The organism is uncultured Photobacterium sp. (genome assembly GCF_947502415.1).
Taxonomy (GTDB): domain Bacteria; phylum Pseudomonadota; class Gammaproteobacteria; order Enterobacterales; family Vibrionaceae; genus Photobacterium.
On the sequence record NZ_CANMZV010000015.1, the window covers coordinates 1 to 115,343 of the forward strand.

107 protein-coding genes, 4 tRNA genes and 2 pseudogenes (1 of these 113 running past the window's edge) are annotated in these 115,343 nt (G+C 48.9%); 65 read left to right on the forward strand and 48 right to left on the reverse strand.

Annotated elements, in window-relative coordinates; translation table 11 throughout:
- From Q0852_RS15555 to Q0852_RS15575, 5 genes and pseudogenes are all read right to left on the reverse strand, one after another.
- A partial coding sequence (locus Q0852_RS15555) for a helix-turn-helix domain-containing protein (RefSeq protein WP_299019463.1) occupies positions 1–261 on the reverse strand: 261 nt, incomplete at its 3' end.
- A 49-nt stretch (positions 262–310) separates the two neighbouring features.
- Positions 311–976: pseudogene (locus Q0852_RS15560) on the reverse strand (transposase).
- Positions 977–1,423: 447 nt separating this feature from the next.
- Complete coding sequence (locus Q0852_RS15565; RefSeq protein ID WP_299019464.1) at positions 1,424–2,056, reverse strand: nicotinamidase; 633 nt, start codon at positions 2,054–2,056, stop codon at positions 1,424–1,426.
- An 11-nt stretch (positions 2,057–2,067) separates the two neighbouring features.
- On the reverse strand, positions 2,068–3,417 hold the full coding sequence (gene pssA / locus Q0852_RS15570; protein ID WP_299019465.1) for a CDP-diacylglycerol--serine O-phosphatidyltransferase: 1,350 nt from the start codon (positions 3,415–3,417) through the stop codon (positions 2,068–2,070).
- Positions 3,418–3,546: 129 nt separating this feature from the next.
- Positions 3,547–3,972, reverse strand: a complete 426-nt coding sequence (locus tag Q0852_RS15575; RefSeq protein ID WP_299019467.1) for a GNAT family N-acetyltransferase — start codon at positions 3,970–3,972, stop codon at positions 3,547–3,549.
- A 75-nt stretch (positions 3,973–4,047) separates the two neighbouring features.
- Between Q0852_RS15575 and murB the strand changes: the two genes are divergently transcribed.
- From murB to rpoC, 16 genes are all read left to right on the forward strand, one after another.
- Entirely contained in the window at positions 4,048–5,088 is a 1,041-nt protein-coding gene (gene murB / locus Q0852_RS15580; protein ID WP_299019468.1) for a UDP-N-acetylmuramate dehydrogenase, read from the forward strand.
- Positions 5,085–6,047 carry a bifunctional biotin--[acetyl-CoA-carboxylase] ligase/biotin operon repressor BirA gene (gene birA, locus Q0852_RS15585; RefSeq protein ID WP_299019469.1) on the forward strand — a complete coding sequence of 321 codons (963 nt, stop codon included), beginning with the start codon at positions 5,085–5,087 and terminating at the stop codon, positions 6,045–6,047. Before murB ends, birA begins: the two co-directional genes overlap by 4 nt.
- Positions 6,047–6,778, forward strand: coding sequence for a type III pantothenate kinase (locus Q0852_RS15590; RefSeq protein ID WP_299019470.1), 732 nt, complete (start codon positions 6,047–6,049; stop codon positions 6,776–6,778). Before birA ends, Q0852_RS15590 begins: the two co-directional genes overlap by 1 nt.
- Positions 6,779–6,874: 96 nt before the next feature.
- Positions 6,875–6,950 (forward strand) — tRNA-Thr (locus tag Q0852_RS15595).
- Positions 6,951–6,968: 18 nt separating this feature from the next.
- A tRNA-Tyr gene (locus Q0852_RS15600) sits at positions 6,969–7,053 on the forward strand.
- A gap of 39 nt (positions 7,054–7,092) precedes the next feature.
- Positions 7,093–7,167: transfer RNA gene (locus Q0852_RS15605), tRNA-Gly, on the forward strand.
- A 12-nt stretch (positions 7,168–7,179) separates the two neighbouring features.
- Positions 7,180–7,255 (forward strand) — tRNA-Thr (locus tag Q0852_RS15610).
- A 104-nt stretch (positions 7,256–7,359) separates the two neighbouring features.
- The gene (tuf, locus tag Q0852_RS15615) at positions 7,360–8,544 is read left to right on the forward strand and encodes an elongation factor Tu (RefSeq protein WP_299019472.1); all 1,185 of its coding nucleotides are present in this window, start codon (positions 7,360–7,362) and stop codon (positions 8,542–8,544) included.
- 217 nt (positions 8,545–8,761) lie between these two features.
- Complete coding sequence (secE, locus tag Q0852_RS15620) at positions 8,762–9,139, forward strand: preprotein translocase subunit SecE (RefSeq protein WP_299019474.1); 378 nt, start codon at positions 8,762–8,764, stop codon at positions 9,137–9,139.
- 11 nt (positions 9,140–9,150) lie between these two features.
- A complete protein-coding gene (nusG, locus tag Q0852_RS15625) occupies positions 9,151–9,696 on the forward strand; it encodes a transcription termination/antitermination protein NusG (protein WP_299019475.1) in 546 nt (181 codons plus the stop codon).
- 122 nt (positions 9,697–9,818) lie between these two features.
- Positions 9,819–10,247 (forward strand): 50S ribosomal protein L11, encoded by a 429-nt coding sequence (gene rplK, locus Q0852_RS15630; RefSeq protein ID WP_107350964.1) that lies wholly within the window; start codon positions 9,819–9,821, stop codon positions 10,245–10,247.
- Positions 10,248–10,251: 4 nt separating this feature from the next.
- The gene (gene rplA, locus Q0852_RS15635; RefSeq protein ID WP_299019478.1) at positions 10,252–10,956 is read left to right on the forward strand and encodes a 50S ribosomal protein L1; all 705 of its coding nucleotides are present in this window, start codon (positions 10,252–10,254) and stop codon (positions 10,954–10,956) included.
- A 265-nt stretch (positions 10,957–11,221) separates the two neighbouring features.
- Positions 11,222–11,716 carry a 50S ribosomal protein L10 gene (gene rplJ / locus Q0852_RS15640; protein WP_299019480.1) on the forward strand — a complete coding sequence of 165 codons (495 nt, stop codon included), beginning with the start codon at positions 11,222–11,224 and terminating at the stop codon, positions 11,714–11,716.
- 61 nt (positions 11,717–11,777) lie between these two features.
- Positions 11,778–12,143: a 50S ribosomal protein L7/L12 gene (rplL, locus tag Q0852_RS15645; RefSeq protein WP_299019482.1), complete on the forward strand. Its 366-nt coding sequence runs from the start codon at positions 11,778–11,780 to the stop codon at positions 12,141–12,143.
- A 225-nt stretch (positions 12,144–12,368) separates the two neighbouring features.
- Positions 12,369–16,394, forward strand: coding sequence for a DNA-directed RNA polymerase subunit beta (gene rpoB / locus Q0852_RS15650; RefSeq protein WP_299019484.1), 4,026 nt, complete (start codon positions 12,369–12,371; stop codon positions 16,392–16,394).
- A 99-nt stretch (positions 16,395–16,493) separates the two neighbouring features.
- A complete protein-coding gene (gene rpoC / locus Q0852_RS15655; protein ID WP_299019486.1) occupies positions 16,494–20,711 on the forward strand; it encodes a DNA-directed RNA polymerase subunit beta' in 4,218 nt (1,405 codons plus the stop codon).
- Between the two features lie 255 nt (positions 20,712–20,966).
- On the opposite strand, the gene rsd is transcribed toward rpoC, so the two are convergent.
- Positions 20,967–21,449: a sigma D regulator gene (gene rsd, locus Q0852_RS15660; protein ID WP_299019489.1), complete on the reverse strand. Its 483-nt coding sequence runs from the start codon at positions 21,447–21,449 to the stop codon at positions 20,967–20,969.
- A gap of 156 nt (positions 21,450–21,605) precedes the next feature.
- Between rsd and nudC the strand changes: the two genes are divergently transcribed.
- Together nudC and hemE are read left to right on the forward strand one after the other, a co-directional pair.
- Positions 21,606–22,373 (forward strand): NAD(+) diphosphatase, encoded by a 768-nt coding sequence (gene nudC, locus Q0852_RS15665; RefSeq protein WP_299019492.1) that lies wholly within the window; start codon positions 21,606–21,608, stop codon positions 22,371–22,373.
- Positions 22,374–22,604: 231 nt separating this feature from the next.
- Positions 22,605–23,672, forward strand: coding sequence for a uroporphyrinogen decarboxylase (gene hemE, locus Q0852_RS15670; RefSeq protein WP_299019493.1), 1,068 nt, complete (start codon positions 22,605–22,607; stop codon positions 23,670–23,672).
- A 131-nt stretch (positions 23,673–23,803) separates the two neighbouring features.
- On the opposite strand, the gene Q0852_RS15675 is transcribed toward hemE, so the two are convergent.
- Positions 23,804–24,400 carry a uracil-DNA glycosylase family protein gene (locus Q0852_RS15675; RefSeq protein ID WP_299019495.1) on the reverse strand — a complete coding sequence of 199 codons (597 nt, stop codon included), beginning with the start codon at positions 24,398–24,400 and terminating at the stop codon, positions 23,804–23,806.
- Positions 24,401–24,495: 95 nt separating this feature from the next.
- Between Q0852_RS15675 and Q0852_RS15680 the strand changes: the two genes are divergently transcribed.
- Both Q0852_RS15680 and brnQ read left to right on the forward strand, forming a co-directional pair.
- Complete coding sequence (locus tag Q0852_RS15680; RefSeq protein ID WP_299019497.1) at positions 24,496–25,083, forward strand: DUF416 family protein; 588 nt, start codon at positions 24,496–24,498, stop codon at positions 25,081–25,083.
- A gap of 530 nt (positions 25,084–25,613) precedes the next feature.
- The gene (gene brnQ, locus Q0852_RS15685; protein ID WP_299019499.1) at positions 25,614–26,930 is read left to right on the forward strand and encodes a branched-chain amino acid transport system II carrier protein; all 1,317 of its coding nucleotides are present in this window, start codon (positions 25,614–25,616) and stop codon (positions 26,928–26,930) included.
- A 64-nt stretch (positions 26,931–26,994) separates the two neighbouring features.
- Here the strand turns inward: brnQ and Q0852_RS15690 are convergent, their stop codons facing one another.
- Positions 26,995–28,050, reverse strand: a complete 1,056-nt coding sequence (locus tag Q0852_RS15690; RefSeq protein ID WP_299019501.1) for a CNNM domain-containing protein — start codon at positions 28,048–28,050, stop codon at positions 26,995–26,997.
- 227 nt (positions 28,051–28,277) lie between these two features.
- On the opposite strand from Q0852_RS15690, the gene hupA reads away from it, so the two are divergent.
- Complete coding sequence (gene hupA / locus Q0852_RS15695; protein ID WP_036831349.1) at positions 28,278–28,550, forward strand: nucleoid-associated protein HU-alpha; 273 nt, start codon at positions 28,278–28,280, stop codon at positions 28,548–28,550.
- Positions 28,551–28,591: 41 nt separating this feature from the next.
- Positions 28,592–29,281: a DUF1481 domain-containing protein gene (locus tag Q0852_RS15700; RefSeq protein WP_299019506.1), complete on the forward strand. Its 690-nt coding sequence runs from the start codon at positions 28,592–28,594 to the stop codon at positions 29,279–29,281.
- An 80-nt stretch (positions 29,282–29,361) separates the two neighbouring features.
- Here Q0852_RS15700 and purD read toward each other — a convergent pair whose 3' ends face one another.
- A complete protein-coding gene (gene purD / locus Q0852_RS15705) occupies positions 29,362–30,651 on the reverse strand; it encodes a phosphoribosylamine--glycine ligase (RefSeq protein ID WP_299019508.1) in 1,290 nt (429 codons plus the stop codon).
- A 231-nt stretch (positions 30,652–30,882) separates the two neighbouring features.
- Positions 30,883–32,508 (reverse strand): bifunctional phosphoribosylaminoimidazolecarboxamide formyltransferase/IMP cyclohydrolase, encoded by a 1,626-nt coding sequence (purH, locus tag Q0852_RS15710; protein ID WP_299019510.1) that lies wholly within the window; start codon positions 32,506–32,508, stop codon positions 30,883–30,885.
- 236 nt (positions 32,509–32,744) lie between these two features.
- Between purH and zntR the strand changes: the two genes are divergently transcribed.
- Positions 32,745–33,215, forward strand: coding sequence for a Zn(2+)-responsive transcriptional regulator (gene zntR, locus Q0852_RS15715; RefSeq protein ID WP_299019512.1), 471 nt, complete (start codon positions 32,745–32,747; stop codon positions 33,213–33,215).
- 7 nt (positions 33,216–33,222) lie between these two features.
- Here the strand turns inward: zntR and Q0852_RS15720 are convergent, their stop codons facing one another.
- A complete protein-coding gene (locus tag Q0852_RS15720; RefSeq protein WP_299019514.1) occupies positions 33,223–33,447 on the reverse strand; it encodes a hypothetical protein in 225 nt (74 codons plus the stop codon).
- Between the two features lie 181 nt (positions 33,448–33,628).
- On the opposite strand from Q0852_RS15720, the pseudogene Q0852_RS15725 reads away from it, so the two are divergent.
- Positions 33,629–33,782: pseudogene (locus Q0852_RS15725) on the forward strand (pyrimidine/purine nucleoside phosphorylase).
- Positions 33,783–33,871: 89 nt separating this feature from the next.
- Here Q0852_RS15725 and fis read toward each other — a convergent pair.
- The 11 genes from fis to Q0852_RS15780 all read right to left on the reverse strand — a co-directional run bounded on the left by fis (position 33,872) and on the right by Q0852_RS15780 (position 45,709).
- Positions 33,872–34,168: a DNA-binding transcriptional regulator Fis gene (fis, locus tag Q0852_RS15730; RefSeq protein ID WP_005372656.1), complete on the reverse strand. Its 297-nt coding sequence runs from the start codon at positions 34,166–34,168 to the stop codon at positions 33,872–33,874.
- Between the two features lie 22 nt (positions 34,169–34,190).
- Positions 34,191–35,156, reverse strand: coding sequence for a tRNA dihydrouridine synthase DusB (gene dusB, locus Q0852_RS15735; protein WP_299019652.1), 966 nt, complete (start codon positions 35,154–35,156; stop codon positions 34,191–34,193).
- Between the two features lie 164 nt (positions 35,157–35,320).
- Positions 35,321–36,205, reverse strand: a complete 885-nt coding sequence (gene prmA, locus Q0852_RS15740; protein WP_299019532.1) for a 50S ribosomal protein L11 methyltransferase — start codon at positions 36,203–36,205, stop codon at positions 35,321–35,323.
- 163 nt (positions 36,206–36,368) lie between these two features.
- A complete protein-coding gene (gene panF, locus Q0852_RS15745; RefSeq protein WP_299019534.1) occupies positions 36,369–37,829 on the reverse strand; it encodes a sodium/pantothenate symporter in 1,461 nt (486 codons plus the stop codon).
- Positions 37,822–38,103 carry a YhdT family protein gene (locus tag Q0852_RS15750; RefSeq protein ID WP_299019536.1) on the reverse strand — a complete coding sequence of 94 codons (282 nt, stop codon included), beginning with the start codon at positions 38,101–38,103 and terminating at the stop codon, positions 37,822–37,824. The genes panF and Q0852_RS15750 overlap by 8 nt, the downstream gene beginning before the upstream one ends.
- Before the next feature lie 195 nt (positions 38,104–38,298).
- Complete coding sequence (gene accC, locus Q0852_RS15755; protein WP_299019538.1) at positions 38,299–39,642, reverse strand: acetyl-CoA carboxylase biotin carboxylase subunit; 1,344 nt, start codon at positions 39,640–39,642, stop codon at positions 38,299–38,301.
- Positions 39,643–39,654: 12 nt separating this feature from the next.
- A complete protein-coding gene (gene accB / locus Q0852_RS15760) occupies positions 39,655–40,113 on the reverse strand; it encodes an acetyl-CoA carboxylase biotin carboxyl carrier protein (RefSeq protein ID WP_299019540.1) in 459 nt (152 codons plus the stop codon).
- Positions 40,114–40,139: 26 nt separating this feature from the next.
- Positions 40,140–40,592: a type II 3-dehydroquinate dehydratase gene (gene aroQ, locus Q0852_RS15765; RefSeq protein ID WP_299019542.1), complete on the reverse strand. Its 453-nt coding sequence runs from the start codon at positions 40,590–40,592 to the stop codon at positions 40,140–40,142.
- 477 nt (positions 40,593–41,069) lie between these two features.
- Positions 41,070–43,019, reverse strand: coding sequence for an acetate--CoA ligase (gene acs / locus Q0852_RS15770; protein WP_299019544.1), 1,950 nt, complete (start codon positions 43,017–43,019; stop codon positions 41,070–41,072).
- A gap of 191 nt (positions 43,020–43,210) precedes the next feature.
- Complete coding sequence (locus Q0852_RS15775) at positions 43,211–43,834, reverse strand: 3'-5' exonuclease (RefSeq protein WP_299019654.1); 624 nt, start codon at positions 43,832–43,834, stop codon at positions 43,211–43,213.
- A gap of 48 nt (positions 43,835–43,882) precedes the next feature.
- Positions 43,883–45,709 (reverse strand): DUF294 nucleotidyltransferase-like domain-containing protein, encoded by a 1,827-nt coding sequence (locus tag Q0852_RS15780; protein ID WP_299019546.1) that lies wholly within the window; start codon positions 45,707–45,709, stop codon positions 43,883–43,885.
- Between the two features lie 226 nt (positions 45,710–45,935).
- Here Q0852_RS15780 and Q0852_RS15785 point away from each other — a divergent pair, with 226 nt between their 5' ends.
- Complete coding sequence (locus tag Q0852_RS15785) at positions 45,936–47,099, forward strand: 3-phenylpropionate MFS transporter (RefSeq protein WP_299019548.1); 1,164 nt, start codon at positions 45,936–45,938, stop codon at positions 47,097–47,099.
- Positions 47,100–47,268: 169 nt separating this feature from the next.
- Positions 47,269–50,736, forward strand: coding sequence for a PAS domain-containing hybrid sensor histidine kinase/response regulator (locus Q0852_RS15790; protein ID WP_299019550.1), 3,468 nt, complete (start codon positions 47,269–47,271; stop codon positions 50,734–50,736).
- Positions 50,737–50,811: 75 nt separating this feature from the next.
- Here Q0852_RS15790 and flhA read toward each other — a convergent pair whose 3' ends face one another.
- The 7 genes from flhA to Q0852_RS15825 are packed head-to-tail and all read right to left on the reverse strand — an operon-like array spanning position 50,812 to position 57,098.
- A complete protein-coding gene (flhA, locus tag Q0852_RS15795; protein WP_299019552.1) occupies positions 50,812–52,911 on the reverse strand; it encodes a flagellar biosynthesis protein FlhA in 2,100 nt (699 codons plus the stop codon).
- A gap of 16 nt (positions 52,912–52,927) precedes the next feature.
- Positions 52,928–54,055: a flagellar biosynthesis protein FlhB gene (gene flhB / locus Q0852_RS15800; protein WP_299019554.1), complete on the reverse strand. Its 1,128-nt coding sequence runs from the start codon at positions 54,053–54,055 to the stop codon at positions 52,928–52,930.
- Positions 54,055–54,828 (reverse strand): flagellar biosynthetic protein FliR, encoded by a 774-nt coding sequence (gene fliR, locus Q0852_RS15805; protein WP_299019557.1) that lies wholly within the window; start codon positions 54,826–54,828, stop codon positions 54,055–54,057. The genes flhB and fliR overlap by 1 nt, the downstream gene beginning before the upstream one ends.
- A 4-nt stretch (positions 54,829–54,832) precedes the next feature.
- Positions 54,833–55,102 (reverse strand): flagellar biosynthetic protein FliQ, encoded by a 270-nt coding sequence (locus Q0852_RS15810; protein WP_007462886.1) that lies wholly within the window; start codon positions 55,100–55,102, stop codon positions 54,833–54,835.
- Between the two features lie 3 nt (positions 55,103–55,105).
- Positions 55,106–55,834 (reverse strand): flagellar type III secretion system pore protein FliP, encoded by a 729-nt coding sequence (fliP, locus tag Q0852_RS15815; RefSeq protein ID WP_299019561.1) that lies wholly within the window; start codon positions 55,832–55,834, stop codon positions 55,106–55,108.
- Entirely contained in the window at positions 55,834–56,193 is a 360-nt protein-coding gene (fliN, locus tag Q0852_RS15820) for a flagellar motor switch protein FliN (protein ID WP_299019563.1), read from the reverse strand. Before fliN ends, fliP begins: the two co-directional genes overlap by 1 nt.
- Before the next feature lie 11 nt (positions 56,194–56,204).
- Entirely contained in the window at positions 56,205–57,098 is an 894-nt protein-coding gene (locus tag Q0852_RS15825) for a flagellar motor switch protein FliM (protein ID WP_299019565.1), read from the reverse strand.
- Between the two features lie 801 nt (positions 57,099–57,899).
- Between Q0852_RS15825 and Q0852_RS15830 the strand changes: the two genes are divergently transcribed.
- The 8 genes from Q0852_RS15830 to Q0852_RS15865 are packed head-to-tail and all read left to right on the forward strand — an operon-like array spanning position 57,900 to position 65,726.
- On the forward strand, positions 57,900–58,739 hold the full coding sequence (locus Q0852_RS15830; protein WP_299019568.1) for an OmpA family protein: 840 nt from the start codon (positions 57,900–57,902) through the stop codon (positions 58,737–58,739).
- Between the two features lie 3 nt (positions 58,740–58,742).
- Positions 58,743–60,167 carry a sigma-54 dependent transcriptional regulator gene (locus Q0852_RS15835; protein WP_299019570.1) on the forward strand — a complete coding sequence of 475 codons (1,425 nt, stop codon included), beginning with the start codon at positions 58,743–58,745 and terminating at the stop codon, positions 60,165–60,167.
- A gap of 28 nt (positions 60,168–60,195) precedes the next feature.
- Positions 60,196–60,540, forward strand: a complete 345-nt coding sequence (fliE, locus tag Q0852_RS15840; protein WP_299019572.1) for a flagellar hook-basal body complex protein FliE — start codon at positions 60,196–60,198, stop codon at positions 60,538–60,540.
- 13 nt (positions 60,541–60,553) lie between these two features.
- Positions 60,554–62,257, forward strand: coding sequence for a flagellar basal-body MS-ring/collar protein FliF (gene fliF, locus Q0852_RS15845; RefSeq protein ID WP_299019574.1), 1,704 nt, complete (start codon positions 60,554–60,556; stop codon positions 62,255–62,257).
- Complete coding sequence (fliG, locus tag Q0852_RS15850; protein WP_299019576.1) at positions 62,238–63,245, forward strand: flagellar motor switch protein FliG; 1,008 nt, start codon at positions 62,238–62,240, stop codon at positions 63,243–63,245. Before fliF ends, fliG begins: the two co-directional genes overlap by 20 nt.
- Positions 63,246–63,247: 2 nt before the next feature.
- Positions 63,248–63,958: a flagellar assembly protein FliH gene (fliH, locus tag Q0852_RS15855; protein WP_299019578.1), complete on the forward strand. Its 711-nt coding sequence runs from the start codon at positions 63,248–63,250 to the stop codon at positions 63,956–63,958.
- Positions 63,951–65,291 (forward strand): flagellar protein export ATPase FliI, encoded by a 1,341-nt coding sequence (gene fliI / locus Q0852_RS15860; RefSeq protein ID WP_299019580.1) that lies wholly within the window; start codon positions 63,951–63,953, stop codon positions 65,289–65,291. Before fliH ends, fliI begins: the two co-directional genes overlap by 8 nt.
- A gap of 3 nt (positions 65,292–65,294) precedes the next feature.
- On the forward strand, positions 65,295–65,726 hold the full coding sequence (locus Q0852_RS15865) for a flagellar export protein FliJ (RefSeq protein ID WP_299019582.1): 432 nt from the start codon (positions 65,295–65,297) through the stop codon (positions 65,724–65,726).
- Between the two features lie 29 nt (positions 65,727–65,755).
- Here the strand turns inward: Q0852_RS15865 and Q0852_RS15870 are convergent, their stop codons facing one another.
- The 3 genes from Q0852_RS15870 to flgA all read right to left on the reverse strand — a co-directional run bounded on the left by Q0852_RS15870 (position 65,756) and on the right by flgA (position 67,285).
- Positions 65,756–66,190 (reverse strand): flagellar protein FlgN, encoded by a 435-nt coding sequence (locus Q0852_RS15870; protein WP_299019584.1) that lies wholly within the window; start codon positions 66,188–66,190, stop codon positions 65,756–65,758.
- A gap of 5 nt (positions 66,191–66,195) precedes the next feature.
- A complete protein-coding gene (gene flgM / locus Q0852_RS15875; protein ID WP_299019585.1) occupies positions 66,196–66,462 on the reverse strand; it encodes a flagellar biosynthesis anti-sigma factor FlgM in 267 nt (88 codons plus the stop codon).
- 85 nt (positions 66,463–66,547) lie between these two features.
- Positions 66,548–67,285 (reverse strand): flagellar basal body P-ring formation chaperone FlgA, encoded by a 738-nt coding sequence (flgA, locus tag Q0852_RS15880; protein WP_299019587.1) that lies wholly within the window; start codon positions 67,283–67,285, stop codon positions 66,548–66,550.
- Positions 67,286–67,404: 119 nt separating this feature from the next.
- Between flgA and flgB the strand changes: the two genes are divergently transcribed.
- The 25 genes from flgB (at position 67,405) to Q0852_RS16005 (ending at position 89,388) form a co-directional block, all read left to right on the forward strand.
- Positions 67,405–67,785 carry a flagellar basal body rod protein FlgB gene (flgB, locus tag Q0852_RS15885; RefSeq protein ID WP_299019589.1) on the forward strand — a complete coding sequence of 127 codons (381 nt, stop codon included), beginning with the start codon at positions 67,405–67,407 and terminating at the stop codon, positions 67,783–67,785.
- A gap of 5 nt (positions 67,786–67,790) precedes the next feature.
- Entirely contained in the window at positions 67,791–68,210 is a 420-nt protein-coding gene (flgC, locus tag Q0852_RS15890) for a flagellar basal body rod protein FlgC (RefSeq protein ID WP_299019591.1), read from the forward strand.
- Positions 68,211–68,219: 9 nt separating this feature from the next.
- Positions 68,220–68,891, forward strand: coding sequence for a flagellar hook capping FlgD N-terminal domain-containing protein (locus tag Q0852_RS15895; protein ID WP_299019593.1), 672 nt, complete (start codon positions 68,220–68,222; stop codon positions 68,889–68,891).
- Between the two features lie 35 nt (positions 68,892–68,926).
- Complete coding sequence (gene flgE, locus Q0852_RS15900; protein WP_299019594.1) at positions 68,927–70,132, forward strand: flagellar hook protein FlgE; 1,206 nt, start codon at positions 68,927–68,929, stop codon at positions 70,130–70,132.
- A gap of 16 nt (positions 70,133–70,148) precedes the next feature.
- Positions 70,149–70,883 (forward strand): flagellar basal-body rod protein FlgF, encoded by a 735-nt coding sequence (gene flgF, locus Q0852_RS15905; RefSeq protein ID WP_299019596.1) that lies wholly within the window; start codon positions 70,149–70,151, stop codon positions 70,881–70,883.
- A 68-nt stretch (positions 70,884–70,951) separates the two neighbouring features.
- Positions 70,952–71,737 (forward strand): flagellar basal-body rod protein FlgG, encoded by a 786-nt coding sequence (gene flgG / locus Q0852_RS15910; protein WP_299019599.1) that lies wholly within the window; start codon positions 70,952–70,954, stop codon positions 71,735–71,737.
- Positions 71,738–71,747: 10 nt separating this feature from the next.
- Entirely contained in the window at positions 71,748–72,407 is a 660-nt protein-coding gene (gene flgH, locus Q0852_RS15915; protein WP_299019601.1) for a flagellar basal body L-ring protein FlgH, read from the forward strand.
- Positions 72,408–72,412: 5 nt separating this feature from the next.
- On the forward strand, positions 72,413–73,516 hold the full coding sequence (locus Q0852_RS15920) for a flagellar basal body P-ring protein FlgI (RefSeq protein WP_299019656.1): 1,104 nt from the start codon (positions 72,413–72,415) through the stop codon (positions 73,514–73,516).
- Positions 73,516–74,025, forward strand: a complete 510-nt coding sequence (locus tag Q0852_RS15925) for a rod-binding protein (protein WP_299019602.1) — start codon at positions 73,516–73,518, stop codon at positions 74,023–74,025. The genes Q0852_RS15920 and Q0852_RS15925 overlap by 1 nt, the downstream gene beginning before the upstream one ends.
- Complete coding sequence (gene flgK / locus Q0852_RS15930) at positions 74,022–75,419, forward strand: flagellar hook-associated protein FlgK (RefSeq protein ID WP_299019603.1); 1,398 nt, start codon at positions 74,022–74,024, stop codon at positions 75,417–75,419. Before Q0852_RS15925 ends, flgK begins: the two co-directional genes overlap by 4 nt.
- A gap of 31 nt (positions 75,420–75,450) precedes the next feature.
- Positions 75,451–76,365, forward strand: a complete 915-nt coding sequence (flgL, locus tag Q0852_RS15935; RefSeq protein WP_299019606.1) for a flagellar hook-associated protein FlgL — start codon at positions 75,451–75,453, stop codon at positions 76,363–76,365.
- A gap of 65 nt (positions 76,366–76,430) precedes the next feature.
- Positions 76,431–77,522, forward strand: a complete 1,092-nt coding sequence (locus Q0852_RS15940) for a hypothetical protein (RefSeq protein WP_299019608.1) — start codon at positions 76,431–76,433, stop codon at positions 77,520–77,522.
- Between the two features lie 32 nt (positions 77,523–77,554).
- On the forward strand, positions 77,555–77,719 hold the full coding sequence (locus tag Q0852_RS15945; protein ID WP_299019611.1) for a hypothetical protein: 165 nt from the start codon (positions 77,555–77,557) through the stop codon (positions 77,717–77,719).
- 151 nt (positions 77,720–77,870) lie between these two features.
- Entirely contained in the window at positions 77,871–79,142 is a 1,272-nt protein-coding gene (locus tag Q0852_RS15950; RefSeq protein WP_299019612.1) for a flagellin, read from the forward strand.
- A 188-nt stretch (positions 79,143–79,330) separates the two neighbouring features.
- Positions 79,331–80,893: a flagellar filament capping protein FliD gene (gene fliD / locus Q0852_RS15955; protein ID WP_299019613.1), complete on the forward strand. Its 1,563-nt coding sequence runs from the start codon at positions 79,331–79,333 to the stop codon at positions 80,891–80,893.
- 12 nt (positions 80,894–80,905) lie between these two features.
- The gene (gene fliS, locus Q0852_RS15960) at positions 80,906–81,313 is read left to right on the forward strand and encodes a flagellar export chaperone FliS (protein ID WP_299019614.1); all 408 of its coding nucleotides are present in this window, start codon (positions 80,906–80,908) and stop codon (positions 81,311–81,313) included.
- Complete coding sequence (locus Q0852_RS15965; protein WP_299019615.1) at positions 81,303–81,593, forward strand: hypothetical protein; 291 nt, start codon at positions 81,303–81,305, stop codon at positions 81,591–81,593. Before fliS ends, Q0852_RS15965 begins: the two co-directional genes overlap by 11 nt.
- A gap of 11 nt (positions 81,594–81,604) precedes the next feature.
- Positions 81,605–82,780, forward strand: a complete 1,176-nt coding sequence (locus Q0852_RS15970; protein WP_299019616.1) for a flagellar hook-length control protein FliK — start codon at positions 81,605–81,607, stop codon at positions 82,778–82,780.
- Positions 82,781–82,799: 19 nt separating this feature from the next.
- Positions 82,800–83,282: a flagellar basal body-associated protein FliL gene (fliL, locus tag Q0852_RS15975; protein ID WP_299019617.1), complete on the forward strand. Its 483-nt coding sequence runs from the start codon at positions 82,800–82,802 to the stop codon at positions 83,280–83,282.
- Between the two features lie 10 nt (positions 83,283–83,292).
- The gene (locus Q0852_RS15980) at positions 83,293–84,048 is read left to right on the forward strand and encodes a FliA/WhiG family RNA polymerase sigma factor (protein WP_299019618.1); all 756 of its coding nucleotides are present in this window, start codon (positions 83,293–83,295) and stop codon (positions 84,046–84,048) included.
- Positions 84,049–84,060: 12 nt separating this feature from the next.
- On the forward strand, positions 84,061–84,909 hold the full coding sequence (gene motA, locus Q0852_RS15985; protein WP_299019619.1) for a flagellar motor stator protein MotA: 849 nt from the start codon (positions 84,061–84,063) through the stop codon (positions 84,907–84,909).
- 6 nt (positions 84,910–84,915) lie between these two features.
- On the forward strand, positions 84,916–85,905 hold the full coding sequence (locus Q0852_RS15990) for a flagellar motor protein MotB (protein ID WP_299019620.1): 990 nt from the start codon (positions 84,916–84,918) through the stop codon (positions 85,903–85,905).
- Between the two features lie 8 nt (positions 85,906–85,913).
- The gene (gene fliB / locus Q0852_RS15995; RefSeq protein WP_299019621.1) at positions 85,914–87,095 is read left to right on the forward strand and encodes a flagellin lysine-N-methylase; all 1,182 of its coding nucleotides are present in this window, start codon (positions 85,914–85,916) and stop codon (positions 87,093–87,095) included.
- 177 nt (positions 87,096–87,272) lie between these two features.
- A complete protein-coding gene (gene parM / locus Q0852_RS16000; RefSeq protein WP_299019622.1) occupies positions 87,273–88,319 on the forward strand; it encodes a plasmid segregation protein ParM domain-containing protein in 1,047 nt (348 codons plus the stop codon).
- A complete protein-coding gene (locus tag Q0852_RS16005; RefSeq protein WP_299019623.1) occupies positions 88,312–89,388 on the forward strand; it encodes a hypothetical protein in 1,077 nt (358 codons plus the stop codon). Before parM ends, Q0852_RS16005 begins: the two co-directional genes overlap by 8 nt.
- 99 nt (positions 89,389–89,487) lie before the next feature.
- On the opposite strand, the gene Q0852_RS16010 is transcribed toward Q0852_RS16005, so the two are convergent.
- The 3 genes from Q0852_RS16010 to Q0852_RS16020 all read right to left on the reverse strand — a co-directional run bounded on the left by Q0852_RS16010 (position 89,488) and on the right by Q0852_RS16020 (position 92,334).
- Positions 89,488–91,191, reverse strand: a complete 1,704-nt coding sequence (locus Q0852_RS16010; RefSeq protein ID WP_299019624.1) for a sodium:solute symporter family protein — start codon at positions 91,189–91,191, stop codon at positions 89,488–89,490.
- Positions 91,192–91,201: 10 nt separating this feature from the next.
- A complete protein-coding gene (locus tag Q0852_RS16015; protein WP_299019625.1) occupies positions 91,202–91,468 on the reverse strand; it encodes a DUF4212 domain-containing protein in 267 nt (88 codons plus the stop codon).
- A gap of 230 nt (positions 91,469–91,698) precedes the next feature.
- Positions 91,699–92,334, reverse strand: a complete 636-nt coding sequence (locus Q0852_RS16020; protein ID WP_299019626.1) for a response regulator transcription factor — start codon at positions 92,332–92,334, stop codon at positions 91,699–91,701.
- A gap of 191 nt (positions 92,335–92,525) precedes the next feature.
- Here Q0852_RS16020 and Q0852_RS16025 point away from each other — a divergent pair, with 191 nt between their 5' ends.
- The gene (locus tag Q0852_RS16025; protein WP_299019627.1) at positions 92,526–93,692 is read left to right on the forward strand and encodes a membrane-associated sensor domain-containing protein; all 1,167 of its coding nucleotides are present in this window, start codon (positions 92,526–92,528) and stop codon (positions 93,690–93,692) included.
- Between the two features lie 54 nt (positions 93,693–93,746).
- On the opposite strand, the gene Q0852_RS16030 is transcribed toward Q0852_RS16025, so the two are convergent.
- From Q0852_RS16030 to aspA, 3 genes are all read right to left on the reverse strand, one after another.
- Complete coding sequence (locus Q0852_RS16030) at positions 93,747–95,612, reverse strand: protein-disulfide reductase DsbD (RefSeq protein ID WP_299019628.1); 1,866 nt, start codon at positions 95,610–95,612, stop codon at positions 93,747–93,749.
- A 329-nt stretch (positions 95,613–95,941) separates the two neighbouring features.
- The gene (locus Q0852_RS16035; protein WP_299019629.1) at positions 95,942–97,243 is read right to left on the reverse strand and encodes an anaerobic C4-dicarboxylate transporter; all 1,302 of its coding nucleotides are present in this window, start codon (positions 97,241–97,243) and stop codon (positions 95,942–95,944) included.
- A 124-nt stretch (positions 97,244–97,367) separates the two neighbouring features.
- Positions 97,368–98,828, reverse strand: a complete 1,461-nt coding sequence (aspA, locus tag Q0852_RS16040) for an aspartate ammonia-lyase (RefSeq protein WP_299019630.1) — start codon at positions 98,826–98,828, stop codon at positions 97,368–97,370.
- A 470-nt stretch (positions 98,829–99,298) separates the two neighbouring features.
- On the opposite strand from aspA, the gene Q0852_RS16045 reads away from it, so the two are divergent.
- Positions 99,299–99,835 carry an FxsA family protein gene (locus Q0852_RS16045; protein WP_299019631.1) on the forward strand — a complete coding sequence of 179 codons (537 nt, stop codon included), beginning with the start codon at positions 99,299–99,301 and terminating at the stop codon, positions 99,833–99,835.
- A 104-nt stretch (positions 99,836–99,939) separates the two neighbouring features.
- On the opposite strand, the gene Q0852_RS16050 is transcribed toward Q0852_RS16045, so the two are convergent.
- On the reverse strand, positions 99,940–101,307 hold the full coding sequence (locus Q0852_RS16050; RefSeq protein WP_299019632.1) for an MATE family efflux transporter: 1,368 nt from the start codon (positions 101,305–101,307) through the stop codon (positions 99,940–99,942).
- Positions 101,308–101,517: 210 nt separating this feature from the next.
- Between Q0852_RS16050 and Q0852_RS16055 the strand changes: the two genes are divergently transcribed.
- Positions 101,518–101,808 (forward strand): co-chaperone GroES, encoded by a 291-nt coding sequence (locus Q0852_RS16055; RefSeq protein WP_299019633.1) that lies wholly within the window; start codon positions 101,518–101,520, stop codon positions 101,806–101,808.
- Positions 101,809–101,849: 41 nt separating this feature from the next.
- Positions 101,850–103,496, forward strand: coding sequence for a chaperonin GroEL (gene groL / locus Q0852_RS16060; RefSeq protein WP_299019634.1), 1,647 nt, complete (start codon positions 101,850–101,852; stop codon positions 103,494–103,496).
- A 941-nt stretch (positions 103,497–104,437) separates the two neighbouring features.
- Here the strand turns inward: groL and Q0852_RS16065 are convergent.
- From Q0852_RS16065 to epmB, 5 genes are all read right to left on the reverse strand, one after another.
- Positions 104,438–104,941, reverse strand: coding sequence for an MgtC/SapB family protein (locus tag Q0852_RS16065; protein ID WP_299019635.1), 504 nt, complete (start codon positions 104,939–104,941; stop codon positions 104,438–104,440).
- A 108-nt stretch (positions 104,942–105,049) separates the two neighbouring features.
- Complete coding sequence (gene rimK / locus Q0852_RS16070) at positions 105,050–105,955, reverse strand: 30S ribosomal protein S6--L-glutamate ligase (protein ID WP_299019636.1); 906 nt, start codon at positions 105,953–105,955, stop codon at positions 105,050–105,052.
- A 220-nt stretch (positions 105,956–106,175) separates the two neighbouring features.
- Positions 106,176–107,390, reverse strand: a complete 1,215-nt coding sequence (alr, locus tag Q0852_RS16075) for an alanine racemase (RefSeq protein WP_299019637.1) — start codon at positions 107,388–107,390, stop codon at positions 106,176–106,178.
- A 43-nt stretch (positions 107,391–107,433) separates the two neighbouring features.
- A complete protein-coding gene (locus Q0852_RS16080) occupies positions 107,434–109,050 on the reverse strand; it encodes a methyl-accepting chemotaxis protein (protein ID WP_299019638.1) in 1,617 nt (538 codons plus the stop codon).
- Between the two features lie 207 nt (positions 109,051–109,257).
- The gene (epmB, locus tag Q0852_RS16085; protein ID WP_299019639.1) at positions 109,258–110,280 is read right to left on the reverse strand and encodes an EF-P beta-lysylation protein EpmB; all 1,023 of its coding nucleotides are present in this window, start codon (positions 110,278–110,280) and stop codon (positions 109,258–109,260) included.
- A gap of 33 nt (positions 110,281–110,313) precedes the next feature.
- Here epmB and efp point away from each other — a divergent pair, with 33 nt between their 5' ends.
- Positions 110,314–110,880 carry an elongation factor P gene (gene efp, locus Q0852_RS16090; protein WP_299019640.1) on the forward strand — a complete coding sequence of 189 codons (567 nt, stop codon included), beginning with the start codon at positions 110,314–110,316 and terminating at the stop codon, positions 110,878–110,880.
- A gap of 136 nt (positions 110,881–111,016) precedes the next feature.
- Here efp and frdD read toward each other — a convergent pair whose 3' ends face one another.
- From frdD to frdA, 4 genes are read right to left on the reverse strand one after another with little or no spacing between them, the layout of a single operon-like run.
- Positions 111,017–111,379, reverse strand: coding sequence for a fumarate reductase subunit FrdD (gene frdD / locus Q0852_RS16095; protein WP_299019641.1), 363 nt, complete (start codon positions 111,377–111,379; stop codon positions 111,017–111,019).
- A gap of 10 nt (positions 111,380–111,389) precedes the next feature.
- Positions 111,390–111,773 carry a fumarate reductase subunit FrdC gene (gene frdC, locus Q0852_RS16100; protein ID WP_299019642.1) on the reverse strand — a complete coding sequence of 128 codons (384 nt, stop codon included), beginning with the start codon at positions 111,771–111,773 and terminating at the stop codon, positions 111,390–111,392.
- Between the two features lie 2 nt (positions 111,774–111,775).
- Positions 111,776–112,516 (reverse strand): succinate dehydrogenase/fumarate reductase iron-sulfur subunit, encoded by a 741-nt coding sequence (locus Q0852_RS16105; RefSeq protein ID WP_299019643.1) that lies wholly within the window; start codon positions 112,514–112,516, stop codon positions 111,776–111,778.
- Positions 112,516–114,321, reverse strand: coding sequence for a fumarate reductase (quinol) flavoprotein subunit (gene frdA, locus Q0852_RS16110; RefSeq protein ID WP_299019644.1), 1,806 nt, complete (start codon positions 114,319–114,321; stop codon positions 112,516–112,518). The genes Q0852_RS16105 and frdA overlap by 1 nt, the downstream gene beginning before the upstream one ends.
- Before the next feature lie 545 nt (positions 114,322–114,866).
- On the opposite strand from frdA, the gene epmA reads away from it, so the two are divergent.
- Positions 114,867–115,343, forward strand: partial view of an elongation factor P--(R)-beta-lysine ligase gene (gene epmA, locus Q0852_RS16115; RefSeq protein ID WP_299019645.1) — the 5' end (the start) only. It continues 495 nt past the right edge of the window; only the first 477 of its 972 coding nucleotides appear in the window; its start codon is at positions 114,867–114,869; its stop codon lies off the right edge, out of view.

Consider the following 115,343-nt stretch of genomic DNA (forward strand, 5'->3'; position numbering starts at 1 on the left):
GGCAAGCTGTTGCTTTTCTGGATTAGAGAGAAAAGGAGGGCGTCCAGTGCGAGGTTTTTCCTTTAATCCGTTAAGTCGCTCTTCAAGAAAAATCTGAATCCATTTGTTTACGCTGATACGACTAACCTTTAGGAACTTAGCAATTAGAGTGCGTGAATGGCCATCTTGGAAATGAGCAAGTGCCAACAAGCGCATTTTCATTTGAATAGATGCTTGTTTTCTGGCAAGAGATTTAAAGTCGATATTATTAAGGCTATCCATGGCAATAACTTAGACAAAGCAGATAGCCCTAATCAGATCACATTTTTACCTAGAATGGTATTAGGCAGTAGGCAATCAAGCCACTGAGTAAATTAAGCATAAAACCGTGAAGACTGCTGTGCCGAGAGTGTTCTATTTGGGAGATATTTTTCAATTGGTCGTTGATTGTGATTAATGATGAATCTTTTGGTTAGCATAGCTCTATCTCATGCGGCCAACAGCTTGGGCTTCATATTCTTCCTCTGCGCCGTGATAAGTGTAATACCCTATTCTTTCAAATCCTCTTTGCTTATTTATGTAGCCCTTATCTGCGTATAGCTTGTCCAGCAAGCCCTTGGAATGCGCATGTTATGACATACTTTGAGACTGGTTGAATCAATGAACTCAATGCCTGTGCGTTGCCCCTTCAAATGAGTAAAGTAAGAGCTTAAAGGGATTAATATCGACGGTATCATTTCTAAAAACGCGTATAGCTCAGCAAGGCAGGGAAGTCACTTTTGTAATAGCGACGGATAACACCGAGATAGAAGTTTTTGAAATCACGCTGATGTGGCATGTGGAAAGCGATGATAATGGTCATGATTTCGCTGGGTGACATGCGGCTTTGTCGATTCCGCTTTCTTTCACTATTTTCTAGTTGTAATTTTTGCCATTGAGGTATGAAAACTTGGCAAAAATCATCGGCATGACAAAATAAGTCCACTAACTTGTCCATAGCTGGTTTCTTTGTGATTAATCCTTCTTCTTGGTTGAAAGAACTGATCACGGAACCAGCTATTAGTTCCCAGAATTCTTATCCCGAGTTCAGGTTGATTAACTTTGGGTGTGAAAGTGCCCTTTTTGAAAGAGGGCCAATGGGAGTAGCCGCATTTTCATTTGAATAGTTTCTAGCAAGGGCTTTGAAATCAGTATTCTTGAGGCTATCCATGCGCGCGAGCCTCAATTAGATCATATTTTTCGTCGGTTGGTATGAGTCCATTTTTGTAATTATTAGTGAATAAGTGAGAGTAGATTATAAAATTAATCAAATTGGTATTAGCTTGGCATGTAGTTGCAGTGAAGGGCGGTACTTATTCCTGAGATGAGTGGTAAATCTGGGGGAATGTTCAGGAATAACCTGCTTATACAATGTATACAAAAGCCTCTATTTGTGAGGCCTCTGTCATGATAGGTATTGGGCTATTTCGTCGGTTTGCTGGGTGATGAGAATACCGGCCTTGAGCATTTCATCACAACCGGAAGCTGTTGTATCTGGAGATATTCCCCGGCAAGCTGCCAGATTGACAATCACGTTGAATTTTTCGCTCTTTTGTAGCTGTAGCGCAGTTGTTTTGACACAGTAGTCCGTTGCTAGGCCTCCGACGATGACAGTCGTTACCTTTTTGGTTTCAAGCCACTCAATCAACCCCGTGCTTAGCTTTTCCTGTAGATCATGGTAGCAAGCACCATAAGGATGAAGGTTGGGTTCAATACCCTTCCAGATCACATGATCATAGTCAGTCACAGGAGGTAACCCTGGAATAGTTTCAAAACCAAGAGTTCCAGGAATGGCATGAGCGACCCAAGTTAAGTCAGCATTAGGGTGTGATAGTGGATGAAGCATTTTGTCGTGGCTATCAACCACCCAGACAGCATTGGCAGGGTGCGCATCTTTAGTGAGAACACGAAGATCAGCAAACGCCGCTTGTGCATTGAGCTCTGGAGCAATCAGATCCCCTTCAGGCACCGGAAGTTCATCGGGGCAAAGCGGACTGAATGTTCGTTGTGGATCAACGTCAATCGCGGCGATTGTCATGGTCGTTATCTCTATAGAATCTGATTAAGAATATGGTCTGCTTTAACTCGGCGGATCCGCTTAATCAATTTTCTGACTGGTGCTGGATAAGTATCAACTTTCTCGATAAGTTTATAACTGCCGACTAGTTGAGTATGGCCCAAAATACAGTCGAGTTCTTTTTGCTTCTGCTCTGCTAATAATTGCTGCTTATCATGTACCAAAATGGCATTTTCTAAATCGAGTTTCCAAGCTCGAGGGTTAAGGTTATTACCAGTGATCAGCATATAGCTGCGGTCTACCCAAATGCCTTTGAGATGAAAGCTGTTGTCGCCGTGTTTCCATAGATGGATAGCTAGCTGACGGCGGGCAATAGCCGATTCATTTTGCTTCGCAAAATTGCGCAGGTTAACTTCATATAGATAAGGTAAGCCAGCAATAGTTTTGAACGGCTCACTCGGTGGGATATAGAAATCATTAGCGGTTTTGTCACCCACGACGATAGTAACTTTGACTCCGCGGCGAAGTGCACGTTTGACTTCTCGGCTGATAGTGCGCGGGAAGTTAAAGTATGGGGTACAAATAGTCAGTTCTTTCTGTGCACTCGCAATGAGAGTACAGATGTGCTGGTTGAGCTTATTCTTACGTTTGCCCAGACCGACAAGAGGCGTCAGGCCTACTTGGTTGTTAGTGATAGGCTCAGGTGCGAATGAATAGTTAGCTCGTTGTAGTTGGCTACGGAAGCTTTTGATTGCCCCTTTTAACGCCTTAGTTTCAGGACGTTTAACCTGGCTCAGACAGTTAACCGCATCGCTGTTCACTAGGGTCTCAATAATGAATTGAGCCATGCTGTCAGCAAGTTGAGCATTGTGAATAACATGGTAACGGTCGTAACGATAACGTTCATGCTGTGCAAGGTAGACATCATTTAAGCTGGCGCCGCTATAGATGACTTTATCATCAATAACAAAACCTTTCAGGTGTAGGACACCGAATACCTCTCGGTCGCGTACTGGTACACCAAGTATCTCGATATTCTGATGGTACTTTTCGGCAAACTCCCGGTACAAAGCGGCATTACCGTCGGATTTTGCTGCACCAATGAGCCCACGTTGAGCTCGGTGCCAGTCGACCAAAACTTTTATGTCTAGATCAGGGTTGGCCTGTTTCGCTTCGTAAAGTGCTGTAAGGATCCCACGTCCAGCCTCATCATCTTGCAGATATAACGCGACAAGATAGATGCGTTTTTTGGCTTGGGTGATTTCCTGATGTAGACGTTCGCGGAAAGCCCCTGCGTCTAGAAGTGTCTCTAAATCTTCCGGCTTGTGTGCAATACACGGCAGTTGCTCGATGCGTTGCCTATTAGCAATAGCTGAATCCATTATCGCCTCGTTTACGCGATCAATTTAAGATAAATCTGTTAAATAAGAGAGCGATTATATCAGAAAATTCTCGAATACTATGTATACCGATGTCATGTTGTGTCAAGGATAGGCTGAATAACTGTAAATTTAGTGTTGATAGCGCATTGCGATGAGATTTTTACCGTTTTGACGGTAGCGCCGGATGCGGCTTTCCAGGGGCTCTGGTAATTCACTATCTGTTATTACGATAAAGCCAGCTTGTTGATAGAGGGTTTCGAGGTGGCTATAGGCAAAACAAAAGCAAGGAGCTTGCGTAACTTGTGCTGTGCTTGCAGTGAGTAATTGTTTGGCAACCCCCCCACCTCTTTTCTCTGGGTGTACTAACATGCCGGTGAGTAACTGATAGTGTTCGAATTGCTTGAATCTGACGCAGCAGATAATGCTGCTGTTATCCTCTCCTATCCAGATAATCTCGTCTTTCTTAGCTTTGCCTGCTGGATAGAAAGATTTATAGAAGCGATTAATTAATGGAAAACGTAGGGGTTCAAGAAGGTGGAATCTTAGCTTGATCATGGGAAAACACTGCGCTGTGAAGCTGAATCAGTTAAAATGCAGCCAATAGTATAAAAGGTATGGTTCGATATTAGCATGAAAGTTTTGCAAGAAAGGTCACTGGCACCTTTTCACACTTTTGGTATCGAGGTGGCAGCCAAGCAAATTATTGTTGCCGAGTCGCCTCAGGAGCTGGCGGCAATATGGCGGGATGATCAGTACCGGGCTTTGCCAAAGATGGTCGTCGGTCAGGGTAGTAATATCTTGTTTTGTGAAAACTATGCCGGTGTCATCATCTTGAACCGTATCCTTGGTGTTCAGATTACCGAAACAGCTGATGCGTACTTGCTGCATGTCGGTGCTGGTGAGGATTGGCATCAGTTGGTGCGTTCGACAGTTAAGAATAACATGCCGGGATTAGAAAACCTTGCTTTGATCCCAGGCTGTGTCGGTTCTTCACCGATCCAAAATATTGGTGCTTATGGTGTAGAGCTTAAGGATGTTTGCCAGTATGTCGAGGTGATTGAGCTGGAGACAGGTAAGCTCTCTCGGATTTCGGCATCAGATTGTCAGTTTGGGTATCGTGACTCTATTTTCAAGCATGCATTGAAGAATACCCATGCTATTACAGCGGTAGGTTTGCGTTTGCCTAAGATCTGGCAGCCAAATATTTGTTATGGCCCGTTGGCGCAGTTTGATGCCGAGCAAGTTACAGCTCAAGAAATATTTGATGAAGTTTGTCGTATTCGTAAGGCGAAACTACCGGATCCTACCGTATTGGGTAATGCGGGTAGTTTCTTTAAGAATCCAGTGGTTAAGCACGATCAGCGTAATAGGCTCCTGGTACAGTATCCAAGTATGCCAAGTTATGAAATGGCCGATGGTACTTATAAGTTGGCTGCAGGCTGGTTGATTGATCAATGTGGACTGAAAGGCTATCAGGTAGGTGGTGCAAAAGTACATGAGCAGCAAGCCTTGGTTCTGGTAAACCATCGTCATGCAACAGCAGGCGATGTCCTTTCCTTGGCTAGCCATATAGTCAGGACCGTTAAGCAGCAGTTTGGTGTTTCGCTTGATCATGAAGTGCGTTTTATGAATGCTTGTCAGGAAACTACCCTGAACGAGGTGCTGTCATGAAAGATCACTCTACTCGTTTGGCTCTGGTGGCGATGCTTTCTGATGGTCAATTTCATTCCGGTGAAGCGCTTGGCGAATCCCTTGATATTTCAAGGGCAGCTATAAGCAAACATATCAAGGTGTTACAAAGTTGGGGCCTGGATATCTATCGGGTGCAGGGAAAGGGTTATAGCCTAGCCTCTAAACTGGAACTCCTTGATTGCGATAAAATTTTAGCTCAGGTAAAGTGCCCGAGCTTGGTCCTCATACCTGTTATAGATTCAACAAATCAGTATCTGTTGGATCGCGTTGGTCAGCTTTCTCAAGGCGCTGTTTGCCTGGCTGAATATCAAGAAGCCGGACGCGGAAGACGGGGAAGGCAGTGGCTGTCTCCGTTTGGTAGCAACTTGTACCTTTCTATGTATTGGCGTTTGGATGCCGGGGTGGCCGCCGCGATGGGGTTGAGTCTGGTCGTCGGCGTGGCTATTGCTGAATCACTGCAATCATTGGGTGCTGACGGTATTAAAGTTAAGTGGCCGAATGATCTGTATTATCAAGATAAAAAGCTGGCAGGCATTCTCATAGAAATGACGGGGCAGGCCGGTGAAGCTGCCCATCTTGTTATTGGTATGGGGCTGAATGTTGCAATGCCGGAGCAGGAAGGCGCTGGGATCGACCAGGCCTGGGCTAATCTCGGCCAGGCTTGTGATGGTTTACCTGAGCGCAATCAACTGGCATCAGTTTTAATTCAGCGTCTGCATCAAACGCTTGAAGAATATGAACAAGTGGGTCTTGAAGGATTTATTGAACGCTGGAACCGACTTGATAACTTTTTGGATCGTCCTGTGAAACTGTTGATTGGCGAGCGTGTGGTTGAAGGAGTAGCCCGCGGGGTCAATAGTCAGGGGGCTTTGTTACTGGAAACCGATCAAGGCCTTACACCTTATATCGGTGGTGAAATCAGCCTTAGAGGTTGTTAATGCAATTATTAATTGAAGCGGGCAACACCTATGTCAAAGTTGCCCAACTATTTGACGATGGCAATATGGAACTGCTGGGGCGCTATCCTAGCGGCCAGCTTGAGATGGTTCTGGAGCCACTGTTAGAAAAAGGAATTAACAGAATCGTTTTTGCTAGTGTCGGACCGGTTGAGGTGGATAACTCTATCCAACGGATTGCCCAGCTGGCAGATATCCCTGTCATGCAGGTGAAAACACTACGCAAGGATTTCGGTGTGAAAAATGCGTATGCCGAGTACCAGTATCTTGGTGTTGACCGTTGGTTAACCTTGGTGGCTATCCATCAGGAGTTTAAAAGAGCGACAGTGATTGTTGATATCGGCACTGCACTGACTTTTGATGTTCTTTCTGAAGACGGCAAGCACTTAGGGGGGTGGATAGCTCCGGGCTATCAGCTGATGATGAAGTCGGTGCTGGAAAATACCACCAAGGTGTTTTCTGACCGAGACCACACGGATGCGCTGACTTTTGCTGATAATACAGCTGATGGCCTAAAAAACGGCTGTCGGGCTGCATTACTGGGGCTGATTGAATACGGTTTGTCGCAGGCGCGTGAAAAGCTGAAAGTTGAGCCTGAAGTAGTACTGTGCGGTGGTGGTGTTCGTCATCTTCCTGTTTCATGGGCCAAGCATTACCGCCATCGTTCGGAATTGGTATTGGAAGGCCTTGCTTTGTATGCAAAATGTCGATAGTGCTCAAAATTGCGGCGCTCGATAAAAAACATCAAAAAAAAGCACGAAAAGGTATTGCAAGGGCTAAAATCATTCTCTAGAATGCGCAGCACTTACGCCGACTTAGCTCAGTAGGTAGAGCAACTGACTTGTAATCAGTAGGTCACCAGTTCGATTCCGGTAGTCGGCACCAGTTTTTTGCAACACCCCTGGAGGGGTTCCCGAGTGGCCAAAGGGATCAGACTGTAAATCTGACGGCTCCGCCTTCGAAGGTTCGAATCCTTCCCCCTCCACCATTTTCAAATGATTGAATAGCTTAACGAGCGACGAGTTTTGCGGGCATCGTATAATGGCTATTACCTCAGCCTTCCAAGCTGATGATGCGGGTTCGATTCCCGCTGCCCGCTCCACACTTCTTGTGTGCTGATATAGCTCAGTCGGTAGAGCGCACCCTTGGTAAGGGTGAGGTCGGCAGTTCAAATCTGCCTATCAGCACCACTCTCTCTCCAAGTCACTTCAATCCTTTTGATATATACTCTACAAACCCATGATTGGTTGTGTGGTCGTAATGCCACCAAATGCCGTGCCTAGAGGGACTATCCATGTCTAAAGAAAAATTTGAACGTACTAAACCGCACGTTAACGTTGGTACCATCGGCCACGTTGACCACGGTAAAACTACTCTAACTGCTGCTATCTGTACTACTCTTTCAAAAGTATACGGTGGTGAAGCTAAAGACTTCGCATCTATCGATAACGCTCCTGAAGAGCGCGAGCGTGGTATCACAATCTCTACTTCTCACGTAGAGTACGATACTCCAACTCGTCACTACGCACACGTAGACTGCCCAGGACACGCCGATTACGTTAAAAACATGATCACTGGTGCTGCGCAGATGGACGGTGGTATCCTAGTTGTTGCTGCAACTGATGGCCCAATGCCTCAGACTCGTGAGCACATCCTACTAGGCCGTCAGGTTGGTATCCCATACATCATCGTATTCATGAACAAATGTGACATGGTTGACGATGAAGAGCTACTAGAACTAGTAGAAATGGAAGTTCGTGAACTTCTATCTGAGTACGACTTCCCAGGTGACGACTGCCCAGTAATCATGGGTTCTGCTCTTGGCGCTCTAAACGGCGAGAAAGAGTGGGAAGACAAGATCATTGAACTAGCTGAAGCTCTAGATAACTACATCCCAGAGCCAGAGCGTGCGATCGACCGTCCGTTCATTCTTCCAATCGAAGACGTATTCTCAATCCAGGGCCGTGGTACTGTTGTAACTGGTCGTGTTGAGCAGGGTATCATCACTGTAGGTGACGAAGTAGAAATCATCGGTATCAAAGAAACTACCACTACTACTTGTACTGGTGTTGAGATGTTCCGTAAACTTCTTGACGAAGGCCGTGCTGGTGAGAACGTTGGTGTTCTTCTACGTGGTACTAAGCGTGACGAAGTTGAGCGTGGTCAGGTTCTTGCTAAGCCAGGTTCAATCACTCCTCACACTACTTTCGAGTCAGAAGTATACGTTCTGTCTAAAGACGAAGGTGGCCGTCACACGCCATTCTTCAAAGGCTACCGTCCACAGTTCTACTTCCGTACAACTGACGTAACTGGTACTATCGAGCTACCAGAAGGCGTTGAAATGGTAATGCCTGGTGACAACATCAAGATGGTTGTTACTCTAATCGCTCCTATCGCGATGGACGAAGGTCTACGCTTCGCAATCCGTGAAGGTGGCCGTACAGTTGGTGCTGGCGTTGTAGCTAAAATCGTTGAATAATATTTGACGACAAGGCACCAAAAAGGGCATCATTTGATGCCCTTTTTCTGCGTTTGACTTTTGGTTAGCTTGTTTTTTGACCAAAAACGCAGAATAAAAGTTTACTGAGATGAAGTTTTCTTTATGTAATTAAAGCATTATTGCTTTCCTTCATTATATGGCCTCGCACTTGCGGGGTTATTTTCGTCTATATTGAGACTAGTTACAGGTTGGTTGTATGAAAGCGAATGCCGAAAACCAAAGCAGCCCTAGCAGTATGGATGGCCTAAAGTGGGTCACTGTATTTGCTTTGCTAGCTGCCGCTGTGGTTGGTAATTACCTGTACAGTGATGTTTCTGTAGTGCTACGCGCTGCTGCTATTGTAGTCCTTGTGGCTGCGGCTGGTGGTATTGCTGCACTTACAGCAAAAGGTAAAACCGCGATTGCGTTTGCTCGTGAATCGCGCATGGAAGTCCGCAAGGTAGTATGGCCTACTCGTCAGGAAGCTACGCAGACAACCTTTATCGTTTTAGCTGTCACTGTCATTATGGCGTTAGCCTTGTGGGGTATCGACGGCATCATGGTCCGTCTAGTCCGCCTAGTTACCGGTGTGTGAGGTAAGAGTTCATGAGCGAAGCTCCAAAAAAACGATGGTATGTAGTACAAGCCTTTTCTGGCTTTGAAGGTCGTGTAGCACAATCGCTACGTGAGCATATCAAGATGCATAGCATGGAAGATTACTTTGATGAGGTTTTAGTACCAACAGAGGAAGTGGTCGAGATGCGTGCAGGCCAGCGCCGCAAGAGTGAGCGTAAGTTCTTCCCAGGTTATGTACTAGTACAGATGGTGATGAACGACGAAACATGGCATCTGGTACGTAGTATTCCTCGTGTAATGGGGTTCATTGGCGGTACTTCAGACCGTCCAGCTCCTATCTCTGATAAAGAGGCGGATGCTATTCTTAACCGTCTTCAACAGGCGAGTGAAGCTCCTGTTCATAAAACTGTATTTGAACCAGGTGAAGTTGTCCGTGTTACCGACGGTCCGTTTGCAGACTTCAACGGTACTGTTGAAGAAGTGGACTACGACAAGAGCCGCGTGAAGGTTTCTGTGTCGATCTTCGGCCGTGCAACACCTGTTGAACTGGAGTTCGGCCAGGTAGAAAAGAGCTGATCAATAAATAGTCAGCTTGTATTGTCAAGGGCGTGAAATTGGACTATAATTTCGCGCCCTTTCGTTAGACGGGGAGTCTATTTTAAAAATAGACGTTTGAACCCAAATTAAGGTAAATAGCAATGGCTAAAAAAGTAGAAGCGTACATCAAGCTGCAGGTTGCAGCTGGTGCAGCAAACCCTAGTCCACCAGTTGGTCCAGCTCTTGGTCAGCACGGTGTTAACATCATGGAATTCTGTAAAGCGTTCAACGCTAAGACTGACTCAATCGAGAAAGGTCTTCCTACTCCAGTTGTTATCACGGTATATAATGACCGTTCTTTCACGTTCATCACTAAGACTCCACCTGCTGCTGTTCTTCTTAAGAAAGCTGCTGGCGTTAAGTCTGGTTCTGGCCGTCCGAACACTGAGAAAGTTGGTACTGTAACTGATGCTCAGATCCAAGAGATCGCTGAGACTAAAGCTGCAGATATGACTGGTGCTGACATCGAAGCTATGAAGCGTTCGATTGCTGGTACTGCTCGTTCAATGGGCCTAGTGGTAGAGGGTTAAGACAATGGCAAAACTGACTAAACGCATGCGCGTTATCCGTGACAAAGTTGACGTATCTAAAGAGTACGACATCAACGAAGCTGTTGCTCTTCTAAAAGAACTAGCTACTGCTAAATTCGTAGAAAGCGTAGACGTTGCTGTGAACCTAGGCATCGATGCACGTAAATCAGATCAGAACGTACGTGGTGCAACTGTACTACCACACGGTACTGGTCGTGATATCCGTGTTGCTGTGTTCACTCAAGGTGCAAACGCAGAAGCTGCTAAAGAAGCTGGTGCTGATCTAGTAGGTATGGAAGAACTTGCTGACCAAGTTAAGAAAGGCGTGATGGACTTTGACGTTGTTATCGCATCTCCAGATGCAATGCGCGTTGTAGGCCAGCTAGGTACTATTCTTGGTCCACGCGGTCTAATGCCAAATCCTAAAGTTGGTACTGTAACTCCTAACGTTGCTGACGCTGTTAAGAACGCGAAAGCTGGTCAGGTTCGTTACCGTAACGACAAGAACGGCATCATCCACACTACTATCGGTAAAGTGGATTTTGACGCAGCAAACCTTAAAGAGAACCTAGAAGCACTTCTAGTTGCTCTGAAGAAAGCTAAGCCTTCTTCTGCTAAAGGTACTTTCATCAAGAAAGTAAGCATCTCTACCACTATGGGTGCAGGTGTAGCGCTAGACCAGAATACTCTGGAAACTAACGCACAGTAATTTGCAGAAACGTCAAATTAGTGTATAATTTGGCGTTTCCGAATTCATGGCTGAGGCTGAATCGCCTTGTGCGGTTCAGCCTTCGTCCAAGACCGTAGGCGTCCAGCTCTTCGGAGTCAGACTTAATAACACCTACGTAGACGGTGCCAGAACATGATTGATGTATGTCTTTCTTGGATCTGCGCCGTAAAAACTCTCCTGCCATACTGGCAGTGAGTGGTGTACTGTCCGGGGTAACCCGGCTATAAATCCAGGAGCAAATCCAATGGCATTGAACCTTCAAGACAAAAAAGCAATTGTTGCTGAAGTCAACGAAGCTGCCAATGGTGCCCTGTCTGCAGTTGTTGCTGACTCTCGTGGCGTTGCTGTGGGTGCGATGACTTCTCTGCGTAAACTAGCTCGTGAAAACGGCGTTTACCTGAAAGTTGTTCGTAACACACTAGCTCGTCGTGCAGTGGAAGGTACTGATTTCGAATGTCTTTCTGAGACTTTCGTAGGTCCTACACTGATCGGTTTCTCTAATGAGCACCCAGGTGCTGCAGCGCGTCTTTTCAAAGACTTCGCTAAAGAGAACAAAGAATTCGAGATTAAAGCAGCTGCATTCGAAGGCGCTGTTGCTGACGTTGAAGTACTAGCGACTCTACCAACATACGACGAAGCGATTGCACGCCTAATGATGTGCATGAAAGAAGCGTCTGCTGGTAAGCTGGTACGTACTATCGCAGCTGTTCGCGATCAGAAAGAAGAAGCAGCGGCTTAATTGGCCTTGCTTTTCACTGATTGCTATTTAAACTAATTGTTGACTTTTAAAGAGAATTGTTATGTCTATCACTAACGAGCAAATCCTAGACGCAGTTGCAGAAATGTCTGTAATGCAGGTTGTTGAGCTAATCGAAGCTATGGAAGAAAAATTCGGCGTTACAGCTGCAGCAGCAGTAGTAGCGGGCGGCGCAGCTGCAGAAGCAGCTGAAGAGCAGACTGAATTTGACGTAATCCTAACTGGCGCTGGCGCAAACAAAGTTGCAGTAATCAAAGCTGTACGTGGCGCAACTGGCCTAGGTCTTAAAGAAGCTAAAGGTCTTGTAGACGGCGCTCCAGCACCTCTGAAAGAAGGTGTTGACAAAGCTGAAGCTGAAGCTCTTAAAGCTCAGCTAGAAGAAGCTGGTGCTTCTGTTGAAGTTAAGTAATAATTACTTAACTTCTTAGCCTTAATTGGCTAATGGCTGGTGGCAAAAATGCCACCGGCCTTTTTGCGCTGTAGGCTAGTGGTGTTTTTCACATTGTTTTGCAACCACTAACTATGCAAAAAGCAGCCTTGAACCTTCAACGCTGTTCCTACAACAAACAATGTTATTAGTCACTGCTCCTCGTTTTGAGCAGTTTGGATCACTTATCAGCGATCTGAGGAACCTATGGTTTACTCTTATACCGAGAAAAAGCGTATCCGTAAGGATTTTGGTAAGCGTCCACAAGTTTTGGACATACCATACTTGCTGTCGATCCAGCTTGAGTCTTTTAAGAAGTTCATCGAGCAGGATCCAGAAGGGCATTACGGTCTAGAAGCTGCCTTTCGTTCTGTTTTTCCAATTCAGAGCTATAACGGCAATTCCGAGCTGCAATACGTTAGCTATCGTCTCGGTGAGCCGGTCTTCGATGTTAAAGAATGTCAGATTCGTGGCGTAACGTATTCTGCACCTCTACGAGTAAAGCTACGTCTTGTTATGTATGACAAAGACGCACCTGCTGGCACCGTAAAAGACATCAAAGAACAAGAAGTTTATATGGGCGAAATTCCGCTCATGACAGATAACGGTACATTCGTTATTAACGGTACCGAGAGGGTTATCGTATCCCAGCTGCACCGTAGCCCGGGTGTCTTCTTCGACAGCGATAAGGGTAAGACCCACTCCTCAGGTAAAGTGCTTTATAACGCACGCGTAATCCCATACCGTGGTTCATGGTTGGATTTCGAATTTGATCCTAAGGATAACGTATTCGTACGTATCGACCGTCGTCGTAAGCTTCCAGCTTCAATTATTCTGCGCGCGCTAGGTTACACAACCGAGCAAATTCTTGACATGTTCTTCGATAAAGTAAACTTCGAAGTACAAGGCAAGTCTTTGGTTATGGAACTTGTGCCTGAGCGTCTACGTGGCGAAACTGCAAGCTTCAATATTGAAGCAAACGGTAAGCTGTATGTAGAACAAGGCCGCCGTATTACAGCCCGTCACATTCGCCAGCTAGGCAAAGACGGCGTTGACCACATTGAAGTTCCTGTTGAATACATCGTGGGTAAAGTCGCTTCACGTGATTACGTGAACGAAGAGACCGGCGAGCTAATCGCAGCAGCGAACCAAGAACTAAGCCTAGAGACACTGGCTCTGCTTTCTCAAGCTGGCCACAAGTCACTGGAAGTTCTATTTACCAATGATCTGGACTTCGGTCCGTACATGTCTGAGACCCTGCGTGTCGACAGTACGACTGACCGCCTGAGTGCGCTAGTTGAAATCTACCGCATGATGCGTCCGGGTGAGCCGCCAACACGTGAAGCAGCAGAACAGCTATTTGAAAGCCTGTTCTTCTCAGAAGATCGTTACGATCTATCTGCTGTTGGTCGTATGAAGTTCAACAGCTCTCTTCTTCGTGAAGAGACAACTGGCCCTGGCATCCTTGATCACAGCGATATTATCGAAGTGATGAAGAAACTGATCGAAATCCGTAACGGTCGTGGTGAAGTCGATGATATCGACCATCTTGGCAACCGTCGTATTCGTTCTGTTGGCGAAATGGCAGAAAACCAGTTCCGTGTTGGTCTAGTTCGTGTAGAGCGTGCTGTTAAAGAGCGTCTGAGCCTGGGCGATCTTGATGCAATCATGCCTCAAGACCTAATCAATGCGAAGCCAATTTCTGCGGCAGTAAAAGAGTTCTTTGGCTCTTCTCAGCTGTCTCAGTTTATGGACCAGAACAACCCACTGTCAGAAGTTACTCACAAACGTCGTATCTCGGCGCTTGGTCCAGGTGGTCTGACTCGTGAACGTGCTGGCTTTGAGGTTCGAGACGTACACGCGACCCACTACGGTCGTCTATGTCCGATCGAAACGCCGGAAGGTCCAAACATCGGTCTGATCAACTCACTGTCAGCATTTGCTCAGTGTAACCCTTACGGTTTCCTGGAAACTCCATACCGTAAAGTTATCGATGGTAAGGTAACCGAAGAAATCGATTATCTGTCTGCTATCGAAGAAGGTCACTATGTAATCGCTCAGGCGAACGCCGCGCTTAATGAAGACGGTTCATTCGCTGACGAACTGATCACTGCACGCCAGAAAGGTGAATCAGGTCTGCACCCACGTGACCATGTTCAGTACATGGACGTTGCAACCAACCAGGTTGTATCGGTGGCAGCATCTCTGATCCCATTCCTAGAGCACGATGATGCGAACCGTGCCCTTATGGGTGCGAACATGCAGCGTCAGGCAGTTCCGACTCTACGTGCTGATAAGCCGCTAGTTGGTACTGGTATCGAGCGTAACGTAGCGGTTGACTCCGGTGTAACTGCAGTTGCTAAGCGTGGCGGTCAAGTACAGTCAGTAGATGCATCTCGTATCGTTATTAAAGTTAACGAAGACGAGCTGGTACCAGGCGAAGCGGGTATCGACATCTACAACCTGACTAAGTACACCCGTTCTAACCAGAACACATGTATCAACCAGCGTCCAACTGTGATGCCTGGTGAGCCTGTGTCTCGTGGTGACGTACTTGCTGATGGTCCTTCAACAGACCTTGGTGAACTGGCGCTTGGTCAGAACATGCGTATCGCGTTCATGCCTTGGAACGGTTACAACTTTGAGGATTCCATCCTAGTTTCTGAGCGTGTTGTACAGGAAGATCGCCTGACAACTATCCATATCCAAGAACTATCTTGTGTGGCGCGTGATACTAAGCTGGGTGCAGAAGAGATCACAGCGGATATCCCTAACGTGGGTGAAGCTGCGCTATCTAAGCTGGATGAATCAGGTATCGTTTACATCGGTGCTGAAGTTAAGGGTGGCGACATCCTAGTTGGTAAGGTGACACCTAAGGGTGAAACTCAGCTGACTCCTGAAGAGAAGCTACTACGTGCGATCTTCGGTGAAAAAGCATCTGATGTTAAAGACTCTTCGCTACGTGTACCAAACTCTGTTTCTGGTACGATCATCGACGTTCAGGTATTTACCCGCGATGGCGTAGAAAAAGACAAGCGTGCGCTTGAAATCGAAGAGATGCAGCTGAAAGAAGCGAAGAAAGACATCACAGAAGAATTCCAGATCCTTGAGGGTGGTCTTCTTGCTCGTGTTCGTACGCTTCTACTTTCTGCGGGTTACAGCGAAGACAAACTGACTTCAATGGACCGCGAGAAGCTGTTTGCACAGACTCTTGATGACGAAGCACAGCAGAACCAGCTGGAACAGCTTGCAGAGCAGTATGATGAACTGAAAGCTGAGTTCGATAAGAAGTTTGAAACTAAGCGTCGTAAGATCACACAGGGTGATGACCTAGCGCCGGGCGTACTTAAGATTGTTAAAGTATACCTAGCTGTTAAGCGTCGTATCCAGCCTGGTGATAAGATGGCGGGTCGTCACGGTAACAAGGGTGTAATCTCTAAGATCAACCCTGTTGAAGACATGCCGTACGATGAAAAAGGTCAGACAGTCGATATCGTACTGAACCCACTGGGTGTACCATCTCGTATGAACATCGGTCAGATCCTGGAGACTCACTTGGGTCTTGCAGCGAAAGGTATCGGTGACAAGATCAACGAGATGCTGAAGCAGCAGCAAGAGCTTCACAAGTTCCGTGAATTCTTGCAGAAAGTCTACGATCTGGGCGATACGCGCCAGGAAGTGGATATCGCTGCGCTATCTGACGACGAAGTACGTACGTTGATTAAGAACCTACGTAACGGTCTACCAATTGCAACGCCTGTATTTGATGGTGCTCCGGAATCATCAATCAAAGAGCTGTTGAAACTGGGTGACCTGCCAGAGTCTGGTCAGCTAACACTGTTTGATGGTCGTACCGGTGATAAGTTTGAGCGTCCTGTAACTGTTGGTTACATGTACATGCTGAAACTGAACCACTTGGTTGATGACAAGATGCACGCCCGTTCTACCGGTTCTTACAGCCTTGTTACTCAGCAGCCGCTGGGTGGTAAAGCTCAGTTCGGTGGTCAGCGTTTCGGTGAGATGGAAGTATGGGCGCTGGAAGCTTACGGCGCAGCTTACACTCTACAGGAAATGCTAACTGTTAAGTCGGATGACGTTAACGGCCGTACGAAGATGTATAAGAACATCGTCGATGGCGACCATCGTATGGAACCAGGTATGCCGGAATCGTTCAACGTACTGTTGAAAGAAATCCGCTCGTTGGGTATTAACATCGAGCTGGAAGACGAATAAGTTAGGCTGGTTACCTATACTTATTAGTTACTCCGGTATAAATATGAAGGCGCCAGCAGACTGGCGCCTTTATGGGTCAACTCCTCACAGGAGCCGAATGTGAAAGACTTACTTAAGTTTCTGAAAGCACAACACAAGACCGAAGAGTTTGATGCAATCAAAATCGGTCTAGCTTCTCCAGACATGATCCGTTCATGGTCTTTCGGTGAAGTTAAAAAGCCAGAAACCATCAACTACCGTACCTTTAAGCCTGAGCGTGACGGTCTTTTCTGTGCACGTATTTTTGGCCCGGTAAAAGACTACGAGTGTCTATGTGGCAAATATAAGCGCCTTAAACACCGTGGTGTTATCTGTGAAAAATGTGGCGTTGAAGTAACTCAGACCAAAGTACGCCGTGAGCGTATGGGTCACATTGAGCTAGCTTCTCCTGTAGCCCACATCTGGTTCCTGAAGTCACTGCCGTCTCGTATTGGTCTGTTGATGGACATGCCGCTACGTGATATTGAGCGTGTACTTTACTTCGAATCATATGTAGTAATCGAACCAGGTATGACCAACCTTGAGCGTAGCCAGTTGCTTTCTGAAGAGCAGTACCTGGATGCACTTGAAGAGTGGGGCGACGAGTTCGACGCTAAGATGGGTGCAGAAGCGGTTAAAGCATTGCTGGCCAACATGGACCTGAATGCTGAAATCGAACTAATGCGCGAAGAGCTAGAAGAAACTAACTCTGAAACCAAGCGTAAGAAACTAACCAAGCGTCTTAAGCTTGTAGAAGCATTCCTACAGTCAGGTAACAACCCTGAGTGGATGATCCTGTCTGTACTGCCAGTACTACCGCCGGATCTACGTCCGTTGGTACCGCTTGATGGTGGCCGTTTCGCAACGTCTGATCTGAACGATCTGTACCGTCGCGTAATCAACCGTAACAACCGTCTGAAGCGTCTACTGGATCTAGCTGCTCCTGACATCATCGTACGTAACGAAAAACGTATGCTTCAGGAATCTGTTGATGCATTGCTAGATAACGGTCGTCGTGGCCGCGCTATCACTGGTTCTAACAAGCGTCCTCTGAAATCTTTGGCTGACATGATCAAAGGTAAGCAGGGTCGTTTCCGTCAGAACCTACTTGGTAAGCGTGTAGACTACTCAGGTCGTTCTGTTATCACCGTAGGTCCATACCTGCGCCTGCATCAGTGTGGTCTTCCTAAGAAGATGGCACTTGAGCTATTCAAACCATTTATCTACGGTAAGCTAGAGACTCGTGGCCTGGCTACGACAATCAAAGCTGCTAAGAAGATGGTTGAGCGTGAAGAAGCTGTCGTTTGGGATATCCTGGACGAAGTGATTCGCGAACACCCAGTAATGCTTAACCGTGCACCAACACTGCACCGTCTAGGTATTCAGGCATTTGAACCAGTACTAATCGAAGGTAAAGCGATTCAGCTTCACCCACTAGTGTGTGCGGCATATAACGCCGACTTCGATGGTGACCAGATGGCGGTACACGTACCTCTAACTCTGGAAGCACAGCTTGAAGCGCGTGCACTGATGATGTCTACGAACAACATCCTATCACCAGCATCTGGTGATCCGATCATCGTACCTTCTCAGGACGTTGTATTGGGTCTGTACTACATGACTCGTGAGAAGATTAACGCGAAAGGCGAAGGCATGTACCTTGAAGGTCCTGCTGAAGCTGAAAAAGCATACCGTACAGGTAATGCTGAGCTACATGCTCGCGTTAAAGTTCGTATTACTCAGTTCGTTAAAGACGAGCAGGGTAACCTAGCTGAAGATACTAAGCTGATTGATACGACTGTTGGTCGTGCAATGCTATGGACTATCGTACCGAAAGGTCTGCCATACAGCCTAGTAAACACTGAAGCTCTGGGTAAGAAACAAATTTCTAAACTGCTTAACACTTGTTACCGTGAACTGGGCATGAAAGACACTGTAGTCTTCGCTGACCAGATCATGTACACAGGTTTTGCTTACGCGGCACTGTCTGGTGTTTCTGTTGGTATCGACGATATGGTTGTGCCAGAAGCGAAATATACCAAGATCGCAGAAGCTGAAGCAGAAGTTGCGGAAATCCAGGAACAGTTCCAGTCTGGTCTTGTTACTGCCGGTGAACGTTACAACAAAGTTATCGATATCTGGGCAACAGCCAACGAGCAGGTTGCTAAAGCGATGATGGATAACCTGTCTTTCGACACTGTTATTAACCGTGACGGCGAAGAAGAACAGCAGAAATCGTTCAACAGCGTATACATGATGGCCGATTCAGGTGCTCGTGGTTCTGCAGCACAGATTCGTCAGCTAGCGGGTATGCGTGGTCTGATGGCTAAGCCGGATGGCTCAATCATCGAAACGCCAATCACAGCGAACTTCCGTGAAGGCCTGAACGTACTACAGTACTTCATCTCTACTCACGGTGCTCGTAAGGGTCTGGCGGATACCGCACTTAAGACAGCGAACTCCGGTTACCTGACTCGTCGTCTAGTAGACGTTGCGCAGGACGTGGTTATCACAACAGATGATTGTGGTACACACGCGGGTATCACTATGATGCCTCTAATCGAAGGTGGTGATGTTAAAGAGCCACTACGTGAGCGTGTTCTGGGTCGTGTTGTTGCTGAAGATGTTATCAAGCCGGGTACTGAAGAAGTACTTGCGCCGCGTAACACGCTACTTGATGAGAAGTGGTGTGACATCCTAGAAGCCAACTCTGTTGACCTAGTTAAAGTTCGTTCTGTTGTTACCTGTGAAAACGACTTCGGCTGTTGTAAGAACTGTTACGGTCGTGATCTTGCTCGTGGTCACCTGGTTAACCAGGGTGAAGCGGTTGGTGTTGTTGCAGCACAGTCAATCGGTGAACCTGGTACACAGCTGACGATGCGTACGTTCCACATCGGTGGTGCGGCATCTGCGGCAGCGGCTGAAAACAGCATCCAGGTTAAGAACAACGGTTCTGTGAAACTGCAGAATGCTAAGTTCGTTACCAACAACGAAGGCAAGCTGGTTATCACTTCTCGTGCGTCTGAAATGACCATCATTGATGAGTTCGGCCGTACGAAAGAGAGCTACAAACTACCATACGGTTCTCACCTGACTAAGGGTGACGGTGCGGAAGTTGCAGCTGGCGAAGTTATCGCTAACTGGGACCCACACACAATGCCAATCATCACTGAAGTGGCAGGTCGTATCCAGTTTGTTGACTTGATTGATGGCGTAACTGTTTCTCGTCAGACTGATGAGCTAACAGGTCTGTCTATGATCACTGTTCTTGACGCTGCAGAGCGTACAGGTGCAGGTAAAGACATGCGTCCAACCGTTAAGCTTGTTGACGAGAACGGCAACGATGTAATGATCGCCGGCACAGAGATGCCAGCTCAGTACTTCCTGCCTGGTAAAGCGATCATCCAGCTTGAAGACGGTGCAATGGTAGGTATCGGTGATACGCTAGCACGTATCCCTCAGGCATCTGGCGGTACTAAAGATATCACCGGTGGTCTACCTCGAGTTGCTGACCTGTTCGAAGCGCGTAAGCCTAAAGAGCCTGCAATCCTAGCGGAAATCACAGGTACTGTTTCGTTCGGTAAAGAAACGAAAGGTAAGCGTCGTCTGATCATCACACCTGCAGAAGGTAACGCATACGAAGAGATGATTCCTAAGTGGCGTCAGCTTAACGTATTCGAAGGTGAGAAGGTTGAGTGTGGTGATGTAATCGCCGATGGTCCAGAGGCTCCGCACGATATTCTACGTCTACGTGGTGTACACGCAGTAGCAGAATACATCGTAAACGAAGTTCAGGAAGTTTACCGTCTACAGGGCGTTAAGATTAATGATAAGCACATTGAGACTATCATTCGTCAGATGCTACGTAAGGTAACTATCACTACTTCTGGTGACTCTGAGTTCCTACCTGGTGAACAGCTAGAGTACTCTCGTGTAACTATTGCTAACCGTAAGCTTGAAGCTGAAGGTAAGCTAGCTGCTACTTACGAGCGTGACCTACTGGGTATCACTAAGGCGTCTCTGGCAACAGAATCGTTCATCTCAGCAGCATCGTTCCAGGAAACGACTCGCGTACTAACAGAAGCTGCGGTTTCTGGTAAGCGTGATGAACTACGTGGCCTGAAAGAGAATGTAATTGTTGGTCGTCTGATCCCTGCTGGTACTGGTTTTGCGTACCACCAGGAGCGTCAGCGTCAGCGTGATGCAGAGCTTGAACCTGTAGCACCTCAGGTAGATGCAGAGCAAGCATCTCAGGATCTTGCTGCACTGCTTAACGCAGGTCTGAGCGACGAAAACTAATTTGGATTCGTCCTTAGAGTAAGCTTGAAAAAGGCACCCATTTGGGTGCCTTTTTGTTTTATTTGAGCAGTATAAAAAAGCCGGAGCAAATCGCTCCGGCAGAATATGTGTTTCGGGCGAGGGCATGGAAAGACTAGTTTAGCGTGAGCTATTTACGCTGCTAGTGGATTTTCCCGTCACATGGCTAACCGGACTGTTACCTAAACGACAACAAGGCAGGTAACAGAGTGTTATCGGCTATGTCCGGTAAAGCGATTAAGCTCCCGGCGGGCAAGACAGACTTTCGCTGATCAACTCGATTAATTTATCTTCCAGTGCAAAGCGCAGCTCGATTAGCTCACCGATAGCGGAAAGATCTTTATCGAAGTCCGGTAATTCGTCATCTTCTTCTATGGCGCAATAGCGATCTGTAAAATTCAGCAGTGGATCGGTGGTCTGTGTGATTTGTGAGTAGAGCTGGGAAATATCTTCGGTTGGTGAATACCCGGTTGCATTCCAGCGTTCCATCACCATATCGTAAATTTTGAAGTGACCTTCAGAGATATAGTCGACCAATTGTTGGCTGAAGAGTTGGAGCTGGGAAGACGTAGGTAGCTGACGTCCCTTTTTTTCGAAGGGGGGAAGCCCCGCTAACTTGCAGTAATCGATCAGTAATTGCTGACGTGACAACAACCAGTGATCGATAACATCGCTGGTGCCGCCCCATTGTTTTTGTACTTGCTCGAATTTGCTAAACATGACCATGCCCTCATGATCTAAAGTACCGACACAAGGCGGTACAGAAAGATACCAGTGAAGCTCTTAAAAAAGAGAACCTTGTATTACGGATTAACTCCGTTATTAGGTTTAGATTGCCAGTAAAAAAGAAACCCTGCAAGGATGGATGTGACATCGATGTTAAATAATCAAGAATTAGCGTATTGGTGTATTGTTAGAAACCGTAAATTATATCTGGTTAATCATACACTTCCTTTAATGATGCCGGAGCAGTTAGAGATGGACTGCGAACAGGCCCGTTCTATTGGTGAGTACCGCGGAAAGCCTGTGTATTGGTTGGAAGCGACTGAAAATGCTCAGGAACAGGATTTTTATTCTCAGCGTGATTTACTTAGCATTGATGGCGAGTTGTTTAATTTGGCCGGCAAAGCGACTCAGTTATCTCATATGCTTCATACTCAGGCATTTTGCCCGTCCTGTGGGGGACAGTGTGAGCTTGCTGAACATGAATTTGCGATGCGTTGCCGAAATTGCCAGAGTAGCCACTATCCGCGCGTTTCCCCTTGCGTCATTGTTGCGGTAAGGCGACAAGACAAAATTTTGCTGGCTCAGCACCCTCGACATAAAACAGGTCTATACACTGTGATTGCGGGCTTTGTTGAAGCAGGTGAGACGCTGGAGCAATGCGTGGCTCGCGAAGTGGAGGAAGAAACCGGCATTCAAATCTCCAATATTCGCTATTTTGGCAGTCAGCCATGGGCGTTTCCGTCCAATCTGATGATGGGCTTTTTGGCCGACTATGAGAGTGGCGAGCTGAATCCTGACTATGAAGAGCTGACTGATGCTGTGTGGGCCGGATGCGATGAGTTACCGCTGTTGGCTCCGGAGGGGACGATAGCCAGGACCTTGATTGAGTATACGCTAACGTTAATGGCGGACTCGTAACATAAAAAAAACCTCCGTAAGGGGAGGAATAAGGTGCAGTTATTTTGCTCTCTACGAGCAAAGTCATTGTTATTATTGCTAGCGCGCGAAATTTGTACCATGGGAGCATAGGGAGTCGCAAATATCGTGAACAGATTGTTGCTATAAACATGACCTGCTTAACAAATGGACTCTTTTGTTGCTGCCATGGAGTGATACAATACGCCTCAGAATTAACCCGTGGAGCCCAGAATGAGCGAATTAAAGAATGACCGCTACCTACGTGCGCTGTTGAAGCAACCGGTAGATTGCACACCTGTATGGATGATGCGCCAGGCTGGCCGATACCTGCCTGAATACCGAGCTACACGTAGTGTTGCTGGTGACTTCATGTCGCTATGTAAAAATGCAGAATTGGCGAGTGAAGTGACACTTCAGCCGCTGCGCCGTTTCCCGTTGGATGCTGCAATTCTGTTTTCGGACATCCTGACTATTCCGGATGCGATGGGTCTTGGCCTGTACTTTGAAGCGGGTGAAGGGCCGAAATTCGAGCGTCCGATCACTTGTAAAGCTGATGTCGATAAGATTGGGTTGCCGGATCCGGAAGGTGAACTGCAGTATGTAATGAATGCTGTGCGCCAGATCCGAAAAGATCTACAGGGTGAAGTACCGCTGATTGGCTTCTCTGGCAGTCCGTGGACACTGGCAACCTACATGGTTGAAGGTGGTAGCTCGAAAGCTTTCACCAAGATCAAGAAGATGATGTACGCAGAGCCAGCGACGCTGCACTTATTGCTAGATAAGCTAGCTGATAGCGTGATTGAGTACTTGAACGCGCAGATCAAAGCTGGCGCGCAGTCTGTCATGGTATTTGATACTTGGGGCGGTGTACTGACGCCACGTGATTACAATGAGTTCTCACTGCGCTACATGCACAAGATTGTTGATGGTCTGATCCGTGAAAACGATGGTCGTCGTGTACCTGTGACTCTGTTCACCAAAAATGGCGGCATGTGGTTGGAGCAAATCGTGGCGACAGGCTGTGATGCAGTTGGCCTGGATTGGACAATCAATATTGCTGATGCCAAGCGCCGTGTAGGCGATAAGGTGGCTCTGCAGGGCAACATGGATCCGTCGATCTTGTATGCTCAACCAGAACGCATTCGTCAGGAAGTGGCAACAATCCTGGAAGGTTACGGTGATGAAGGTACGGGCCATGTGTTCAACCTTGGCCACGGTATTCACCTTGATGTGCCGCCAGAAAATGCCGGTGTGTTTGTTGATGCGGTGCATGAGCTGTCCAAGCCGTACCATAAATAACACGCTGACTCTTCACTGCTGAGTTTTGGAGCTCTTTTGCTCTTGACCCCCGTAGTGTTGAGTAAACATGTTATGAAAATATAAGTAGTGAGAAGCCCATATAGTTTAACTGTGTGGGCTTTTTCTTATTGTTACCCTCTCGCTACCCCGAGCTGCTGGTGGACATACTCGCGGATATACGGCACCACTTCTTCTTCAAACCATGGGTTGCGCTTAAGCCACAGGGTATTGCGTGGTGATGGATGAGGCATCGGTATATATTTCGGGGCCCAATTACGCCATGCACGAACCGTTTCAGTTAGGGTTTTTGGCTTGTCTTTCAGATAATGCTGCTGTGCATACTGACCAACAAGAAGGGTCATCCTCACTTCGGGGAGTAGCGGCCAGACTTGGTGGTGCCACTGTGGAGCGCATTCTGGCCGTGGCGGCAGGTCGCCGGATTTGCCTTTACCGGGATAGCATAATCCCATTGGCATGATGGCGATTTGCTGCGGATCGTAGAATGTCTCCCGGTCGAGCTCCAGCCAGTGACGTAGACGGTCGCCACTAGGGTCATTCCATGGGATCCCACTCTCATGGACGCGGGTGCCCGGTGCCTGCCCGATTATCATTAGTTTCGCACTGCTAGCGGCCTGGATCACAGGGCGCGGGCCGAGGGGGAGATGATCCTTACAGATCTCACACTGCCTTATTTGATCTAGCAGGTTATCAAGTTGTTGTTTACGCATGTAGGAACTCTGTCGCCTCCGCAGGCATCTGTATATTGAAGTGGCTTAGGTATACAAGTAAACTTCGATGCAAATCACTATCTGCAGATTATCCCATGCTAAAGAATCCAGTTCAGCTTCGATTAGAAAAATTAGAACCGTGGCAACACATCACTTTTATGGTTTCCCTGTGTGAGCGTATGTACCCTAACTATGCGTTCTTTTGCCAGGAAACTGAGTTTGCGGATGCGCAGAAATACCGCTCTATTCTGGATAGTATCTGGGAAATTCTGACGGTCAAAACCGCTAAGATTAACTTTGAAAACCAGCTAGAAAAGCTTGAAGAGCTGGTACCAAGTTCAGATGACTATGATATGTATGCAGTTAACCCGGCTGTTGATGCTTGTATGGCGTTGGCCGACTTGCTTCATGCAATGCTGGATCGTGACTTGATGCTGGAAACGTTGGTTAAGCTTAGTGCGCTTTCGGCTGAAACGGTGGCCGATCTTGAGTTTGCCCAGTCTGGTATTGAAGTGACTAACGAAAATCAGAAAGAGAACGAAGCTGTTTGTGCTGAGTGGGATATGCAGTGGGCTATTTTCCGTGCACTGAAAGAAGCCGAAAAACGCGATATAGAATTGATCAAAGGCTTGCGTCAAGAGTTGCGTGACGAACCCGTCAGTAATATTGGTATCGAGTTGTAATTCAAGTTATCCAGATTCTGAAGAAAAGGAGCCGTTGGCTCCTTTTTTATTATCAGCTGTTTTTTGATTGGCTGAACGGACAGGCAGACGGTTTCTTGCTGGAAAGGTTGTGTTGTTGCTTGCTTGTTAAGTCGATTATTCTAGTTTTTGTTGTACATAATGGCTTTGTTTGCTGCTTATCGATTTAGATATAACCAATTCTACTTATTTTATTGCATGGGGTTGTGCAATGTATCTGGCGGTGTATATAAAAGGAAAAGAGCCGATGACATCAATGTCAGGCGGCATGAACCCAACCTGTCGAAGTAGGACTAACGCATGAAAGCATTCCAGCCTTCAGTCAAAGTAAACAATAGCCGCCACGTCGCTATTGTTGCTCGTGCACTCCTCCTGCTCTCTCTGAACCTCATTCGGAGCTGACAGGTTTTATCTTTTTTCTGTCAGCTTGTGAAGAAGCTGGCAGGATCTTTCCCCTCGTTCTCCTTTTCCTTCCCGTTTCCTCCAAGCTGAAAATAGTGTGAGGAATTTTCATGTTAACGACACGGTTAAGCGCACGTAATATCGCAGCCTTAGGCTTTATGACATTCGCCATGTATTTGGGGGCCGGTAATCTGATCTTCCCGCCGTTTTTGGGTTTTCAGGCTGGTGAACAATTTTTGGGCGGGATGGCAGGATTCCTGTTGACCGGTGTTGGCCTGCCGGCGCTGGCACTGGTGATGGTCGCTATCGTGAACGGTTCGGATAACCTGACAGCAGCATTGCCTCGTCCGCTGGCAACTTGTTTCTGGGTCATAGTGTTTATCGTGATTGGTCCGGCGTTTGTGATCCCGAGGGCCATCACCGTGGCTTACCAGTTTAGCTTTGCCCCTTTTATCGGTGATGCAGCCTTGGTGCCGTTCTCTTCCGTGTTCTGCATCGCGACTATCATGTTTGCATTATTTCCGGGCAAACTGGTGGATACCTTGGGTAAGTGGCTGACACCAATGCTGGTGGTGATTTTGTCTGTTTTGTCTGTAACGGCTTTCCTGTATCCGGCTGGTGAGGTGATGAGTGCCAGCGGCCCGTATATTGATGGTGCGTTTGCTGAAGGACTAACTCAAGGTTACATGACAATGGATGCGCTGGGCTCTATTGGTTTTGGCTGGATCATTTTCCGGGCAATTCAGGGAATGGGTGTTGAATGCCCGAAAGCAACGGGGAAGTACATCCTGATGGCGGCGATGATATATGCCGTTGCGATGGCGGTGGTTTATATGTCGCTGGCTTATATCGGCTCAACCAGTTCGAATTTGGGAGCTGAGTTCACTAACGGTGGAGATATCTTAACGGCGTTTACCTCTCACCACTTCGGTGCATCCGGCACTGTATTGCTGGGTATGGTGATGGTACTGGCTTGTTTAACGACAGCGATTGGCGTGACAACCGCGGGCAGTGAGTTTTACAGCCGTACTTTTACTAAGGTGACTTACGGTAAGAGTGTTTGGGTGGCAATGGTGCTGGCCGGTTTAATTGCCAACATCGGTCTGGAGCAGCTGTTGGCGATCACGTTGCCTGTTGTGGTGGCCTTGCATCCCATTGCGATTGCCTTGTTGCTGATTGTACCTGCCCGTAAGGCTTTGGCTCCGGCTATGGTATTGGTTACCGTGGTTACGGCGTTGGTCTTTGGTTGTGTTGATGCTGTTCATATTCTTGGTCGTATGCCTGTGTTTTGGGAGCAGGCATTTCAGCAACACCTGCCGTTATATAGTTACTTTGCCGGTTGGATTGTGCCGACGGTGGTTGCAATAGGTATCGGCTTGTTGGTGTCGCTGATGGGCGCACGGCGTGCTCAGGTGGCAGTGGCTTAAGGGTAAAGTAAGCTAATAACAAAAAGGGGCCACTTAGTAGCCCCTTTGTATTTGTCGAGATAGGTTACTCGTCGTCTTTGCTTTCAATTACACCGTGGAGCTTCTTCCATGCTTCCCAACGCTGATAGGCCAGCTGCTGCATGTCGGTGTTCTTGTCGGCTTCATCGACGATCTCTTCGCCCACCAAGTGCTCGAAGATATCTTCCATCGTAACAAGTCCCTGGACTGTACCGTATTCATCGACAACCAGTACCAGTTGCGAACGCTCTTTCATCAGTTGCTCGAATGCCTTGGGAACACTGGCGGTGTTCATGATCACCGGCAGAGGGCGCATCTGGGTGCCGAGCTCTTTTTGTCCGCGGCCAGCCTGGCTTTCGGCAAAGAGTTCCAGGCGGTGGACAAAACCGAGGATATTGTCTTTCTGTTCGCTGTAAACCAGCGGGCGTGAGAACGGACTGTCCTTGTGCACCGACAGGAATTCATTAATAGGCTGTTCAGCCTCGACGCGGAACAGTACTGGACGTGGTGTCATGATCTTGGTGACACTGATATCACGAAACTGTAGCAGGTTAGTCATAATTTTTGATTCACCTTCTGCCAGTTCACCGGATTCTTTGGCTAGCATCGCCATTGCAGACAGCTCGTCACGGAGTTTCGGGGCCTGATGGCCTCGTGACAGGCGGCGGGTGATTTGCTCTGACACCCAGACAAACGGCGTCAGAGCCCATACCATCCAGCGTAGGACTGTAGCTGAAGTTGGAGCAAGCTGACGCCAGTAGGTGGCTCCGATCGTCTTAGGGATGATTTCAGAGAATAGCAGGATGCCGATGGTCAGCACGGCTGAAAATACTCCCAGCCACTGGCTGCCAAAAACCACGGCGGCCTGTGCACCCGCCGTAGCAGCACCGATGGTGTGGGCGATGGTGTTCAGGGTCAGGATTGATGCCAGCGGTCGGTCAATATTGTCCTTGAGAGCCGTAAGTCGAGGGGCTGCCGGATGGTCTTGTTGTCGTAGGGTGCCGATATAACTTGGTGAAATACTGAGCAGTACGGCTTCAAGTACCGAGCAGAGGAACGAAACACCGATAGCAATTGCGATGTAAATCGTAAGGAGTAACATGCTTACCTTGTCAGCTAATTAGGGAATTACGCCTATATTAATCGGTGCGCAGGTTAAGAAATACAACTATTTTGACCTGTGAGTTAGTAACATTTTGTGAACTTGCGCTCAGTTTATGGTTAAAGAGCCCGCACCTAACCGCAGGATAGCCGACAAACCTTTGCCACACGGGCTTCTTTTGAATTAGAGTTGATGCGTCTGATGAAAAACCTTAGAAGGGAAACCTAATGAACAAGACCCAACTGATTGACCTGATCGCTGAAAAAGCAGATCTTTCTAAAGCTCAAGCGAAAGTTGCCCTAGAGTCAACTCTAGACGGTATTACTGACGCGCTGAAGGAAGGTGACCAGGTTCAACTAATTGGCTTTGGTACATTTAAAGTAAACCACCGTGCAGCACGCACTGGCCGTAACCCACAAACTGGTCAGGAAATCCAGATTGCAGCTGCAAACGTTCCTGCTTTCGTAGCTGGTAAAGCACTGAAAGACGCAGTGAAATAATCTATACTCCGCCAGGTGATTCATCTGGCGGAGTTCTTCTTATGAAACGTCTTATTCCATTTCTTCTTATTTCGCTCCTGGCTGGATGTGAAACCACCACCGTTCCTGAAAATTCTATTACCCCAGTTCTGACTCATACTGCAGGCCAGACGTTTGGCGATGCTACATCACTCTATTGGTATTCGTTCCAGCAGAATCGGCCGGTGAGCCTGGCTGAAGTCGTGATTATGGGGGATTACGGCCAATACCAGTCAGAATACCGCTGGCGGGAAGGTAATCTTCGAGAAATCAAGCGTCAGGGCAGGCAGCTTAGAGGGCAGGAAATTAAGCCTTTTTCGCTTCATGTTCGTTACGATACCAAAGGCAGTGCCGTGTTTCAGCGCTATAGCGTTGATGGGGTCGTGCTGCCGTTAACCGATACTCAGCTTTATCAGCTGACCAAACAAGCCAAGCAGGCCACAGAGGTGGTGAAGCAGCAGCGCCGCGATGGTCAGTTTTTGGTACAGGGTTACTGGCAGGGAGAGCACTTCCTGCGTTGTGGTGATGACAAACCGCTGAGTGTGGCGTTTGAAACTGCAATGCCGGATTTTATTGAGCAACAGTTATCCCAAGATCGTTTTATGGCTGTCGTGGGTAAGGTTCGCCGTAATAAGCTGGTGGCCAGCCAGTTGCTGATGCTGTCTGATAGCAGCCAGCAGTGCCATGCTGCCCCGAAGCTGCTAGACAAGTAGCAGCTGGTAGCTTGTAAGCAATAAAACGCGCTAAATAGCGCGTTTTTTATTTTTTGTTTTTTGAGGATTCTTGTACGTTGCTAGGCTTGTTGCTCGCGGGCAATCGCACGGAAGCCAATATCATCCCTGTGGAACATTCCGTTCCATGAGATCTGTTTGGCCAGTGTATAGGCACGCTGCTGAGCTTCTAAAACGCTCGTGCCCATAGCTGTGGCGCACAGTACCCGGCCGCCGTTAGTGACGATCTCGCCGTTATGGTTGTCCGTGCCTGCATGGAAAACTTTTTCGCCTTCCTGTTCTTGTTGGGGCAGGCCAGAAATAGTATCTCCCTTGTTGTAGGCTGCCGGATAGCCGCCAGCGGCCAGTACGATACCGATAGAGGCTTGAGGATCCCACTTCGATTCAGCAGTATCGAGTTTGCCGGCGATGGCGGTCAGGCAGAGCTCAACCAGATCAGATTGCATACGTAGCATGATTGGCTGGGTTTCCGGATCACCGAAGCGGCAGTTGTACTCAATTACTTTAGGTGTGCCATCGGCCATGATCATCAGGCCGGCATAGAGGAAACCGGTGTAAGGGGCTCCTTCGGCCGCCATGCCACGGACTGTCGGGTAAATGACTTCTTCCATCACCCGATTATGGATTTCTTGAGTGACGACGGGGGCCGGGGAGTAGGCGCCCATACCGCCGGTATTCGGGCCGGTATCCCCATTGCCCACGCGTTTATGGTCTTGGCTGGTGGCCATCGGCAGGACATGCTCACCGTCGACCATGACGATGAAGCTTGCTTCTTCACCATCAAGGAACTCTTCAATCACTACCCGGTGGCCAGCCTCACCAAATACGTTGCCTGCCAGCATGTCGTGTACCGCCGCTTCTGCTTCTTCTAAGGTCATGGCGACAATCACGCCCTTACCTGCGGCCAGGCCATCAGCTTTGACGACGATAGGAGCGCCTTTTTTGTGCAGGTAAGCCAGTGCCGGTTCGATTTCAGTGAAGTTTTGGTATTCTGCCGTCGGGATGTGGTGGCGAGCCAGGAAGTCTTTAGTGAAGGCTTTGGAGCCTTCCAGCTGGGCTGCGGCTTCTGTCGGGCCGAAAATCGGCAGACCGGCAGCTCGGAAAGCGTCGACCACGCCGATGACCAGCGGCGCTTCCGGGCCGACAATGGTCAGTTCAATCTGGTTGGTTTTGGCAAACTCGACTAATGCCGGAACATTTTCAACGCCGATAGCGACATTTTCTACTTTCGGCTCAAGGGCGGTACCTGCATTGCCCGGTGCGACGAAGACGTTTTCAACACGTTCTGACTGAGCTGCTTTCCATGCCAGGGCGTGCTCGCGGCCGCCAGAACCAATAATCAATACATTCATCTTTCAAATCCTTATAGCGGCGTCAGTGACTTTATTTCTGTGTCAAAAGTGCTCATTTATACTTATAAACCTCGCGCTTTTTCCTTGAACTAAAGGCACTGACTTGCTCTAACGCATTTCAAATACTCTCGTATCTAAAATGAAAATTCGTAAATATTGCTTACTCAAAAGAGTTGGTGCTGTGGGCGAAAGCAGTTAACGACGCCACAGTGCCAAATATGAAGAGTAAGATTAGTGGCGGAAGTGGCGCATGCCGGTGAAGACCATGGCCATGCCGTGTTCGTCGGCAGCGGCAATGACTTCGTTATCGCGCATTGAACCGCCAGGCTGGATCACGCAGGTGATGCCAGCTTCGGCGGCAGCATCAATACCGTCACGGAACGGGAAGAAGGCATCGGATGCCATCACGCTGCCAGCAACTTCCAGGTTTTCATCCGCAGCTTTGATCCCAGCGATTTTGGCTGAGTAGACCCGGCTCATCTGGCCAGCACCTACACCTATGGTCATGTTGCCTTTGGCATAGACGATGGCATTGGATTTAACGTATTTAGCTACTTTCCAGCAGAAGAGGGCATCACGCAGCTCTTCTTCGCTTGGCTGACGTTTGGACACCACGTTGAGATCTGCCTGGTTTACCATGCCCTGGTCGCTGTCCTGAACCAGCAAGCCACCGTTAACACGCTTGAGATCAAAGCCGGTGGTTTTGCCTGACCACTCACCGCATTTTAGTAGGCGAACGTTCTTTTTCGCAGCAACCGCTTCGGCAGCTTCGGCTGTGATGGTCGGGGCAATGATCACTTCTACAAACTGACGTTCGACAATGGCCTGGGCTGTTGCGGCATCCAGCTCGCGGTTGAACGCAATGATGCCACCAAAGGCTGATGTCGGGTCGGTCTGGTAAGCGCGGTCGTACGCTTCTTGGATATTGTCGCTCAATGCCACGCCACACGGGTTGGCATGCTTGACGATGACACAGGCTGGCTGGTCAAACTCTTTGACGCATTCCAGCGCGGCATCGGTATCGGCGATGTTGTTGTAGGAAAGGGCCTTACCTTGCAACTGGCGGGCTGTTGCGACAGAAGCTTCCTGTGGGTGGCTTTCAACATAAAACGCCGCGGCCTGATGGCTATTTTCGCCGTAGCGCATGTCCTGCTTTTTCTCGAACTGCTGGTTGAAAGTGCGTGGGAATTTACTTTTGTTTTCAGGAGAAGGTTTGTCTCCTTCTAGCCCTTGTTGATGAAGAGCTGGGTCGCCGTAAGAAGGAACCATAGTGCCGAAGTAGTTGGCAATCATGCCGTCATAAGCTGCGGTGTGCTCAAAGGCCGTGATAGCCAGGTCGAAGCGGGTGGCTAGGGTCAGTGAGCCATCGTTGGCAGCCATTTCTTCCAGTACCCGGTCATAGTTTTTGGCATTGACGACAATGGTGACATCTTTGTGGTTTTTCGCTGCAGAGCGAACCATGGTCGGGCCGCCGATGTCGATATTTTCTACCGCATCTTCTAATGAGCAGCCTGTCTTGGCTACTGTTTGGGCGAACGGATACAGATTGACGACTACCATATCAACCGGGCTGATGTCATGCGTTGCCATGACTGTATCATCCTGGCCGCGGCGACCTAATATGCCGCCGTGTACTTTCGGGTGAAGGGTCTTGACCCGGCCATCCATCATTTCCGGAAAACCAGTGTAATCTGAAACTTCTGTTACTTTGATGCCTTGCTCGGCAAGCAGGCGGGCGGTACCGCCAGTAGAAAGGATCTCAACACCACGGTTGGCAAGAGCTTGTGCGAATTCAACAATACCAGTCTTGTCTGATACGCTGATCAATGCACGGCGAATAGGACGAGCGTTTTCCATTGCTACCATCTCTTTTATACACGGGGGAATATTTGCCAAAATTCATTGCAGTTATGACACTGGATTTTGGCAAATATCCTCAGCTAGAATCGGTGGAGTACCAGCTCCCGATAATGGTTATTTAGCCGTATCGATGGCGGTATTTTACATGAATTACAGTGTTGCGCAAACGTTTGCTTTTGGGGGTTTCGCGGAATTTTATTGGGTAGCTTGGTGTCGGGTATAAGGGCTCGGGTATGTATTTGATCGGACAGTTGGCAAAAGAGTGTGATGTCAGCAGTGATACCTTACGATTTTATGAGAAGAATGGTTTGCTGCAGCCTGCTGGTCGCAGCGAGAGCGGCTATCGGCTTTATAGTGAAGATGATTTGTCTCGGGTGAAGTTTATTTTACGGGCGAAGGCTATCGGGCTGAGCTTGGATGAGATCCGTGAGCTGTTGGATATCCGGCTGGAAGCTTGCCGGCACAGCTGCGCTGAGGTTAAAGCGATTACTCAGGCTAAACTGGATGAGGTTGATCGGAAAATGGCTGAGTTAAAGCGAATCCGTACCGCTTTGAAGAAAATCAATGATGCCTGTTGCGGTCATGCTGACGATGACGCCAGCCATTGCTCGATTCTGGAGGCACTGAGTGAGCATGATGATGAGGAGCATCAGTCAAGCGCCTCTGCCGAGTGTTGCTCGGGACGTTGTAAAGGGGAAGTGTAAGTCTTACCTATTCTTCTGTTGAAGCACTGGTGGTCTGGACATTGTTAATGACGTCTTTGGTGGTGTCGCGGAAGAAGTGGCCTGTTGCTCGAGTTGCATCACGAGTGGCATGGCCAATTTCGGTAAAGCCTTCCTTCAGTGTCTGTTTATCTTGGGTGGTACACCCGAGCAGGAGCAAGCTGCTAATAATTCCGATAAATACGGTCTTTATTGTCATTGTGTCTGTTTTCATTCTGTTCTCTGATGGAAGTCCAGTGTAGCAATTTTTTGTGGCTGGAGAAGGGCTGTGATAATGGATAATTGGATTTTATTTTCATTAGGGGAAGTACTATCTACTATGATAGCTTCGAGTAATCAGTTGGTTATTGATAAGGAATGTCATGTTAAAGGTAAATGAATACTTTGAAGGCTAGGTGCAGTCGATTGGTTTTGAGAACCAGGGTGAACGTGCCGGGCCATATTGATTGGGAAACCTATCATGCCGGCGATGACTTTGAAGTTCCTGGGGATTCATCTTTTAATGTCAAAGTCACGCAAGCCACAGCGTATTTGTGTGACTATCTGTAGCTTTGTAACCTTCAACTCACCTTGATATAAAAAAGGCCCACACAATGCGGTGTAGGCCCTAATAAAGCTTGTGCGCTAAACCAACTGGCTTAGTTCATACCGTATTTTTTTAGCTTCTTGCGAAGTGTACCGCGGTTGATACCCATCATGGTTGCTGCGCGAGTTTGGTTACCACGAGTGTACTGCATGATAGTGTCTAGTAGTGGCTGCTCTACTTCAGCAAGCACTAGCTCGTACAGATCATCGACTTCCTGACCATTTAACTGAGCAAGGTAGTTTTTTAGTGACGCTTTTACAGAGTCACGTAGTGGCTTCTGTGTGATTTGGTCTTGTGAAGTTACAGTTGTCACTGTTAATGCTTCGGAAGTCAGATTTTGTTCGAACATATTCTGTAAGCTCTTCTAGTATTTATGCAACGTTTTCGAAGTAGCCTTGCAGCGCATCGAGTTGCTGTTGGGCATCTTCGATTGCGTTGAAGGTCCGGCGAAATTCACCAGCAGGTGCATGTTCTTTTAAGTACCAAGACACGTGTTTACGTGCAATGCGCAGCCCTAAATACTCTCCGTAGAAACGGTGGAGTTCTTGAACATGGCCTAACATAATGCCGCCAACCTCGTCCATAGACGGAGCTGGCAGGTATTCGCCAGTTGTTAAGTAATGGTGGATTTCCTGAAAAATCCATGGACGACCCTGTGCAGGGCGGCCAATCATCAAAGCATCGGCACCGGTGTAGTCCAGTACAAAGCGTGCCTTTTCCGGGGAGTCAATATCGCCATTAGCGATCACCGGAATGGAAATAGCCTGTTTTACTGCTCTGATGTAGTCATATTCCGCTTCGCCTTTATACATGCAGGCCTTGGTGCGACCGTGAAGGGCCAACGCCAGGATGCCGCATTGTTCGGCGAGCTTTGCTATGTCGACACAGTTTCGGTTATCAAGATCCCAACCGGTACGTGTTTTCAGCGTGACAGGTACATCGACGGCATCAACGACGCTACGAAGAATTTCTTCGATCAGTGCGGGATACTGCATTAAAGCTGAACCCGCCAGTCGCTTGTTGACTTTCTTGGCCGGGCAACCCATGTTGATATCGATGATTTGAGCACCGTTTTCAACACTGAACTGCGCAGCTTCAGCCATCAGCTTTGGATCTGAACCCGCGATCTGAACCGAGCGAATACCCGATTCACCTTCGTGAACCATGCGGTTCTGGGACTTGGACGTTTTCCATAAGTCTGGGTTAGAAGACATCATTTCGCTCACGGCCATACCTGCGCCATAACGCAGGCATAGTTCACGAAATGGCCGATCGGTCACACCCGCCATAGGCGCGACTACCAGCTGATTTTTTAGTTGATAAGGACCGATCTTCAAACGTCTGTTCCTGACTGTGCCAGTAAGGGCGCGCATTTTACGCATTTTTTCCCTTTCTGAAAAGGCCAATAATTGAGCATTTAGTTTTTGATTTGCAAAATTGTATGACTTTCAATCGATTGGGTGTTTTCTGTGCAGAAAAATAGCGCCCAGTACTGTGTTAATTATGCCTTGTGACCGGCAATTCGACACCATTCTTCTCGTGCAACGATCGGATCCAGTGTCAGCTCGTCGCTGTAGTAAGATGCAACATCTTCAGCCTGGCTTTCCAGCACACCGGAAATTGCCAGTTTACCGCCGTCTTTCACTAGCCCTTTGATCACCGGAGATAGTTCGCGGAGTGGACCGGCAAGAATGTTTGCAACCACCACATCGGCCTGGATGTTTTCCGGCTGATCTTGAGGTAGGAATAATTCTAGCTTGTCAGCCACACCATTGCGCTCAGCATTGTCACGCGAAGCTAGGATAGCTTGTGGGTCAATGTCGATACCGATAACTTTTGCAGCACCAAGTTTGATTGCGGCAATGGCCAGGATGCCGGAGCCACAGCCAAAGTCGATCACGGTTTTGTCGGTCAGATCCTGGCCGTCAAGCCACTCAAGACACAGTGAAGTGGTCGGGTGGGTACCTGTGCCGAATGCCAGACCTGGATCCAGCAGGACGTTAACCGCATTAGGCTCAGGAGCTTCACGCCAGCTAGGGCAGATCCACAGGCGGCGACCGAAACGCATTGGGTGGAAGTTTTCCATCCACTCACGTTCCCAGTCTTTGTCTTCCAGTTGCTCGATTTTATAGGCGAAGTCTTCCGCGATCAGCGGGCTGTCTTTCAGCATGGTGAGCACGAAATCCATGTCGGCTTCAGCATCATATAAACCAACGACATCGGTATCACCCCACAGGCGGGTTTCACCTGGTAGCGGTTCGAAAACCGGGGTGTCCTGTGCGTCTAGGAACGTGACAGACAGAGCGCCAGTTTCTTCCATTAGCATATCGCCAATTGTTTCGGCATTTTCAGCTGTCGCGTTTAGTTTTATTTGAATCCAAGGCATGGTTAGTTCGCTTTTTGTTTGGCTACGGATCAAGGAAGCGGAGTCTAGCATAAAATTTAGTCAGTCCGCATCTACTTCGTCGGCCTGGCGGGGGAATCGTGGTGCAGGATAGAGAAAGAAAGATAGCACCATGAGGTGCTATCTTGTCGTGATTTGCGGTGAATCAGAGTTGATGTTGCGGGTTAGGTGCTGCGACAGGTTTGAGCAGGCTGCCGAGTACAAAAGTGACCAAACTTAAGGCTAAAGTCGGGACAATGGCGTGCATTCCGCTGAGATCCGGTTTAACCACAGACAGGCCTGCATAACACACCAGGCCGGTAACCATGGAGGCAAATGCTCCGGCAGCGGAGGCCTTTTCCCAGTAAAGCCCAAGGACTAGTGGCCACAGGAATACGGCCTGCATACCGCCAAAGGCAAGCAGGTTGAGCCAGATGATCATATCCGGTGGGTTAGTGGCGGCGATAAATACCAGGGCTGAGAAGATACCGGTAACCCACAGCGACAGCTTAGGCAAGCGCGATTCGGCTTCAGGTCCTTCGGCTGCCTTCGGGTTAATGTAGTTAAGGTACAGGTCCTTGAGCAGGGTAGCCGAAGCCTGGATCAACTGAGAATCGATGGTCGACATGATTGCAGCCATTGGCCCGGCTAGGAATACCCCGGCAACTACTGGCGGCAGCACGGTCATCATCAGGGTCGGCATGATTTGGTCCGGGCTGGCAATATCCGGCACGATAGCACGCCCCAGGGCACCGGCCAGGTGCATGCCTAGCATCAGGAAGGCTACCATTGCGGTGCTGATCACCATTCCTTTGTGCAGCGAGCTGCTGGACTTGTACGACATGCAGCGGACGGCGGCATGTGGCAGACCTATGACGCCGAAGCAGACCAGTACCCAGAAGCTGAGCATAAATGGCTGGGAAAGGAAGTGATTGGCCCCGAAAGGCGTCACCAGCTCCGGGTTGATTTGGTGCAGCTCGGTGACCAGTTCACCGAAGCTGCCGCCGGCATGAACAATCCCGATCAGCAGGGCGATGGTGCCGATGATCATCATGATGCCCTGAATAGTGTCGGTCATCACTACTGCACGGAAGCCACCGATGGTGGTGTAGAGTCCGACGGTGACGGTGAACAGCATCAGGCCGTGAGAATAGGATAGCCCGGTGACGGTTTGCAGCAGGCGGGCACCACCAACAAATTGCACAACCATGGTGCCGAAGAAAGCCAGCAGCAAGGCCAGCGAAGCAAAGATCACTACAGCCCGATTCTTGTAGCGGGCATAGAGAATGTCGTTAAGTGTCAGGGCATTATGGCGGCGCGCTTCAATGGCGAATTTTTTGCCGAGGACGCCTAGGGTCAGCCAGGCAGCCGGCAGCTGGATCATTGCCAGCAATACCCAGCCGAGCCCCATTTTGTAGGCCGCGCCCGGTCCGCCGATAAACGAACTGGCACTGGCGTAGGTGGCGGCCAGCGTCATGGCCAGAACAAAGCCGCCCATGCTGCGGTTGCCGACCAGGTATTCATTGAGGAAGCCGTTGCCGGAGTGGCGGTGGCGACGGGTGAAGAAGGCCAGTCCGAACACGGCGGCCAGATACAGAACCAGTGGGATTAGTAATTGGTTATTCATCGGCCGTGTCCTTTTCGATTTCCAGTGACATATCCTGATAGATGTACTTCACCATCAGGCCACACAGGAGGGTAAAGATAACCGGGCCAATGATGCAGGCCAGCAGGAACCAGAGCGGGAAGCCCCAGTACAGCTCAGGTAAGGCTTCGTGGACGTTGTTTGGTGCAAAGGCATAGGCTGAGCAATACCACCAGATGAAATAGGCGAGTGCCAGGCCTATCGCCCATTTGGCTTCTTTGTGAGCCTGACGATAACGCGCAGAGAGCGTCTTCATGCCGAAGTCTCCAGTCGTTTAGCTACACTACTCATAGAAGTGATTGATAATACTGAGATTGAGTAATGTTCATACAAATAAAGGTGGGGTATTGTGGCAAAACTTAGAGGGTAGCGCTAGAAACCACATCAAATTGGCCATCATTGACCTAAAAAAGGCTGCCGAGGCAGCCTTTTGTGTTAATCGGAAGCAAATTTATTGCAGACCGAGTTTCTTCTCCAGGTAGTGGATGTTTGCTCCACCGTGCTGGAAGTGTTCGTCAGTCATAATGTCTTGCTGTAGCGGAACGTTGGTCTTGATGCCATCGATGATCATCTCGCCCAGGGCGTTACGCATACGCGAAATGGCCACATCACGGTTTTCACCGAAGGTAATCAGTTTACCGATCATGGAATCATAGTGCGGAGGCACGGTGTAGCCGCTGTAGATATGGGATTCCCAACGGATACCCATGCCGCCTGGCGCGTGGAAACGCTCGATCTTGCCCGGGCAAGGTAAAAAGCGCTCTGGATCTTCGGCGTTAATACGGCACTCGATGGCATGGCCACGAAGCTGGATGTCATTCTGGCTGAATGACAGTGGCTGGCCTGCAGCAACACGCAGCTGTTCTTTGATGAGATCGACACCGGTAACCATTTCTGTCACAGGGTGCTCTACCTGGATACGGGTGTTCATTTCGATGAAGTAGAACTCACCGTTTTCATACAAGAATTCGAACGTACCGGCACCGCGGTAGCCGATCTCGATACAGGCACGGGTACAGCGCTCACCAATGTACTTACGCATCTCTTCGGTAATGCCAGGTGCCGGCGCTTCTTCTACAACTTTCTGGTGGCGACGCTGCATCGAGCAGTCACGCTCACCAAGGTGAATCGCGTTGCCTTGGCCGTCTGCGATAATCTGAACTTCGATATGACGAGGGTTTTCCAGGAATTTCTCCATGTAAACCATATCATTGTTAAAGCAGGCTTTTGCTTCAGCGCGGGTCATCGCAATGGCTTCGGATAGGTCAGACTCGGTACGCACAACTCGCATTCCTCGACCACCGCCACCACCGGATGCCTTGATGATTACCGGGTAGCCGATGCGCTTAGCAAAGGATTTGTTTTTCGTTGCATCATCATCCAGCGGGCCGTCAGAGCCTGGAACACAAGGAACGCCAGCTTTTTTCATTGCCGTGATCGCGGAAACCTTGTCACCCATCATACGGATGGTTTCTGCTTTCGGACCGACGAAGATAAAGCCGGAACGCTCTACTTGCTCGGCAAAGTCGGCATTTTCAGACAGAAAGCCATAACCTGGGTGGATTGCTACAGCACCGGTGATTTCAGCGGCGCTGATGATGCGAGGAATATTCAGGTAACTGTCAGTACCTCTTGCCGGACCAATACAGATCGATTCGTCAGCGAGAAGAACGTGCTTAAGATCGCGGTCAGCGGTTGAGTGAACAGCAACAGTTTTGATGCCGAGTTCTTTACACGCACGCAAGATACGCAATGCGATTTCGCCTCGGTTGGCGATAACTAATTTATCTAACATACACGGCCCCGGTTACTCGATGATAACTAGAGGCTGGTCAAACTCGATTGCATCACCATCTTCAGCAAGGATCGCAACAACTGTACCGGCTTTGTCAGCTTCGATTTGGTTCATCATTTTCATCGCTTCAACGATGCACAGCGTATCACCTACATTGACGCTCTGGCCAACTTCAACAAAAGCTTTTGCTTCAGGGCTAGGTGCGCGGTAGAAAGTGCCGACCATAGGAGAAAGAACCTGGTGGCCTGCAGGTGTTGCCGGCGCAGCTGGTGCTTCTGCAGGGGCTGCTTGAGCTGGAGCAGGAGCTGCTGGCGCAGGAGCCGCTGCAACTACTTGTGCAGGCGCTGCAACTGTTGCGACAGCTGAGTTACGGCTGATACGTACTGACTCTTCGCCTTCAGAGATTTCAAGTTCAGAGATACCAGACTCTTCAACCAGTTCAATTAGCTTTTTAATCTTACGAATATCCATTTATCTTTCTCTTTTCTATTGTTCATTTAGCTTTCTGCTTGCAGGCGTCTAACTGCTGCATGCAGGGCGAATTCATAACCGTCTTGGCCGAGTCCGCAAATTACCCCAACGGCAACGTCTGAGAGGTAAGAGTGATGGCGGAACGGCTCTCGGGCATGGACATTGGACAGGTGCACTTCAATAAACGGGATGTTGACCCCGAGCAGAGCATCGCGGATCGCCACACTGGTATGGGTGAAGGCGGCCGGATTGATGATGATGAAATCCACTTTGCCGTGGGCATTATGGATAGCATCAATCAATTCATGTTCTGCATTGGACTGAATGTGCTCAAGCGTCACACCAAGCTCAGTTGCTTTGGCAGTTAAATTCGTCACAATTTGAGCCAGGGTATGTTGACCATAGTGGCCTGGCTCTCTGAGGCCCAATAAATTTAGGTTAGGGCCGTTGATCAGTAAAATTCGTTGAATGGTCGACATCTTGACGTTAAATCACTTGTTTTTGACGTTTTACTCTAACAATCTGCAGAAAACTGCAAATTTGCTTCCTTGTGTCCCAATTTTAGCTGCCAAAACACGCTCGGTGAGCAATTATAGAGAATTCAATGCAAATCGCAGCAAAATACTGGTCTAATCACTACATTTTTTGTGGACGGTTGTACGCTGTAATAAATGAGTTACTACATTAGATGGCTGTGAGCTGTAGAGTTCAGCCGGGTATTTTCAAGTTATAGTAGAGTTCGCGATTTTTATTCCCTGTGCCGTTTTTATCTATTTCTGAATGTAGAAACGGTCTGGTTTGGGAGAGAAAATCTTTTTTAGTGTAGTCGGTTTGGCTGAGAAAGTACGCGATCTGACACGATGACTTTGTAACCAGTCGTTGATTTTGTTAGTCGTGCTAATGTGGACAGTAGAAAAGTTAAAGCCGCCCGAAGGCGGCTTGGGAGCAATGGCTGGTTACAGTACTTTTTGTTTTTCGGCGATCAGTTTGTCGACCACACTTGGATCTGCCAGGGTGGAGGTATCGCCCAGAGTGCTGGTATCGCCGGTGGCGATTTTACGTAGGATACGGCGCATGATCTTGCCTGAACGGGTTTTAGGCAGGGCATCGGTCCAGTGCAGGAAGTCTGGAGTCGCGATTGGCCCGATTTCTTTGCGCACCCATTCTTTGACCTCTTTATGCAGTTCGGCACTCGGGACTTCGCCGTTGTTAAGGGTGATATAGGCGTAGATTGCCTGTCCTTTGATGTCATGGGGCACCCCGACAATCGCGGCTTCGGCAATCTTGTCGAAGGCGACCAGGGCCGATTCGATTTCAGCCGTTCCCATACGGTGGCCAGATACATTCAGTACGTCATCGACCCGACCGGTGATCCAGTAGTAACCGTCTTCGTCACGGCGGGCACCATCGCCGGTGAAGTACATGCCTTGGAAGGTTGAGAAGTAGGTTTGCTCGAAGCGTTCATGATCGCCCCATAGCGTGCGCATCTGTCCCGGCCAGGAGTCTATCATCACCAGGTTTCCTTCCGCAGCGCCATTAAGGATATTCCCCATGTTATCGACCAGGGCTGGCTGGACGCCGAAGAACGGGCGGGTGGCTGAGCCGGGTTTCAGTTCGGTAGCACCGGGGAGTGGGGAGATCAGGATGCCGCCGGTTTCGGTCTGCCACCAGGTATCGACAATCGGGCAGAAGCTGTTGCCGATGGTGCGGTGATACCACTCCCAGGCCTCCGGGTTGATTGGTTCGCCGACCGAACCTAAGATTCGCAGGGTCGAGCGGTGAGTGCCTTCAATGGCCTGGTTGCCTTTTGCCATCAGGGCACGGATTGCTGTTGGGGCGGTATAGAGGATATTGACGCTGTGCTTGTCGACAACTTCGCTCATGCGGCTGGTCGACGGGTAATTGGGCACCCCTTCAAACAGTAGGGTGGTTGCACCATTCGCCAGTGGACCATAAACCAGGTAGCTGTGTCCGGTGATCCAGCCGACGTCGGCGGTACACCAGTAGATTTCCCCTTCCTGGTAGTCGAAGACATATTTGAAGGTCATGGTGGTATAGACCAGATAGCCGCCGGTGGTGTGCAGCACTCCTTTAGGTTTGCCGGTTGAGCCGGATGTATAGAGGATGAACATCGGATCTTCGGCGTTCATCGGTTCTGGTTCGCAATGGGTTGAGGCGACGGCAGTGGCATCGTGCCACCAGACGTCACGGTTGTCATCCCACTCGACCTCGTCGCCGGTACGCTTGAGGACAATGACTTTTTCAACGCTGGTGACCTCACTGTTGGCAAGGGCGGCATCGACGTTCTTTTTCAATGGTACGGCGCGGCCGCCACGGACCCCTTCATCAGCGGTGAGAACTACTTTGGCGTCGGAATCGATGATACGGCCAGCCAGGGCTTCCGGTGAGAAGCCTCCGAATACAATAGTATGGACGGCGCCGATTCGGGTACAGGCCAGCATGGCGACAGCGGCTTCGGCAACCATCGGCATGTAGAGGCAGACGACATCGCCCTTGCGAACGCCCTGGCTTTTTAGCGCATTGGAAAACTGGCAAACCTGCTCGTACAGTTCGTTGTAGGTCAGGGTGGCATCGTCGGTTGGGTCGTCACCTTCCCAGATTATTGCGGTTTGGTCGCCGCGGGTAGCCAGGTGGCGGTCGATACAGTTGGCTGAGACGTTGAGGCTACCGTCTTCAAACCATTTGACACTGACGTGGCCGGTGTCAAATGAGGTGTTTTTGACCTTGGTAAAAGGCTTGATCCAGTCAACAATCTTGCCGTGTTCGCGCCAGAATCCTTCCGGATTGATCACGGACTGTTGGTACATTTCGCGGTACTGCTCGTCGTTGATATGGGTCTTGGCAGCGATTTCCTTGTAGACCGGATAGATATGAACCTCACTCATTCTTTTCTCCTTGTGTTCCCGTCAATGTCCGTTCCGGACGGGCTGATTCTTGTTGTGTGTAATTAATAACTTCTGTCAGATTCCGAATAGTCACAATTAGACTTTAGGATGACTGAAGGGAAACGAAGGGGAAAAGAGGTGTTTTAGTTCAAAAAAGCATAAAAATGTTGCCGGTAACCCGAGTCGGTGGTTTACGCGGAACGTAGTGACGGGATGTCACCATGTTTCAAGCGGACATAGATCAGCGCGGCGGTAATTGCGTCCTGAAGGGCATCATGGCGTTGTGGGATTGGGAGGTCGAGGTGGCGGCTGATGGCCTCCAAACTCAGTTCATAGTAGGCATTGGGGAGCAGGCGCTCGAGTCGTTCATGATACAGATGGCTGACCTCAACTGTTTTGTTGGGCAGGGCAAAGCCAAACAGGCGCAGGAAGTAGCGGTCGAGAATGGTCTTGTCATAGCGAATGTGATACCCGACCAGAGGCTGGTTACCAATGAATTCCAGCAATGTTGTCAGGGCTTGCTGTTCGCCCAGCCCCTCACCGAGATCCTGGTGGCGGATCTGGTGGATGGCAATCGAGTTGGCGTCAAGGCTGCCGGGAGCTTGCAGGGTCAGGTGGATAGACTGGCTGGTGAGGATCCGGTTCGCCTTGATGTGGGTGGCGGCGATGGTAACCAGCTCGGCATTTTTTGGATCAAGGCTCGTGGTTTCGCAGTCGAGTGAGACGAGCTCGTCACCCCGGTAGCGATCAAACAAGGTGCGGTAAGGGCTGTGCGTAAACTTATGTCTGTACCACAATCGTCGTAAGGTATTTATCATAACTTTGCCTTTGGCTTATGAAAATTTGTTTTTCCGTTTTTAGTTTTAATCCCTGATTTGGTAGTGGTAGCCGAGCCACTCCTTGAATTTTTTGACCACATGCAGGCTGTGACGTAGCAAATCGCGTTCGGTACGACTGAGTACATTGAGGTCGAGGTGTTGTTGCAGGCCGTGATGTGGGTGGTTCAGTTGCTGTCGAAGCCGGAGTTTAATAAAAAGCTTTAGTGCTTCACTGAGGTTTGAGGCGGTACTGGGTTCGAGAACGTTGCATTGTTCAAGTTGTTTAATTCGCAGGAAGGTATTGTTGTCGGCGATATTGTTTTCCAGGGCAAGGGCGCGAATACCATGGATGATGGGGAAAATCCCGCCGCGCTTGATATTCCCCCCTTCCTTGCCGGACTTGAGTTTGCCGAACAGGGTAAGCGGCACACTGAATTTCAGTGCTGGCCGGGTGAAGGTGGCCAGCAATAGCTCCTGTCCATTGAGCTGTCGGTGGAGTTGGGCTTTTACCGGGGTAAGCAGTCCGTGGTTGCCAGCGACTGCATGGCTGTCGGCCAGGATTGCCAGCTCCATCATGGTCTTTTCGTTGCCGATACGGGCATTGTCGCTGATGGTGTGCAGCCACTCATTTTGGTGTTTGACCCATTTGGGGTTGTTAACCATTACCTTTCCGGGGCAACGCGGGTAGCCGAGCTGGATCAAGGTATGGGTGAGTTGTTCCATCGTCCTCTGGCAGTCCGGCCAGTCGACGCCGTCCTGGATAATGAGGGCGTTGTCCTGGTCAGTTTTAAGGATCTGTTCTCCTCGTCCTTCCGAGCCCATGACGACTAGGCAACAGTAATTGTGCATAGAGTGTGGGACGACTAGCTGGAAGGCTTTTTCGATAATTTGTTCGTTGATTGTGGCAATGAGATCCATGACAAAAAGGGTATGGATACCATCGTTGAACAGGGTTTCGACCAGGCGATGCTGGCTACTTGCAGCCAGAGCCAGCTCTTCGATGGTTTTAGCGCGGGCGATCTGTAATGTCAGGACATGGGAGTGAGTAGAAAACAGGCTCAGTACCTGGGTGAGATCCAACATGCCGATAACCCGGTTATTTTTCTGCACTGATACTCGTTTGACCTTATTTCGGGTCATCGCGAGCATGGCATTGAACAGGAAGTCCCCTTTATTGACGCTGATTACCGGAGTGGTCGCAATTTGGTTTACCGGGGTTGATGCCGGCAGCGCTTCCAGCATTACGGCATGGAGCAGATTAGTGCGGGTAACGATACCGTATTGGTTGGTTGCATTGATGGTTTTACTGATAGCTGTATTGAGTTCGACCAGAGCGACATCCATACCTTTGTTGCGCATTTGTTCGGTGACGGTGCGTAGGTCGGTGTCGTGCGGGACGATCAGACAGGGCTGGATATTGTCATCATTGACTTTGGTCAGGATAAACTCGGCCAGGTTTTGTTGCCGGTGGGCGTCTTCCAATAATTGCTGACGCCGAGCCAGGTTGTTATCGAAATAGGCGGAAAACTGCCCGTTAGATTGGTAGAGCCTGACAAAGATTTCCCGGGGCAGCAGGTAGCACAAGGTATCTTCCAGAGCGGTATAACGGTGGCGGCTATGGTGTTCGAGTTGGGAGCGGACATCAAACATGTCATCGACTGTGTAATGGGCGAAGACATCCTGATTATCTGCTGAGACTTCTTCTACACTACCTTTGATGATGATATATAGCTGGGCGCAGGACTCCTCTGCCTCGATGATAATATCGCCGCCGCGGTAGTAGGCGATATCCAGTGCTTCCCGAAGGGTGTGCTTTTGTTCGTCATTGAGACGGTCAAAGGGGGGCAGTGAGGTATCAAACGTATCTGGCATGGCAACCCTCCGGTTGTTATTTGCATCGCAGACGGGAGCGGTTTTGCTACCAACTCTGGCAGTGTCGCCCAGGATGCTGCCGAGTTCCAGCCGACTTTAGTCTAGCTTTGTCCCATAAAACTGAAAAAGAGGAAGGAAATTTGTCTGATAATTTCATTGGGGCGGCGTGACTGATTCGGCATAATAGGCGCTCTTTTTATTCTTCATTCTGCATATAGGACTTGGCATGTTTCGAAGTAGTCCCTATGGATGGACCTCGCAGTATCTGCTCGGTTTTTTCTTCCACTATGGTGTGTATCTTCCTTTTTGGGCGTTGTGGTTTGCCCATCTGGGGGTAAGTGCCTCAAATATAGGCTTGTTGCTGGGGGTTGGGCTTGCCGTCCGCTGTCTGGCAAATTTGGTGATCACGCCCCGCATTCACAAGGTTGAGCATTTAATCCCTGCGCTGCGCTGGCTGGCTTTTGCCGCCTTGATCAGTTGCATTGTTTTCATTTACTGCGGAGGTAGTTTGTGGGCGCTCACTATTGTCACAATTGTTTTTAACCTTCTGGTTGGCCCGATTGTGCCGCTTTCTGATGCATTGGCAAATCACTATGCCAAAGATGATCATTTAGACTATGGTCGAACCCGCCTTTGGGGCTCAATTGCTTTTATTGCTGGTTCGACGGCGGTCGGAATGCTGGCAGCCAAATATGATCCGGATGTGATCCCTTGGGTGGCGGTGGCTGGTTTGGTGGTTACCTTGCTGTTTTCTATGCGTAAGCCGACTATTTTGCCGATATCAGAGGAAGGACATGATCAGGCGCGCCCAGCTCTGATGCAGATGATGCGTGATAGTCGGGTGGTGCAATTTCTCGTTATTGTAGCCTTATTGCAGGGCAGCCATGCTGCTTATTACAGTTTCAGTGCGATTTACTGGAAAGATGTGGGCTACAGCGAAGCGGTGATCGGTTACCTGTGGAGTTTCAGTGTGGTTGCCGAAGTGGCGCTTTTTGCCTTCAGTAAGCGGTTGTTTGCCGGCTGGAGTGTGTCGGCGATGTTCCGTTTGGCTGCGCTGGGGGTACTGTTGCGTTGGGGTATCACAGCTACGATGACAGAATTGCCTGTACTGGTGCTGTCCCAGGCTCTCCATAGCGTGACCTTTGCGGCGGCACATCTGGCAGCAATCCGCTATATCCAGAATGCTGAGAGTAACCAGGTGGTGGCATTGCAGGCGCTTTATAACGCCTTGCCGCTGGGGGCATTCATGGCTCTGATGACAGCTGTGAGCGGTTGGTTGTATGGCGTATGGGGCGCGGATATGTTTTGGCTGATGGCCGCGATGGGCGTGCCTGTTCTGTTTATGAAGCTTGAACCTCAGCCGAGCAGCTATGCTGTGACAAGTAGCTAAGCTGTTACAAAATAAAGGATCAAGACCGGCGACGGCATACCTGGCCAAGAACTGTGATCACCTTGATAGAGAGGGAGGCTGTGGATTCGATACCATGGCAATACCAGAGTAAATTAATCAGATAATTGGTTTTTGGTATTACTCACTCTTAATTTTTCAGGGAAGTATCATGGCACAGGGATGGATTGTCGTGCCGGTCTCGTTTGCCTATCTGGGGCTGCTGTTTCTGATTGCCTGGTATGGCGATAAGAAACAGCAGTGGATGGCAGGTCTGCGGCCGTGGATTTATAGTCTTTCAGTTGCAGTTTACTGCACATCATGGACCTTTTATGGCACGGTCGGACAGGCCAGCCAGAATGTTTGGTCCTTCTTACCTATCTATCTTGCTCCGATTTTGGTGTTTACTGTTGGCTGGCGCATTCTGGCGCGGTTGATCCTGATCGCCAAGCGGGAACACATTACCTCGATAGCCGATTTTATCGCGGCCCGTTATGGCAAATCGCAAGGGTTGGCAGTGTTGGTAACTGTCATTGCTGTGATCGGCATATTGCCTTATATCGCCCTTCAGCTGCGGGGGATTACCATGGGACTGGAGCTGGTCGCCCCGGATTTAGGTCAGCCCAGTGGGCTTGATGATAGCGATATTGCCTGGCTGGTTACCCTGGCGCTGGCAGCTTTTACCATTTTGTTTGGTACCCGGCATATTGATATCACCGAACACCATCGCGGAATGATGATGGCGGTGGCGTTTGAGTCGCTGGTTAAACTGGCCGTTTTTCTTATTGTCGGCTTTTTTGCGTGCGGTCTCTTGTTTGAGCTGCCGGATCTCCAGGTACTTAAGCAGGCCTACCTGCTGCCTCATACTCCTCATGTCGGTAGCTTACTGATCCATACAATCCTGACTATGGCCGCAATTATCTGCCTGCCGCGTCAGTTCCATACTACCGTGGTGGAAAATAGCCGGGCTCAGGATCTGCATGTGGCCCGCCGGGTGTTTCCGCTCTATTTGATGTTGATGGGCTTGTTTGTTGTGCCATTGGCATTGGCAGGTCAAGCATTGCTGCCCCGAATAGCAGCCGATACCTATGTGATAAGCCTGCCTTTGCAGCAAGGGGCTGACAGTATTGCCCTGTTGGCTTTTCTCGGCGGGACATCGGCAGCCAGCGGGATGGTCATTGTCTCGACCATAGCACTGGCTATTATGGCTTCCAACGATCTGGTGTTGCCTTTATTGCTGCGGCGGCTGCGAGTATCAGGCCGGGCCTTTAGCGCGTTTTCTGGTTTGCTGCTCAATGTCCGGCGGGCGTTGATTCTGCTGTTGCTGCTGGCGGCTTGGGGTTTTCACCAGGCTCTTGATGAAATTCAGTCGTTATCGGCTATCGGATTGTTATCGTTCGCAGCGATTGCCCAGTTTGCCCCACCGCTGCTTGGGGGGATCTACTGGCGTGAAGGTAATCGTAACGGAGTGCTTGCCAGTCTGTTAGGGGGCTCGGCAATATGGGTGATCACCATGATGGGCCAGACTAATATGCTGGCCGGTTCAGCGGATAATAATTTGTTGCTGTGGTTGCTGGCTCCGCCGCAGTGGCCGTTACTCCATGATCTGTCTTCAGTTGACTGGGGAATGTTGCTGAGCCTGGTTGTTAACCTGTTCCTATATGTACTTGTATCGCTGGCAACCCGCTCTTCACTTAGTGAGCGTTTGCAGGCTGCAACGTTTGTCGATGCTCCTTTACCAGAAACTGAAGATGGCAGCCTTTACCAGACTCGGGTCACAATTGCTGAGCTGGAAATGTTGGCAGCCCGTTTTGTCGGACGCAAGCGAGTACGTCATGCCTTCCGTCAGTATGCCGAACAGCACCAGGAAGCAGTTATGCCTCAGATGCAGGCATCGGCGGCATTGATCCGTCATACCGAACGGGTACTGGCCGGGGTTTTTGGTGCATCTTCGGCCAGGCTGGTGCTGACTTCTGCCTTACAGGGGCGCAACATGCAGCTCGAAGAAGTTGCGACCATTGTTGATGAGGCATCTGAACTGTTTGATTTTAGCCGTGGCCTGTTACAAGGGGCGATTGAGCATATCAGCCAGGGGATCACCGTCGTTGATAAACAGCTTCGGCTGGTGGCCTGGAACCAGCGTTATCTGGAGATGTTTTCTTTCCCGCCGGGACTGATTCAGGTCGGCAGGCCTATTGCCGATGTGATCCGCCATAATGCCCTGCAGGGGCTGTGTGGTCCGGGAGATATTGAAGCCCATGTGGTTAAGCGGGTTGCACACTTGAAGCGTGGTACTGCTCATACATCGGCCCGGACCCGGCCGGATGGCCTGGTTATCGAGGTACAAGGCAACCCGATGCCGGGCGGCGGATTTGTGATGAGTTTTACGGATATTACCGCGTTCCGTCAGGCCGAGCAGGCGCTAAAAGAAGCGAATGAGCACCTTGAGGAGCGGGTCCGGTTACGAACCCGGGAGCTGGAGTCACTGAACCGTCAGTTGGTATCGGCTACCCAGCAGGCGGAGCAACAGGCTCACTCGAAAGGACGTTTTTTAGCGGCGGTAAGCCATGATTTGATGCAGCCACTCAATGCTGCTCGGTTGTTCTCTTCTTCGCTGGCTGAAGTCGCAAAAGAAGCAGAAACAATGAAGTTGGCTCACCATATCGAAAGTGCGCTGGGGGCGGCGGAAGATTTGATCGGTGATTTGCTTGATGTCTCACGGTTGGAGTCTGGTAAGTTGCAGGTTCATGTTAATCCGTTCCCGGTCAGTGAGGTGCTTGATACTTTGAAAGTGGAATTCGGCGCACTGGCCTGTCAGCAGGGGATCACCTTCGAGGTGGTTAATAGCGATGCCGTGGTTATTTCTGATCCCAAGTTGCTCCGTCGGGCCCTGCAGAATTTCCTTACTAATGCTTTTCGTTATAACCCGAATGGCAAGGTGCTGCTGGGGGTACGCAGAAAGTCGGGGCAATTGCTGGTCGAGGTTTGGGATGACGGGCCGGGGATCCCGAAAGAGAAACAAGCCCATATTTTTGATGAATTCACCCGGATAGAGCACACAAGGGGCGATCATGGTCTCGGACTTGGGCTGGCAATTGCCCGTGGGATCAGTCGGGTGCTCGATCATTCGTTGTCGCTGCGCTCCTGGCCGGGGAAAGGGACGGTCTTTGCCCTGAGTGTCCGGCGCGGTGTTCTGGCTGAGCAAATGGCTCAGTCCCAGGAAAAACGTCACCAGAAGCCGGTAACAGCTAAGGTGGCACCGCTGGCTGGGCTCAATGTGCTATGTGTCGATAATGAGCCGGATATTTTGTTGGGAATGGAAAACCTGCTGGCTCGTTGGGGGTGTGAAGTCCGGTTGGCTGAAACGGTTGCGGGTGCGATGCAGCAGCTTGATGATGGTTGGTTGCCTGATTTTGTGTTGAGTGACTACCACTTGGCTAATAACGAAACGGGGTTGCAGGTTTTGCTGCAGTGTAGCTTGCGACTAGGTAAAACTTTCAAAGGGGTAGTGATCAGCGCTGACCGTACCGAAGAAACGCAGTTGGCTGTAAAAGCCCATGGTTTTAGGTTTGTCAGTAAGCCCGTGAAGCCGCTTAAACTAAGGGCGTTACTTAATCAGCAGGTGCCTGCTGCTGGTTAGCAAAGAGTAAAAAACAGCGCCGACATAACTGTCGGCGCTGTTGTAAAGGAGACTTTTTAGTGCGGGGTGGGGGGATTAGCCCATATTGCCAACCACGGAGACACTCTTATCATCCGGGATCTCATTGAACGACAGCACATGCAGGCCGCGAGCACAAACACGGGCATAACGTGCCAGTAGCGGGCGTAATTGCGGCAGTACCAGCAGGATCGGGGTATGGCCGTGCAGGCGCATATTATCGAGTACTTCCGGCAGGGTTCGCTGCAGTTTTTCGATTACTGTCGGCTCTAATGCAAAGCCGTCCAGTTGGACATGGCCGCCGGACTGAGCCTGGCTGAGGGCTCCCAGCAACACATTCTCCAGTTCATTCGACAAGGTGACGGCCGGGACATCGGCACGCATGCCGATCAGGTTGCCCAGTAGTACTCGGCGCAGCACACAACGTACGTCGGCAGCCAGCAGGATCGGATCCTGTGACAACTCCGCCGATTCTACCAGGGAGTTGGCAATCGTGACGATATCCGACAGGGATACGCCGTCAATCGTTAGCTGGCGGAATACTCGCAGCAGCTGCTGCGGCGTGAGCTTCTTTTGCAGGTCTTCAGCCAGTTTGGCATTGATGCTTGCCAGGCGGTCAATGACGCCAGAGACTTCTTCCGGACTCAGAATGTCATCGATATGATCGTTGACCACTTTGCTGACATGGGTCGAAATAATTGTCGCATGGTCAACCACGGTATAGCCGAGGTTCACGGCTTTGTCTTTGTCTGACGGTGCAATCCAGACAGCTTCCATTCCGTAGGCCGGATCTTTAGTCAGGATACCGTCGACATTGCCGTAAACCTGACCCGGGTTGATCGCCATCAAGTGATCCATTTCAAGATCCGCCTGAATGATTTTCGCCCCTCTGACCAGGATTTGGTATTGGCTCGCTTCAAGGCCCAGATCATCTTTGACATGAATTTGCGGGATCACAAAACCTCGCTGTTCGGTCAGGGTCTTGCGAATACCGACCAGGCGATTGAGCAGCTCGGCGCCTTGGCGACGGTCGATTAGGTTGACCAGGCGGAAGCCGACGTTCAGGCTCATGGCATGAACAATGGGAATATCACCGGTAACCAGCTCTTTGTTTTCAGGTTGTTCGTGCTGTTCGACAATCTGCTCTGCCCGCTCAAGATCTTCGTGCTTGGTCGGCGCTTCGTAAGAGCGCATTCGCCAGGCGGTCAGGCCGATTAAAGCGGAAAAGCACAGGAAGGCCATGTGAGGCATACCCGGGATTAGACCCAGGATCAGCATGATGCCGGAAACGACGAACAAAGCGGTTGGCGATGCCAGCATCTGTTTGCTGACCTGCTTGGACAAGTCGTCGCTGTCAGCTACACGGGTAACGATGATTGCAGCGGCGGTAGCCAATAGTAGTGACGGGATCTGGGCAACCAGACCGTCACCGATGGTTAGCAGGGCGAAGGTCTGAAAGGCGTCGGAAAACGACAGGCCGTGCTGGAACACACCGATGCTGATACCACCGATGATGTTAATAAACAGGATCAGCATCCCTGCAATGGCATCACCGCGGACGAACTTCGAAGCACCGTCCATTGAACCGTAGAAATCGGCTTCCTGGGCAACGTCTTCACGGCGGGTCTTGGCCTGGATGTGGTCGATAATACCGGCGTTCAGGTCGGCATCGATCGCCATCTGTTTACCAGGCATCGCATCCAAGGTGAAGCGGGCGCTTACTTCCGAGATACGCTCGCCACCTTTTGTGACCACGACGAAGTTAATGATCATCAGGATCACGAACACTACCATACCAACGACATAGTTGCCGCCGATCACGACGTCACCGAAGGCTTCGATAACTTTACCGGCGGCCGCGCCACCGTCATGGCCGTTGAGCAATACTACCCGGGTTGACGCTACGTTCAATGCAAGGCGCAGCAAGGTTGCGACCAGGAGGATACTAGGGAAAACCGAGAAATCGAGCGGGCGCTTGCTGTAGACACTGACCAGCATTACCAGTAGTGCCAGGACGATGTTGAAGGTGAATAGCATATCCAGCACCAATGGTGGGATAGGCAGGATCACCATCGCCAGTATCGTCATCAGGAGCAGCGGGATCCCTAATTGTCCCTTGGCGAGTAGCTGCAGTAACGGGGTGAGTTTTTGTTTCATTTCAGCTCAGTTCCTGTTATCGACGTAATTCTTTCGGAATCGTGACTTGTGGGAATTCAGGTTCATGGGACTGACGTCCCTGCTTGTATTGTTCCATCTGGAATACAAAAGTTAGTACGTGGGCGACAGCGATATATAACGGGGCCGGAATTTCCTGCCATTCGTTCGTGGAGTAATACACTGCACGGGTAAGGGGTGGGATTTCGACCACCGGACAATTATGCTTGCGAGCAATCTGCTGCATTTGCAGTGCTGTCTGATCCACCCCTTTGGCTAGGACAAAAGGCGCATTGGCTTTATCCAGATCGTATTTCAGGGCGATGGCGTAGTGAGTCGGGTTAGTGATAACGACATCGGCCTGCGGTACGGTTTTCATCATCTGTCTCTGCGACATCTGGCGCTGTAGCTGACGGATTTTAGCTTTAACTTCCGGTTTACCTTCGCTGTTCTTGTGTTCATCCTTGACCTCCTGCTTAGTCATTTTCAGCTGTTTGGTATATTCCCAGCCGGCATAAGGCATCTCGCATACGGCTATTAGCAACAGGGCTAGCCCGAAGCTGAACAGCCCCAGCCATAGGAGGTCAACGGTTTGTAAGATTGCTTCCGTTAGCGGCATACGCTGGAGCATCACTATTTGTGTCAGGTGGCTGTTGAGCAGCCAGTAAAGGGTCGCACTGATCAGCGTAACTTTAAGAATACTTTTTATTAGCTCGGCCACCGATTTGGTTGAGAACATCCGCTTTATCCCCGAGATCGGGTTGAGCTTAGAGAATTTAGGCTGTGCTGCTTTACCGGAGATATTCCATCCACCCCGGATAATATTGGCCAGGACAGTGATAAACATCAGTAGTCCTAGCATTGGGCCGATGGCCTTCACCATGGTCGTCAGGCTTTGAGACAGGTGCTTGAACATATATTCCGTTTCAAAGGCGGCTTCTTTCGGTAATACCATATTGAGGTTGGTGATCACCTTGAACATTTCGGCCATGGAGCTGGAAAAAGCGGTTAGTAACAGGGCGGCGCCGACCGTCATCAGGGCCGTGACCAGCTCTTTTGAGCGGGGCAGGTTACCGTCTTCCCGGGCTTTGCGCAGTTTCTGCTGACTGGGTTGTTCCGTTTTGTCCTGACTGCTGTTGTCACTCATCAGCGCGCCTCCATGTTAGCCATCATCTGCAGGGTTTCACTACAAAGACGGGTGAAGTTCTCCGGAATACTTGATGTGGTGATCAGCAGGCAGATCAGGCCGAGCATCATGGTCATCGGAAAGCCGAGTGCAAAAACGTTAAGCTGTGGTGCCGCTCGGTTCATCATGCCGAACGCGCCATTGACCAGCAGCATGGCACAGACAGCGGGCAGGGCCAGTAACAGGGAGGCGGCAATCATCCAGCCAAAGCGCATGATGACGCTGTACAGTGCATCCTGGCTCGGCATTTCGCCTACCGGCCATACTTCAAAACTGCGAACTAAAATATCCAGTGCTACCAGGTGGCCATCGAGGGCCAGAAACAGCAACAACGTATAGACCTGGTAGTATTTACCCAGCGCCGGGATGCTGACGCCGTTGATTGGGTCGTTCATCATCGCCATACCCAGACCCATCTGCATCGACAGGATCTGGCCCATGGTGGTAAAGACGGCAAACAGCAGTTCCAGCATCAGCCCCATCAGGCCACCGATGATCATTTGCTGGCCAGCCAGCAGTAGTGCATCCAGTGATAACGGGTCGACACTGGGCATTGCCGGCATTAGCGGTGCAGCAAGCATACTCAGCATGAAAGCAAGGCCAACACGTACACGTACCGGGACGCCGTTGCCACCGAAAATCGGCATTAGCATCATTGCGGCACTGAGGCGGAAGAACGGCCACCAGATCTGTCCAAGCCATGCGGTTAGCTGAGCGGCTGTAATGTCTAACATTGCATCAGCCAATCAGGTGCGGGATGTTGAGGAATAAGCGGTTGAACAGGTCGCCCAGAGTGCGCAGCAGCCATGGGCCGGCAAAGCCTAGCATTGCCAGTGTCATCAGCAGGCGCGGCAGGAAACTGAGCGTTTGCTCGTTGATCTGGGTCGCAGCCTGAAAAATACTGACAAGCAGGCCGATAATCAGGCTGGGGATGATCATCACACAGACCATGCTGACGATGATCATTAATGCCTCGCCGAAAAATGTAGCGAGAAATTCTGTTCCCATAATCTATCCGAAACTTGCGCTAAGTGTACCAACGGTCATAGACCAGCCATCCACCATGACAAAAATCATTAGCTTGAACGGCAGCGAAATAATCAAGGGTGACAGCATCATCATACCCATCGCCATTAAGACACTGGCGACCACAATATCGATGATTAAAAACGGGATAAACAGCATAAAGCCGATTTGAAACGCGGTTTTCAGCTCGCTGAGAATGAAGGCTGGCATCACAATCAGGAAATCGAGCTCTTCCATGTTATTCGGTGCCGGCTCATTGGCAATGCGCAGGATTTGCTCCAGATCCGTTTCCCGGGTCTGCTGAAGCATAAAGTGGCGCAAAGGTTTTTCAGCTGTACTCAGTGCCTCAACCATGCCCATGGTTCCATTTTGGTAGGGAACCACGGCGTTGTCGTAGACATCATAGAGTACCGGCCGCATGATAAACAGCGACAGGGTCAGGGCGATACCGATTAGTACCCGATTAGGTGGGCTCTGCTGCAGACCCATAGCTTGTCGAAGGATGCCCAATACGATGATGATCCGGGTAAAGCTGGTAACCATCAGCAGCATTGCCGGCAAAAATGCCAGGGCGGTCATCAGCAGGAAGATTTGCAGTTTGACGCTGTATTCTTCCGGTCCGTCAGGACCGTTGATAGTCAGCAGCGACAGATCCTGCGCTAGCGCCGGAGAGCTAAGCAGCAGGCATACCAGTATTACCCAGAGTCGACGCATTACTTGGTCAGCCCTTTTAGCATATCGTTGTCATCAACAACATTAACCAGACGCAGTCCGTATTTGTTGTTGACGATAACCACTTCAGCATGGCCCAGCAGAGTACCGTTCACTTTAACATCCATCGCTTCACCGCTCAGTTTGTCCAGTTCGATAACGGTACCCAGAGAGACATTCATTAAATCGCCAACCATCAGTTCGGTACTGGCAACCTCAAGGGTCAGGTTAACCGGAATATTGCGGATAAACGACATGTCCTGCGGTGCCGTGGACTGTGAGCCATGCATCGGCTCCTGGCTTAGACTGCCGAGGTCCAGTTCATCAAGGTCAATATTCAGATCATTGGTTTGTTCAGACATGGTGGTTCCTGTTACTGTTTAATAACATCTTGAACTTGCAGTACAAGGCTTGAGTTGTTTTCCGCAATGCGGGCCTTGAAAAGGGATGTTTTACCTGCGCGGACGGTTACTTCGCCCGGAAGCTCTACAGGAATAACATCACCAGGTTTCAAATCCATTACTTCACCCAGCGCCAGACGTTTCTCACATAGCGTGGTCATTAGGTGCATCGGGACATGACACAGTTTCTCCTGAATTTTCGCCTGAAGTTCAGGGTCGGCTTCGACATCAGCAGGTTTGCATTGCTGATCGCGCAAAAAATCCAGACCGCCAAAAGGCAGCGCAATATCAAACCAGCCCTGATGACCGCAGACTTCAATCGTGAAGCGACAAACCTGGTACAGCTGGTTGTTCTGCATTGGGTTGCCAAGGCGCAGGGTGTTTTTCTCTGTCAGTGTGCTGTGCCAGCTGGTGATGCTGTGCCAGCCGCCGGCAAATTGTTCCAGTGCCTGATTGAAGAACAGCTCGACTAGACGCAGTTCTGTATCACTCATATCACTGTGGCGGCGTTTGTTACTACCGCTGCCGCCAAAGAATAAATCCACCATAAAGAACAGCAAGTCGCCATCAATAGAGACGGCACCATGCAAATCGTGGGGGCTGACAGTAAATTCCCGATATAGGCTTGGCTTCTTCAATTGCTGCAAATAATCCTGCAGCTTGAGTGTGTCTTGTTGCTCGAAGCGGAATTCAACGGGGTGACGCAACAAATGATGGAAAGATTGGCGCGCCGATCTTTCGAATTGCTTGCAGACATTATCAATAATGGCTTGCAGGGCGCCAATACGGTGTTCTGGGCTCGCGAGATCAAAAGCTCGAACTTCAACCTGGTCAAGTTCTGAGATAATTTTGCTCTTTTTCGTCATAACCTATGGCAACCAATGAATTTACGTGAAATGTATAAATTACGTTGAATATGATAATTAAAGTTTAAATATCGTTTTTAATATTATTATTAGTTCGCTAAAACGACTATTTATTATAGTTCGATTAAGCGACTATTTATTTTAATAAAACGACGTTGATATAAATATTGGAATTAACGTCACAATAAACACATCGTTAATTATTAACGGTTTTTTGCAGTACATGTAAGAATGTTAACAAAAGGGTGGTTATTGGTCAATCTGTTCTTTTCTTGAGCAGATGTAAACCCAATATTTCCGTGATTTTTGTTACCTGTCAAATTATTTTTCCGATATACTTTGTCGGGCACATTAATTACAGTGTCTGTTAAGCGCGGGAGACTACCGTTTGAGTAATAGGTTTGTCAAACAAATATATTGTTTGATGCATACGTCAAAATATTACCGTGCGTTATTCTGTCTGTGTTCATTTTATTGACAGTTGACAGATAAACTCGAATGTTTTCTCATTCACCATAATAATAAATAAATTTGACGCCCAAACATCAACAGAAAGCAAAACCCTCCTATATATAAGGAAAATTCTGCTGGTGTGATGGATTTTAAGGTGTTGTTTTCTTATTGTTTTTCTCTGTGGCTTAAAGTGTTTGCAATAGTCAAATATTAGAATAGCCAAAAATCAATTGATTTTGTCGATGGTACACCCAGCGGCCGGGGTAGTTTTGCCCCTCTTTACCACGAAACATTTATAACGGTTATTTAGGCTCTGTGATGGTTAGACGAAGCGTTGCTACCTTATTGATGTTACTGGCTTCTACTCAAGGTTATAGCCAAGAAAAGACAAGAATATCGGCCTTGGATAATAGTCAGTGGACATATAATGGTAATAAAACAATGTGCTCTATTTCTCACGAAATAGAAACTTTTGGTATAGCTGAAATTATTGCCGAGGCAGGTGAAGAAACACGGCTAGAAATTAAATCGAATGAGCTGAAAAAACAAGTTGCATATCGTTCGATTTATGAAATATCACCGGTTTGGGCTACCGGATCGGAAAAACCTATTTATGATATTGGAATGATTGATTTTTCGCCGATCACTGGTGAGTTAGTTATTCATCAGGCTGGTTCAGTTTTCGATAAATTAAAAAATGGAACCTGGATCAAAGTCCTTTTAAAAGATGAGCGTCAAATAACTGACGGTGTCGTTTTATCCAATATTAATTTCCTGCAACCTGCAGAAGAATTTTTAAAATGCCGTAATAACCTGCTGCCTGTTAACTATCAGCAAGTCAGGAACAGCGAGTTTTATTTCGTATCGGGCTCGACCAGTGTTTCTAGAGAAAGCCTTCGGGCACTGCGCGGTATCTCGGAGTATATAAAGGAAACGGCTTCGATAAGTAAGGTATTGATTGATGGCCACTCAGATAACCGTGGCCGTACTGGTGTGAAACTGAGAATGTCTCGGGAGCGTGCCGAAGAAGTGGCGGCAGCGCTGATTGAGTTCGGTATTCCCCACAAGATGATCCAAATTCGTTCTCATGGCGATCGCTATCCTATCGCCGATAACGCTCAGGAATTAGGGCGGAAAAAAAATCGACGGGTAACAGTGCGTTTAATTAAAAAGTCTGCGGCAGGTTAGTAAATGAAGAAGAGTTGGCAAGTTTTAATGTTTCACCCCCACCACCCTGGTTTAGAGCAGGTACTGGCCGAGGGGGAAGCTAAAGGATACCAGTTAACCCAGACAGCTGATTTGGCTGACTGTCTTAACCTTCTTTCACAACATCACTGGGATTTGGTGTTGGTACCGGCTTGGTTGGCGGACGGGACGGAAGCCGCAGATCTGATCAAGCTGGTACAGCCTCGTTACAAAGGGGAAGTGGTTGTGGTTTCAGAGCTGCAGCATGTCGCCCAGGTAACACGAGCACTCCAGCAGGGTGCGATGGATTACCTGTTGATCCCGTTTGGCCACATGCACTTGAGCCAGCTTGTCCAGCGTCTTCAGCCTGAACAGCAGCGCCAGGCAATCGTGACAGAATCACACCAGAGCAAGCAATTGTTCCAACTGGCACAACGGGTTGCCCAGGCTGATGCTTCAGTATTAATTAACGGTGAGAGCGGTACCGGCAAAGAAGTGCTGGCACGTTTTATCCACGAGTCATCGCCAAGAGCTGCCGGACCGTTTGTTGCAATTAATTGTGCGGCTATCCCAGAGACCATGATTGAGTCGATTCTTTTTGGTCACACCAAAGGCGCTTTTACCGGTGCAACGTCAGCCCAGGCCGGTAAGCTGGAGATCGCTAATGGCGGTACCCTGATGCTGGATGAGATTGGTGAGTTACCGTTGTCATTGCAGACTAAGTTATTGCGTGTATTGCAAGAACGCGAAGTCGAGCGTCTTGGCAGTCACCAGAAAATCAAATTGGATATCCGGGTATTGGCGGCGACAAACCGTGACTTGGAGCAGGAAGTTGCTGAAGGCCGTTTTCGTGCCGACCTTTATTACCGCCTGAATGTCTTTCCGTTGTACTGCGCGACACTAAGAGAACGTCGGGAAGACATCGTGCCACTGGCACGACACTTGCTAGCTAGACATATGCCAAACGACCAGATCACGACAGAGTTTACTGAAGAGGCACAGCTTGCATTGCGCAGCTATGACTGGCCGGGAAATGTGCGGGAACTGGAAAATGTGATTCAGCGAGCGCTGGTTATGAGTCGAGGCTGTTTGATCCGCGGCGAGGATTTGATGTTACCGATGAAGCAGCAACAAAGCTTCAAACCTGAGCTTATTGTTGAGACGAAAACAGTGCCGGTGAGGCAATCGGCTGCCGAAAGCGATGACAAGCCGAATTTGCAGAAGAGCCGTAAGCTGGCTGAGTTTGACACCATTATCGAAACATTACGTCGTTTTAATGGCCATCGCAGTAAAACGGCTGAAGAGCTTGGTGTATCGACTCGAGCTTTGCGATACAAAATCCAGACAATGCGAGAGCAGGGGCTGGATATAGAAAAAATAATAACTGGGCAAAATACGGATTTTGCTGCAGCCAATATCAATTATTCATAACTGAACCGTCATTACATGAGAACCAGATATGCAAGATAAAGTAATGAGCATGCAATTGCCGCTAAGCCAAATGAATGAGATTCAGGCGCAGATTAATACGCTGGAGCCAATGCAGATTGCCCCAAATCCAATGACGGTTAATCAGATGAATCCAGTTAATTTTACTGATGTTATCTCACAGGCTATCAGTAGTGTTGATCAGCAGGGTAAAGAAGCTTCTGCCAGGATGACAGCCGTCGATACAGGCAAGAGTGATGACCTGGTTGGTGCCATGGTTGCCAGTCAGAAAGCCAGCCTATCGTTTGCAGCCCTGGTGCAAGTACGTAACAAGCTGATGACAGCTTATGATGATGTCATGAAAATGCCGGTGTAAAGAGACTATATAAGTGACAGAATTAATTAAACAAAGGCTGGCCGGCATGGCTGGCCCTTCAAGTATAGGGCAGCTGTTTTCCGGTGCCCGCCTGATTGTGTTACTGGGGGTGATTGCGACCTTGGTGACTGTCGTGGTGGTTATTGGTTTGTGGCAGGGCAATAGTCAATATCGTCCATTGTACGGCGAGCATGAAAATTTTGATCGTGGCCAGGTTTTGTCGGTACTGGAACAGAACGGGATGGATTTCTATCTCGATCCCCAGCAAGGCACCATCATGGTTGAGCGCAATAATCTTGGACAGGCCCGTATGGCAATGGCTGCTGCTGGTATTGAGGCTCAGCTGCCGACTGGCTTGGAGATCTTGTCACAAGACTCCAGTTTGGGGACCAGCCAGTTTATTGAGAATGCCCGTTATCGCCATGGCTTGGAAGGCGAACTGGCACGTAGCATCATGGCACTCGATCCGATCAGCAATGTTCGCGTGCATTTGGCAATTCCAAAGCAGACGCTGTTTGTCCGCCGGGAAAAAGAGCAGCCATCGGCATCAGTCGTGGTATCGCTGCGCCCGGGGCAGAGCCTGAACACTGAACAGGTGACGGCGATCGTCAATCTGGTTGCTGGCAGTGTGCCAGACATGAGCTCTGAGCGCGTCAACGTGATTGATCAGCAAGGTAACCTGTTGTCAGCTGTAATTAATGATGACGGCACGCACGGCCGTAATAGCAGCCGCTACCTGGAATATGTCCAGAAGCTAGAGCGCAGCTATATTGAGCGAGCTTCACGTATGTTACGCCCACTGGTCGGGATGGAAAATTTCCAGGTGGAAGTCGCTGCCGACATTAATTTTGACCGCACCGAGGCAACCGAGGAAATTTATGCCCCGGATGGTACGGTAAAGAATGAATACAATAGTTATGACCGCCGGATAGGCAAGCCAGCTCAAGGGATCCCCGGTGCGCTGAGTAACCGACCGCCGGAGGAAGGTGAAGAGAATGGAGATAAAAACCAGGGCAACGAACGTGGTGAGTCATCTCGGGATTTCGCTGTTGACCGTACTCTGAAGCACACACTGTTCCAGCAAGGGCAACTAAAACGCCTGAGTGTATCGGTACTGTTGAATGGCCAGCCTGAGACATTTACAGCTGCACAGCTGGATGATATCAAGCAGATGCTGGCGGATTCGATGGGGGTTGATATTGCCCGTGGCGATAAGTTCAGTGTCGTGGTCTATCCGTTCAGCCATGCTGATGCTGACCTGTTGGCCGATGAACCATCGTGGTGGATGCAACCTATTTGGCTTGATTACCTGCGTTATCTGCTGTCGGCACTGGTGGCTATGGTCATTCTGTTGGTTGTGGTGCGTCCGGCTATCCGTCAGCTTTCTGGTGCAAGTAAGTCTACAGCACTTACCGTACCTGAAGCGGCCAGCTTGCCAGAGAGTGAGGCATCAATGGCCATTGCTCCTACATCTGCATCGGTGGCTGATGAAATCACTGCAGAAGAGGCAGAGACTAATGCGGTTGCAACCCAGGATTCAGCTGCAAGCTTGAGTTCTGTGGTTTCTAACGAAGAATTACCTGAGCTACCTAGTCCTGAAACTGGCTTGGAAGCGCAGTCATCTTACCTTCAGATGCTATCAGAGAAAGAGCCAGAGCGAGTTGCTCATGTTGTAAAACAATGGATTACACCTAAAGATGATGACAACCGAGAATAACCCGGAAATAGAACAAGCTGCGATTCTGTTGCTGAGTATGGGCGAAGAAGCGGCAGCAAATGTGCTTAAACAGCTTGATCGCGAACAGGTACGCCAGCTATCGATAGCGATGGCTAACATTCCTGCGGTGAAAAAGACTCAGGCTGAGCAGGTCTTTCAGCGTTTCTTTAATGACTTCAAGAGTGAGTCGGGCATCTCAGGTGCATCACGCAGCTATCTTGAGCGGACATTGAACAAGGCGCTGGGGCAGTCGCTGTCCCAGCCTTTGCTGGACTCAATTTATGGCGACTCGCTCAAGCATAACTTGCAGCGTTTGCAGTGGCTTGAGCCAGCCAAGCTGGCTGAGCTGATCTCGGGTGAGCACCCGCAGATGCAAGCGGTGTTCCTGGCTTATCTGGAACCTGAGGTGGCGACCCAGTTGTTGGCGCGCCTGCCAACCGAGAATCTGGATGATCTGCTTTACCGCTTGGCTAACTTAAAAGAGATCCACCCGAGCATGATTGACGAGGTGCATGTCTTGCTTGAGAAGTTCCTGGCTCAGGTTGGTCAGCAGAACAGTACTCTGGTTGACGGCACTGAGAAGGCGAGCGAGATCATCAATCGCCTGAAGGGCGATCAGAGCCAGCAGGTGATGCTGGGTCTTAAAGAGCTCGATCCTGAGCTGGTTTCGACTCTTGAAAGCAAGATGTACAACTTCGATATCCTGTCTCGTCAGACCGAAGATACGTTGGAGCGCCTGGTCGAGGAAGTCGATCAGGAGCTATTGGCAACGGCGCTGAAAGGCAGCGATCAAGTTCTGCAGGACAAGATTTTTGGCACTATGCCGAAGCGTGCTGCGCAGTACTTGCGTGAGGCGATGGAAGGCAAGGGTCGAGTACGCCTGAGTGCAGTGGAAGAAGCTCGAACTGAGCTTATTTCAACATTGCGTCAGCTTGCTGAGAATGGCGAGATCGAGCTGCAGCTGTTTAGTGAACCGGTTGTGGAGTAGGTATGAAGAAGCAGGCAGTCACAATTCTTCATCCTCAGATGGGTCAGTACCGCAATTATCATTTTCCGCCCTTAGTTGAGCCGGAAGAAGATTTGTTCGGTGATGATCTGTCTGCGGGTGGCTCTTCCTACCAGGATGAGTTCAATGATGGCTTTCAGGACGGTCAGCAAAAAGGTTTTGAGCAGGGCTATCAGGAAGGTCTGACCCAGGGACAGCAAGCCGGTGAGCAGCAGGGGCTGGAACAAGGTCGCCAGCAAGGTGTCCGTGAAGGTGTTACCCAGGTGCAGCAGCAGATGGGGGGGACGGTTACTTCTGTTGATCAGCTGATGCAGCAGATCCAGCAGGTTTTTCACCAGCATGTGCGCCAGCAAAGCGAGATGATTTGCGACTTGGTTCAGAAAGTCGCGCGTCAGGTGATCCGGGCTGAACTGACATTGATGCCAAGCCAGATGGTTAACCTGATCGAAGAGACCCTGGCTCAGATGCCGGAGCATAAGCCGGAACTTGAGATTTACCTGAATCCGCAAGACTGTCAGCGTCTGGTGGATTTAGTACCGGAACAGATTAGTAGCTGGAACCTAAAACCGGATGAGTCGTTGGCAGTAGGTAGCTGCCGCGTGGTAACAAGTGATTCAGAGTCGTTCGCTGATAGTGAGGAGCGCCTTGAAGCATGCATGGAATCAATACGAGACAATCTATTAACTGATGCGTGATATTTTTCAGGAGCTAAATGCTCGCTTATCCTCGGCCGTCGAGCAGGTTCCTGACGTGCCGGTTGCCCGCACCTATGGCCGATTGACCCGCATGGCAGGGTTGACTCTGGAAGCCGTAGGCTGCCGGTTGAGCACCGGCCAGCGCTGTATGATTGAAACAGAACTCGGTACTTTGGTGGAAGCGGAAGTCGTGGGCTTTGACCGTAACGCCTCAGTTCTGATGCCTATCCGTCACACGACGGGCTTAAGGCCGGGCAGCCGTGTACTGCCCCTTCATGGTGACAGCAAAATTAATGTTGGCTTTAATATGCTCGGCAGGGTGCTTAACGGCCTTGGTGAGCCGTTAGATGGCAAAGGCCAGTTAGCGGTCGAGCATCGTATTAATCTTCATGGCGAATCAATTAACCCGCTGCAACGTTTGCCCATTTCCACCCAGCTCGATGTCGGGGTAAGGGCAATCAACGGTATGCTCAGTGTTGGTAAGGGTCAGCGTATGGGCTTGTTTGCCGGTAGTGGTGTTGGTAAGAGTGTGTTGCTCGGGATGATGACACGCAATACCTCGGCAGAAATCACCGTGGTTGGCCTGATCGGTGAGCGTGGCCGTGAGGTGCGTGAATTTATCGAGCACTCGCTTGGTCCTGAAGGAATGAAAAATGCGGTCGTGATTGCTTCACCGGCGGATGATCCGCCGCTAATGCGATTACGGGCATCAGTGTTGTGCCACCGGATCGCTGAATTTTTTCGCGATCAGGGCCATGATGTCCTGTTGCTGATGGATTCACTGACCCGTTATGCCCAGGCTCAGCGTGAAATTGCCCTAGCTGTCGGTGAGCCACCGGCAACCAAAGGTTACCCGCCTTCAGTATTTAGTTTATTGCCTCAGCTTGTTGAGCGAGCCGGTAACGGCGCGACAGAGCGGGGGTCGATTACTGCTTTCTATACGGTATTGTCGGAAGGTGATGATCAGCAGGATCCGATTGCCGATGCGGCCCGTGCGATTTTGGATGGTCATATCGTACTTAATCGCGAATTGGCCGAGCAAGGGCATTACCCTGCCATTGACATCGAGCAGTCGATAAGTCGTGCGATGCCACAGGTAGTTGCGCCGGAGCAGCTTAAAAAAGCTCAGCGGGTGAAGCAGCTGTATGCCCGTTACCGTCAGGTACAGGATTTGATTTCCCTCGGTGGTTACCAGCAGGGCCAGGATCAGAACCTGGATATGGCTGTGCATTATTACCCTGAGATTTGCGGTTTTCTGCAGCAGGGGATCCACGATTCGGTTCCGCTTACAGAGAGTCAGCAGCAGTTGATGCAGTTAGTTGGAGGAAGCTAATCCATGTTGAAGCGTGTGAAAGTGGTTGAGAGCTGGCGGGATCAACAGCAAAAAAAGTTCGATGAGCTGCAGCAGCATTATACAGAGCTGAATCACCAAACTCAGGCACACCAGCAGCGGCTGGAGCTATTGGAAAGCTTATCCGGACAGTATTCAGTTGAAAGTGGGAGCGAGGCTTCGGCTTTGCTGTTGAAAGGCATTGGCCGTTTTCGTCATCAGCTGGATAACTTGACTAACTTACAGCGTCAGGAATTGGCACTTTCAGAAGTAGAACTTCGTAGTATGAACGCGCGCTTGGTCGAGCAACATTGCCAGGTCAAGATGGGCGATAAAATTATCGATAAGCGTATGGCCCAGATCCAGCTTAAGCAGGATCGACAGGAACAGAAAGTTCTAGACGAACTCTCGATGAACCGTTTTTTTCATCGTCGTTGATGTCGCTGATAGCTATCTGTTGAAAGCTTTCAGCGACCCGGACCATAACAGAATTGCTGCTCTGGTTTCAGCAACTTATCAATCATTTGCTTTTGTTGTGCCAGTACACGTCCGTTGGCATTGTTCAGCTCTTGGCACTGAAGTGTCAGTTCGTAGAGCTTTTTCCATAACTGGTTACCTTGTTGGCTGAACTGAGCTGGCAGTGCGGCCATCAGGCGCTTCATGCCGGCATCATCGGCACTTACCCCTAAAGATTCCAGATATTCGCTACGGCGCTTGGCATGTTCACCTAGCTGCTGCATTAGTTGCTGGAGTTGGACATTATGTGACAGCAAAGCCTGACTATCGCGGTTGACCAACAAAGCTTGCTGGTGCTTAAGCTGTTGTGCCAGGTGTTGGTAGCTTGTTACATCTTGTGCCAGCTCGCCGAGTAATGCTTTGACTAGCTGCGTTTTGCTGCTCATGAGTTCTACCCTTGATAGAAGTCGATCATGCTGTCAGCTAGGCTGTCCAAGCTGACTGAAACGTTGCCAGATTTCAGCATTGCTTTCATTTCCGCAACTTTATCCATATCGACGTCAGGTGCTGATTCCATCGATTGTTTTGCAGATTGTAGTGACTTCATCTCGTGGCTAAGCTCAACTTGTGCAGGTGTCGCTTGTTTGCTTGCAGCTGTTTTGCTGGTCGCTTCTGTCGGCATTGCGACAGGTTGTGAGTGAGAAATTTTTCCAATCATAGCCTTCACATTTAAAAAGATGTTGTGGTTACTGATTTACAGCGACCAGTTAACAGAACACTTAAATGATTTTATTGAACGTTACCTAAAAGGTCGTTTTAACTCTTTGTTTGCCGGTGACCGTCGCAAAAATCTCTTTGTTGGATGACAGGTTCCGGACCCGGATCGTATTTCCTTTGGCACCCGACTCCAATGCTATTCCCTTCATCCTAGCTGTCATCGTACCGAGCGTGGCTTCGATGATCACTTCTTCATTGCGCTGGACCAGCTGTGGCGATTCTACCATCTTCGGACTGATTATTTTACCCGCAATTATCTTGCGGCGACTGGTCAGGCCGATCAGGTCGCCGGGGCTGGTGAAGTAGTTTCGGCGTAAGTAGGCGATATTGCTGCGTTTCAGGCTCAGATCGTCAAAGGCAATGGTTTGGTGGCGGCTGAGTGTACGTTTGGCAACAACCAGCGGAAGATACACTTTCACTTCCGCCCGGGTTCTTGCCTTCCAGTATTTCGGCTGGTGGCATTCCAGGGTTACGGTCAGCCTGCCGATAGGCTGTTCAGGTTCGCTAAGCGTTTTTCTAATGGTTTCATCGCAGTGAGGTAGCTCCCCGAGAGGTTTCAGGGTGATTTGGTAATCCTGGCTACCGATGCTGGCAGCGTAGCGTTTGACCTGCAGTTCCAGAAAACGCTTTACGGCATGCTCGGTTGCACTTTTTTCTCCGGTGTCAGCACTCAGGCTGACCGCAGGAAATAATCCACTCAGCAACAAGAGGGTGGTGACTATTTCCGCTCGGAAGTGGCACTTCCGCTTTAGCTTTGAATACACAGCGCATTGACCATAAGTATTTGATTTATATTGCAAATGAAATTGGCACGTTTCGTGCTTTATACAGTTACAGTTTTACCATCGAGACGGTTTGTAATTGCGTACAACGGCGAATAACAATGGCAATTAATTTTGAAGAAGCACTAGGGGTACACCCTAATACATTGGCGTTTCGAACTCAACGCGCAAAGGTATTGGCGAGTAACCTGGCGAATGTCGATACCCCAAACTACAAGGCGCGTGATATCAGTTTTGAAGATGCGATGGCTCATGTCGCCAATGATGCCCGAGCCAAGCATCTGGCGCGCCGTCGTTCTCCACAGCCTCAGAATTACGAGCTGCTGTATCGCAACCCGAACCAACCGGCTCAGGATGGCAATACTGTTGAACTGGGGGTGGAACAGTCAAAGTTCGCCTCGAATGCGATGGCTTTCGAAACCAGTACCACTTTCTTGAATATGAAACTAAGCGGCTTGAAAAAAGCCATTAACGGACAGTAACTGCTATGTCTTTTTCAACGATTTATGACATTGCCGGTTCAGCAATGACGGCACAGACCGTTCGCCTGAATACGGTGGCCAGTAACTTGGCTAATGCGGACGTGGTATCAGGTTCGGAGAAAACCGGCTATCGCGCTAAGCGACCGGTTTTTTCAACTGTGATGGTTGACCTGAACAGCCCGGTTGCCGGTTCTAAGGTACAAATTGACGACGTGGTCGAGAGCAATGAGCCGCTACGTCGCCGCTATGATCCGAACCACCCACAAGCGAATGCCGAAGGCTACGTGTTTCACTCGACTGTAAATGCAGTTGAGGAAATGGCGGACATGATGGCTGCATCGCGTAATTTTGAAACCAACGTTGATGTAATGAGCCGTGCTCGCAGCATGCAACAGAGTATTTTGCGCCTGGGCAAGATGAGTTAGGAGACCTAAGTGAGTTTGCCACAAATTACAACGACTAGTCAGTATAACCAGAAGTCGGCCTCACCAGAGGCTCAGGTAGCCCGTAACGGTAACAACCTGTCAGGTAATGACTTCCTGACTATGATGGTAGCGCAGGTTCAGCACCAGAACCCGCTGAATCCGACTGATGGTACCGAGTACCTGAGTCAACTGGGTATGATGTCTGCTGTTGAGAGTCTGGAAAGCCTGAAAAAAGGCCTGACTAGCCTGAACATCGGCTCAAAAAATGTCGAGATGCTGCAGGCGACCAACTTGGTTGGTAAAAAAGTACTAATGGAAGCCCGGGGCGAAGTGGAAGTAGCTGAGGGCCAGGTGCTTGAAGGCCGTGTTCAGTTCGACAAGCCGGTTGATACCGCCAAAGTGATGGTGTACGACGAGAAAGGCAAAGTGGTTGATGAGATTAAGCTGGGCCCTCGTGGTTCCGGTATGGCGGAATTTAAGATCGATGGCGATAAGCTGGGATCGGGTAATTACACCTTTGAAGTAGTTGCTGAAAAAGGTGATGACGCCTGGACGCAAAAAATGATGATTGCGGCCGAGGTGGAGTCAGTCAACATCCCATCCGATGGTGGCACTATCCTGCTGAGCCTGAAAGGGCTGGGCAAAATGTCTATGTACGATATGCGTGAAATTACAGCGTAAGTAAGTCAGCGAATAAGAATTAAGTAGGAAAGGTTATGTCAATTAACATTGGTATGAGTGGCCTGAAGTCCACCTCAGAGCAAATGAACACCATCAGCCACAATATTGCCAACGTCGGCACAGCTGGCTATAAGTCATCACGTACTGAATTCCAGGATATTTATGCTCCTGAATTTGGTGGTGGTCAGATGAACGGTGTGGAAGTCGCAGCGGTTCGCCAGAGCTTCATGGGCGGTGCAACCACGCCAACTAACCGTAATGGAGACCTGGCGATCAACGGTGAAGGTTTCTTCATGGTGGAGAACAACGGCCAGCAGATGTACACCCGTAATGGTGTCTTCAACCTGAGTGCTGACGGTTACATTGAAACTGCTGATGGTTACCGCCTGCAGGGTTACGGCGCGAACGAAAGCGGCCAGATCCAGAACGGTACGATGAGCGAACTAACCGTTGAAACCGGCGATATGGCTGCCAAAACTACCTCTCAGGTGGATTTGGGCCTGAACCTGGATGCGAGTTCGGTAGCGATTGACCCGGCAGTTAAGCCTTTTGATAAAGAAGATCCGACCACCTTCACATCAAGTGTGACCACCACAGTCTACGACTCCATCGGTGCCGAGCATGAAGTGACCCAGTACTACGTGAAAACCGGTCCTAACGCGTGGAAGGCTCACTATCAGGTAGATGATCAGGCTGCTCTGGCTCTAAAAGATGTTGATGTGACGTTTGATGCGACCGGTAAGCTGTTGGCTCCGGCCAATGTAGACCTGGCAATTAATCCAACCAATGGCGCCAATGCACAAACTGTAAAATTTGACATGGCGGAAGTGAGCCAGTACGGCAGTGAGTTCTCTATCAACAAGAACTCGCAGAATGGCTATGCACCGGGCAAGATGGCGGGCTGGTACTTTGAAGCTGACGGTACTGTGTACGCGCGTTACTCCAACGGTCAGACCAAGGCTCAGGGCCAGATTGTTCTTGCTCGCTTCCCAAACCAGGAAGGTCTACAGCAGGCTGGTGGCACCCGCTGGACCCAGAGCTTCTCTTCCGGTGCGCCACTGACGGGCATTGCTGGCTCCGGCCAGCTGGGTCAGCTTCGTACTGGTATGTTTGAGAACTCAAACGTAGACCTGACCAGTGAAATGGTTGGCCTGATGTCTGCGCAGAGCAACTACCAGGCGAATGCGAAGACCATTCAGGTATCGCAGGAAATGACCCAGATCCTGTTCCAGAATCTATAAGCCTTAGGAGCAGGGTATGGATAAGTTGCTATTTACTGCCATGTCTGGCGCAAGCCGGGTGATGATGGCGCAGCAGGTGCACGCTAACAACCTGGCTAACGTTAACACTTCCGGCTTCCGTGCTGATATTGAGCAGGCGGAAAGTGTGGCTGTTAAGGGAGATGGCTTTCAAAGCCGAACTCTGGTCGCGGCACGTGCTGGTGGTACGGACTTCTCCAGTGGTGCTCTGCAGCATACTGATAATCCGTTTGATATCGCGATTCGCGGTGAGGGCTTCTTTGCGGTTCAGGCCGGTGAAAACGATGAAGCCTATACCCGAGCAGGTAACTTTCACCTGAATGCAGAAGGCGAGCTGATGCTGGGTGACCGCCCGGTGATGGGGGACGGTGGCCCGATTGCTATCCCGCAATATAAGCAGCTGGATATTGGCACCGACGGCACGATTTCAATTGTGCCTGAAGGTGGTGGTCTGGTTCAGGAAGTTGGTCGTTTGAAACTGGTGAAGCCGGACTTAGCAAACTTTCGTAAAGGTGAAGATGGCTTATTTCGAGTCGCAGGCGCTGGAGGTGAAGCCGAGATGGACGAAACCGTCACAGTAGCCTCGGGTTACCTGGAAAGCAGTAACGTTAATGCCATTGATGCGCTGGTTAGTAATATCTCGTTGTCGCGGAACTTTGAGTTTCAGATCAAGATGATGAAAACAGCAGAAAGTTTGGCTAATGCCGGCAACCGAATTGTTCGCGGTAGTTAATTCCGGTTTATCAGGCTGATAGTCGTCCCTGGCAGCAGGGGCGGAATATTTTTTAGGAGCAAAGCAACATGCACGCAGCACTTTGGGTCAGTAAAACAGGCCTGGCGGCACAAGATACCCAAATGCAGGTTATTTCGAATAACCTGGCTAACGTTAACACCGTCGGTTTCAAACAGGACCGCGCGGTTTTTGAAGATCTGTTTTATCAGATGAAAAAGCAGCCGGGTTCGATGGCTGATCAGCAAAATGAAACTCCGGGTGGTTTGCAGCTGGGTAATGGTGTTCGCACTATTGGTACTCAGAAGCTGATGAAAACCGGTGCCTACCAGAATACCGAGCAGTCGACTGATATGGCAATTCTGGGTTCAGGGTTCTTTCAGGTTGAGCTGGCAGACGGTAATACGGCTTATACCCGTAACGGCCAGTTCCACCGCAACTCGGAAGGTACACTGGTAACTGCATCTGGTCTGCCGCTGATGCCGAATGTTGAGATCCCGAATAATGCGACCAATTTCAGTGTTGGCTCTGACGGTATTGTGTCGATTACAACATCTGACGATCCTCAGCCACAGGAAATTGGTCAGATCACCCTGGCAAACTTTACCAACCCGGCAGGCCTGGAGGCTTTAGGTGGTAACTTGTTTAAAGAATCCGGCGCATCAGGTGCACCGATTGAAGGTATTGCCGGTGAAGACGGTATGGGTCAGATCAGCCAGTTCAGCCTTGAAGGTTCTAACGTGAACGTGGTGGAAGAAATGGTCAACATGATCACTACCCAGCGCGCTTATGAGATGAACGCCAAGGTAGTATCAAGTGCCGATCAAATGCTGAAATTCGTCAGCCAATCAATGTGAGTATTGGGGCATGTTACGCGTAATATATTTTCTTGGGTTGCTTCTGCTGGCTGGCTGTGCGCCGGTGTCTTCGTTCGTCGATGTTCAGCCGGAAGAGATCAAGTCGACGATGGATTTTCCTGAATACAAAGTCGACCCGGACGGGAGCCTGTTCAGTGCCAACTACGGGATGGCACTGTTCCAGGATCGCCGTGCTTTTCGAATCGGCGATATCCTGACGGTTGAACTGGACGAGCAGACTCGCTCCAGTAAAAAGGCCGGCACTAGCTTTGGTAAAGAAAGTAGCGCGTCAATAGCCCCGCCGATTCTTGCCGGGACGACTTATCTCAAGGGGCAGGTTTCTCTTAATGGTGAGCGTGATTTTAAGGGCTCGTCATCAAGCTCGCAGCAAAACTCCCTGTCGGGCAACATTACCGTTATGGTGGCAGAAGTGCTGCCAAACGGTGTGCTGAGAGTCCGTGGTGAAAAATGGCTCAAGCTCAATCAGGGAGACGAGTTTATTCGTCTTTCTGGCCTGGTGCGGGTGGATGATATTGACGGTTCAAACCGCGTGTCTTCCCAGCGTCTGGGTGATGCCCGTATCACCTATTCCGGCCGCGGTGCCTTGGCTGATGCCAACGAAGCCGGCTGGCTATCCCGATTCTTTAACAGCTCTTGGTTCCCTATCTAATGGCGATGAAAAAAATAATTATCGGTCTGCTTTTTTGCCTTTTTCCTTTGTTGGGGCAGGCTCGACCGCTATTAAGCCTGGTAGATATCCAGGGTGTGCGTGACAACCAGCTGGTCGGTTACGGCCTGGTTGTCGGTCTGAGCGGCACAGGTGATAAGAGCCAGACTAAATTTACCTCCCAGTCTGTCAAGAACATGCTGAGCCAGTTCGGGGTTCAGCTGCCTGCCAATGCCGATCCGAAGCTGAAGAACGTTGCTGCCGTAGCTGTTCATGCCACGATTCCGCCATTGGCAAGTAAGGGCCAGGAACTGGATATCACAGTCTCTTCTATCGGTGATGCAAAAAGTTTGCGTGGCGGTACCTTGTTGATGACTCCGCTTAAAGGTCTTGATGGGCAAATTTATGCGGTAGCGCAGGGTAATCTGGTTGTTGGTGGTGTGAAGGCTGAAGGCAATAGCGGCAGTGGGATCACCATTAATATCCCGACAGCGGGTTTGATCCCTAATGGTGGGATCATTGAGCGTGAAATTCCATCTTCGTTCCTGACGGCTACCGATGTTGTGCTTAATCTTAAGCGCCCTGGTTTCAATACTGCCCGTAATATCGAAAAAGAAATTAATAAAGTTTTTGGCCCGGGGGTCGCTGTGGCGCAGAGCCATGCCCGTATTGAAGTGCGTGCACCGCATGAGCAAAGCCAGCGTGTTACTTTCCTAGCGATGCTGGAAAACCTGGATGTTAATCCGGGGCCACGTAAAGCCAAGGTTGTCTTCAATGCCCGTACCGGTACTATCGTCGTGGGTAAGGAAGTGCGGGTACATTCCGCTGCAGTCAGCCACGGTAACCTGACCGTGAGTGTGGCTGAAGGCTATAACGTGAGCCAGCCGAATGCTTTTGGTCGCGGTAATACTACGGTAACACCAGAGTCGGATGTGTCGATTGATCAAGAGAAAGGCAAGGTCTTCATCTGGCCTGACAGCGGTGAGGGGACATCACTGCAGACGATTGTCGATGCGGTGAATAGCCTGGGCGCGACACCAAACGATCTGATGGCAATTCTGATTGCACTGGATGAAGCCGGTGCGCTTGATGGTGAGCTAGTGGTGCTGTAATGAAAATTCAGGATAACGAAACACATACTGCAATGTATAACGATCTGACCAGTTTGCAGAACATCAAAGCCAATGGCGACAAGATGGAAGCACTGGAGCAGGCGGCTGGGCAGTTCGAGGCGGTGTTTTTACAGACCGTCCTCAAGCATATGCGCCAGGCATCTGATGCGATGTATGACGAGGAAGATTCCTTGTTCAACAGCCGGCAGCAGAAGTTTTACCGTTCAATGCACGATAGCCAGATTGCGGTAGAAATGAGCCAGCAACAGAGCCTTGGCATTGCCGACATGCTGGTAAAGCAACTTGGACAGCACGAAGCGTTTAAGCCGAAGCACCAAACGGTCGCTATGGTCCAACATGAAGGGCAGGAAATCCTGCCGAGATCGGCAAGCCCGCTGTTAACCGATGCTGAAATCAACTATAGCCAGGTTGAACGGCCTCAGTGGTGGCGTGGGGTGACTCCCTTGTCGCAGCAATTGAATCACCATCTGGATGACGAAGAGTTATGAGCATAATTAATATCGGCCTATCAGGCTTGAATTCCTCCAATGCGGGGCTGTCGGTCACTGCACACAATATTGCCAACGTGAATACTGCTGGTTACAGCCGTCAGCGTGTCGGTTTCGGTGCCGAGGTGAACAGTCACGGTGGTGCTGGTGTTGGGGTAAGTAGTGTCGAGCGCATGGCTGATAATTATCTCAACCAACAGATTTACAAACAAAAAGGTTCTTGGGGTTATAACTCTGTTCGTCATCAGTACATGTCGAAAACCGAAATATTGCTGAATAATGAGAGTTCAAGCATCAATAAGGGGCTGGACCGTTTTAATGCCGCACTGAGTGAGGCATCAACAGCTCCGCAAGACGTCGCTCACCGCCAGACTATTCTTAGCCAGAGCCAATCTATGGTTCAGCGGTTTAATAACATGAATTCGCAGCTGGATAACCAGACCAAGCAGGTTAATGGTCAGCTCGATGCAGCGTTATCGAAAGCCAACTCGTTGACTGCCAGTATCGCCAGAATGAATGACAGCTTGCGCAACAGTGCTGACAATGAGATGACGGATCTGTTGGACTCCCGTGATGAGGCCATTCGCCAACTGTCATCAATGATGGATGTGAATACCAACTATAACGACGATGGTACGATTACTGTCACGTTGGATCAGGGCCAGCCGCTGGTTAATGGCAGTCAGGCCAGCAAACTGAACCAGACTCCGGATGGTAGCCTGGAGCTGCAACGAGGTAATGGTCGTTTGGCGCTGGACAATAAAATGGGCGGTACCCTGGGTGGTTTGATCCAATACCGTGACGGTGAGCTGAAAGAGTTGCAGCAAGAGCTGGATGTGATGGCATACAGCTTCGCGACTCAATTCAATGAAACTCATGCTAAAGGCTTTGATCTCAACGATAACCCAGGGCAAGCAGTGTTTGGTGGCGTGGACCAGATCGAAGGCGCTGCAAAGAATCTGACATTATTGGTTGATGACCCTAAGCAATTGGCATTTGCCTCTAAGGCCGGTGAGCCGGGTAACAGTGAAACCCTGCAGCAGCTGATCGACTTGAAAAATGCTCCGGTATCTATTGATACAACGAAGCTGACGCCGGCAGAGGCTGATAAATTTAAGACTGCGATTGCGAAGCTGGACAGTAAACCGATTCATAGTAGCTATACCGGTATGATGGGTGACTGGGCGATTGAAACAGCTCAGATTGAATCGGATACAGAGGCGGCTAAGTCGCTGGTAAAACAAGCCGAGGGCGATCGCGCCACTATCAGTGGGGTTAATCTGGATGAAGAAGCGGCCAGCATTATGACCTATACCCAGATGTATCAGGCTAATGCCCAGGTGATCTCAACGGCACAGCAGCTTTTTGATGTCACGTTGTCCATGTTCCGCTAACCGCGACCAGAATAATTAGGAAAGTAGTCATATGCGTTTAAGTACGGCCCAGCTTAATACTGTCATGCTCTCCAGCATGCAGACCTCGACTTCCGGGGTAAACAGAAACTATATGCAGTTAACTTCGCAAGAGCGAATGCTTAAACCGTCGGATGACCCATTAGGCTCAGTTCAGCTGATGATGCTCGATCGCGAGCAGGCCAATATTAACCAGTTTCAGAAAAACATTACGAACATGGAAGCTCAGCTTGGCCAGACTGAGTCACATCTGGATGCATCGCACAATGCGGTATTGCGCGCCCAGGAGTTGATTGTTAGTGTAAATAATGCCAGCAATAGTACCATGGTGGGCCGAGAGGCGATTGCGACTGAACTGGATTCGATTCTGGAACAGCTAGCAGACATTGCTAACAGCAAGAACCCGAATGGCGACTACATTTTTTCTGGTACAAAAACTGATACTCAACCAATTGCTAAAGATCCTGCTACGGGTAAGTATACTTACATGGGCAATGCTGACCAACGAATGGTACAAGTGGCGGAATCAACCACAATCCCTGCTAACCAAACGGCAGAATCGATTTTCTTTAGCGGTGGAAATGATATATTCAATACGCTTGATCAGGCGATTTCAGCGCTGCGTGATCCGGCTGTTAGTGGTAACGCTATTACAGCTAAAGTTACTTTAGCGCAAGGTGAGATCGATACTGCATTGGACTCGATTAATAAAGTTTGGGCCGATATTGGTGGTAAGCGTAACTCGCTGACCAGGATTGAAGGTTCTCATGAAGACAATAAGTTGCTGAATAAAAAACTGATCGGTGATGTAAAAGATTTGGATTACAGCGAGGCGATTCTGGAAATGAACACTCAAATGGCTGCACTACAGGCCACTCAGATGACCTATAGCAAAATTCAGAACTTGTCCCTGTTTAAATTGATGTAATCGGGTTACTCGATTGGGCCAGATAGCTCAACCCTGACCTTTATAGATTAAAATACGAGGCCACATTGGTTAATCAAATTACCTCTAGCCACAATACCCTACGAAGTGGCGACAGTACGTCGGCAGATCGCGTTGCGAAACAACAACCTGTTGCTGTTGTCCCTAAGGTCAGTGAAAAACAGCAAAAACAACAACAGCAACAACACTCAAACCTGGCAGGAAATAAGCGGGGGAGCCTTTTAGTTCAGACTAGCCTGGCGCACCGTCAAGCCGCTCAGGCTCAGAGTACTCAGAAGGCATTGCAAGAAGCCAGTGAGCTACTTGGGCAATTACGCCAGGCTGCTCGCCGTTCACTTAATGTCCAGGAAAATAAAAAAGATCAGCTGCAGCAAACATTGCACCAGCTGAAAAATAAACTGGTTAAGTTGACGCGTGAAACCAAATATGAAAATGAGCCGGTACTGCATCATGATTTGACGCCACGTCTTAGTGAGCAGCCGCAACAAGAAGGCTTTTCAATGAAAGGCCTGCGTCTGAATACCATGCGTCAGCAAGATGAGATTTTACGTTTCCAGTTTGATTCCGGGACGCCGGGTTCGGTTAGGGTTCGCATTGATAACGATGAAAATATCAATGAGATTGCCGATAATATGAATCAGGCATTTGCGCCACGTAATATCCAGGTTGATGTGGATAAGTATGGTGATTTGGCTTTTTCTGTACCGAAAGAGCAGTGGCCGGAAGTTAAAAAAGGTGTTTGGATGTCGGGCGGCGGGCAAATACTGCCGGCGGGCAATCCTGTGAAGGCCAAGCTGGAACCTCATGATAAGCAGGCTGTCGAGCCTCAGGATTTGGAGTTCGCTAAGCCACAGTCTACCCGTAAGGCCTTAGCTGATATTGAACGCATGATGCAGAAGGTTCAACAGGCATTGAGTCAGATGGGTAAGGTGCAGCGACAGGTGAGCCAGGATCTGGAACGTCTAGTTACGACCAATATGATGAAATCGGGCTTAGTGAGCAGTGATGGCGTGATTGAAGCGAGCTGGTTGGAAGCGCCTGAAAATGTATCGCTAAAGCTAATGGATAATGCGGTTCCGACCCTGCTGGCTCAGGCAAATGCCTCTCGATATAATGTGGTGGCGCTACTTGAGCCATAACCTGATATTATTTGTTCAATGCTTGAACCTATATGATTGATTTGAAAAGAAAAAGCGAGCTTAGGCTCGCTTTTTTTATTTGTGTTTCTTACAGCATGATTGCAATGGATATAAACAAATTGGCCGTGCTAAAGCCGGAAAATGGCGGGTTTACAGATGATTGGGAACAAGATCACTTTTTATGGCGTTTTTTATAAATAAAGTCAAAAAAAAGGTTTAAGCAATCCAAAAACAGGTCGCATTTTAAAAGTAACAAAGAGAGAAGCACTGTCATTCGATACTCGACTCAAACACATCGACACTCGTTTTGACATGGCTCGTTATTACACTGAATAGAGGATCTATCCCATGGCAATGAGCCTAAACACTAACTACGCATCAATGAATGCACAGCGTAACCTACTTGGCACTCAAGGTTCACTGAACAATTCACTTAACCGTCTATCTACTGGTCTGCGCATTAACAGCGCGGCTGACGATGCTGCTGGTCTGCAGATTGCTAACCGCATGACTTCTCAGATCAACGGTCTGGGTGTGGCGCAGCGTAACGCGAATGACGGTATCTCTATGTCACAAACTGCTGAAGGTGCTCTACAAGAGTACACCAACATCCTACAGCGTATGCGTGACCTTTCTGTACAGTCTAAAAACGGTACTAACTCAGCATCTGACCGTGAAGCGCTGGACAAAGAATTCCAGGCGATGACTACAGAGTTGGACCGTATTACAGATACGACTACTTTCGGTAAAGGTGAGAAGTTGTTCGACAAGCTGGCTACAGGCGTTAACTTCCAGGTTGGTGCGGAAGTAGACAAAGGTGTTGCTGGTGCACTTGCTGCTGTTGTTGACGACAGTAAAGGTAACCTGGTTGACCGTGCAAATATCGCAGATGCACTGACTTCAGCATTCGGTACCACAACTACGGCGACTCTAACAAAGATCAAAGATGGTGCAACAGCACTGAAAGATCCTGCAATTGCAAGCAATGAAACCATTGATGCAGACATGTTTGAAGCTCTTAAAGCTATGGGTATCACAGAAACTAAAGATGGTGCAGCCATCACAGCTGCTGCTACCACGCTAGATAAAATCGACCTGCCAGATGACTTTGCGGCTAAAATGACCCAGCTGGAAACTGCAGCAACTGCCGCTGAAACCTATATGACTGCAGTTGATGCTGGTGCTCCAACAGTAGCTCAGATGAATACTGTTACAGATGCGCTAAATCAGTATGCTAAAGACACTGCTGGCGGTTCTGGTAACGGTGCCAACACCATCCGTGTGGAAGTGAAGGCTTCAGATCTGAACACCTCTGCTTTGGGTGATATCAAATCTGAATCAAGTGCAGGTACTGCAGTTACTGAAATCGATGCTCTGCTTGAGAACGTTGGCGGTATCCGTGCTGACCTGGGTGCTGTTCAGAACCGTTTCCAGTCTACTATCAACAACCTGGGTAACATCAAAGAGAACATGTCTGTAGCGAAAGGTCGCATCATGGATGCTGACATCGCAGCAGAATCTGCAAACATGACTAAGCAGAACACTATGATGCAGGCGGGTATCACTGTGCTTTCACAAGCGAACCAGATGCCAAGCATGGTTTCTCAGTTACTACGTTAATTTTAACGTAAGCAGAATCAAAGGCGGCGAGAATGGCCGCCTTTTTTTTCCGAGCGGAAGTTTTACTTCCGCTTTATTTTTATCTAAAGCTTTTTAAAATCAATAGTTTAACTATGGTATGGATTTTGCTTTAACTGTGTTCTAGCTGGCTGGTTCCGGGAAAGGCGTCCGCGACGGAGAATAAGAATATGCTAATGACAGGTTTAGGCTCGGGTATTGATTACGAAAGCATGATTGGCGCGATCATTGCAGCTGAACGGGCACCTAAAGAAAACCAGCTTAATCGCCAGGAAGGCATGAACAATGCCGAAATGGATGCACTGAAAGAAATTCAGAGCACAATTAACGCCTTCCGGGATAAGGTCGAGAGTCTGAACTCCAGCCGTGAGCTGGAAAAGCTGAAGGCATCGCTGAGTAACAAAGATGTGCTGTCAGCAACTGTTGATGACGCTGCGATTGCGGGCGAATACGGTTTTGAAGTTACTCAGATGGCGCAGGCAGAGCGTGAGCAGCTGTTCAAGGTAACCGAGGGCAGTATGTTTACGGCAGGGACGATCAGCTTTGGTGCGGTCAACCTGAATATTGGCACCTTGAAAAGCGACCTGGTGACACAGAATACTGACAAGAAAAATGCACACACAGATCAGGTTTATCAGAAGATCTCTGATCAATACGACTTGAATTTAGACCTGACCGTTCAGGCTGATCGTGACATTGCTGATGACATTTTGACTAACTCGGCAAACTCGAAATTTGATCAGACGCGCCTGGATAACTACAACAGCCTGCAGCAAGAATATCAGGATGAAATTAATCGCCTTAATGACCCGGCGCAGGGCGTCAAGCTGGAAGAGATCCAGTCAGCGATTAACAACGATCCAGATAATGACGGTGTTAAGGCGACGCTGGTACGTTCCGGTGACGGTATCAGTATGGTATTGAACGGTAAAGATACCGGTATCGCGAATGCAATTGGCGCAATTACGGTTGGCGGCTTGGCTACCAACGGCAATAGCCTGGATTTAGCTTTGCCTGAAAATGGCCAGAAGAATTTACAGGTCGCCCAGGATGCCACCGTGAAGTACGGCTCTATGACCCTGACTTCTGCCACTAACAAAATGGAAAACGTGATCGATGGGATCACCCTTAACCTGAAAAATACCGGTACGGTTAATGTCAAGGTTGAGCGTGATGAGGCATCGGTCAAGGGTAATATTAAGAGCTTTGTCGAAGCTTATAACTCGGTGATGGAAACGGTTAACACCTATACCAAATCGAGTGAAGACAGAGCTGCAGCACTGTCGGGTGATTCTGCTACCCGAAGCATGGTTAGCCGTTTGCGTTCGGTGATTGGTGATGAATACACTTCATCAACCTATCAGACCCTGTCGCAGCTGGGTGTGAAGACAACCCGTCAGGGTACGCTTGAAATTGACCAGAGTAAGCTGGACAAGGCTCTGGAAGATGATTTCGAGGCTGTTTCCAAACTGTTCTTGGGCGATGGCGTTCAGACAGGAATGATGGACAGCATGAAGACGGTGCTGGATGATTACCACAAAAATGGTGGTACGTTCGACCGTCGTATTGACCAGCTGGAATATAACAATGAACGCCTGACCAAAGAGCGTGCACAGCTGGATGAGCGCATGGAAGCTAAAACAATCACTTTACGTGACTACTACGCAAAAATGGACAGTAAAATTGCCAATATGAACCAAACCCAGAGCATGTTGATTGGCATGTTGGGCTAATTAGAGTGATAGATGATGAATAACGAAGGCTTAGGTGCATATCAACATTCACAGAATCATGCCCAGGCGGCATCGGCTAGCCCGCATCGCCTGATTCAGATGCTGCTGGAAGGCTTGTTGGAAAACGTGGGACGTGCCCGTGGCTTTATGGAACGCGGCCAGATTGCCGATAAAGGCATGATGATCTCCAAGTGTATCGACATCCTGAATGGTTTGAGTTCCGTTCTGGATGAAGACAAGGGTGGAGAGGTTACACAAGAATTATTCCGCTTGTATGACTACTGTGGCCGTCGCTTGTTTGAATGCAATATCAGCAACGATGTCGAAGGTCTTGATGAAGTTAGCCGCCTGATTAATGAAATCCTTGAAGGCTGGGTGGTATTGAAACCTGATCGTGTGCAGGTTGCCGGTGAAGATTGAGCAACAGCTGAAGGGGTTGCACGACAGTTTTGAGCGGGCTCTAGCGGTTCAGGATTGGGATGTTTTGGCACAGCTGGACAGCAAGTTGCAGCGTGCCATTCCTAAAATCAGGCAACAGCCATTGACGCAAGCCGAGAAGCTTCAGCTTCAAAAGCTAAATGCACTTTATGACACCATGATTGCTGCCGGAGAGCGTGAAAAAGCACATATTCAGCAGCAAATTAACCAGCAGGCAAGCAACCAGGAAGGTATGCATGCTTATCTGCAACATCAAAAATAATAAAGAGTGACATGCAAGTTACAGCCAATGTAGCAGTAAAAAATGTAGCCAAAGCGGCTACTTCTGCAGATACGCCTAGCGTTAAGCCTAATGGTCCTGATGCGGAGCAGCCGATGAGTTTTGCTGAGTTTGAGCAACGTCTTGAACAAAAGCCTGACTCGGATGATGCGCAGGCGGACTTGGAGGCACAGCCTCAATTAGTTGCTGGGCAGCCATTACCGTCTCAGTCGCTATCGGCTGAAGATCTGGCCGTGCAGGTCGAGCAGTTACTTGGTCAGGTGACCTCCTCAGGGGAAGCACAGCTTCCGCAAGAAGGGGAGTTATCTGCGGAGCAATTGCAGGCCGCTGCAATGACCGGTCAGGCGATGCAGATAGCTCAAGGTGCTTCGGAGTCAGGTAAAGTTGATTTGCTTGAGCAGATGCAGCGGGTGATCAAACAGCAGGTGATGCCGGGTGCTAACGTGGTACCACAGTCTAAAGAGGCGCAGCTGCTTGCCAACGAAGCACAATTGCTGGGTAAAGAGCCATTACCGCTGGCGAAAGGCGCTGCACTACCAACCAATGAGGTAATGTTGGCGAACAAAGATATGCTAACTTCGGTTGATAGCTCTTTGGTCGATAAGCTGGCTGCGACATCGCTGGCGACGCCAACTATCCATGTACATAGCGCGATGAACGGTAATCTAAATATGTTGACGCAGGCTGCGATGCAGCCTTCTGCAACGGCTGCGTCCGCGAATACACAGGCACAGCAGTTTCAGGCCAGTGTTGATATTACGGAGCCGGAATGGGGCCGTGATCTGGTTGAGCAGCTACGTTCACGAATGAAGCTAAGCAAAACAGATCAGATCCAGCATGCTCATGTCCGTCTGGATCCGCCAGAACTGGGACGCTTGGAAGTCAACTTACGTATGGAAGGCGACAAGGTTTCGGTTCACTTTACAGCGGCCCATCCTCAATTGCGTGAGGCGTTGGCTGCCAACGCTGACCGATTGCGTTTTGACTTTGATGGCAGTCAGATGCAGCTGGCAGATGTTTCTGTATCTAGCGGAATGTATCAGCAGTCTCAGCAGCAGTCTGGCTCAGATGATGAGCCGGGTGTAATGTCCAACCACATTACACAGCATGAAGACACGTCTTCAACGTCAGCCCCCGGGTTGGACGGCCGTTATGAATCCATGGTTTAGTAATGTTTAAAGTGTTGATATGAAAGATGAAAACAAAAAAGCCAAAAGTAAGCTGCCACTGATTATTGCAGCGGTTGTACTGGTTGTTGCCTTAGCCGGTGCGGGTGGTTGGTGGTACTTCCAGCAGCAGGCCAAGCAGGTTGAAGCCGTAGTGCCTGAGGCTTTACCGCCTACAGCGCTTGTGAAAAAGCCGGTGTTTATGCCACTGACGAAGTTTGTGGTGAGCATTCCGGGCGATGACCGTGTTCATTACCTGATGCTTGAGCTTTCTATTATGAGCTATAGCCAGGATCAGCTGGATTTGGTTCAGGAATATTTGCCGGTTGTTCGTAATGCCATTATCACCCTGCTTAGCGAGCAACACTATAACGATTTAGCCCAGCCGGGTGTAATGAAGCCATTACAGGTTGCATTACGGGAGAAAATTCAGACCGTAATGAACGACATGGCAAGTAGTAACGGTATCGATCAAGTGCTGATCACTAAGATGGTGATTCAGTAAGGAGTTTGATGTGCACAGTGCAGCTATGTCCTATGAAGCCCAAGGGCTTCATGCCTATCAGCAGAGTCGTCAGTTAGGCCAGAAATCGCGAGAGCAACGTCTGGTAAACAAAAATGTCGGCCTGGTGAAACGTGTCGTGAAGCATTTGACCGCCCAGGTAACGACTGTGATGTCGCTGGAAGATATGGAGCAAATCGGTCTGATGGCCTTGCTTGATGTTATTCGTCGTTACCCGGATGAAGAGGATACAGCATTAGAGCGCCTTGCTGTGCAACGTGTTCGTGGTGCGGTTTTGGATGAGTTACGCCGGATGGACTGGCGTTCTCGCCGCTCGCGCCAGAACAGCTACGAACTTAAAGATATCGAACGTCAGCTGAGCCGTCGGTTAGGGCGACTTCCGACCGAGCAGGAGATGGCGGATGAAATGGGTATTGAGCTGACTGAAGTACAGCAGCGCCGATTAGATACTCAGGCTGAAAGCCTGGGTAGTGTTGAATCCTTGCAAGAGGATGGCGAGCAGTTTTTTGGCTTGAGTTTTCAGTGCAATACCTATGAGCGTGGTCAATTAAAACAAGCAATGGCAGCAGCACTGGCTCGTTTATCCGAGCGTGAGCAGCTCATTCTGAGTTTTTATTATGAGCATGAAATGAATCTTAAAGAAATTGCCTTGGTGTTTGAGCTTACTGAAGCACGTGTGAGTCAGATCCACAAAAAGGCACTGAAAAGTCTGAACAGTATGTTAACTGACTGGCAAGAGTCAGTTTAACGGAGTCATAAGATGCAAATTATTATCGGTTTTGTCATTATTTTCGGGTGTATTGTTTACGGTTATACCCATGCATCGGGACGTCTTCTGGCGCTTTGGCAGCCAGCTGAATTCATCATTATTCTTGGTGCAGGCTTCGGGGCAATGGTGATCTCGAATCCTACCTATGTATTAAAAAATACGGCAACTCGTCTCAAGATGTCTTTTGGTAAAGGCTATGGGCCGGACTTTTATAAGTCGACGTTGGAGTTGATGTATGAATTGCTGGAAGTGATTCGAAAAGATGGTATCAAGAAGCTTGATGACCATATTGAGAATCCGGAGAGCAGTGCCATTTTTGCTAAGTATCCGGAAGTGGCTAAGTCCAATGTTATTGTTAGTTTTATTACTGATAACCTGCGTATGATGGCGATGGGTAAAACCAACCACCATGATCTGGAAGCGGTACTGGATCTGGAGCTGCACACGTTGGAAGAAGACTTGATGCGCCCGTCAAAGGCACTAGCAAAAGTTGGTGAGGCAATGCCTGGTTTCGGTATCGTTGCGGCGGTACTGGGTATCGTGGTGACAATGCAGAGCATTGGTGGTGATCTGGCCTTGATTGGGGTAAAAGTAGCGGCAGCTCTGGTTGGTACTTTCTTCGGTATCTTGATGTGTTATGCGGTGTTTGAACCGTTAGCTGCAACGATTGCCAACCAGGTGAAAAAAGAAATGATGGCATTGCACATGATTACTGCGATTTTAGTCGCCCAGGTTCAGGGCAAGCCAACGTTGTTGGCGTTGGATGCTGGACGTAAAGTATTGCATACCGAGTACAAGCCGACGTTTTCTGTAATGGAAGGCTGGATGACTGGGCAGTAATCAGACATGAGTAAAGATCATCACATCATAATAGTTAAGAAAAAAGGCCGGGGTCATCATGATGAACATCATGGTGGCGCTTGGAAGGTAGCTTTTGCCGATTTTGCCGTGGCAATGATGGCGTTTTTCATGGTGCTTTGGCTGATGGGGATCACCACCCAGGAAGAGCGAATAGAGATTGAACAGCGCCTTCAGACGGCGACGGTGTTCGATAATGTTTTCGAAATCACCAACAGCCCGTTCCCGATTGACTTCGACGGCAATATGTCGCCGTTTGAAAAACCGATGAGTGAGCTGAATTCTGGTGATGAACGTTTTGGCAAGTCGATGTTCAAGCAGGCATCGGAAAACCAGCAAAGTGGCAGACGGGATCGTAAGCTGAATTCAGCGTTGGCAGGTCAGCACCTGTCTACACCGCAGTTGGCGGTATTGGCAAAGGCGATTAGCCAGATTGCGGAAGAGTTATCAGCATCTAACAACATTATGCTGGAGATTGTTCCTCAGGGGCTACGAATTCTGATCCAGGATGATGATGATCATTATATGTATGAGCGTGGCAGTATTAAGATCACGCCATTTTTTGAAGACATGCTATTCAATATCGCGCCAATATTGGGACAGATACAAAACCGGATCGTAATCAGTGGTCACACTGATAGTACTAAGTTCCAGAGTAGTGATTACAATAACTGGGATTTGTCAGGGGCCCGTGCGTTGAAAGCACATCAGGTACTGGTAGATTCAGGATTGCCTGATACTAACGTATTGCAGGTAGCGGCTATGGCTGAGCGAACGCCAGTTAATAAACAAGATACAAGAAGCGGGAAAAACCGCCGGATCGAAATGATGGTCTTAACCAAGGATGCTGATGACCAGTTGGCGCTGTTATTTGGGAAAGGTCAAATTGATGAGAGTGAAGGCACTGCGGTGAAAAACGCAAGAAACTTTGCTGAAGCGAACCGTCCGGTCTCACGCCTTGATATGCTTGTGAACTGAGAAGCTCAATGAAAACTGTAATTACCCCTGAATTTGTGAAAAATTTCGCCTGTATTGCTGACAAATGTGAGGATCACTGCTGTCACGGTTGGACTATTCACATCGATAAGTCGACCTATGGCTTCATGACCAAAAAAAGTGATTTTCAGCTAAAGTCAAAGAAAGTAATTGTAAAAACTAGGAATGAAGCTAGCTATGCCAAGATAAAGCTTGATGACCATGGTGTCTGTCCTTTTCGAGAAAAGAGCGGATTGTGTGAAGTACATAAAGCGCATGGTCATAGTCGACTTTCTTATACGTGTCAGAGTTATCCGCGTTTAGTCGAAGTTCGGGGGCCGCAGATAGAGGCAAATTTGAGCCTATCTTGTCCGGAGGCTGCTCGTCAGGTTTTACTTAATCCATCAGCCATGAACTTCCATTGTGAGGAGGTGCATGATGATACATTTAAGCCAAAAACATATGAGCGTCCGCAGTGGTATGACAATGTTCGCCAGTTGTTTCTTGATGTATTGCTGCTAGATTCCCTTTCGCTGGAAGAGCGGTTATTTTTGCTTGGCATGACGCTAAAGTATCTGGATGCGCATCAATCCAATATTGATGAATTTAACCAGACCTTTGCCTATTGTTGTGAAAAAATCACTAACGGTGAATTTAGTGATTTATATTCCCGTATGGATTCAGCATTGGATTTACATGCTTCGCAACTAATTAAAGTATTTAATGTTCACTTCGCTCTTGGTGTCGTAGAAAACCAGAGCCAAGCAATCAAAAGAATGCATTTATTACATGAACAACTGGTTGATGCTTTTGAACCTGCAGGCGATGATATTAATAAGCAAAAAGAGATTTTGCTTCAGGGGTTTAATGGCCATTATCAAGATTACATTAATGATAAGCCTTATATTTGGTTGAACTATTTTATTTATGGGATGTATAAATATGATTTTCCTGCAAATAATATGTATGAGGTATTCAGTGAATTAGTTACTGACTTTTTCCTGTTACGCGGGGCATTGAGCTGCATTGCATCCATGCGTCCACTACAAGATAATGACCTTATTCTGGCTGTACAAACTTACCATCGCTCAAGAAGCCATCGCCCGGTCTGGAGTCAGGGAATTGCGGGAATTCAGAAGAGTTTGAATGTTGATCGTAAGATGCTACCTTTGATGCTGCTTAAGGTGTCATGAATTTATACTTAAAATGGTTGTTTTTCCATTTTAAGTATTATTTATTATATCTATCAATAGATAAAACTTGTTGCATTTAATGTGTGAAAACTTCACTAAGATTTAATTAGTTCATGTGTGATATGAATTAACTGATTTTAGAGTTGTTAGTGATTAATTTTTATTGTGAGAAAAGTTATGACGGTATCTGCGTTTAAAATTGCGGTTGATGATGGTTCGACAAATGTGAAGGTGAGCTGGATTGAGAATAACCAGCTGAAAACCATCGTGTCACCGAACTCTTTCCGTAAAGACTGGAAGAGTGCAGCGCTGCGACGCGATAAGAAAGTATATAACTACACAATCGGTACAACTAAGTACACATACGATGCGACGTCTGATAAGGCGTTGGAAACCACGCACGTTGATTACCAGTACGACGATCTGAATCTGCTGGCTGTCCACCATGCCCTGCTGCAAACAGGCCTGAAGCCTTGTCCGGTAACATTGGTGGTTACTCTGCCGATCACTGAGTTCTATAACTCTGAAGATTGCCAGCGCAACGAAGCGAAAATTGCCAAGAAGCGCGAAAACCTGATGCGCGAAATCAGCCTGAACAAGGGTGAGCTTTTTGAAGTGACTGATGTGGAAGTCATGCCGGAGAGTCTACCGGCGGTAATGTCTACCCTGATCAACTCAAACTGCAATGAGTTTACACGTTCTCTGGTTGTCGACTGCGGCGGTACGACCCTGGATATGGGTATCGTTGTTGGTGAATTTGACGATGTGTCTGCGATTTACGGTAACAATGAAATTGGCGTGTGTATGGTGACGGATGCTGCTCGCAAAGCCTTGGCTTCTGCGGACAGTGACTCAAGCTACCTGGTTGCTAATGAGCTGATCAAGCGCCGTGGTGATCTGGAATTCGTTAAAGAAGTCGTGAATGACGAATCTAAGCTTGAAAGTATCTTAGAAAAGATTGAAATCAAGATTGATGAGCTGGGTAATGCAGTTGCCTATGAAGCGAAGAAATTTTCTAAGAACCCTAACCGAGTTTACCTGGTCGGTGGTGGTGCTCCGTTGGTTTATCCGGCTATCAAAGCGGCGTATGAAACCCTGGGTGATCGTGTCGTGCTAATCAATGATTCGCAGTCGGCACTGGCTCGTGAGTTGTGTCTCTACAATACTGAAGAGGAAGAGGTACACATCGAGCGTGAAACCCTTATTGAGGTAGAAGATGAGTAGTCAGTTAAAGCGAGTTAACTACTCGATTTATCTAAATCCTGTCAACTCATTGTCCGACCGCTATGCGGTCGCCATTATGCAGAAATGGGTTAACGAGCGTAAAGATATGCTCGATAATCCGGAGGCTGGTATGGATCTCCATAACAGCCTGCATATGCATAAAAACATCTATCTTTCGGGGATGTTTCTTCACTTGCTCAGTCCGGCATTGGCTGCCGGGCTGTCATCCTGCCTGGGTGACGACACCATCAAAATGGCGACTCTGAAGCAGCATTTAGATGCTTGTGGTCTAGTTGTGCCTATGGCGCCAGGTCATGCTCCGGAAATTTCTCGTCAGGATATTGATGCTATCAAGGCTGCGGTTGATATGACGCCGCTATTCAACGAGATCCAGTCGTTGCGTGATGAACTGCGTCAGACGAACGAAGATCATTTGCGTCATGCCAGCCAATCTGCCGAGCGTGAACAAGAGTTGTTGCTGAATCAGCAAAAGACCCAGCAGGAGCTGGCTGAAACGCGCCAGATATTGGAGAGTCAGGGAACAGAATCACCAGAGCATGAACAAGCCTTGTTGCTGAGTCAGCAAAAGACTCTGCAGGAGGTGACTGAAACGCGTCAGATCTTGGAGAGCCAGGGAGCTGAGTCATCAGAGCGTGAACAAGCGTTACTGCTGAACCAGCAGAAGACTCAACAGGAACTGGACGAAACCCGCCAGACATTAGTGAATTTATGTACCGAGTTGGCTGAATCTGTCTCATCAATTGGATCAGTACCACCAGCTGCACCAGCAGTTCCTGAAGCTCCGGCCGTAACAGAGCCCGCTTCAGACGTTGAGATGCCTGACTTTTCTGAACTTCAGCAATCCCTTACGGATGAAATCCGTGCTACCAACCAGAAACGTGAAATTGCTGAACTTAAGGCCCTGATCAAAGCGCAAAGCGAACTGATTAAGAAGCTGTCTGTCGCTCCGGTGGCAGGTGCTCCTGCTGAAAAAGCAGAGGAAGAGCAGCCAGATTTGACTGAAACCATTGCTAATATGCAGAAGGTTAAGAAAAAAGGCCTGTGGTAATACAGATCCTAGCATAATATAAACTCTGCGTAATACAAACAATAAAACGGAGCATCAAGATGCTCCGTTTTGTTTATATATTGGTATTATTATGTCGGTTTAGTGCTCCTGTGCTGCCCCCGCACCTTTCGGATAACGAATAGATTCCACCATCTCTTGTACGTCGTTCGGAACCTCGGACGTCACCTTGTTGACCGCAATTGACACCACAAAGTTCAGACACATACCCAATGTACCGATGCCTTCAGGGCTGATCCCGAAGAACCAGTTGTCAGGTGTATTGGCCGCCGGGTTGATGAACTTGAAGTAGATGATATAGGTCGCGGTAAACACAATGCCTGATACCATGCCGGCAATGGCACCTTCTTTATTCATCTTCTTGTAGAAGATCCCAAGGATGATGGCCGGGAAGAAGGAAGCGGCAGCCAGTCCGAAGGCAAAGGCAACTACCTGAGCTACGAACCCCGGCGGGTTAATACCCAGATAGCCTGCACCAATAATCGCCACTGCGGCCCCCACTCGAGCTGCGAGCAGCTCCTGCTTGTCGGTCATATTCGGTTTTAAGCCTTTCTTCAGCAGGTCATGAGAAATTGAGGTTGAGATCACCAGCAGTAGACCTGCTGCGGTTGATAGTGCGGCAGCCAGGCCACCAGCTGCTAATAGTGCCACTACCCAGTTTGGTAGTTTTGCCAGTTCTGGACTTGCCAGTACGATGATGTCGCGGTTGACGCTCATTTCGTTGCGCTCATCGCCCGAGTAGAACATCTTACCGTCGTCATTTTTGTCTTCCCATTTCACCAGACCGGTTTTTTCCCAGTTGGTTACCCAGCCCGGAGCCTCCACTGCGGCAACACCTTGCTGATCCGGGCCGTTAATGGTCTCGATCATGTTGACGCGGGCAAAGGCGGCCACTGCCGGAGCGGTGGTATAAAGCATTGATATGAACAATAGTGCCCAGCCTGCCGAGATACGGGCGTCTTTTACGCGCGGTACGGTAAAGAAACGGATAATCACGTGTGGTAGCCCGGCGGTGCCTACCATCAGTGCGGCACAAATGAAGAATACATCAACCATACTCTTCGAGCCGTCGGTGTAGGTGGTAAAGCCGAGCTCCGTCGTCAGGCCGTCGAGTTTATCCAGCACATAGGTTTCCGAACCTGTCAGTGTTGATCCCATTCCGATCTGAGGGATCGGATTGCCTGTCATCATGATCGAAGTGAAGATCGCCGGAACCAGGAAGGCAAAAATCAGGACGCAGAATTGGGCGACTTGGGTGTAAGTGATCCCCTTCATACCGCCAAGCACGGCGTAGAAGAAGACGATTCCCATGCCAATGATAATACCGATATTGATATCAACTTCGAGGAAACGGGCGAATACCACACCGACTCCGCGCATCTGGCCTGCCACGTAGGTAAACGAAACGAAGATGGCACAAAAGACGGCAACCATACGGGCTGTTTTTGAATAATAACGTTCACCGATGAAGTCCGGTACTGTGAACTGGCCGAACTTACGCAGGTAAGGGGCAAGACACAGTGCCAGCAGGACATAGCCACCGGTCCAGCCCATCAGGTAAACCCCGCCGTCGTAGCCGACAAAGGAGATGATACCGGCCATAGATATAAACGATGCAGCTGACATCCAGTCCGCGGCTGTTGCCATACCGTTTGCAACCGGGTGGACGCCACCGCCAGCAACGTAGAATTCACTGGTCGAGTCGGCACGGGCCCAGATAGCGATACCGATATACAGGGCAAAGGTGATGCCCACAAGGATAAATGTCCAGGTTTGGATTTCCATGAATAACCCCTTAGTCTTCGTGTACGTTGAACTTACGGTCGAGCGCGTTCATACGCACTACATAGACAAAAATCAGGGCAACAAAGGTGTAGATTGAACCCTGCTGCGAGAACCAGAATCCTAATTTAAAGCCACCAAGCTGGAGGCTGTTTAGGGCATCGACAAACAGTATGCCGGCGCCATAAGAGAACAGGAACCAGATCGCCAGTAGCGAGCCCATCGTGGCAAGGTTTTCTTTCCAGTAGGCCTGAGCCTGCTCCTTGGATTCAAACGCCATTGTTATCTCCTTTCACGTCATTTAATGCTGGATAAAAAAGCCAGGTTAGAAAAATGTTACGGAGTGACAATAGCAACGATCCTGCAAGCTAACAGTGCAACTTTAGTCGAGACATAAACGACAAAATCGCCGTAATAACGGCGATTTTGTGAAATAGGGTGGAGGTTTTGATGTGTTATGGGGGGGGGCTTTAGCCAAAGGTCTAACGTTTTTAGATGCTTTTCGTGCCTTTAGGATGTGAGATCCATCTGTTGCAGCAGGATCACCGCCTGGGTACGGTTCTTGACTCCGAGTTTGCGGAAAATCGCGGTCATATGTGCTTTGATTGTCGCTTCCGACACATTGAGTTCAAAAGCAATTTGTTTATTGAGCAGGCCATCAGACAGCATGCATAGCACTTTATACTGCTGTGGTGTGAGGGTTGCGATACGCTCGGCCAGTTCGTTGATTTCGTCATCATCGTCACCGAGTCCTTCGGGGAAATAGGGTTCACCTTCCAGCACTTGGTGCAGAGCGGCAATCAAGGCTCGCATGTCACTGGATTTGGGAATAAACCCAAAAGCGCCGTGGCTGCGAACCTGACGGATGATATTGGTTTCTTCGCTGGCAGAGACGACGACAATAGGGAGATCCGGATACTGGCTGCGGAGCTGGATAAGGCCGGACATGCCGTTGGCGCCGGGCATTTTTAAATCAAGTAGCAGCAGGTCAACATCAGGATCTTTTTCGAGCAGGGAGAGTAAGGTGTCGAGGGAATCTGCTTCCTGCAGGTTGGCACCGCTGATAGCGATATGCACAGACTGAAACAGCGCATTACGGAATAGCGGGTGATCGTCGGCAATAACAATAGTGTACTGAGCGTCCATGGCAATCGTTTCTGGTTGTTTTTGTTTTAATAACGCTATCACCGGAAATTAGGCAGATCAATTTAGTAACACTCAAGATCAGAGCTGGATCTGTTCTTGGGAGCCACAATTGCGGTAGCTGAGGTATTATTAAGTTACTTAATAAATAAGTCGCTTATTATGATGAGTCTAATCAATATTGGGAACAGGGAATGATCCGTCACATTGATTCAAGGAGTAATGGCCTTGGCTATTTAGAGCAGCAGCGGTTTGAACGCCAGGTGCAAGGCTGGAAACTGATTACAGCTACATCGGTTTTGCTGCTGGGCTTGGTCGCGGTCGAGCTATTCTGGGCTGAGCCGGCGATATCCAGCGAGGTGAAATCTGCATTCAGTGGCGTCGTTGCGGTGCTGGGGCTGGTGGCGTTGTTGCTGTGGGTCGTTGTGCAGTTCATTCCCATCAAGGTTAGCTGGAAAAGTGTCTCGGTGGCACTCGCCGGACTGCTGGGTATCGGCTGGGCAGTATTGTTTCCGTTGCTGCTTCATGAAGCCTATTTTTCCACGCTGTATGTTTATGGCGATTTGTTTGTCTTTCTGTCTGTGGTGGCTTTTTTTAGCTACCGCCCTGCAATGTATCTGGCGGTTTTACCGGTTTTAGGTTCGTTCTTTTTTACCGGGATATATTCGGAGTTAGAGCATGAGGCGATCTCCTTCCTGAGCCTGGCCAGTCGCTTGTTGATAGCGATAGTGATCAGGGAATGTCTGTATCACTGGTTTCATTCTTCGGTATTGCATGAGTTTGAAGAAAAACGTCTGCGTAAGGAGTTGGCTTCCGTGGCATTGGTTGATCCGGTGACCGGGCTGCAAAACAATCGACACTTTGAATTGATGCTGGATAGGGAAATCATGGCGGCTCGTCGCCATAACAGTGATCTGACTTTGATGATCGTCAGTGTAGAGCCGATGCGGCTCTATACGATGACGTGTGGCTATCAAGCCTACGAAGACCTGCTTAAGCGTGTAGCGAAAGGGCTGCGTCGTGGGATTTATCGTCCTCGTGATTTTATTTCACGGGTTGGCAGTGATGAGTTTGCAATCATACTCCCTGATACTGATATGGATGGGGCTCAGGTTGTGGCACCACGGATTCAGCGGCATGTTCATCGCTGTTGCGACTACCTGGTTAAACTTGATCTTGAGGAGCCCGTTCGCGTGATGATCTCAATCTTGGAGTGGACGCCAGATTGCAGTTCCAGCCAGATGAGTAAATCTATGTTTGATGCTATTAATGAGCTGCGAGTGCAGTATGAAAACGGTGATGCAACGTCGGGAGACATCGTGGCTCGTTATGAGCGGCTGCAAAAAGCGGATTTGAATTAAAAAAGGAGCACCTCGAGTGCTCCTTTTTAGTTTTTACCTACGCTATCTAATGCTTTAGTTCATCAGCTGGTGGTTTTCCAGATGGTCGATAAACGGTGCGGCTTCCATAAAGCCGGTCAGACGTGCACGGTCATTGTGATTGCCTTGACCGTCCCAGAAATCCAGAGTCGGCAGGCCGAGTACATCCATTTCCTTTAATAGCTCAATATCTTCCGGCGAGCTGTTGGTGACATCAGCTTGCAGCAAGACAAAGTGTTGCAGTTTCGGCGCTACAGCCGGATCGTGGAAGGTGTATTTTTCAAACTCTTTGCAAGCTACACACCAGTCGGCATAGAAGTCGAGCATCACCGGCTTGCCCTGAGCTTTGGCTTCCGCGAGTGCCAGGTTGAGATCGTCGATGGTGGCAACACGTTCGAATTCGACTTCGATTTCCTGCTGGGCGGTTGATGGAGCCGTGCCTGTACATAGCTGGTACAGCGGCTGGGCTGAAACAAACAGACCGACAATGGCAATGACGGCCAAGGTGCTGCTGCGCCAAGATACTGCCAAGGTGTTCTTAACATGGTACAGCCAGCCAAAGGCTGCGATACCCAGCGTCGACCACAGGTATGGGATCAGATCGTGCGGCAGGATGCGCTCAAGCAGGAAAATCGGCACCGCTAGCAGGATAAAGCCAAAGAAGACTTTGACATGTACCATCCAGTTGCCTGCTTTCGGCAGTAGCTTATTACCGAACATAGCCGCCAGAATCAGTGGAATCCCCATGCCGATGGCCAGAGCATAAAGGGCGACGGCTCCGGTCAGCAGGTCGCCGCTCTGGGCAACATAGATAAGGGCACCCGAAAGAGGTGCGGTGGTACATGGCGAGCACACCAGACCGGAGATAGCACCCATAATAAACACGCTGCTGGTATTGCCGCCTTCCTGACGGTTGCTCAGGGTACTAAGCCAGGTCTGGACGTTGCTCGGCAGCTGCAGGGTATAGGCTCCGAACATAGAGAGTGCCAACAGGACAAACAGAACACTCAGGCCGATCAGGACATAAGGGTGCTGTAATGCGGCCTGAAACTGCATACCGGCGGAAGCAACAACCAGCCCTAGCAGGGTATAGGTCAGCGCCATCCCCTGAACATAAGTGAACGACAGGCGAAAAGTCCGGCTATGGCTAAGCTGGCCGCCACCGAGCACAATGCCAGTCAAGATTGGGTACATTGGCAGAACGCACGGGGTAAAAGCCAAGCCAACACCTAGGGCGAGGAATATCAGTGGTGTCCACCATTGCTCGGCGAGGGCACTGGCCAGTTGATCTTGTTGTGAATCCGGTGAACTTGTTATAACTGTCGGAGGTTGGATGTTAGTGCTTACTTTCGTGTTTGCACTTGGTTCAGCACGGGGTGCGGTATTGTTCGCTGTTTTTGGTGGCGTTGCGTCTGTGCCCGAAAGCGAGGCTGAGAGTGGTACCTGGCGGATTTCCGGCGGGTAGCAGAAACCGGCTTCAGCACAGCCCTGGTAGCGTACGGTTAGTGTTGAGTTGCTGCTGGCTTCAAGCAGCGGGACAGTGACAGTAACCGGCTCCGTATAGATATTGACGTCACCAAAGAATTCATCTTTGTACGGCTGTCCGGTCGGGATTTCGACCGTACCGAGTTTTGCATTATCGGAGCTGACTGACAGCTGGTGCTGGTACAGGTAGTAACCGGGTTTGACTTGCCAGTCGAGGTAAACAATATTTCCCTGCTGGCTGAAGTTGAAAGGAAAGGCTTCGTCGACCGTAACAAATTGATTGTTATTGTTACCGCTAAAGCCAAAAGAAAACTCAGCCCGAACAGGTAGGCTGGCAATACTGGTTAATAGGGCCCCTATTAGCGCGATAAGGGCTGTAAATCGGGATAACCCGTTGTGTTGTATCAATCTCATCATTCAAGTCAGACTCGTATGCAGAACATCCCTGCTGGTACAGAGAGGGAGCTATTACTATACCCCCTCAGACCGTGTTATTCAGCGTTTGGTTTCATTGACAGTAAAATTCGTTACGTTAATGCATGCTAGCTGCATGGGCTTTCCTGTCTTACTTTTCCACTTCCTGTTCTGTTTTCTGCAAAAAAGTAACTGAATTTATCACTATTTCTGCTGCTTAATATGCTTGGTTAGTAATGGCTTACTTGTGCTATAGGTAAGGAACGATATTGGTTTTTAAAGAAAAAGGCCACCCGAAGGCAGCCTTAGTTTATTCGTATTGCGGGTGGCCGTTACAGGAAGATACCGCCAATCAGGAAGCCTAGTGCAACTGATGTTGTAATCGTTACCACACCCGGAATGAAGAATGGGTGGTTGAATACCAGGTTACCGATACGGGTTGAGCCTGTCTCATCCATTTCAACCGCTGCCAGCAGGGTTGGGTAAGTTGGTAGTACGAATAGTGCACTTACTGCTGCGAAAGAAGCAATTGCTGTTAGTGGTGCAACGCCAATTGCCAGTGCTGCAGGCATCAGGGCTGTGGTTGTTGCGCCCTGAGAGTAAAGCAGCATAGAAGCAAAGAACAGAGTAACAGCTAGCATCCAAGGGTACTGTTCCAGGATTTCACCTGCCAGTTCCTTGATTTCGCCGATGTGGCCGGATACGAAAGTATCACCCAGCCATGCAACACCCAGTACGCACACACATGCGCTCATACCAGATTTGAACGTTGCAGCATTGGCGATTTTCGATGCGTCAATCTTAGTGAAGCTTACGATAGCCATTGCTGCTGTCAGCATGAAGACCATGATGGCATCGTTACGACCCAGAGCTGGGTTCTCGATCAGACCTACTGCGCTGGAAATCATGGTTGCGTAAGCAACAACAGCGATGATTGCAGCAATGAAGATGTAGGTTGCTGTTTTCGCCGTTGGCAGGATTTCACGTTTGGTCGCCCCCTGGATCTTGATCAGGCCTTTTGCCAGATGATCCTGGTAAACCGGGTCGTCTTTCAGCTCGCAGCCGATAAAGTTAGATACAAAGGCACCAACCATACAAGCCGTAAATGTGGTTGGGATACAAATGGCTAGTAGGGTGAGGTAGCCTACTCCGAGCGGTTCAAGAATGCCTGAGAAGAATACAACTGCTGCGGAGATAGGCGATGCGGTAATTGCAATTTGTGAAGCGACAACTGCAATTGAAAGTGGGCGAGAAGGGCGAACACCTTGCTCTTTAGCAACTTCTGCGATTACCGGCAGGGTCGAGAAAGCAGTGTGACCGGTACCTGCAAGCAGAGTCATGAAATAAGTTACCATCGGCGCGTAGAAAGTGATGCGCTTAGGGTTTTTACGCAGAAATTTTTCTGCCAGATCAACCAGCCAGTCCATACCGCCTGCAACCTGCATTGCTGCAATGGCCGTAATAACCGACATGATGATCAGGATAACGTCTACAGGAATATTACCTGCATCCATACCCAATACGAGGGAAAGTACCAATACGCCAGCACCGCCAGCAAAACCAATACCAATACCGCCGATTCTTGCGCCCAGGTAAATGAACGCGAGAACGACAAATAGTTCTACACCAATCATAGGATTGTCCTGTCTTTAAAAATAAAATAAAAAAAATAAAAGGGGAATTTGTAGCAAAAAAATGGCGGATCCTCGTCCTGAAAACCCGCCTTGTTGTTTCTCTATATCTCGCTTGCGCTATTTATTAGTTATAACGCTTTGCTTTGTATTCTGGGTGCATCAGGTTCTGAACAGAGAAGATGTCGTCTAGCTGCTCTTCAGTCAGCAGACCACGCTCTAGAACCACTTCACGCACGCTCTTACCTGTTTCGGCACAGATCTTACCTACAATGTCACCTTCGTGGTGGCCGATGAATGGGTTCAGGTAAGTAACGATACCGATTGAGTTGAACACATAGCTTTCGCAGATGTCTTTGTTCACAGTGATGCCGTCGATGCACTTGTCACGCAGGTTGATAGCGGCGTTTTTTAGTAGCTCGATAGACTCGAATACAGCCTGGCCGATCACTGGTTCCATTACGTTTAGCTGAAGCTGGCCAGCTTCGGCTGCGAAAGTCACAGTTGTGTCGTTACCGATAACTTTGAAGCAAACCTGGTTTACTACTTCTGGTACAACTGGGTTTACTTTTGCTGGCATGATTGAAGAACCAGCCTGCATTTCAGGTAGGTTGATTTCGTTCAGGCCAGTACGAGGACCAGAAGAAAGAAGACGTAGGTCGTTACAGATCTTAGATAGCTTAACGGCGGTACGCTTCAGGGCACCGTGAATCATCACGTATGCACCACAGTCAGATGTTGCTTCGATTAGGTCTTCTGCCGCTACACATGGAAGGCCAGTGACTTCAGCAAGACGCTGAACAGCCAGTTCCTGATAGCCAGTTGCTGCGTTCAGACCGGTACCGATAGCCGTTGCACCTAGGTTAACTTCCAGTAGAAGCTGTGCAGTGTGGCGAAGGTTTTTGATTTCTTCTTTGATCAGTACGCCGAATGCGTGGAATTCCTGACCGACAGTCATTGGAACTGCGTCTTGTAGCTGAGTACGGCCCATTTTCAGCACATCGGCGAATTCGTTGTCTTTCGCATCGAATGCTGCTTTTAGGTACTCAAGCGCTTCCATCATGTTCATGATGCTGTTGTAAACGGCTACGCGGAAACCTGTTGGGTAAGCACAGTTAGTTGACTGGCTGCGGTTTACGTGGTCGTTAGGGTTAACGATGTCGTATTCACCTTTTTCCTTGCCCATTAGTTCAAGTGCAAGGTTTGCTACAACTTCGTTAGCGTTCATGTTAACAGAAGTACCGGCACCACCCTGGAAAACGTCTGACGGGAACTGATCCATGCACTTACCTGTTTCAAGGATCTGGTCACACGCTTTGATGATGTATTCGCCTACATCTGACGGAATAACACCCAGTTCTTTGTTCGCCATTGCCGCAGCTTTCTTGGTGAAAACCATACCGCGAACAAATTCTGGTACGTCAGAGATAGTCGTTTTGGAGATGTTGAAGTTTTCTACTGCACGAAGAGTGTGAATACCCCAGTATGCGTCGGCTGGGACGTGACGTTCACCAAGAAGATCTTCTTCGATGCGGGTTGCAACGTTAAGTGTTGCTTCATTTTTTTCTAGATCAATCATCTGAGACATAACGTAGCCTTAAAAAGTGGAATCTGCTAATAAAAATCAATTGCTGAGCCAATTCTGAAAGTCAAGAGTCCGTTCCGTAGAGATTTTGGCTAGATGATCGTACCTGACACCTTTTGTCTGGAGCTGATAATACTCCCCTTTAGGGGTAAAAACATAACCAAGATCACTTTTTTAAGGTGGTTGAAAACATTTGCACAAAAACGCGATCAGCTTCACGTTTACTGTTAATTTTCATCCTGTGGTTTATGTTGAATAATGACGGAATATGACAGGATGTGAAGCTTTTGTGTCGCTCCTTCAGCTACGGTTAAGCTAATTCATTATGGTTGCTTTCTGTTACATTCGGGTGGTTGAAAAGTGTCGGATTGCTCCCAATATTAAAGGAGAGAGATGAGGGTTATTTTTTCTTGTGACCTTGTTAGAATTATGTGGTTCTTTTGTAAGAGACAACAACCACAAAGAGGTGAGTCGTGTTTCCTGTTTTATTATTTCTTTTTATCGTTGTTCCTATTATTGAAATCGCCCTGTTCGTCCAGCTGGGTGGATTTATTGGCTTATGGCCAACGATTGCATTGGTTTTAGTGACTGCAATTGTCGGGGCATCGTTAGTACGGAGCCAGGGAATTGCGACGTTGATGTCAGTGCAAAGCCGCTTGCAGCAAGGCGAGTTGCCTGCCCAGCAGATTGTTGAGGGGGTGATGCTGGCAGTGGCCGGGGTATTGTTACTAACACCTGGTTTTATGACAGATGCTTTAGGTATGCTGGTATTGCTGCCAGCGCCACGCGCTATGCTGGCTAAGCAGCTAATGAGCCGGGTTAAGGTTCAGGGGATGGGCGGAGGCTTCAGTGCCGGTTTCGGTAATAGCCAGAGCTATGACAGCCAGGACCCGTTCGAGAAGCAAAATGATCCGTTTAGCCGTCGTCCTTCTAATGGCGATGTGTTTGATGGTGAGTTCGAGCGTAAAGATGAAAATAAAGAGAACGACAGCAACCACAGGTTGCACTAAGTGATAAGTGCTTGGTTGAATACAAAAGGCAGCCCAAAGGCTGCCTTTTCTGTTCATACTGTTAATGCTGTTCATATTTCAAGTGGGGAAATAATGAGAGCAATTTAGCTGATATTGACCAGATTTCTGTATGTGGTTCGCCGTATTTTTACTGCGTATAAATAGGCCCCGATCCCGCTGATCAAGTTGGCAATGGCGATACCGATAAACAGCCCTTCCGTTCCGTTTATTTTGCTGCCCAGCCATGCTGCCGGTAGTAAGAAGGCAAATAGCCGCAGTAGGTTCCAGACCAGGGCATGCACTGGTTTGTGCATGGCGTTAAGCGCACTGATCAACAGCATACAAACCGCCTGCATGCCATAGCTGAATGGGACGACGACCAGATAATGCCAGAGTTGTTGTTGAACGGCGCTATCTTGGCTAAATAATGAGGATAGCGGCCAGCTTAGCGGTACCATCATAATAAAGACTAAAAACTGGAAGATGATGGCGAAGCGCATGGCGGTAAACAGGGCCTGGAAAGCGCGATGGGGTTGTTTAGCGCCGAGGTTCTGGGCCATAAACGGCATCAAGGCTGAGCCTAGCGACATCATAACAATGACCAGAATGGATTCTATTCGCATGGCTGCACCATAAGCCGCGACGGATGCGGTTCCTTGAGCTGCCAGTAGCCACATTAATAAAGCGCCTGATAGTGGGTTTAGGGCATTGGACAGGCCTGCCGGCGTACCGATTTGCAAGGTTTGACGCCAGTCGTTGCCTAGGCAGTCGAGTTGCGGTTTAGCCAGCAGTTTTTCTCTTTTGATCAAAATATAGAGGGAGTTGGCCAAGGCAAAGGCCCAGCTGATCCCGCTGGCAATTGCTGCCCCCTGAACACCCAGCTCTGGAAACGGACCGATGCCGAAGATCAGTAAAGGATCCAGTACACCGTTGATCACGCCAGCCAGCATCATGATCTTTGCCGGAGTTTTTGCATCGCCGGTAGCACGGATCGCACTGTTACCGGCCATCGGTATGACCAACAATGGAATGGCCAGATACCAGATCCCCATATATTGTTTGATGATGGGTAAGAGATCAGATGTGGCACCGATCAGCGAGAACAGCGGCTCGATAGTCAGTAGGCCAAGGCTGGAAGCGGCTATCATCAGGATGACGGCCAATAATAATCCGTGGCTTGCGAACCGTGCTGCATCACGATTGTTGCCGCTTCCGAGTAGGCGGCCAATACTGGTTGATATTCCGACGCTAACACCCATGGTGATGCAGTTCAGGCCAAAGGTTACCGGGAAGGTAAAACTGACCGCAGCCAATGCCTCGGTGCCCAGTAGTGAAATAAAGAAGGTGTCGACGAGGTTAAACATCAGAATCGCCACCATGCCGAACACCATAGGAATGGTTAATCGGCGCAGGGCGAGAGGGATGGGCTCGGACAATAGCCCGTGTTTATCTACCTTTCTTGCTATCGACATACTGGTCTCGGAAGTGGGATGCTCGCTTACCCTAAAGCAAAGAGTGTGATCGGGCAAAAATTCTCAGTGAATTTTTTGAAAAAAATACCCCCTGGGGCTTGGGATCTAGAAAAACGTCCCAACATGTCTAAGTATCAGAAAAAGTAAGGGATGCGATTCCCCTTACCTTATTAATTGTATGGATATTACCAAAATCAGGAGAGACGACCGATGAACATTCGTCCTTTACATGACCGAGTTATCGTTGAGCGCCAAGAAGTTGAATCAAAGTCTGCTGGTGGCATCGTTCTAACTGGTTCGGCAGCCGAAAAATCTACTCGCGGTACAGTACTGGCAGTAGGTAAAGGCCGCATCCTAGAAAACGGCACAGTACAGCAGCTGGACGTTAAAGTTGGTGATACTGTGATCTTTGCAGAAGGCTACGGCACTAAATCTGAAAAGATCGACGGTAAAGAAGTCCTGATCATGTCTGAAAACGACATCATGGCAATCGTTGAATAATCCGATCACTACGAATTAAAAATTAAGAAAGGAAGAAAGACATGGCTGCTAAAGACGTTAAATTTGGTAACGACGCACGAGTTAAAATGCTAGAAGGTGTAAACGTTCTGGCTGACGCTGTAAAAGTAACGCTGGGCCCTAAAGGCCGTAACGTAGTACTGGACAAATCTTTCGGTGCACCGACTATCACTAAAGATGGTGTATCTGTAGCGCGTGAAATTGAACTGGAAGACAAATTCCAGAACATGGGTGCGCAAATGGTTAAAGAAGTTGCGTCTCAGGCTAACGATGCTGCGGGTGACGGTACAACTACTGCAACAGTACTGGCTCAGGCTATCGTAAACGAAGGCCTGAAAGCAGTTGCTGCGGGTATGAACCCAATGGATCTGAAGCGCGGTATCGATAAAGCTGTTATTGCGGCTGTTGAAGAGCTGAAAGCGCTGTCTGTTCCATGTGCTGATACTAAAGCGATTGCTCAGGTAGGTACTATCTCTGCAAACTCTGACGCAACGGTTGGTAACATCATTGCTGAAGCAATGGAAAAAGTTGGCCGCGACGGTGTTATCACTGTTGAAGAAGGACAGGCGCTTCATGACGAACTAGACGTAGTTGAAGGTATGCAGTTCGACCGTGGTTACCTGTCTCCATACTTTATCAATAACCAGGAAGCGGGTTCTGTTGACCTGGAAAACCCATTCATCCTGCTGATTGACAAGAAAGTATCTAACATTCGTGAACTACTGCCTGCACTAGAAGCGGTTGCAAAAGCATCTCGTCCACTTCTTATCATCGCTGAAGATGTAGAAGGTGAAGCGCTGGCAACACTAGTAGTGAACAACATGCGCGGTATCGTGAAAGTAGCTGCAGTTAAAGCACCAGGTTTCGGTGACCGCCGTAAAGCAATGCTGCAAGACATCGCGGTACTGACTGCAGGTACTGTAATTTCTGAAGAAGTTGGTCTGGAGCTTGAGAAAGTTCAGCTAGAAGATATGGGTCAGGCGAAGCGCATTACTATCACCAAAGAAAACACGACTATCATTGATGGTGTTGGTGAAGAAGCAATGATTCAGGGCCGTGTAGCTCAGATTCGCCAGCAGATCGAAGAAGCGACTTCAGATTACGACAAAGAAAAACTTCAAGAGCGTGTAGCCAAACTGGCTGGCGGTGTAGCCGTTATTAAAGTAGGTGCAGCAACTGAAGTTGAAATGAAAGAGAAGAAAGACCGCGTAGAAGATGCACTACACGCAACTCGCGCTGCTGTTGAAGAAGGTGTTGTTGCCGGTGGTGGTGTTGCGCTAATCCGTGCGGCATCTAAAGTTGTTGAGCTGCAAGGTGATAACGAAGAGCAGAATGTGGGTATCCGCGTAGCACTTCGTGCAATGGAAGCGCCTATCCGTCAGATCACTAAGAACGCAGGTGATGAAGAGTCTGTGGTTGCTAACAATGTACGTGCTGGCGAAGCAAACTACGGTTACAACGCGGCAACGGGTGAGTACGGTGACATGATCGAGATGGGTATCCTTGACCCAACTAAAGTAACTCGTTCTGCACTTCAGTTTGCAGCATCTGTTGCTGGCCTGATGATCACTACAGAAGCAATGATTACTGACCAGCCACAGAAAGACGCCCCAGCAATGCCTGATATGGGCGGCATGGGTGGTATGGGTGGTATGGGCGGCATGATGTGATAGCTGCTTTATCTCGTCGCAGAATAGCTCGATAGCGGCGTCGAAAATGCTCATTTATGCTTTATAAACTGCGCGTTTTCTTCTTGCTCTCAACCCATTCTGCTTAGAGATAAACCACCAATTGATATTGGTAGAAAACGGAGGCTGCGGCCTCCGTTTTTTGTCTTCATTTTCTATCTGCATCTCAGAAGTGACGAGAAATAATACTTGTCTTTGATTATAGGAAATTCATCCTGTCGCACCTCGCACCTCGCACCTCGCACCTCGCACCTCGCACCAAACAGGTCACACGATAAATTTCTCAAAAAGCTGTACGTCAATTAAATCTGTTTAAAAACAATGGATTAGGTTGTGATGGTATCGCGCTGGTAACGTGGCTGTGAAATAGCTCATCTTTTTGGTGTTCAGTGAAATAAAAGCTGTACATTGTTGGTGCCCTCCTCGGAAAAATATTGTGCAGAGTTCACAAGGAAAAAAGCCTGAAAAGCTGCACATAAAAACAACCCAATAAAATCAATCACTTAACTCTTGGTGGTGTTCTTTTATATAATGGCTGTGATATTGCTTACCTTTTCGCTGTTAAAGGGGGGGGAAGGTGTACAAGATTGATTGGGAAAGACTTGGATTTGATGAACAGACTTTATCTGGAAAAAAGCTGAGAAAGCTGCACGTGTTTTTAAGTGTTTAAAATCAGTTGATTATAGTGTTTTGTGGGGCTTTTATATTGTGGGGTTAATTTTGCTCAGCGAAAAGCTGATTTTGGGGCGTGAAACTGCACAAGCGAATAAGAAAGAGTCATGATGAGCTCTCAAAGGAAAAAGCCGGAAAAGCTGAACAATGTTAAATTCTTTAGAAATCAGTATCTTGCTTCTGATTTGTGATTTATTTAATGATTTTGATTTTTTGTTCAGCTTTAAGGTGTAAATTAAAATATGCACATCTTATTGACGTTCTGCTGATGGCTGGTGGCGTTTAATTTTTTTGCGCTGACGGCGATCGGATAAATGAGCATGGACGCCTTTTCGTAAAAAACGAAGGCTATTTTCCAGTTTGTCCACGCCGAGTAGTACTCCAATGCTTACGCCTGTCATTAGTACGGCACTTTGTCCATAGCCAAGGCCAATGGTGACTCCAAGGGCTGCCAGCATCCATACAACGGCGGCTGAGGTCACGCCGTGGATTTGTCCGTTTCTGTTCATCATAACCCCGGCACCAAGGAAGCCTATGCCGGTGATAATCTGAGACATGACCCGGGCAAGATCAGCGTTGCTGGCTGAAAGAGTGCGGCCAAGGGTAATAAAGCAATAGGTGCCAACAATGATTAAGGTTGCAGTGCGGATCCCTACCGGTTTGCCGCGCAGTTGGCGCTCCAATCCAATCAGCGTGCCGCAAATGGCACATTTTAATAATGCTGGCCATGCAAAAGGCTCAATGTCAGGCCACATTGTGTGTTTCTCCTTTAATTATGAGTGAAAAAAAGCAGCCAACAGGCTGCTTTGGGACGGCGAGTGGCAAGGGCTCGCGATTTTCGGTTGTCCGGCTTGATCGCTTGTTTATTGATGCACCAAGCGGTGGCTTCGTTTTTGGCCAGCATGCTTTTCAATATATTCGACAATCATGCCGGCGATATCTTTTCCGGTTGCCGTCTCTATGCCTTCCAGCCCCGGAGAGGAATTCACTTCCATGACCAGAGGGCCGCGTTTCGAGCGTAGTAAATCGACACCAGCGACGCTCAATCCCATCGCCTTGGCAGCGGCTACTGCGGTTTTGCGCTCTTCCGGCGTAATGCGGATTAGCGTTGCACTGCCTCCTCGATGCAGGTTGGAGCGAAACTCCCCTTCTGCGCCCTGGCGTTTCATAGCAGCAATGACTTTATCCCCGATAACAAAGCAGCGGATGTCGGCTCCGTCGGCTTCTTCGATGAATTCCTGGACCATAATGTTAGCTTTCAGCCCCATAAAAGCTTCGATAACGCTTTCGGCGGCTTTTTGAGTCTCGGCTAGCACCACACCAATGCCTTGGGTGCCTTCGAGCAGCTTGATCACCAGTGGGGCTCCGCCCACCATTTTGATCAGATCCGGCACGTCATCAGGCTTGCTGGCAAAACCGGTAATTGGCATTCCTATTCCTTTGCGGCTAAGTAGCTGCAGTGAACGGAGCTTATCCCGCGAGCGGGAGATTGCTATCGATTGATTGACCGAAAAGACATCCATCATTTCAAACTGTCGCAGCACCGAGCAGCCGTAAAACGTAATATCGGCACCGATACGTGGAATAATCGCATTGAAGTCAGTCAGGTCACTGCCTTCGAAATGGATTGAAGGCTGAACCGAATTGATATTCATATAACAGCGCAGGGCGTTGATAATGACTGCTTGGTGGCCTCGCTGCTCGATGGCCTCGCGAAGGCGACGGGTGGAGTATAAATTTTCGTTCTGGGACAGGATGCCAATTTTCATTGCGCTACTCGTAAAAAATAAGTGGATATGGCAGTAAAGCGGAGAAGTTTGGCTATCTTCCCTGCCGACTGATTGGAGCGCGACTATGCGCCCAATCGGGGGAAAAAGCGAGCTAATTGATGATGATCTTTTTTTATCGTATTGATGGGAAAATTTGATGGGGAAGCGGGCAGAAAAAAGGCCAGCATGAGGCTGGCCTTGAAAATATTTACGTTAGTGATTAACGGTAAACACGTGGGTTAGTTGCACCCCATACTGTGTAGTGCTCAGGTAGAATACGACCGCTTTTCTCTTCAGTCTCTTCACCTGTGATTTTTTCTGAGCCCTGACTACCGAATACAACGATTTCGTCGTTAGGCTGTACGCCAGCGATGTCTGTAACGTCAACCATCGTAGTGTTCATTGATGCCATACCCATTACGCGAGCACGCTGGCCGTTGATCAGTACATCAGCCTTGTTGCTTAGAGAGCGAGCAAAGCCGTCTGAGTAACCGATAGGCATGTTAGCCAGAATAGAGTCGCGCTCTAGTACTTTTGTGCTGCCGTAGCCGATAGTGCTGCCCGCTGGGAAGTGGTGCAGTGATGCTACGCGAGTTTTGAAAGATACGATACGCTGGTACGGTGCTGTTGCTGGGTAGTCACCGTAAAGCATGCCGCCTGGGCGAACCATATCAAGGTGCGCTTCAGGCAGGTTAAGCGTAATGTAAGAGTTAGCAACGTGTAGAGTGATGTCTTTACGCTTCAGGCCAGCGCTGTCCATTAGCCATTTAGTTTCAACCTTGAAACGATCAACTTTGCGCTTGATTTCATCAAGACCTTCGTTCGGGAAGTGCGTCATCATACCAACGATTTTCAGGTTAGGATCGCTAGCGATTTCCACACCTTCAACCTGACCTTCATAAGTAGTCAGATCCAGGCCGTTACGGCCCATGCCTGAAGTGTTCAGTGCAAGGTGAACAGGGATAGTTGTGCCGTTTTTCATTGCGATGTCGATGATTTGATCAGCCTGCATCTTAGTACCGATCAGTTCTTCGATTTCGTAATCCAGGCCGCCTTCGATTTCGTTTTTGCTAGCAGCTCGAACACGCATCACTTTACCTTCGTAGCCGTGCTTACGAACAACGCGTGCTTCTTCGTTACTAGTAATACCTACGCATGGTACGTTGTTCGCGATGATTGTAGGCATCAGGCCTGCAATACCGTTACCGTAAGCATCTGCTTTCATGATCGCACAGATCTTAGTGTTAGCTTTCAGATCTTTCTGCAGAAGCTGAATGTTGTCAGAAAATGCCTGAGTATCGATTTCTAGCCAAGCGTTGCTAGACTGAACACGCTCTTCGCGCTCGCTGTTGTTAAAATCTACCAGCAGAGGTGCTGCTTGCGCTGCAGTTTGACCCATAAGGGCTAGTGCCACTAGGCTAAGTTTCAGTTTCAAGGTATGTCTCCTGTTATGGATTGTTTTTTGTTATGGGGTGAAGCTATAGCGTAAATAAACGCACAACGTCGCGAAGCGCAGTAGCTCTGCGCTTAAGCTCCTCAACCCCTTGTTGTGCATCTTTTGTTGATAAACGGTTTTCGTCAGCGCTGCTGCTCAGTGAGGCAACATTCGATGACAGGTGTTCAGAGGTAAAAGCCTGCTCTTTGACCGACTCGGAGATCTCTTCCATCCCTTCGGTAACCGTCGAGATTTCTGCGCGAAAGCCGTTCAGTGAGTCATTAGCCTGGTCGGCATGTTGTACACAATTGTCGACCTGTTCTACAGCCTGCTGCATGGTGTCGGTGGCATTGCTGGTGTCGCTCTGAACTGTATTGATCATGGTGCCAATTTCCACAGTCGCTTTGGCTGTGCGTTCAGACAGTTGGCGAACTTCATCAGCAACCACCGCAAAGCCGCGGCCTTGCTCTCCGGCACGCGCTGCTTCGATGGCTGCGTTCAGAGCCAGCAGGTTAGTTTGGTCAGCAATGCCTTTGATGACTTCGACAATCGAGTTGATTTCACTGGCACGGCTGTCAAGCTGATGTAGTTTCTCGGCAACTGAGTTTGTTTCTTTCTGGACACCTTGCATTCCCGTAACTGCATGATTGATCGCTGCTACAGTGTTTTGGGTATGTTCTTCAAAGTGCGTCATTTTTTGGTTGGCGCTGCTGACCACTTCCGAGATGCTCTGACAGCTGGTTGCCAGTTCTTCGATAGCTGTTGCGCTGTTGCCGACATTCTCAGCCTGTTCGACTGAACGGTCGGTAACGGCCTGTACCAGATGGTCAAGCTGGGTGGTAATTGCGGCAACGCTTTCGGTTGATTGGCTTACTTCCAGCAAGCGCTCACGCAGCGCGGCCATGAAGGTGTTGAACGAGTTGGCCATCACGCCGATTTCGTCCTTACTGGCTACCGTTACTCTTTGATTTAGGTTCCAGTCACCGTTGGCGATATTTAGCAAAACCTGATTCAGGGCATTGATTGGTGCCACAAGACGGTTGGCAAACAGTTGAGCCGCAATCAGAGCCAGGACCAGAACTATCACGGCGGTAATGCAAACTTGCTGTAGTTTACTGCTTAACATTGTATCGACGGCCTGAAGAGAGATGTCGACTCCAACGATATAAAGATCGCCCTGATGGTTACGAAATGGAACAAAAATCGAGCGGTAGCGTCCGAATTCACCTTGATATTCTTCAAACTGAATTTGTTCGGTCAGGAACGCTTCACGCAGCATCTTTGGTACGATTTTGTATTCTTCTAAATACCAGTTCTGATATCTGCCTGAGCGTCTTTCTTCTTCTGTTTGGTTGACGTAGGTGTAGTACACCCGGCCGTTTTTCATCATGGTGGTGTAGGCCCAGTCAAGATTTGACGCCATGGTAAAGTCGGTCAAATCCCCTGAAATTTTGTCGTAGTCGCTATGGGCCTTATCGAGATGATCATGACGGTCATCACCTACAATTTTTTGAGTCGCATAAGCCGCTGTTGCTAGTTCGGAATCTAGTCTGTTGAGTGTGGACTCTTCCAGGGTTTGATACGAGAAACCTGATAACACCAAAATAATGGCGATAGAAAGAACAGTAAAACAGACAGATAATTTGGTCTTAAGGTTCATGTTGTGTTTGTCTTCTATGAGAACGTGATTTTTATTCCATTTATTTGTATTGCTTATGTAAGAGGCGACGCAAAATACACAAGGCTTAAGTGAACAAGAACCGTTAGCTGCTTTTTTCTGCTACTTTTTGAAAATTAAGAGAAAGCAAGAGGGTTTTGTGCCTAAAGTGACACAAAACCTTGTTTTTGTAGAGGGGGAAGGTGATCGTTATTCAAGATGCAGGTCGAGCGGGGTTTTGCTGCGGCGACCACCTATCTCACGGGTCAGTGTTGGCACCAGATAGCCCGAAACATTGTCTAGTAATCCAGACATTAACTGGCGTGCTCGTTCGTCTGTCACCATAAAGTGGGCTGCGCCCTGAACTTTATCCAGAACATGTAAGTAATAGGGCAGGATACCCGCTTCGAATAATGCCTCGCTCAGCTGGCTCAGGGCTCCGACTGAATCATTTACACCTTTTAGCAAAACGCCTTGGTTGAGTAGGGTAACACCAGCCAGTTTCAGTTTGGTCATTGCCTGACGCAGTTCAGCATTGACTTCGTTGGCATGGTTGATGTGTGTTACCAGCACGACCTGTAAGCGGCTCTGTTGGAGTAGATTGCACATTTCATCGGTGATCCGTGATGGTAGTACGACCGGCAGGCGGGAGTGGATCCGCAGTCGCTTTATGTGCGGGATCTGGGCGATATGCTCAACCAGCCATTGCAGCTCATGATCTTTGGCCATCAGTGGATCGCCGCCCGAGAGGATCACTTCGTTGATTTCCGGGGTGCCGGCGACATAGTCCAGAGCTGTCTGCCATTGTCTTTTACCGCCTTTGTTGTCCTGGTAGGGGAAATGGCGGCGGAAGCAATAGCGGCAGTTAACTGCACAGCCGCCTTTGACAATCAGCAGTACTCGGTTTTTATATTTGTGCAGCAGACTGGGAATGACATTGTCCTGCTCTTCCAGTGGATCAAGCGAGTAGCCTTCATGTACATCGTACTCTTCTTCCAGTGGGAGCACTTGGCGCAACAATGGATCGTAGGGGTTGCCAACTTCCATTCTTTCGACAAAGCTCATAGGGACACGTAGCGCAAATAATTTTCGGGCTGCAAGCCCTTTTTCCCATGGGGCGGGATCGATTTTGAGGTTTTTTAGTAGTAGAAAGGGGTCTGAAATCGCATTAGCAAGCTCATTAAGCCAGTTTTGCTCAACAGTTGATGCGTTTCGGGTTATTATGTGCGGCATTAAATACAACTCGAAGATGTTAAGAGGATAAGAATGGCGTCTTTCAGCACCAATGAATTCCGCGGCGGAATGAAAATTATGCTTGATAATGAACCATGTGTCATTATCGAAAACGAATTTGTTAAGCCAGGTAAAGGCCAGGCATTCAACCGCGTTAAGATCCGTAAGTTACTTTCAGGCAAGGTTCTTGAGAAGACTTTCAAATCTGGTGAGTCGGTTGAAGCTGCAGACGTAATCGACATCGATCTTGATTACCTATACAACGATGGTGAATTCTACCACTTCATGAACAATGAAACATTCGAGCAGATCGCTGCGGATGCAAAAGCTGTTGGTGATAACTCGAAGTGGCTGGTAGAAAACAACACTTGTACGTTGACGCTTTGGAACGGTAATCCAATCACTGTAACACCACCAAATTTTGTTGAGCTGGAAGTGGTTGAGACTGATCCAGGTCTGAAAGGTGATACTCAGGGTACTGGCGGTAAGCCTGCAACTCTAAACACTGGTGCCGTTGTTCGTGTACCTCTGTTCATTCAGATCGGCGAAGTGATCAAAGTTGATACTCGTAGCGCTGAATACGTAAGCCGTGTGAAATAATCACTGCTTGCCGCTGAAAAAGGTCGCCTAGGCGGCCTTTTTTGTTGCCTGGAGAAACAGGCCAAGTGTGTTTCTCCGGACATAAAAAAGCACCGCGCTGGCGGTGCTTTTAGAACATGGCGGATATCTTATGACTCTAGATCATGAAGACAAAAATAACAGCCAGCGCAGACACTAGGAATGCTGTCGCGTAACACGCGATTTTACCTGCAGCACCTGTGTGGAATTTCAGATCGTGCATACCGTGGTGTAGACGGTGCATTGCATGCCACATTGGTAGTGCAAGCGTTGCGATAGTGAATAGCGCACCGATGATGCTGGTTACGAAGCCTGTTACACGCTCATAGCTCATCGCTTCGGCATCAAGCATGCCAAGCGGTACCATGATACCCAGTACCAGGACAGTCACAGGTGTCAGCATAGCGAACCAAGTACCGCCTGCACCAAACAGACCCCACCATACCGGCTCGTCAGAACGTTTAGGATTTAGATTAACCACGTGGCTCTCCTTAAACTAGTACTAGAACGAACAGTGTAATTGCAGCAACTGCAGCCCACTGAGCCAGAACAATAATTTTCTTATCCAGCGCTTTGCCTTTGATTTTGATAGGCATAACCTGAGGCATCATGCTGAAGAAAGTCTGTGCGTGGAACAAGCTGCCGGCAAGCGCCAGGAAGTTCAGAACCACAATAACCGGATTAGCCATAAATTCTAGCCAGCCAGCCCAGGCTTCAGGACCTTTCACCAGGCTGCCAAGACCGAAAGTCAGGCAGATAGTGAAGAAAATCAATGGTAGTACAGTTGCTTCACGAACCATGTAGAAACGGTAGAAAGGATGATCCTTCCACCAGGTACGCTTCATTTCACGAACGTAAGGTTTACGGTTGCTCATCCTTATGCCTCCTGAGGTTTCAACATGGCAATCACGAAATCTTTAGAAGATTCAACTTTGCCTTGGTTAACCGCTGCTGCTGGATCAACGCTCTTCGGACATACTTCAGAACAGTAACCGACGAACGTACAGCCCCATGCACCGTTTTCACCGTTGATTAGCTTCATTCGCTCATCAGAGCCGTTGTCACGGCTGTCAAGGTTGTAACGGTGAGCCAGCGTTAGTGCTGCCGGGCCAATGAACTCTGGGTTCAGGCCAAACTGAGGACATGCTGCGTAACACAGGCCACAGTTAATACAGGCAGAGAACTGCTTGTATTTTGCCATTTGCTCAGGAGTCTGGTTGTTCGGGCCGTCTTCCGGCTTGCGGTCGTTACCGATGATATAAGGCTTGATGGCTTCCAGACGCTCGATGAATGGCGTCATATCAACAATCAGGTCTTTTTCGATAGCGAAGTTTGCTAGCGGCTCGATCTTCACACCATTCGGGTAGTCGCGCAGGAAGGTCTTACACGCCAGTTTTGGTACATTGTCGACCATCATGCCGCACGAACCACAGATCGCCATACGGCAAGACCAGCGGTAAGCCAGATCTTTATCCAGGTTGTCTTTGATGTAACCCAGTGCGTCTAGCACAGACATGGTTTCGTTAAACGGTACTTCGAACATTTCGAAGTACGGTTCTGCGTCTTTGGCTGGGTCATAACGCAGAATTTCTACTTTTTGGATGCGGTTGCCTGACATTATGCCTGCTCCTCTTTCTGCTCTGCTGCTTCTTTCGCTGCTGCCTCTTCTGCCGCGGCACCGTACAGACGGGCTTTTGGCTGAGACTTAGTGATTGTCACATCGCTGTATTCGATGCGAGGTGCCTTATCACCGTTGTAGAAGGCTAGCGTATGCTTCAGGAAGTTCTCGTCATCACGCTCTGTGCAACCGTCATCAAGACGCTGGTGTGCACCACGTGATTCACGACGCTGAATTGCAGAGTGAGCCATTGATTCCGCCACTTCCAGGCCGTATCCCACTTCGATTGCGTATAGCAGATCAGTGTTGAATACCTTGCCCTTGTCTTTGATGCTGATTTTCTTGTAGCGTTCGCGAAGCTCGGCCAGCTTCTCGATTGTCGCCTGCATCAGATCTTCCTGGCGGTAGATACCACAACCGGCTTCCATGGTGTGACCCATTTCAGTACGGATATCAGCCCAGTTTTCGTCGCCTTCTTGCACCATCAGGGTGTCAATGCGCTCTTGAACAGCCTGGATCTGTGCTGAGATTGACGCTTCGTTCCAGCCTTTGAATTCTTCTGCACGCTTCGCTGCACCTTCACCCGCTACGCGGCCGAATACAACAAGCTCTGCCAGAGAGTTAGAACCCAGACGGTTTGCGCCGTGCAGGCCAACAGAAGAACATTCACCCACTGCGAACAGACCCTTGATTCGGGTTTCATTGTGGTTATCAGTTTCGATACCACCCATGGTGTAGTGAACGGTTGGACGAATTGGAATTGGCTCTTTCGCTGGGTCAACGTTAACGTACGCTTTAGCCAGCTCACAGATGAATGGCAGACGTTCGTGCAGGTACTCTTCACCCAAGTGTCGAAGGTCAAGGTGTACAACATCACCCAGTGGGTGCTTGATTGTGTTGCCTTTCTGCTGCTCGTGCCAGAAAGCCTGAGAAACTTTGTCACGAGGACCCAGTTCCATGTATTTGTTTTTTGGCTGGCCGACTGGAGTTTCAGGGCCCATGCCATAATCTTGCAGATAACGGTAGCCGTTTTTGTTAACAATGATACCGCCTTCACCACGACAACCTTCGGTCATCAGGATACCGGTACCAGGCAGACCGGTTGGGTGATACTGAACGAATTCCATATCACGTAGTGGTACACCGTGGCGGAATGCCATAGCCATACCGTCACCAGTAACGATGCCACCGTTAGTGTTACAGTTGTAAACTCGGCCTGCACCACCCGTTGCCAGAACAACTGATTTTGCTTTAATGCAGATCAGTTCGCCTTCAGACATGTGGATAGCGATAAGACCTTGAACTTCACCTTCTTCAACCAGCAGATCAACAACGAAGTACTCGTCATAACGTTTGATTTGATCATATTTGATAGAAGTCTGGAACAGTGTGTGAAGCATGTGGAAGCCGGTTTTATCCGCCGCAAACCATGTACGTTCAACCTTCATACCACCAAAACGCCGAACGTTAACGTCACCGTTTTCTTTACGGCTCCAAGGACAACCCCACTGTTCAAGCTGGGTCATCTCGCGAGTCGCGTTTTCTACGAAATATTCAACAACGTCCTGTTCACATAGCCAGTCACCACCTCCAACGGTATCGTTGAAGTGGTTGTCCAGGCTATCTTCATCCTTGATGACGGCAGCGGAGCCACCCTCAGCCGCTACGGTGTGAGAGCGCATTGGGTAAACTTTAGAAATCAGTGCAATTTCCAAGTCTGGATTTGCTTCTGCTGCAGCGATGGCAGCACGTAGGCCTGCACCACCTGCGCCGATTACAGCGATATCTGTGGTAATAGTCTTCACAGCTATCCTCCGAAGGTAAGACGATAAAATTTAAAAAAGTACGCTAAAGCGTACTTATCCTTGAAATCCTGAGGTCATTCTATGAAACAAAATCGGCAGAAAATTTGATTTAGACGCAGCTTTTTTATGGAAATAGCCCAAAAGTATAAGATGATTACAAAAACTGTGATTATTGTCACAAGGTGTAATGTTTTATGGTTGTTAATTCATCGTTTTGTATTGTGTTAATTGTTTCTGGCTCATTAAGGGCGTGTTTCGTGTTTTTGTTATAAACCTTTAATTTAAAAAAAGAACTGAATGATTATAAGGGTTGCATAGCCAATTAATGTTGGTTTTATGTCGGTTTGGTGTTTGCAATGTTATTTAGTTGTGCTTGTTTGGTAATCTGGCTTGTGATTGCATTTACCTTTTAAATGTGTATCTATTCATAATTAGTCATAATCGTGCATCAAGAGGATCATGGTCATGGGATCTAGCTGCTGCTTTAAGGGGAGTTTGGTAAACTGGGCGGCAAAATAATCACCTGTATATTAAGAAGTGATGCTATGACTTTGCATTGGCAACCGACGGCCTCTATTGAACAGCTGAAACAGCGTGCTGCGACTATCGCCTCTATTCGTGATTTCTTTTTCCGACGCCAAGTGCTGGAAGTGGATACTCCAGCTATGAGCCAGGCGACGGTGACAGATATTCATCTTCATACTTTCAAGACTGACTTTGTGGGGCCTGGCTACGCCAAAGGTCAGCCTCTATACCTGATGACAAGCCCGGAATTTCACATGAAACGGTTGTTGTCTGCTGGTAGCGGCCCGATTTACCAGATCTGTAAGTCATTTCGAAATGAGGAGTCGGGGCGTTTTCACAATCCCGAATTTACTATGCTGGAGTGGTACCGTCCCGGCTTCGACCACCATAACTTGATGGATGAAATGGACGAACTGCTTCAGTTGGTTCTTGGTTGCCAGGCGGCAGAGCGAATGACCTATCAGCAAGCATTTCTCAATGTGTTGGGTGTATGCCCG

Coding starts and splice junctions, on each gene's coding strand:
- Q0852_RS15565 (WP_299019464.1), bottom strand. CDS start 2,056: ATGACAATCGCCGCGATTGACGTTGATCCACAACGAACATTCAGTCCG.
- pssA (WP_299019465.1), bottom strand. CDS start 3,417: ATGGATTCAGCTATTGCTAATAGGCAACGCATCGAGCAACTGCCGTGT.
- Q0852_RS15575 (WP_299019467.1), bottom strand. CDS start 3,972: ATGATCAAGCTAAGATTCCACCTTCTTGAACCCCTACGTTTTCCATTA.
- murB (WP_299019468.1), top strand. CDS start 4,048: ATGAAAGTTTTGCAAGAAAGGTCACTGGCACCTTTTCACACTTTTGGT.
- birA (WP_299019469.1), top strand. CDS start 5,085: ATGAAAGATCACTCTACTCGTTTGGCTCTGGTGGCGATGCTTTCTGAT.
- Q0852_RS15590 (WP_299019470.1), top strand. CDS start 6,047: ATGCAATTATTAATTGAAGCGGGCAACACCTATGTCAAAGTTGCCCAA.
- tuf (WP_299019472.1), top strand. CDS start 7,360: ATGTCTAAAGAAAAATTTGAACGTACTAAACCGCACGTTAACGTTGGT.
- secE (WP_299019474.1), top strand. CDS start 8,762: ATGAAAGCGAATGCCGAAAACCAAAGCAGCCCTAGCAGTATGGATGGC.
- nusG (WP_299019475.1), top strand. CDS start 9,151: ATGAGCGAAGCTCCAAAAAAACGATGGTATGTAGTACAAGCCTTTTCT.
- rplK (WP_107350964.1), top strand. CDS start 9,819: ATGGCTAAAAAAGTAGAAGCGTACATCAAGCTGCAGGTTGCAGCTGGT.
- rplA (WP_299019478.1), top strand. CDS start 10,252: ATGGCAAAACTGACTAAACGCATGCGCGTTATCCGTGACAAAGTTGAC.
- rplJ (WP_299019480.1), top strand. CDS start 11,222: ATGGCATTGAACCTTCAAGACAAAAAAGCAATTGTTGCTGAAGTCAAC.
- rplL (WP_299019482.1), top strand. CDS start 11,778: ATGTCTATCACTAACGAGCAAATCCTAGACGCAGTTGCAGAAATGTCT.
- rpoB (WP_299019484.1), top strand. CDS start 12,369: ATGGTTTACTCTTATACCGAGAAAAAGCGTATCCGTAAGGATTTTGGT.
- rsd (WP_299019489.1), bottom strand. CDS start 21,449: ATGTTTAGCAAATTCGAGCAAGTACAAAAACAATGGGGCGGCACCAGC.
- nudC (WP_299019492.1), top strand. CDS start 21,606: ATGTTAAATAATCAAGAATTAGCGTATTGGTGTATTGTTAGAAACCGT.
- hemE (WP_299019493.1), top strand. CDS start 22,605: ATGAGCGAATTAAAGAATGACCGCTACCTACGTGCGCTGTTGAAGCAA.
- Q0852_RS15675 (WP_299019495.1), bottom strand. CDS start 24,400: ATGCGTAAACAACAACTTGATAACCTGCTAGATCAAATAAGGCAGTGT.
- Q0852_RS15680 (WP_299019497.1), top strand. CDS start 24,496: ATGCTAAAGAATCCAGTTCAGCTTCGATTAGAAAAATTAGAACCGTGG.
- brnQ (WP_299019499.1), top strand. CDS start 25,614: ATGTTAACGACACGGTTAAGCGCACGTAATATCGCAGCCTTAGGCTTT.
- Q0852_RS15690 (WP_299019501.1), bottom strand. CDS start 28,050: ATGTTACTCCTTACGATTTACATCGCAATTGCTATCGGTGTTTCGTTC.
- hupA (WP_036831349.1), top strand. CDS start 28,278: ATGAACAAGACCCAACTGATTGACCTGATCGCTGAAAAAGCAGATCTT.
- Q0852_RS15700 (WP_299019506.1), top strand. CDS start 28,592: ATGAAACGTCTTATTCCATTTCTTCTTATTTCGCTCCTGGCTGGATGT.
- purD (WP_299019508.1), bottom strand. CDS start 30,651: ATGAATGTATTGATTATTGGTTCTGGCGGCCGCGAGCACGCCCTGGCA.
- purH (WP_299019510.1), bottom strand. CDS start 32,508: ATGGAAAACGCTCGTCCTATTCGCCGTGCATTGATCAGCGTATCAGAC.
- zntR (WP_299019512.1), top strand. CDS start 32,745: ATGTATTTGATCGGACAGTTGGCAAAAGAGTGTGATGTCAGCAGTGAT.
- Q0852_RS15720 (WP_299019514.1), bottom strand. CDS start 33,447: ATGAAAACAGACACAATGACAATAAAGACCGTATTTATCGGAATTATT.
- fis (WP_005372656.1), bottom strand. CDS start 34,168: ATGTTCGAACAAAATCTGACTTCCGAAGCATTAACAGTGACAACTGTA.
- prmA (WP_299019532.1), bottom strand. CDS start 36,205: ATGCCTTGGATTCAAATAAAACTAAACGCGACAGCTGAAAATGCCGAA.
- panF (WP_299019534.1), bottom strand. CDS start 37,829: ATGAATAACCAATTACTAATCCCACTGGTTCTGTATCTGGCCGCCGTG.
- Q0852_RS15750 (WP_299019536.1), bottom strand. CDS start 38,103: ATGAAGACGCTCTCTGCGCGTTATCGTCAGGCTCACAAAGAAGCCAAA.
- accC (WP_299019538.1), bottom strand. CDS start 39,642: ATGTTAGATAAATTAGTTATCGCCAACCGAGGCGAAATCGCATTGCGT.
- accB (WP_299019540.1), bottom strand. CDS start 40,113: ATGGATATTCGTAAGATTAAAAAGCTAATTGAACTGGTTGAAGAGTCT.
- aroQ (WP_299019542.1), bottom strand. CDS start 40,592: ATGTCGACCATTCAACGAATTTTACTGATCAACGGCCCTAACCTAAAT.
- acs (WP_299019544.1), bottom strand. CDS start 43,019: ATGAGTGAGGTTCATATCTATCCGGTCTACAAGGAAATCGCTGCCAAG.
- Q0852_RS15780 (WP_299019546.1), bottom strand. CDS start 45,709: ATGCCAGATACGTTTGATACCTCACTGCCCCCCTTTGACCGTCTCAAT.
- Q0852_RS15785 (WP_299019548.1), top strand. CDS start 45,936: ATGTTTCGAAGTAGTCCCTATGGATGGACCTCGCAGTATCTGCTCGGT.
- Q0852_RS15790 (WP_299019550.1), top strand. CDS start 47,269: ATGGCACAGGGATGGATTGTCGTGCCGGTCTCGTTTGCCTATCTGGGG.
- flhA (WP_299019552.1), bottom strand. CDS start 52,911: ATGAAACAAAAACTCACCCCGTTACTGCAGCTACTCGCCAAGGGACAA.
- flhB (WP_299019554.1), bottom strand. CDS start 54,055: ATGAGTGACAACAGCAGTCAGGACAAAACGGAACAACCCAGTCAGCAG.
- fliR (WP_299019557.1), bottom strand. CDS start 54,828: ATGTTAGACATTACAGCCGCTCAGCTAACCGCATGGCTTGGACAGATC.
- Q0852_RS15810 (WP_007462886.1), bottom strand. CDS start 55,102: ATGGGAACAGAATTTCTCGCTACATTTTTCGGCGAGGCATTAATGATC.
- fliP (WP_299019561.1), bottom strand. CDS start 55,834: ATGCGTCGACTCTGGGTAATACTGGTATGCCTGCTGCTTAGCTCTCCG.
- fliN (WP_299019563.1), bottom strand. CDS start 56,193: ATGTCTGAACAAACCAATGATCTGAATATTGACCTTGATGAACTGGAC.
- Q0852_RS15825 (WP_299019565.1), bottom strand. CDS start 57,098: ATGACGAAAAAGAGCAAAATTATCTCAGAACTTGACCAGGTTGAAGTT.
- Q0852_RS15830 (WP_299019568.1), top strand. CDS start 57,900: ATGTTACTGGCTTCTACTCAAGGTTATAGCCAAGAAAAGACAAGAATA.
- Q0852_RS15835 (WP_299019570.1), top strand. CDS start 58,743: ATGAAGAAGAGTTGGCAAGTTTTAATGTTTCACCCCCACCACCCTGGT.
- fliE (WP_299019572.1), top strand. CDS start 60,196: ATGCAAGATAAAGTAATGAGCATGCAATTGCCGCTAAGCCAAATGAAT.
- fliG (WP_299019576.1), top strand. CDS start 62,238: ATGATGACAACCGAGAATAACCCGGAAATAGAACAAGCTGCGATTCTG.
- fliH (WP_299019578.1), top strand. CDS start 63,248: ATGAAGAAGCAGGCAGTCACAATTCTTCATCCTCAGATGGGTCAGTAC.
- fliI (WP_299019580.1), top strand. CDS start 63,951: ATGCGTGATATTTTTCAGGAGCTAAATGCTCGCTTATCCTCGGCCGTC.
- Q0852_RS15865 (WP_299019582.1), top strand. CDS start 65,295: ATGTTGAAGCGTGTGAAAGTGGTTGAGAGCTGGCGGGATCAACAGCAA.
- Q0852_RS15870 (WP_299019584.1), bottom strand. CDS start 66,190: ATGAGCAGCAAAACGCAGCTAGTCAAAGCATTACTCGGCGAGCTGGCA.
- flgM (WP_299019585.1), bottom strand. CDS start 66,462: ATGATTGGAAAAATTTCTCACTCACAACCTGTCGCAATGCCGACAGAA.
- flgB (WP_299019589.1), top strand. CDS start 67,405: ATGGCAATTAATTTTGAAGAAGCACTAGGGGTACACCCTAATACATTG.
- flgC (WP_299019591.1), top strand. CDS start 67,791: ATGTCTTTTTCAACGATTTATGACATTGCCGGTTCAGCAATGACGGCA.
- flgE (WP_299019594.1), top strand. CDS start 68,927: ATGTCAATTAACATTGGTATGAGTGGCCTGAAGTCCACCTCAGAGCAA.
- flgF (WP_299019596.1), top strand. CDS start 70,149: ATGGATAAGTTGCTATTTACTGCCATGTCTGGCGCAAGCCGGGTGATG.
- flgG (WP_299019599.1), top strand. CDS start 70,952: ATGCACGCAGCACTTTGGGTCAGTAAAACAGGCCTGGCGGCACAAGAT.
- flgH (WP_299019601.1), top strand. CDS start 71,748: ATGTTACGCGTAATATATTTTCTTGGGTTGCTTCTGCTGGCTGGCTGT.
- Q0852_RS15920 (WP_299019656.1), top strand. CDS start 72,413: ATGAAAAAAATAATTATCGGTCTGCTTTTTTGCCTTTTTCCTTTGTTG.
- Q0852_RS15925 (WP_299019602.1), top strand. CDS start 73,516: ATGAAAATTCAGGATAACGAAACACATACTGCAATGTATAACGATCTG.
- flgK (WP_299019603.1), top strand. CDS start 74,022: ATGAGCATAATTAATATCGGCCTATCAGGCTTGAATTCCTCCAATGCG.
- flgL (WP_299019606.1), top strand. CDS start 75,451: ATGCGTTTAAGTACGGCCCAGCTTAATACTGTCATGCTCTCCAGCATG.
- Q0852_RS15945 (WP_299019611.1), top strand. CDS start 77,555: ATGATTGATTTGAAAAGAAAAAGCGAGCTTAGGCTCGCTTTTTTTATT.
- Q0852_RS15950 (WP_299019612.1), top strand. CDS start 77,871: ATGGCAATGAGCCTAAACACTAACTACGCATCAATGAATGCACAGCGT.
- fliD (WP_299019613.1), top strand. CDS start 79,331: ATGCTAATGACAGGTTTAGGCTCGGGTATTGATTACGAAAGCATGATT.
- fliS (WP_299019614.1), top strand. CDS start 80,906: ATGATGAATAACGAAGGCTTAGGTGCATATCAACATTCACAGAATCAT.
- Q0852_RS15970 (WP_299019616.1), top strand. CDS start 81,605: ATGCAAGTTACAGCCAATGTAGCAGTAAAAAATGTAGCCAAAGCGGCT.
- fliL (WP_299019617.1), top strand. CDS start 82,800: ATGAAAGATGAAAACAAAAAAGCCAAAAGTAAGCTGCCACTGATTATT.
- motA (WP_299019619.1), top strand. CDS start 84,061: ATGCAAATTATTATCGGTTTTGTCATTATTTTCGGGTGTATTGTTTAC.
- Q0852_RS15990 (WP_299019620.1), top strand. CDS start 84,916: ATGAGTAAAGATCATCACATCATAATAGTTAAGAAAAAAGGCCGGGGT.
- fliB (WP_299019621.1), top strand. CDS start 85,914: ATGAAAACTGTAATTACCCCTGAATTTGTGAAAAATTTCGCCTGTATT.
- parM (WP_299019622.1), top strand. CDS start 87,273: ATGACGGTATCTGCGTTTAAAATTGCGGTTGATGATGGTTCGACAAAT.
- Q0852_RS16005 (WP_299019623.1), top strand. CDS start 88,312: ATGAGTAGTCAGTTAAAGCGAGTTAACTACTCGATTTATCTAAATCCT.
- Q0852_RS16010 (WP_299019624.1), bottom strand. CDS start 91,191: ATGGAAATCCAAACCTGGACATTTATCCTTGTGGGCATCACCTTTGCC.
- Q0852_RS16015 (WP_299019625.1), bottom strand. CDS start 91,468: ATGGCGTTTGAATCCAAGGAGCAGGCTCAGGCCTACTGGAAAGAAAAC.
- Q0852_RS16020 (WP_299019626.1), bottom strand. CDS start 92,334: ATGGACGCTCAGTACACTATTGTTATTGCCGACGATCACCCGCTATTC.
- Q0852_RS16025 (WP_299019627.1), top strand. CDS start 92,526: ATGATCCGTCACATTGATTCAAGGAGTAATGGCCTTGGCTATTTAGAG.
- Q0852_RS16030 (WP_299019628.1), bottom strand. CDS start 95,612: ATGATGAGATTGATACAACACAACGGGTTATCCCGATTTACAGCCCTT.
- Q0852_RS16035 (WP_299019629.1), bottom strand. CDS start 97,243: ATGATTGGTGTAGAACTATTTGTCGTTCTCGCGTTCATTTACCTGGGC.
- aspA (WP_299019630.1), bottom strand. CDS start 98,828: ATGTCTCAGATGATTGATCTAGAAAAAAATGAAGCAACACTTAACGTT.
- Q0852_RS16050 (WP_299019632.1), bottom strand. CDS start 101,307: ATGTCGATAGCAAGAAAGGTAGATAAACACGGGCTATTGTCCGAGCCC.
- Q0852_RS16055 (WP_299019633.1), top strand. CDS start 101,518: ATGAACATTCGTCCTTTACATGACCGAGTTATCGTTGAGCGCCAAGAA.
- groL (WP_299019634.1), top strand. CDS start 101,850: ATGGCTGCTAAAGACGTTAAATTTGGTAACGACGCACGAGTTAAAATG.
- Q0852_RS16065 (WP_299019635.1), bottom strand. CDS start 104,941: ATGTGGCCTGACATTGAGCCTTTTGCATGGCCAGCATTATTAAAATGT.
- rimK (WP_299019636.1), bottom strand. CDS start 105,955: ATGAAAATTGGCATCCTGTCCCAGAACGAAAATTTATACTCCACCCGT.
- Q0852_RS16080 (WP_299019638.1), bottom strand. CDS start 109,050: ATGAACCTTAAGACCAAATTATCTGTCTGTTTTACTGTTCTTTCTATC.
- epmB (WP_299019639.1), bottom strand. CDS start 110,280: ATGCCGCACATAATAACCCGAAACGCATCAACTGTTGAGCAAAACTGG.
- efp (WP_299019640.1), top strand. CDS start 110,314: ATGGCGTCTTTCAGCACCAATGAATTCCGCGGCGGAATGAAAATTATG.
- frdC (WP_299019642.1), bottom strand. CDS start 111,773: ATGAGCAACCGTAAACCTTACGTTCGTGAAATGAAGCGTACCTGGTGG.
- Q0852_RS16105 (WP_299019643.1), bottom strand. CDS start 112,516: ATGTCAGGCAACCGCATCCAAAAAGTAGAAATTCTGCGTTATGACCCA.